Here is a 112,150-nt window from a genome sequence, read left to right as displayed (position 1 = left end):
ACGGCATCAGGATCGGCGCCATGCCCTTGAGCACCTGCACCGGCAGCGCCGAGGTGAACTTGAACGCTTCTGCCGAGCGCCCTGGGACGAAGGCGGTCAGGGTGCCGAAGTGGTTTTCACCCAGGAAGAACACGAAGGTGGCGGTACGGTTGAGCGAGCGCGAGCCGATCAGCCGGCCACCAGCGCCGAAGCTTTCGATACGGTTGTCGCCGGTGCCGGTCTTGCCCCCCATCACCAGCGGTGTGCCGTCGTTGAGCTTGAAGCTGCCGGAGATGCGCCGTGCGGTACCGGCATCGACCACCTGCGACATGGCGCCTTTCAGCGCGCGGGCCACTTCCACCGGCAGGATTCGCACACCGCGGTCCGGGTCGCTGACCAGTTTGGTCTCGTAGGGGGTATTGGCGGCGAAGTGCAGGGTGTCGATACGCAGCGTCGGCAGGCGCACGCCGTCGTTCTGGATGATGCCGACCAGTTCCGACAGCGCGGCCGGGCGGTCGCCGGAGCTGCCGATGGCGGTGGCCAGCGAGGGCACCAGGTGATCGAACGGGTAGCCCACGCGTTTCCAGCGCTGATGGATATCGAGGAACGCCTCGATCTCGACCATGGTGCGGATGCGGCTGTCACGCGCACCCTGGTGCCGGCTCTTGAATAGCCAGCTGTAGACTTCCTGGCGCTCGAAATGGCTGGCATTGACCATTTCGGTGAGCGTGGAGCTCGGGTGCTTCAACAGGTAGCCCAGCAGCCACAGGTCCAGCGGGTGGACCTTGGCGATATAGCCCTGGTCGGGCAGGTCGTACTTGCCGGGGCCGTAGGCTTCGTACATTTCCGCCAGCTTGCCGTCGGTGAGTTTGCCCAAGGCGATCTTGTCATCCTTGCTGTGGGCACGGACGAAGGCGTTGAAGGTTTCCTGGCCGGCTTCCGGGAACAGGTAACGGTGCACCGCAGCCAGGCGCTGCGGGGTGGCGCGCATGCTGTCGAGGAAGGTATCCAGGCGTTGCTGCGAGGTCTTGCGCTGGTATTTCTTCCAGAAGCGCATCAGGTAGCTGGTGCCTTCCTTGTCGGCGAAGCGGGCCAGGTATTCCTGGCGACGCGGGTCGGAGTCGTCCTTGAGCAGCGGCACGCGGTTGAACGGCTGCTGGTAGGTGACGTAACGCACCAGGTCGCGCATCAGGCGGATGAACGGCAGGTTGATCGACTCGCGCAGGGCATCCTTGAGGGTCGGGTTGCGGTTGTTGTCTTCCTTGCGGAAGTTGTTGAATACGTGCATGCCGCCGCCGGTAAAGAACGCCTCGCCAGTGTTGGCCGAGTACTTGCGCTCCAGTGCCGCATCGAGCATGGCGTCCAGGCTCTGGTTCTTGCTGTTCTGTGCCAGCCATTCCAGCGACCACTGGGTGATGCGGTCGAGTTCGGCGACGTCGACTTTCTTCAACTCGGCTGCAGGTTTGCCGGCGTACTTGTCGTGCAGTTCGGCGATGATCTCCAGATAAGTCGTGAGCACTCGCAGTTTGGCGGTCGAGCCCAGTTCCAGTTTGCTGCCTTCGTTGATATCGAAAGGCTGGTTGGTGCTGTCGGTCTGCACCCGTACCCGCGAGCCATCGGCGGTGCGCTCGAACAAGGTGAAGCTGTAGCTCACCTGGTCGGTGGTCTTGGCGGTGAGCAGGCGTTCGCCGATCAGGCCGATCTGCGCCGCGAATTCGGGGTCGGCAAGGTTTTTCAGGTACTGGCTGACTTGCAGCTGCAGGTCGGCCTGCAGGGTACTGGTGGCCGACACATCCAAGCGGTCAAGGTCGTACAGCGGCCGGTTGAGCATGGCCGCCAGGCGGTTGCGGGCCAGGCTGATGCCTTTGTTGGTGATGATCGGCACGATGGTCGGCTGGGCGACCCAGTCGCGGTAGACCGCCTTGCTGGCCAGCGCTGCATCGGCCAGCGGTTGCTCGATGATCTTGGCGGCCGCCAGCACGCGGATGTGCGAGTCGGTGAGCTCGGCCAGTTCGACGCGGCCCTTGGACAGGTAATGCGAAGGTCGGCGCTGGGCGATCATCAGCGACAGCACCTGGCGCAGGGCCAGGCCGCGCGCGGCCATGCTGTCCGGGTCGGTGGCGGTGGAGGTCAGCGCCTGGTTGACCTGGTCGAAATCGGCGCCGTACCACACCCGCAGGCCCTCGGCCATGCCATGCACCTCGCCATGCCCGGGCACAGCCGACAGCGGCACGCTGTTGAGGTAGTCACGCACGATCCGGTGGCGCGCTTCGCTGGTATCGGGGCCACCCTGGTAGGCGCGCACGCTGGCCGAGATCATCTGGCGGATCTTTTCGGCACCATTGACGGTCAGGCCATCCGGCGAATGGCGGTACTTCTCCAGCTGGGTGGCGAGGGTGCTGCCACCCGCCGACTGACCGGGCAGGGCCAGGTACTTGGCTACCTGGCTATAGGCAGCCTTGGCAAAGCGCGGCCAGTCCACGGCCGGGTTGTTCTTCACGTCCTTGGTATCGAGCAGGTCGCGGTTTTCGATGAACAGCAGGCTGTTGACCATCACCGGCGGGATGGAGGCGAAATCAGGGTACAGGTGCTGCGGGTAGTTGTACTGGTACAGCATCTCGCCCCGGCAGTCGGTGATCGACAGGCCGGCCTGGATCTTCTCGATATAGGGGGCGAACAGACCATGCTCGACATAACGCATCAGGGCCGGAGAGAACTGCACCTGTTCGCTGATCAGGTAATCGCGTTTCAGCAGGCGTGGCAGGAACTCGCCCAGCCCGCTGTAGCCCAGGCGCTTGTCGAACGGCCCTTCGCCCGGGTAGATGATTGCATCGCTCGGCCCTGGCTGCAGCGAATAGGTAAGGGTGGTGGCCAGCTTGCTGAATTCGCGCGATTGCAGGTTGGAGGTGCGGAACTCGTCGTAGGCAGCGAAACCGATGGCGATCAGTGCGACCAGCAGAATCAGGAAAATCAGCCGCCACCAAAGCCTGCGCTGACGTGGGGGCTGCGGTTGTGGCGTCTTGGCCGGAGGTGCTTCAGATGCTTCCGTTCTGGTTGGTTCCGATTGCCACAGTGCGCCCATAGTCTTCTATCCGGCCAGGTATTTTCGTCTTGCTTGTCTGAAGCTTAGACGTTGGCGGGAACAGGTGAAAAAATTGTAGGAAGCCGAGAAAAGTGGCTTAGGCCATGCGGCTTTGGTGTGGGTTTATTCCTGCGGCGTTGTTGTTAGGGTGGCAGCGGAACCGGGGTTGGTGCAGTCACCTCCGAAAAACTCTCTGAATTTTCCTGTTTATACAGCGAAAACCCCTGTATCGGACTTCCTATACTGCTCGGCCCTTCGCCCTGCCGGCCGCTCTAGACCGGCACACAGGCCGGCCCACGAGGCCAGCCTGGCAAGCCAACGCCACGCCTATCGGCATGGCCGGTGCTGCACGAAGGCCAACTCCAATAACAAAATGAGGTTGTATTGCTATGCCAGTCGGCAACCATCCTGCCCCTGCCGAGCCCTCCGAGGGCGGCCCGCTCAAGCGTGAGCTGGGCGAACGGCACATTCGTCTGATGGCGCTGGGCGCCTGTATCGGCGTCGGTCTTTTCCTTGGTTCGGCCAAAGCCATCGAAATGGCCGGCCCCGCGATCATGCTTTCCTACATCATTGGTGGCCTGGCGATCCTGGTGATCATGCGTGCCCTCGGCGAGATGGCCGTGCACAACCCGGTCGCTGGCTCGTTCAGCCGCTATGCCCAGGACTACCTTGGCCCGCTGGCGGGCTTCCTCACCGGCTGGAACTACTGGTTCCTGTGGCTGGTGACCTGCGTCGCGGAAATCACCGCGGTAGCCATCTACATGGGCATCTGGTTCCCTGACGTGCCGCGCTGGATCTGGGCCTTGATGGCGCTGGGCAGCATGGGCGCAGTCAACCTGATCGCGGTCAAGGCGTTCGGCGAGTTCGAGTTCTGGTTCGCCCTGATCAAGATCGTCACCATCATTGCCATGGTCCTCGGTGGCATTGGTGTGATCGCGTTCGGCTTCGGCAATGACGGCGTCGCCGTGGGCATTTCCAACCTGTGGAGCAACGGCGGTTTCATGCCCAATGGCGTGACCGGCGTGCTGATGTCGCTGCAGATGGTGATGTTCGCCTACCTGGGCGTGGAAATGATCGGCCTTACCGCCGGCGAAGCGCGCAACCCGCAGAAAACCATCCCCCAGGCGATCGGTTCGGTGTTCTGGCGCATCCTGCTGTTCTACGTCGGTGCCCTGTTCGTGATCCTGTCGATCTACCCGTGGGACGGCATCGGCAGCCAAGGCAGCCCGTTCGTCATGACCTTCGAGCGCCTGGGCATCAAGACTGCTGCCGGCATCATCAACTTCGTGGTGATTACCGCCGCGCTGTCATCGTGCAACGGCGGCATCTTCAGCACCGGGCGCATGCTCTACAGCCTGGCGCAGAACGGCCAGGCTCCGGCCGCCTTTGCCCGCACCTCGAAAAGCGGTGTGCCGCGCAATGCGCTGCTGCTGTCGATCGCTGCCTTGCTGCTGGGCGTGCTGGCCAACTACCTGGTGCCGGAAAAGGTGTTCGTCTGGGTGACGTCGATTGCTACCTTCGGCGCGATCTGGACTTGGGTGATGATTCTGCTGGCGCAGATCAAGTTCCGCGCCAGCCTGTCGACCGCCGAGCAGAAGGCGTTGAAATACCGCATGTGGCTGTGGCCGCTGAGCTCCTACCTGGCCCTGGCCTTCCTGGTGCTGGTGGTGGGCCTGATGGCGTACTTCGAGGACACTCGCGTGGCGTTGTACATCGGCCCGGCGTTCCTGGTCGTGCTGACGGTGCTGTACTACACGCTGCGTCTGGCACCGCGCCAGGAGCCCGGCGCGGTCAACGGCCTCGCCTGAACCCAAAAGCCCCGGCCTGGAGCCGGGGCCTTGCTGTCAGCGGCTCGCTGCCGTGCCTGCTGGCGCCAGGCCCTGGGCCAGGATCATCAGGCTGATGCCCAGCAGCGCGGTGTCCTTGATCAGGAAGCTCCCATAGTGGTTCAGCCATGGGAAACCACCGGATTCCGCTTCCCAGATGGGGACGCTGAGCATGGTTGACAGGGTGATGATGAACGTCAGCGAGCACAGCGCCCCCCCGGCGATGGCTATGCGACTGTGCCAGCGGAGGCTGTGGGAATCGGCGGTATGCGTTGTGCGCGGGCACTGCTGTTCGCAATGCCCGGTCATTCGCTTGGCAGCGACTGAGCTATTCAGGCGGCTTGTGGCTCGAAGCTGTCGGCCCGCGCCATCTGCCACATACGCGAATAGAACTGCCCATCGATCTCGCCGGTCAGCAACTCGCCCGGCTTGAGGAACACATGCATCTGCGAGAACAGCTTGATCTCGGTGGCCGAAACCCGCCGTACCAGGTGCTTGGCCTCCAGTTGCGCCGGGTGCTCAAGGCCCGCTGCGGCCAGCATCTCGGCCAGCGCCCGCAGGGTGTTGTGGTGGAAGTTCAGTACCCGCTGGGCCTTGTCCGGCACCACCAAGGCGCGCTGGCGCAGCGGGTCTTGGGTGGCCACGCCGGTCGGGCATTTATTGGTGTGGCAGCTCTGCGACTGGATGCAGCCGATGGCGAACATGAAGCCGCGCGCCGAGTTGGCCCAGTCGGCGCCGATGGCCAGCACGCTGGCAATGTCGAAGGCACTGACGATCTTGCCGCTGGCACCGAGCTTGATCTTGTCGCGCAGGTTCAGGCCGACCAGGGTGTTGTGCACGAACAGCAGGCCTTCGCGCAGCGGCACACCGATGTGGTCGGTGAACTCCACCGGCGCGGCGCCGGTGCCGCCTTCCTTGCCATCGACCACGATGAAGTCGGGCAGGATGCCGGTTTCCAGCATGGCCTTGGCGATGCCCATGAATTCCCACGGGTGGCCGAGGCAGAACTTGAAGCCTACCGGCTTGCCGCCGGACAACTCACGCAGTTGGGCGATGAAGTGCATCATTTCGATCGGGGTGGAGAAGGCGCTGTGGCGCGAGGGGGAAATGCAGTCCTCGCCCATCAGCACACCACGGGTTTCGGCAATTTCCTGGGTCACCTTGTGCTTGGGCAGGATGCCGCCATGGCCGGGCTTGGCGCCCTGGCTCATCTTGATCTCGATCATCCGCACCTGCGGGGTGCGGGCTTGGGCGGCGAAGCGTTCCGGGTCGAAGCGGCCATCAGCGGTGCGGCAACCGAAGTAGCCGCTGCCCAGTTCCCACACCAGGTCGCCACCGTTTTCGCGGTGATAGGGGCTGATGCTGCCTTCGCCGGTGTCGTGGTGGAAGTTGCCCAGCTTGGCACCCTTGTTCAGGGCGCGGATGGCGTTGGCGCTGAGCGAGCCGAAGCTCATGGCCGAGATGTTGAAGATCGACGCCGAATATGGCTGGCTGCATTGCGGCCCGCCGACGATGACCCGGAAGCTTGCCGGGTCGGTCAGTGGCGCCGGGCGCATGGAGTGGCCGATGAATTCGAAGCCCGACTCGTAGACGTCGATCAGGGTGCCGAAGGGTTTGTCCGAGGCTTCGTTCTTGGCCCGGGCGTACACCAGCGAGCGCTGGGCGCGGGAGAAGGGCAGGGCGTCGCTGTCGGCTTCCAGCAGGTACTGGCGGATTTCCGGGCGGATGGCCTCGACCAGGTAGCGGATGTTGCCGAGGATCGGGTAGTTGCGGCGCACCGCGTGGCGTTGCTGCAGCAGGTCGAACACCCCGATCAGGCTGAGTACCCCGGTGGCCAGGGTGAACGGCCACAGCCATTCGTGGTGGAGGAACGGCAGGCTCGCCAGGGTGAACAGTACACAGGCGGTGAAGAAGGCATAGCGGCTGAGAAGTGACAGGCTCATACGGGATCCTTGCGATGGCGCGGTCAGGCTCAGGGCCTGGAGCAAACCCCGACCATAGCCAACTTGCGTGGCAGTGCAAATCAAAATCGGGGTAGCGAAAATCATTCTCGCCCGGCGTTGATGCGGGGTGGCCATGGGTATTGGGTGGCCACCCCTGAGTTCACTGGCGCATGCCCAGTTCGGCGTCATCCATCAGCGCTTTGGCCATGGCACTCAGGTAATGGGAGGCCCAGATCATCATAGGCTTCTCGTCCATCAGGCCGATGATGGTCAGTTCGCGGACATAGCCCATCAGTTCTGAGGCTTGCTCGCGGGCATCGCGGCAAGGAATGCCTGGCTCGATGCGGAACAGGGGATGGGTCTGGTGTTCGCCTTGGAAGAACGTGGTTTTGCCGACAGTGATTTGGGTGTCGTCTGTGGTCATCGATTCCTCTCCTGAAATTTCTCGACTGCCTGTTATGGCCTCTTCGCGGGCGTGCCCGCGAAGAGGCCCGCAAAACCAACCTCAATGCAGGTTGGTACTCCTCTCCAGAGCCAGTGACAGCGCATCCGCCTGGCCCCAGGCAATCTGCATGGCACGCAACCCGTTCACCAGCGACTCCCGGGTGCGGTCATCTTCGATGGCATCGAGGATTCGGTGGCAATGGTTATAGGCAAGCATCAGGTAATGAGTGACGTTCATCACCACGTGATCGATGGGCACGATGCCTTCGCTGACGGCGTTGGTGAGGGTCTTGTCGAAGTGATGGGGTGGATCGGGGACTATTTTCTTCATATGGAACGACTCGTATGGTTACCAATTGGCCGACCTATCCGATTCCACACGGAAGGGTGGCAGTTGTACGCGGTGTGGAATCCAGGCTACGAGTAAACCCGGTAGGCTTTGCGGCCTCCCGCGCACAACTGCCATGACGACAGCAACTCAGTAATTGACCAGGATTCCACCCCCGGACGCTAAACATCAGCGACCAGAAAAGCCTAAAGGGCGGTGTTTCCAGGGACAATCAGACGCGAGTCGACAGGGCTTGTAGGATATTTTCCTCAGCTCGGGATCGCCAGTTCATATGCGTAGGAAATGTCTGAATCCTTCGTCAGAAGCAGTTAGTGCGTGTCACGCAGCAATTTCTGCTTCCAGTCTTCCTGCTCCTGCGCCGAGGCATCCACCAGATAGCTGTAACGCCCAGCCACCCGCACCGCCACCGGCACGCCATCGCGATACAGCAGCCGGTTGCCACCGACCGCAGGCACTTTCGCCCCAGGCAGTAGCGAACCGATCAGGTTCAGCGGGTCGCTGGCACTCACCACCACCAACCCTCCATCCAAGGCTCGCCGGCGTACCTGCCGCAGCAGCCCGACCGCCTCCGGCAAGGCGAACTGCTCACCGGCCAGCCCGGCAATGAAACGCCCGCCACGAATCTCGCCACGCGCTTCCAGCCGGTGATAGCAACGCAGCAGTTCACGCCAGGGCGGCAGTACATCGCTCTCTCGCTCCAGCAACCGCCAGCAGACCACCCCATAGCGCCGCAACAGGGCGCGGGCGATGTGCTCCAGGCGCTGATGCTCGTCGACATTGCCGCTGCCCCGCCGCAACAAGGCCCAACGCCCGGCGTGGGCCATGCTGCTGGACAGCGACGGGTGGCCGCGCCGGCTGTTGCGCGAGGTGCGCTTGGCCGCCGGGGTAATCAGGCTGCGCAGGCCGGTGAAACTGTCGGCGCCTACCAGGCCGGCACCGACCAGCTCTTGCAGCGCCGTTTCCAGCTCGCTAGGCAGCAGGTGGGCATCAACGGTCAACTCGTCAAAGAACAACGCACCATGAGCCTGCAACGCCTCAAGCACGCGTTTTGCCCGGCCGCCAATGGCTTCTGCAGCCGGCTCAGGGGCGAGGCTACGCCACAGCCCCATGTGCTCACGCGGCAGCAACACCAACGGTGTGCTGGACAAGGTATTGCTCGCCAGCGTCGCCGCTAGCCGGCTCCAGGCAAACTGCCCGCTGCGGCAGGCATCGTCCAGCCAGTGCGGGCTGTAGTCCTTGATGCGTGCGGGTAGCAGTTCCGCTTCCCAGGCGCCAGCGGCACAGGGAAAACCCTCCAACTGCCCCAGCACTTCGGCCACTGCCTGGGGACCGCGCAGGCGCTCGTCAGGGGCCAGGTGCTGCCAGTCGAACAGAAAACGCATGAAGTCCTGCAGGCTGACCGGCTCGATCTCTCGGCGCAGGCGTTTCACCGTGTAGCGATGGATACGCGCCAGCAGGTGGCGCTCACACCATTGCACGGCCAATGCGCCTGGGCTGAAGTGACCACGCAGCACATAGCCTTCGGCTTCCAGGCGGGCCAGCGCCTGCTCGACCTCAACAGCAGGCTTGCCCAGTGGTGCGGCAATCTGCGCCATGCTCAACGGGCCGTAGCCGCTCAGGCGGGCGCGTAACAGTTCGCTCAGTGCGCGGTCCGGGTCGATGGCCTGGTCGAAGCCGGGCAGTACCCCCAGTGCGGGCTCCAGGCGCGCTGCCGGATACAGCGTTTGCAGCAGGTTCAGGCGTTCGCGCGCCAACCAGAGCTTTTCATCGGCCAGGCGCAGGGCACGCCCGGCCTTGGCCAGCTGGCGCAGCAGCAAGTCCCAGCTGGGGTTGGCCTGGACTTCAGCATGGCTGATGGCGCCCAGGGTCATCAGCGCCTCGTGCATCTCGTCAGCATTGCCCGGCTGCGGCCAGGCCTCGGCCTGCACGGCGGTGATGGCATCGGCGTCCAGCGCGCCGAGGTCGTCGCCGTCATGCACTTCATTCCAGCGCCGGTTGAGCACCGCTTGGGTGCGTCGCTCCTCCAGCGGGGCGTTGTCGAGGAAGGTGTAGGGCCGTGCATTGAGAATCGCCGAGGCCAGCGGCGAGGGGGCTGGCAGGACGCGGCACAGCAGGCGCACCTGGCCGCTTTCCATGCGCCGCAGCAATGCCAGCCAGCCTTCGCTGTCCATGGCCTCGTGCAGGCAGTCGTCGAGGGTCTGCTCGACCAGCGGGTGATCGGGGATCTGCCGTTCACCGACGATGTTTTCCAGGCAGGCGATCTGGTCGGGGAACACCGCAGCGATCAGGTCTTCGCTCTTCATGCGCTGGATCTGCGGGGCCACCTTGCGCCCGCCGACGAAGCGCGGCAGGGCCATGGCCACGCCCGCATTCCAGCGCCAGCGCACGCCGAACAAGGGCGCGTCGAGCACGGCCTGGATAAGGATCTGTTCGGCGTTGCGGCTGTTGAGGTAGCGCCACACTTCATCGAGTTCGAAACTGTGGCTGGTCGACAGCGACAGCACGATGGCGTCCTCGCTGGCCGCGGCCTGCAGCTCGAAATTGAAGGTGCGACAGAAGCGCTTGCGCAGGGCCAGGCCCCAGGCGCGGTTGATGCGGCTGCCATAGGGCGAGTGGATAATGAGCTGGGTGCCGCCAGACTCGTCGAAAAAGCGCTCCATCACCAGGGTCTGTTGCGAGGGCAGGGCACCCAGCACTTCACGGGTGCGGCCTAGGTAGTCGAGCAATTGGCTGGCGCTGGTTTCGCTCAATTCAAAGGTGCTCTGCAGCCACTGCAGCACCGCTGCAAGATCGCCTTCGTTCAGCCCAAGCTGTTGGTCGATGCGCGACTGCAAGCGAGCGACCGCAGCGGACAGTTCATCGCTGCGCCCTGGTGCTTCGCCAAGCCAGAACGGAATGGTGGGTGGCAGGCCCTGAGCGTCCTCGACCCGAACCCGGCCAGGCTCGACCCGCAGGATGCGGTAGGACGCGTTACCCAGCTGAAAGATGTCGCCAGCGATGCTCTCCACGGCGAAGTCTTCGTTGACGCTGCCGATGTTCAGCGCCTGCGGTTCGAGCAGCACCGCATAGTCGGCATTCTCGGGAATGGTGCCGCCGCTGGTCAGCGCCGTCAGTTGGCTGCCTCGTCGGCCGCGCAAGGTGGCGCTGACCGCATCGCGATGCAGATAGGCGCTACGGATGCCCTGGCGGCCGTTGTAGCCTTCGGCGAGCATGCGCAGCAGCGCCTGGTAATGCGCTGGGTCGAGCTCCGCGTACGGCGTAGCCTGGCGCAGGCAGTCGAACAACGCCTGTTCCTGCCAGGCCTGGTTGCTGACTTCGGCGACGATCTGCTGGGCCAGCACGTCCAGCGGCGCCTTGGGTATATGCAGTTCGTCGAGCTCGCCCAGGCGGATACAGTCGAGCAAGGCTACGCATTCGATCAGGTCGTCTCGCGAGGTTGCGAACAGCCGCCCTTTGGGAATGCCGTCGACCTGGTGCCCGGAGCGCCCGACACGCTGCAGGAAGGCGGCGATCGAGCCGGGCGACTCGATCTGGCAGACCAGGTCGACATCGCCGATGTCGATACCCAGCTCCAGCGAGGCGGTGGCCACCAGCACCTGCAACTGGCCGTTCTTCAGGCGCTGTTCGGCGTCCAGGCGCAGTTCCTTGGCCAGGCTGCCATGGTGCGCGGCCACCGCTTCCTTGCCCAGGCGGTCGCTGAGGTGACGAGTGATGCGCTCGGCCAGGCGCCGGGTGTTGACGAATACCAGCGTGGTGCGGTGTTCGCGGGCGAGGGCCGCCAGGCGGTCGTAGACCAGGCCCCAGACGTCCGTGGCCATGACCGCGCCGAGCGGCACCGGCGGCACTTCGATGGCGAGGTCGCGCTGGCGCGCATGGCCGACGTCGACGATCGCGCAAGGGCGTTGCTGGCCGACCAGGAATTGCGCCACGCGCTCCACCGGCCGTTGGGTGGCCGACAGGCCGATGCGCCGCAGCGGGCGCCCGCACAAGGCCTGCAAGCGTTCCAGGCTCAGCGCCAGGTGGGCGCCGCGCTTGTTGCCGGCCAGGGCGTGAATCTCGTCGACGATGACCGTGTGCACGCTGGCCAGGCCTTCGCGGCCGGATGCCGAGCCCAGCAGCACGTACAGCGATTCGGGGGTGGTCACCAGAATATTCGGCGCCAGTTTGCGCATTGCCGTGCGCTCCTTTTGCGGCGTATCGCCGGTGCGCACGGCGGTGGTGATGCGCGGGGCTTTCAGGCCCAGCCCCTGGAGTGCCTGGCTGATGCCTTCGAGCGGGGCCTGCAGGTTCAGGCGGATGTCGTTGGACAGCGCCTTGAGTGGCGACACATAGACGACCTGGGTTTGCGCAGGCAGCTCGCCGCCATGCTCCAGTCCCTCGCGGAACAGTCCGTCGAGCACGGCCAGGAAAGCGCTCAAGGTCTTGCCCGAACCGGTCGGCGCGGCGAGCAGCATTGATTGGCCGTCATGGATCAGCGGCCAGGCACGGGCCTGGGCATCGGTGACCGTGGCGAAGTGGCGGCGGAACCAGGTGCCGACGGCCGGGTGGAACAGCTCGAGCACCGGGTGCTGGTGGGCTGGCAGGTTCATACGTTGGTTATGGCGGGTCGGCGTGCGCTTGGCAAGGGGCCGTTCGTCGTGGATCTTCTGTAGACTGTCGCCTTTTCAGCGAGCCCACCCATGCCCAACATCATCCGCATCGCCGCCGCCCTGTTGATCGACCCGCAAGGCCGCACACTGCTGGTGCGCAAGCGTGGCACCCAGGCGTTCATGCAACCTGGTGGCAAGATCGATGCCGGGGAGTCGCCGGTTCAGGCACTGACGCGCGAACTGTTCGAAGAGCTGGGCCTGCGCATCGACCCCGCCCAGGCAGTGCACCTGGGCCAGTTCAGCGCGCCGGCCGCCAACGAGCCAGGCTTCGAGGTGCAGGCCGAACTGTTTCGCGTCGACTGCGCCGAGGCCGTGGCCCCGGCGGCGGAGATTGAGGAAGTGGTGTGGTTGGCCGCCGACCAGGCACCGGTACTGGAGCTGGCACCGCTGACCCGCGACCTGATCCTGCCGCTGTACCGCCAGGCCGTCAGCGTACCGCGCTGACACCGTCGAGGGTGGCGAACGAGGTGTCCTTGGCGGTCAGCAGGAAGTCGCGCATGTAGGGCGCATCGAGCATGTCGGTGCGCACCGCCGCATACAGCGTGGCAAACAGGCCTTTCTCGCCCAGGCGCTTGCCCTTCACATAGCCGCGCGAGCTGTACTCGTGCAGCGCCCAGTGCGGCATGCCGCACACGCCACGGCCGCTGGCCACCAGCTGCATCATCATCACCGTCAGCTCGGACGTGCGCACGGCAGCCGGCTCGATGTCGGCTGGCTCCAGGAAGCGGGTGAAGATATCCAGGCGGTCGCGCTCCACCGGGTAGGTGATCAGGGTCTGGTCGAGCAGGTCCTGGGGCACGATGTACGGTTTGCTGGCCAGCGGGTGCTGGTTGGCCACGGCGAGCATGGCTTCGTAGGTGAACAACGGCACGTAGGTGATGCCGGCCAGGTCCAGCGGGTCGGAGGTCACCACCAGGTCGAGGTCGCCCCGGGCCAGCGCCGGCAAGGGGGCGAATGCAAAGCCCGAGGCCAGGTCCAGCTCCACTTCCGGCCAGGCATCGCGGAACTGGTCGATGGTTGGCATCAGCCACTGGAAGCAGCTGTGGCATTCGATGGCCATGTGCAGGCGCCCGGCAGTACCACCGGCCAGGCGGGCGATGTCACGCTCGGCGCCGCGCAGCAGCGGCAGGGTGGCATCGGCCAGTTGCAGCAGGCGCAGGCCGGCGCTGGTGAAGCGGATCGGCTTGCTCTTGCGCACGAACAGTGGCAGGCCCAGGCGCTCTTCAAGCTCCTTGAACTGATGGGACAGCGCCGACTGGGTCAGGTGCAGGCGTTCGGCGGCCTCCACCAGGCTGTCGGCCTCGCGCAGGGCATGAAGGGTTTTCAGGTGGCGGATCTCCAGCACAGCTGACTCCGAGCAAATTTTAAAGGAAAACGGGCAATGAGTTGAGTTTCGCTCATGTTGCCCCAGGCTGTCGACTGGGCGATTGGCCGCACCGCTCGGCAGGGTTCATCAAACTGTCACTGAACTGTGGCAGCGCGCCCGAATTAAATTCATCAGACTCGCGCTCTACTGGGGATCTGCATTCTGGTGTTTCTTTCATGCGGGCTTTTCTGCTGTTTTTCTTTCTGCTGTTCAGCGCTTCGGCAAGCTTCGCCGACACGCGTTGCGACGCCCATGTGCCGGTACAACGTGCCGAAATCGGTGAGCTGAGCCTGGTTTACCAGAGCGTCGGCGCGCCTCGTGATCCGGCCTTGCTGCTGGTCATGGGCCTGGGCGGGCAACTCATCCATTGGCCTGACGATGTGGTCGAGGCGCTGTGCCGCCAGGGCTTCCGGGTAATTCGTTATGACAATCGCGATGTCGGCCTGTCGCGCTGGAACCAGCTGCCGCCTTCGGCCAACCTCACGGTCGAGCTGTTGCGCTACAAGCTGGGCCTGCCGGTATCGGCGCCCTATACCCTGACCGACATGGCCAATGACGGCCTGCGCTTGATGGATGTACTGGGTATCCGCCAGTTCCATGTGCTGGGGGTCAGCATGGGCGGGATGATCGCCCAGCACCTGGCAGCCATGGCGCCGGAGCGGGTGCGTAGCCTGACCCTGGTGATGTCCAGTTCGGGAGCGGCCGGGCTGCCGGCGCCGGCCCCGGCGTTGGTGCAGTTGCTGGCGCGGCGCAGTGCACCGAATCGTGAGGTGGCCATCGAGCAGCAGGCCGACCTGCTGGCGGCGTTGGGCAGCCCTGAAGTGCATGACGACCGGGCCGCATTGTTGCAGCAGGCGGCGGTGGCGTATGACCGGGCGTTCAACCCGGAGGGTGCCAAGCGCCAGATCATGGCGATCCTGGCCGAGCCGAGCCGGGTGCAGTTACTGAATGCGTTGCGCGTGCCGACGCTGGTGGTGCATGGCACGGCCGACCCATTGTTGCCGGTGATGCATGGGGTGCATTTGGCGGCGCATATCCAGGGGAGCCAGCTGCGGCTGATTCCGGGGTTGGCGCATCGCTTCCAGGAGAAATTCAAGGCGCCGCTGCTGGCGGCGGTACTGCCTTACCTGCAGTCGCATCGGCAGGATGTCAGCCATATCGCCGGCCTTTGATTTGGCGTCGCCGGCTCTTCAGCCGAGCCCGTACTTCTTCACCTTGTCGAACAGCGTGGTCTTGGCCATGCCCAGCTCCTGGCTGGCCTGGCTGAGGTTGCCGCCGGTGCGTTGCAAGGCATCGCTGAGCAGGTTGCGCTCGAACGCTTCCACCGCCTCGGCAAACCCGACCCCTTGGCTGGCGCCACCGCTCGGGCCTTTCTTGAACGCTGGCAGCCCCAAGGCATAACGCTCGGCCACGTTGCGCATCTCGCGCACGTTGCCTGGCCACTCATGGGCCATCAACCGCGACAGGGTCTGGCTGTCCAGCGTCGGCGCTTCGCGGTCGAAGCGCAGCGCCGACTGCTGCAGGAAGTGCTCGAACAGCTGCAGGATGTCTTCCCGGCGCTCGCGCAGCGGCGGCAGCTCCAGGGTCACCACGTTCAAGCGGTAGTAAAGGTCGCTACGGAACTGCCCGGTCTGGCCGAGGGCGTCGAGGTCGGATTTGGTGGCTGCAATCACCCGGCAATCCACCGCAATGCTCTGGTTCGAGCCCAGGCGCTCCAGGGTGCGCTCCTGCAGCACGCGCAGCAGCTTGATCTGCAGGTTGATCGGCATGCTCTCGACCTCGTCGAGAAACAGCGTGCCACCATTGGCGTGTTCGATCTTGCCGATGCGGCGCTTGCCAGCACCGGTGAAGGCGTTGGCTTCGTGGCCGAAGATCTCGCTCTCGAACAGGGCTTCCGGCAGGCCACCACAGTTCAGCGCTACGAACGGCTGGCCTTGACGCCGGCTGAAATCGTGCAGGCAGCGGGCGACCAGCTCCTTGCCGGTGCCGGTTTCACCTTCGATCAGCACGTTGGCCGAGGTATCGGCGACGTTGGCGATCAGCTCGCGCAGGTGCTCCATGGCCGGCGAACGGCCGATGATGCGCCCCTCCAGGCTGCTCTGTTCGGCCAGCTGCCGGCGCAGGGCCACGACCTCGCGTGACAGCCCGCGCTGCTCCAGCGCACGGCGCACCACATCGACCAGGCGCTCGGGTGAGAAGGGCTTCTCCATGAAGTCGTAGGCGCCGTTGCGCATGGCACCGACCGCCATGTCGATATCGCCATGGCCGGTGATCAGCACCACCGGCAGGCTGCGGTCGCGGGACTTGAGGCGGTTGAGCAGCTCCAGGCCATCGATGCCCGGCAGGCGGATATCGCTGACGACGATCCCGGCAAAATCATCGCCGATGCGCTCCAGGGCCTGTTCGGCACTGCCGACGCCCTCACAGGCGATGTCTTCCAGGGCCAGCGCTTGCTGGCAGCCGAGCAGCACATGCGGGTCGTCTTCAACGATCAGGACGGTAAGTGGCGCTGGATTCATGGTTGCTCTGCCGATTCGCTGGGGGGCGTGACCAGGGGCAGGGCGAGGACGAAGGCTGTGCCGCCGGTGGCGGGGTGCTCGACGTTCAGGCTGCCCTTGGCGGCGGCGGCAAGGCTCGCCGACAGGGTCAGCCCCAGGCCCAGGCCGTGTTCGCCCGGTTTGGTGGTGAAGAAAGGTTCGAACAGGTGCTTGCGGGTTTCGGCATCGATGCCGTGGCCGTTGTCGCGCACCCGCAGGCGGTACTTGTCGCCTTGCAGCTCGCCTTCGAGCCACAGCTCGGGCAGTGGCTGGGTGGCCATGGCATCCAGGGCGTTGCCGATCAGGTTGACCAGGATCTGCTCCAGGCGGGTCTGGTCGATGGCCAGCTGCTGGTCGTCGAACTGATTGTGCAACTGCAGATGGCAGCCGGCAATGCGGTTGCTCAGTACCTGCAAGGACGCCTCCACGGCCTTGGCCAGTGACGCCTGGCCGCTGTCGTCACCGCGCCGGGCGAACGAGCGCAGGCTGGCGGTGATGCGGCCCATGCGGTCGATCAGGTCGTTCATGGTGCGCAGGTTGGTGCTGGCGGTTTCCAGTGCGCCCCGCTCGAGGAAGCGCACGGTGTTGCCAGACAGGGTACGCAGTGCCGCCAGCGGCTGGTTGAGCTCGTGGGCGATGCTGGTGGACATCTGCCCGATCGCCGCCAGCTTGCCGGCCTGGACCAGTTCGTCCTGGGCATGGCGCAGGGTCTGTTCGGCATGCCGGCGTTCACGGATCTGGCCTTTGAGCCGTTCGTTGCTGGCGCGCAGGTCGGCGGTGCGGTCGGCGATGCGCCGTTCCAGCTGGCTGTTGGCTTCTTCCAGTGCCTCGCGGGCGGCCAGGCGCGTGGCAACGACCTTGCGCCGCTCGTTCCAGGCGATACCGAGGATGGTCAGCAGGGCGAAGGCCACGCCGACCAGGATGCCTTGCACCATGGACTCGCGGCGCAGGTCCTGCAGCGGGGTGAGCAGGGTGAAGTGCCAGGGCGTATCGGCCAGGCGCCGGGTCTGCGCCAGGTAGCTTACTTCGTGGGGCTTGCCGCGGGCGGTTTCGGTGTTGGCCGGGAAGGTCAGTTTCTCGACACCATCGGCCAGGGTTTCCCGCGCCAGTGGCTGCAGTTCGTTCAGCGGCCACCAGTAATACTGCAGGCTGCGCGCCAGGCGCTCCTTGATCTGCGGGGTCAGCGGGCGCACCGATTTCAGGCGCCGTGCCGGGTCGCTGGAGAGAATGATGATGCCGTTCTCGTCGCTGACGAAGGCTTCCAGGCGGGCGCGCTGCCAGCGCTCTTCGAGGGTGTCCAGGCGGACCTTGATCACCGCCACGCCGATGATCTTGCCGTGTTCTTCCAGGCCGTGGGCGAGGTAGTAGCCAGCTTCGCCCGTGGTGCTGCCGATGCCGTAGAACCGGCCCGGTTCGCCGCGCACGGCGCTCTGGAAATAGGCCCGGAATGACAGGTCTTCACCCAGGAACGAATCGGCATCGCGCCAGTTGCTGCTGGCCTGCACCCGGCCGTTGGTGTCGAGGACGAAGATCGCCCGGCTGCGGCTGCGGCGGTTCAGGCCTTCGAGGTATTCGTTGACGGTCTGCCGATTGGCGCCATCTGGGTCGGTGAGCAGCAGCGAGACGCTGTCTTCCAGCTCCAGCAGGCTCGGCAGGTAGGTGTACTTGCTGATCTCGCTCTCGACCGTGCGCGCATGCAACTCCAGCGCGCGCTCGCCGCTTTCGCTCAAGGTGCGGATGCCGTTGCTCTCGCTGATCAGGAAGCCGGCCATGCCCAGCCCGACCATCAGCAGGATGATCAGGGGCGGCAGCAGCAATTGGCGAATCAGACGGGATTTCACGGCGGGCTTGGCAGGGAGAAGAAGCGAAGGGTCGCATTTCATCACAGTGGCCTTGTCACGGCCAGCATCCGCTGCCGGGCGAACCCTGGCAGCGGTGCCGTTGTTGCCGAATCAGTGTTGCAGGATCTTGCTGAGGAAGTGCTGGGTGCGTTCGTGGCGGGCGCTCGGGTTGCCGAAGAAGTCTTCCTTCTGGCAGTCCTCGATGATGTTGCCCTTGTCCATGAAGATCACCCGGTTTGCCACTTTGCGGGCGAAGCCCATTTCGTGGGTCACGCACATCATGGTCATGCCTTCGTTCGCCAGTTCGACCATCACGTCCAGTACTTCGTTGACCATCTCCGGGTCCAGCGCCGAGGTCGGTTCGTCGAACAGCATGACGATCGGGTCCATCGACAACGCGCGGGCAATGGCCACGCGCTGCTGCTGGCCACCGGACAGCTGGCCGGGGTGCTTCTTGGCGTGGGCGCCGAGGCCGACCCGGTCAAGCAGGGCCAGGCCCTTCTTGGTCGCTTCCGCCTCGCTGCGGCCGAGCACCTTGCGCTGGGCGATGGTCAGGTTCTCGGTGATGCTCAGGTGCGGGAACAGCTCGAAGTGCTGGAACACCATGCCGACCCGCGAACGCAGCTTGGGCAGGTTGGTCTTGGGGTCGGCGATCGAGGTGCCATCGACCACGATGTCGCCTTTCTGGAATGGCTCCAGGGCGTTGACGCACTTGATCAGGGTCGATTTGCCCGAGCCCGAAGGGCCGCAGACCACAACCACTTCACCCTTCTTGACCTCGGTGCTGCAGTCGGTCAGCACCTGGAAGTCGCCGTACCACTTGTTGACGTTCTTGATGGAAATCATACGGTGATCCTTTTTTGCAGGCGCTTGACCAGCCACGAAGCGGAGAAGCTGATGACGAAGTACACGACCCCGGCGAAGATCAGGAACTCATGGGAGCGCCCGATGATGTCGCCGTTGGCACGTGCCGAGTTGAGGAAGTCCACCAGGCCCACGGTGTATACCAGCGAGGTGTCCTGGAACAGGATGATGCTCTGCTGCAGCAGCAGCGGGGTCATCTTGCGGAAGGCCTGGGGCAGGATGATCAGGCGCATGGTCTGGCCGTAGGTCATGCCCAGGGCCTGGGCAGCGCCCATCTGGCCCTTGGAGATCGACTGCACACCGGCGCGGACGATTTCGCAGAAGTAGGCGGCCTCGAACATCATGAACGCCACCACGCACGAGGTGAATGCACCCACCGGGGTGTCCTCGCCGGTGATCCAGCGCAGTACGAACGGCACCGCCAGGTAGAACCAGGTGATCACCAGCAGCAGCGGGATCGAGCGGAAGTAGTTGACGTAGGCACCGGCCAGGCGCGACAGCAGCTTGCTCGACGACAGGCGCATCAGCGCCAGGATGGTGCCCAGCACGATGCCGCCGACCACGCCCATGATCATCAGTTGCAGGGTAAGGATCATGCCGTCCCAGAGGGCGGGCAAGGCGGGGATGATTTCGCTGAAATCCATGTCCATTTACTTGCCCCCCACGGAGATCAGGCCAGGCACGGCGACTTTCTTCTCGACCATGCGCATCAGCAGCATCAGGCCCATGTTCAGGGTGAAGTAGATCAACGTGGCCAGGGTGAAGGCCTCGAACAGGTTGGCCGAGAATTCGGCGGTCTGCTTGGTCTGCGCCAGCAGCTCCATCAGGCCGATCAGCGAGGCCACCGAGGAGTTCTTGAACACGTTCAGGAATTCCGAGGTGAGCGGCGGAATGATGATCCGGTAGGCCTGCGGCAGCAGCACGTTGTTGTAGATCTGCGGCAGGCTGAAGCCCATGGCGCGGGCGGCGGCTTCCTGGCCGCGGGGCAGTGCCTGGATACCGGTACGCACCTGTTCGCAGACGCGGGCGGCGGTGAACAGGCCCAGGCAGATGACCACGCTGATCAGTGCCGAAGTGGTCGGGTTGAGGTCTTGCTTGAACCATTCCTGCAAGCCTTCGGGCAGCAGGTCCGGCACCAGGAAGTACCAGATGAACAGCTGCACCAGCAGCGGCACGTTGCGGAACAGTTCCACGTAGGCGGTGGCGATGCCCGATACCAGACGGTTCGGCACGGTACGCATGACGCCGAGGACCGACCCCAGCAGCAATGCGATGATCCAGGCGGTGATGGCGATGGCGATGGTCCAGCCCAGACCGGTGATGTACCAGTCCAGATAGGTCTCGCTGCCCACGCCGGTGGACTTGAAGAACACGCCCCAGTCCCAGTTGTAATTCATCGGGATTTCCCCTCAGACGGTTGTTTCACGGGCACCTTCCAACATCCGAGGGCGTAAGGCCCTCGGATGAAAGGTTAGACACTAACAGGTGGCCTGCTCGTTTAATTCGCGCGTTGCAGCGCGGCAGGCCACGGGCTGGGGATCAGGACTTCTTCTCGTCCGCGGCCTTGTCGGTCGGCTCGGCGATCAGTTTCTTCAGCTCGTCGCTCATCTGGAAGTTCAGGTTGAGGCCCTTTGGCGGGATCGGCTGGGTGAACCACTTGTCGTAGCTCTTGTTGACTTCGCCCGACTTGTAGTAGGCAACGATGGCGTCATCGACCGCTTTCTTGAAGGCCGGGTCATCCTTGCGCACCATGCAGCCGTAGATTTCGTACGACTGTGGAGTACCGGTAATGACCCAGTCCTTCGGATTGCGGGCCTTGGCCATTTCACCGGCGAGCAGGGCGTCGTCCATCATGAAGGCCACGGCGCGGCCGCTTTCGAGCATGTTGAAGGCTTCACCGTGATCCTTGGCGGAAATCACGTTCATCTTCATCTGCTTGTCGGCGTTCATCGCCTTGAGCAGGCGCTCAGAGGTGGTACCGGCAGTGGTCACCACGTTCTTGCCGGCCAGGTCCGGGAAGTCCTTGTAGGAAGGCTGACCGTCCTTGACCTTGGTCAGCAGGCGGGTACCCACTTCGAAGATACCGACCGAGAAGCCGACCTGTTGCTGGCGCTCGACGTTGTTGGTGGTGGAGCCGCACTCAAGGTCGACGGTGCCGTTCTGCACCAGCGGGATGCGGGTCTGGGAAGTGACGAGGTTGTACTTGACCTTGATGTCGGTACCCAGTTGCTTCTTCAGGGCATCGACCACGGCCAGCTGGATGTCGTGGGAGTAGCCCACGGGCGTTTGACCGCCGGCCAGGTAGGAAAATGGAATGGAAGAGTCGCGGTGGCCCAGGGTGATGGTGCCCGAGTCCTTGATCTTCTTCAGGGTACCGGTCAGTTCTTCGGCCATGGCTGGCGAAGCGATGATCGCGGCGGCGATGGTTGCGCCCAACAGATGACGAACGATACGCATCAAATTTTCCTCGACGTGTTTGTTTTTTTTATGGAGCCGTTGGCGGACTCTTTCGTTCAACGAATACCGCTAGAAGCGATTGCATTCGGCTACCAAGTGTAGAGCATGAGTCGTGCCAAGCTCCGAGACCGATCATAACGCCCCGTGTTTACAGGATGGCAATGCCTGTGAGCACTAATTTCAGCTGAGTTCGTCATGCGGATTTCCGAATGAATGGTCGCGTGCCGTTCGGAAATCCGAATGGGTGAGCGGGTGTGCCATAGCCTGCTTTGGGGCTGCCTGCGCTAGCTTCAACTACCACCTCGCCAGTCAAGCTCGATGCTCTGATGCCGCTTTCCTTACCTGGAGAGCGCAACCTTGAATGCCACTGCTATTTTTCCCGAGGGGTCGGTCGACCACCTGATCGCCCGCCAACTGCCGCCTTGGCTGACAAGCGCCGAGGCCGAACATCGTCAAGGGTATCAGCGCGCGCTACTGGCCCAGCAGGCGGCAGCAGATCGCCTGCAGCAAGTGCTGCAACAGATACCCGCCCTCGACGATTTTGCTCTGCCCCGGCTCGAGCAGGCATTGCAACGGGCCGGAGTGGATCATGTCGAACCACAGCATTGCTTTGTGGACATCAAGGAGCAATTCGAACTGCCCTCGGCGTCAAAATCGCACAAGCCAATGATCACCTACCGCTCGCGGCAAACCCTGCTTGCTGCGGCCTTGCATAACTTCGATGAGGAGGAAACCAGGTCCTGGTTCCTTCGCGAGGCTCAGCTGACGGGGGCCAAAGGGGAGGTGCTGAAGTTGTCCTTCAGGCACTACGCCAAGTTATGCAGGGACCTTGATATTGGCGGGAAGTACCAGGCATTGCTCACGAAAGTACTGAAGCCTGTGCCACCCCGTGGCCAGCCTGAGGACACCAATCACAAAGTAGTAGAGAAACGCTTCGCAGAAAGCTGGCGCACCCGCATGCGTGTGTCGGTCTACGCGTCGCGAATCAACGGCCTTGTCGACCAGGCGGATCTGCAACGTTTGCTGAAGTTGCTCGACAGTGAGGCAGGCGCGCCAACCCAGGGATCCCACTGGACGGCCTGTCAGCTCTACCTGCTGGGCAAACCGGTGGTCGGTGTGGTGGCATTGGAATACCGGCCCGCGCCGGGAGGCGAGCTTGAAGAAGTGGCCTTGTGGATCCCGGACGATCCCGTTCGGGAGTTGCATTTCCACGATACGTGGGCTGGCGCCTACGAGGCGTTGGCGGCCCGTTTGCGCGACCAGGCCTACCGTGCGTTTTTCCAACGTTTCATCAAGGCAGAGGACCTGCAGGGTTTTGCCGGGCACTTTGCTGATGCCGTGAAGAGAGCCGGTGCTCATGCTCCGCCGCAACTGGATGGGCGCAGTTTCCCGCTTGAGCGAGACCTGTTCCTGTTCCTGGGCGCCGAGCAGATCAGCAAGATCTTTGCCGATGCTTCGTTCATGGCAGTGCCTACGGATGTCGAGGATCGCAAAAGCCGGCATGAGCGTTTGAACCGCATGCTGAACGCCGGTCTGGACTTGCTGAACATGGCCGCATTTTTTGTGCCTGTGCTTGGCGAGCTCATGCTGGCCGTGAACGCCGCACAGTTGCTGGATGAAGTTTACCAAGGCTATCAGGCCTGGCGGTTGGGTGACCGGGCAGCAGCAGTCGACCACCTGTTCAATGTCGCCGGGAGCGTGGCGCTGGGCGTCGCCAGCGCCGGTGCGATTCACGCCGTGCGGCGAGTGCCTTTCATCGACCAGTTGGCGCCTGAAGTGCTTGGCCACGGTGGTGTGAGGCTGTGCAAGGCGCAGACGACTGCTCAGTTCGATAATGCGCCATCATCCTTGCTGCAGGGGCTGGATGCCGATCGCTTCGCGGATGTGCTCTCGACAGAGGCTAGCACGCTGATGCGCGTGACCGGCCTGGGGGCTGAGCAATTGCGGCGCCTGTGCGTCGAAGGCGCGCCTGTTCCAGCGCGGTTGCTGGACATCCACGCACGGCTGAAACTGCACGCCAGCGAGCCGCTTCTGTATGGCAAAGGGTTCGAGCAGAAGCTTGCCAGCCTGCGCGAGCAGCCCAGCGCCGACCAGGCGTTGCTCATCCGTGCTTTCAAAGGGCTTACTCCGGACGCTGCGCAGGAAATCATTGAGCACACCAGCAGCGAGCACTTGCAGGCACTGCGCAGCACACAACGCCTGCCACTGAGCATGGCGGAGCGCGCACGTGGTTATTTGCGCGAAAACCGGCTCGATAAGGCTGGACTGGGCATAGCCTTGGGCAAACTGGCCAACACTGACAGTGAACGCCTGGTGCTGGGCATGATCGATCACCATGCACCATGGCCAGCCTCGGTTCGCGTGGAGCTGCGTGCCGGCAAGCGGGATGGCCTGCTGCTGTTCGCCAGTCAAGGCAAGGAGGCTACGCAGGTCCACACCCTCATCAGGCATGAGCAGGGGTACGCGGTGGCCGAGGCAGCAGGGGAGCAGCCGACCTTGCCTGGCAAAACGTTGCTGCAGACGGTATTGCAGTGCCTGGACGAGCAACAGAAAACCGCACTGGGGGATCCGGCGTTACGGGTAGTCCAGTTGCGTGACTGGTTGCTCGAAACCATCGCCGCGCAGCGTGAGGCGTCTGCCAGGCTCATCGGGCTGGCGCCAGAAGGTCATACTGTGCGTCCACCTCGGCGGTTTGCCGACGGGCGACTGGGTTATCAGCTCAATGGCGCCAGCGGTGAAAGCAGCCAGCAGGCGATCCGGCGCGGCATTCATCAGATATTTCCCACGCTCAGCCAGCTGCAGCTCGATGCCTACCTGAACGCCGTGCGCCAGCGAGGCGAGAGCTTGTGGGACCATTACATGATGTTGCAGCGGCAGCTGAGTGAGCTGCGTGATGTGCTGCAACAATGGCAGGCCGGGCGTCGAAACCCCTTCGATGGCATACGCCGCCGGCGCGTCGCGGACACCCTGCGTCGCAGCTGGCGGCGCAAGCTGGTCGATGACAATGGCCATTACGAATTGAGGATTGACGGCGAGCGTGTCGCTCAATTGCCGACCTTGCCGGCGGGGATCGACTTCGTCCACGTGCAACGGCTGGCGTTGCGCAACATGCACTTGCAGAGCATCGACGCGGCATTCCTGCGAATGTTTCCCAACCTGGTCGAACTCGACCTCAGCGGCAACCAACTCACCCAGCTGCCTGAGGGCATCGAGCAGCTCTCCCGGCTGCGCAGGCTCGACCTGGGCAATAACCAGATTGTTCTGGATGATGCCGGCAGCCTGCGGCTGGCCCGCCTGCAACGCCTCTACAGCTTGAACCTCAGCTTCAACCCGCTTGGCGACGTTCCGGGGATATCGGCCTTGCATCATGTACGTGAGGTCAGCTTGCGTGGCACTGGCCAGGTCGACTTGGGTAGAGTCGTCCAGAACATGCCGTTGCTGGCGCATGCCGATTTGCGTGATAACCGCATCAGCGAGCTGCATCATGAGGTGCGAGGGTTGCGCCAGCGCCTGAGGCAGTTGAACCTGCATGACAACCCTTTGAATGAAAGCAGCGCAGAACTTCATGATCAAGCCCGTGGTGTCAGCAATAGCCGAGACCGGGGCAGTGCAGCCTATGTTCACGCATCGGTCACTGCCGATACCCGCACTGCGTGGATAGGCCGCCAGGAGCCGGTTCTGCGTGCGCAACGAGAAGCCACCTGGGACCGCTTGCGAGAAGAGCCGGGCTCAGCGGGGCTGTTCACGTTCCTCGCCGACTTTGCCGAAGGCGATGACTTCGAAGAGCAGCCGCGCCATTATCGGCGCCGAGTGTGGCGTCTGCTGAACGCCTGCGAAAGTAACGAAGTGCTGCGCGAGCAGGTCTTTCGCGAGGCCGAAGCTCCGCGCAGTTGCGAAGACCGCCTGTTGTTGATGCTCAATCAGATGGAGGTGGCGGTACTTGTTCATCAGGGCATTGACGGCGTCCCAGTTGCAGTGCGCGCCAGCCGATTGCTGCGCCTGGGCAGGCAATTGCATCGTCTGGACCTGCTCGATGCGATTGCCACGCGGCACGTGAACAGGTTGCGCGCATCGGCAATGGTCAGGGTCGACGAGATCGAGATACGGTTGTACTACCGTGCACAGCTTGCCGGCGCGCTTGATCTACCCGTTGCGCCAGATGAGATGTACTACGCGGCATTTGCCCGTGTCACGCCAGCCGATCTGGCACAGGCACAACTGGAAGTGGTGAGCACGGATACGGATGTGGCCATGCTTGACGCCTTGGCGCGGCGCCCCTTCTGGCAGGCCTATCTGCGCGAGACCTATCCTGAGCGTTTCGACAGCGTGCTCGAACCCTACCATGAGCGCCTGGAGGCACTTGAAGCAACGGCCAGGGGCGGCCAGGAAGGTGCCTATGCCGCGCAGGCTGAAAACTTGATGCGCGAGCATCAAGCCGAGGAGGCGGCCATGATACGTAACCTGACGACCGAGGTATGGGCGAGTGCCCGAGGGTCTCGTGGCTGGGGGCCACGAGACCGCTCTGCATCAGGCAGCCTGCTCGTGCCTGGACTCCTCCAGGTAGTGCTTCAATGCCTGCTGTTCGCTCTCACTGGTAAACAGCCCGAGCTTGGTGCGACGCCAAAGGATATCTTCGGCGTCGCATGCCCATTCCTGACGGCGCAGATAGTCCACTTCGAGGCTGAACAATCCGCCGCCAATGGCCTGACCCAACTGTTCCGGCCCCTGCACACCGTCGAGCAACTGCCACACGCGGTAGCCATAGGTCAGCACCCAGCGCTTGGCGATATCCACCGGCAACCAGCCATGGCGCGCCAGCACGTCATCTAGCAAAGCCTGCACGGTAGTCATGTTCTCACCACCCGGCAGTGGCGCGCTGGCCGTCCAGCTGCCACGCATGTGCGGGAAGTGTGGCTTGAGTTCGGCCATTGCCGATTCGGCCAGCTTGCGGTAGGTGGTCAGCTTGCCGCCGAACACCGACAGCAAGGGTGCCTGGCCTTCACTGGCCGACAGCGCCAGGGTGTAGTCACGGGTCACGGCGGACGGGTTGTCGGATTCGTCGTTGCACAGCGGGCGAACCCCGGAGTAGGTGTGCACGATATCGCCACGCACCAGCTGATGGTTGAAATGCTCGTTGACCACCTTGAGCAGGTAGTCGGTTTCCTGCTCGGTGATCGCCACCTTGGCTGGATCGCCGCTGTATTCGCGGTCGGTGGTGCCAATCAGGGTGAAACGCTCCAGGTAAGGGATGCAGAAGACGATGCGTTGGTCTTCGTTCTGCAGGATGTAGGCATGTTCGCCTTCGTACAGGCGCGGCACGATGAGGTGGCTACCCTGGATCAGGCGGATGCCATAAGGCGCATCGAGCTTGAGGTCGTCCTTGATGAAGCTGGCGACCCATGGGCCGGCCGCGTTGACTAGTGCCCGGGCACGGAGGGTCTGCAAGCTGCCATCGGCGTGCTGCAGTTCCACTTGCCACAGGCCATCCACGCGCTCGGCGCGCAGGCAGCGGGTACGGGTGCGGATGTGCGCGCCGTGCTCACGTGCAGCCATGGCGTTGAGCACTACCAGGCGGGCGTCGTCCACTGCGCAATCGGCGTATTCAAAACCGCGGGTGATTGCCGGCTTGAGCGGATAGCCCGGGCCGAAGCGCAGGCTGCGCGAAGCACCCAGGCGCTTGCGCTTGCCCAGGTGGTCGTAGAGGAACAGGCCGGCGCGGATCATCCAGGCCGGGCGCAGGTGCGGGCGGTGCGGCAACACGAAGCGCATCGGTTTGACGATGTGCGGGGCCTTGGCCAGCAGCACTTCACGTTCGGCCAGCGCTTCACGCACCAGGCGGAATTCATAATGCTCCAGGTAGCGCAGGCCACCGTGGATCAGCTTGCTGCTGGCCGACGAGGTGTGCTGGGCCAGGTCGTCCTTCTCACAGAGGAATACCTTGAGGCCACGCCCGGCGGCGTCGGCAGCGATGCCCACGCCATTGATGCCACCGCCAATCACGGCGAGGTCATAGCAGTCGGCGAGTGGGGGCTGGGACGAAACGGGCTGGGACACGGGCAAGGCCTCCTGAGGCTGTTCACATCGAATATGAACATATATGTTCGTTTCCGAAAATATTAGCGCAACAGAAAGCCGACTGCCAGTCGGTCTTTATAGAAAAAACTGATCAGATGGCAACAAAGTGAACATTTACGAAAATTCTGGGTGATCGTTTTGAGAGAGTTGTCGCCTGTGAGACCGAGCGCCGCGCGGGCGGCGCATGGTCTCAAAGGCGTCTCATGGCATGCACCCAGAGGCCCTCACACCACCTCAAGCCGAATCTTGTACTGGTTCAGCAATTGCGTGAGGGCAGGCGCAGGTGCCTGGTCGGTCACCAGGCAGTCGACCAGGCTGATCGAGCCCAGGCGCACCATGGCATTGCGCCCGAACTTGCTGGAGTCGGCGGCAAGCACCACCTGGCGGGCGTTGGCGATGATCGCCTGGGAAACCCGCACTTCCTGATAATCGAAATCGAGCAGGCTGCCGTCTTCATCGATGCCGCTGATGCCCACCAGGGCGAAATCGACCTTGAACTGGTTGATGAAGTCGACGCTGGCCTGGCCCACCACGCCACCGTCACGACGCACCGTGCCGCCGGCTACCAGGACCTCGAAGTCATCCTTGGCGGCCAGGATCGCAGCCACATGCAGGTTGTTGGTGATGACCTTCAGGTGGTTGTGATTGAGCAATGCCCGGGCAATCGATTCGGTGGTCGTGCCGATATTGATGAACAGTGAGGCATGGTCGGGAATCTGCCGCGCCACGGCTTCGGCGATGCGCTGCTTTTCGTCGCGCATCTGGTCGGCGCGCATGGCATAGGCAGTGTTCTCGATGCTCGAGTCATAAGCCGCACCACCATGGTAGCGGCGTAGCAGGTTGAGCTCGGCGAGCTGGTTGATGTCGCGGCGGATGGTTTGCGGGGTTACGACGAACAGCTGCGCCATTTCTTCGATACTGACGTAGCCGCGGTCGCGCACCAGTTCGAGGATTTGTTGTTGGCGTGGAGGCAGATTCATGGGCGGTCCTTTGGGGCTGCCGGACAAATTCTGCAATGATGCCGTAGGATGGGGACTACGGCCAGTAGACGATGGGGCCGCATTGCGGCCCCAATCTGTGTTACGCCTCGTGATCTTCCCAGTCACGGGTACGGTCGACGGCCTTTCTCCAGCCAGCGTACAGCTGCTCTTTCTGCGCCTCATCCAGCTGCGGGCTGAACTCGCGCTCGATGATCGCCTTGTCGCGCAGTTCTTCCAGGCCGCTCCAGAAGCCACAGGCCAGGCCTGCCAGGTAGGCGGCGCCGAGGGCGGTGGTTTCGCGCATTTTCGGGCGCTCGACGCAGGTGCCGAGGATGTCTGCCTGGAACTGCATGAGGAAGTTGTTGGCCACTGCGCCACCGTCCACGCGCAGTTCCGACAGGCGCTGGCCGCAGTCCTGCTGCATGGCGTCGAGCACATCGCGGGTCTGGTAGGCGATAGACTCCAGCGCCGCACGGATGATGTGGTCGACTTTCACGCCACGGGTCAGGCCGAACAGCGCGCCGCGGGCATACGGATCCCAGTACGGCGCACCCAGGCCGGTGAAGGCTGGCACCAGGTAGACGCCGTTGCTGTCCTTGACCTTGCTGGCGAAGTATTCGGTATCCAGCGCATCGTTGACGATTTTCAGCTCGTCACGCAGCCACTGCACGGTGGAACCACCGTTGAAGACCGCGCCTTCCAGGGCATAGGCCACCTCGCCACGCGGGCCGCAGGCAATGGTGGTGAGCAGGCCGTGGGAGGACTTCACGGCCTTGTCGCCGGTGTTCATCAGCAGGAAGCAGCCGGTGCCGTAGGTGTTCTTCGCCTGGCCTGGCTCCACGCACATCTGGCCGAACAGCGCGGACTGCTGGTCGCCGGCAATACCGGCGATGGCGATACCGCTCTTGGTGTGGCCGTAGACTTCCGACGACGGGCGCACCTCGGGAAGCATCTGCCGCGGGATGCCGAGGATTCCCAGGAGTGTTTCGTCCCACTGCAGGCTGTGGATGTTGAACATCAGCGTGCGCGAGGCGTTGGTGTAGTCGGTGACATGCACCTTGCCGCCGGAGAATTTCCAGATCAGCCAGGTATCGATGGTGCCGAACAGCAGCTCGCCGCGCTCGGCGCGTTCGCGAGCGCCTTCGACATTATCGAGGATCCATTTCAGCTTGGTGCCGGAGAAGTACGGGTCGGTGACCAGGCCGGTGGCTTCGCGGATGTACTCTTCATGGCCATCACGCTTGAGCTGGGCGCAGATCTCGGTGCTGCGGCGGCACTGCCAGACGATGGCGTTGTACACCGGGCGGCCGGTTTCCTTGTCCCACACCACGGTGGTTTCACGCTGGTTGGTGATGCCCAGCGCGGCCACCTGGGCATGGCTGATGCCGGCCTGGGCCAGGGCCTCGACCATGGTCGCGCTCTGGGTGGCGAAGATCTCCATCGGGTCGTGCTCGACCCAGCCAGCGTGCGGGTAGTGTTGGGCGAACTCGCGCTGCGAGGTACCGACCACATTGGCATCGCGGTCGAAGATGATCGCCCGCGAGCTGGTGGTGCCCTGGTCCAGGGCGATGATGTAGTTCTTATCCTGGGTGTCTGTCATGGTCGTAGGCCTTGCATAAAGAGGAGTTCAGGGCGGTCGGCATCAGTTGGCTTGAGTATCGCCCTGGCGATTGTCGGTTGTCTCGGCGCTTGCGCTTTGCACCGTCGGCAGGTTGCGGGCGATAAGGCCGCGATAGCTCGCGGCGCCCAGGCAAGCGCCGAGGATCGGTGCGAACACCGGAACCAGGAAATACGGAATGTCCCGACCGCCAGTGAAGGCGATTTCGCCCCAGCCAGCCAGGAAGGTCATCAATTTGGGCCCGAAATCGCGGGCCGGGTTCATCGCAAAGCCGGTCAGCGGGCCCATGGCACTGCCGATCACGGCAATCAGCAGGCCGATCAGCAACGGCGCCATGGCGCCGCGCGGCAGGCCGTTGTTGTCATCGGTCAGGGCCATGATCACCGCCATCAGGATCGCGGTGATCACCACTTCGACCAGGAACGCCTGGCCAGTGGACAGTGACGGGTGCGGATACGTCGAGAATACCGAGGCCAGCTCGAGGCTCTCGGCGCTGCCACGCAACATGGCGTGGGCCTGTTCGAAATCGAAGAACAGGTTGCTGTAGAGCGTGTAAACGAGTGCGGCGCCACAGAATGCACCGCAGATCTGGGCAAGCGCGTAGAACGGCAGCTTGCGCTTGTCGAAGCCGGCGAACAGGGTGAGTGCGATGCTCACGGCCGGGTTCAGGTGCGCGCCGGAAATGCCGGCAGTGAGGTAGATCGCCATGCTTACGCCGACGCCCCAGATGATGCTGATTTCCCAGAGACCGAAGCTGGCGCCAGCGACCTTGAGCGCGGCGACGCAACCGGTGCCGAAGAAAATCAGCAAGGCGGTGCCGAGAAACTCGGCCAGGCATTGGCTGGACAGTGTGGGTTCGCGTAGAGCAGTCGTCATGTATGACCTCGTTGTTTTTGTTGTGAGGCGCAAAGCGCTCGACAGCAAAGCCTGATGTCTATCCCCATTGACCTCAGGCGGGAGTTAAGAAGCGCACCTTAAAAGAGCACCATTTATTCAGAAACGAAAAAATATAGACAAGAAACGCTGATGTCAAAGGTCGAAAGTGAACGGGTAGTCACGTTTTGGTCGCCTGTTTCAGAGGCTGATGCCCGTAGTAGAGGCCTGCGTCAGCCATTGGCTGGCTGGGATGTAGGATTTGCCCTAAAGTAGCCGCGAGCTGTCCCAGACCGGAGCACTGCATGACCCCCGCACTCGACCTCTTGAAAAAAGCCCGCGCCGAACATCGCGTGCACAGTTATGAACATGACCCCAAGTCGGCGTCATATGGGCTGGAAGCGGCTGAAAAGCTAGGGCTCGAACCGCAGCAGGTGTTCAAGACCTTGCTGGCGAGCAGCGAGAAGGGCGAGTTGCTGGTGGCGGTGGTGCCTGTGGTGGGGACGCTGGACCTCAAGGCCCTGGCCCATGCGGCGGGGGTGAAGAAATGCGAGATGGCCGACCCGGCAGCGGCTCAGCGGGCAACGGGCTATCTGGTGGGTGGAATCAGCCCGTTGGGGCAGAAGAAGCGCCTGCGCACTTTCATCGATGATACCGCGCAGAACTTTGCAACCATCCATGTCAGCGCCGGGCGGCGGGGGCTGGAGGTCGAGTTGGCGGCGGCGGTGCTGGCCGAGCATACCCAGGGCAAATTCGCCGGAATCGGTAGAGGCTGACATAGCTGGGGCTGCAAAGCAGCCCCAGCTATGTGAATCAGGTCGCCGAACTGTACCGGCGAACCCCATTCTCCTGGCGGGCCAACTGTGCCGAGACACTGCCCGGCACCGGGAACAGCACCAGGTGGTCGGCCTTCACCGCAATCCCCACATCCTCACCGACCTGGTGGTCGATATGGCTCGGGAAGATCGCCTCGAGCTGGCTTCCAGTGGGCAACTGCAGACGGTACAGCGTCGACGCGCCAAGGAAGCTCTTGCCAACGATATTCGCCTGCAGTGCGCTGCCTGGGGCCGGCACGATGTCATCAGGGCGCAGCAGCACATCCACCGAGCTGCCTGGCGCCATGGTGTAGGCGCGGTTGCCACGCAGCTCGCCCAGTTCGGTATTGACCGCTTCATGGCTGCTCATCTGGCCACGGATGAAGTAACCCTGGCCGACGAAGCTGGCCACGAACGGTGTCTGCGGTTCGTGATACAGGTTGTAGGGGGTATCCCACTGCTCCAGCCGGCCTTCCTTGAACACGCCGACGTGATCGCTGACGGCAAACGCTTCTTCCTGGTCATGGGTCACCAGGATTGCACTGGTGCCGCGGCTCTTGAGGATGTCGCGCACTTCGTGGCTGAGGCGCCGGCGCAGTTCCACGTCGAGGTTGGAGAACGGCTCGTCGAGCAGTAGCAGTTGAGGCTCAGGGGCCAGCGCGCGCGCCAGGGCCACACGCTGTTGCTGGCCACCCGACAGCTCGTGCGGGTAGCGCCCGCCGAGGCCGCCGAGCTTGACCAGTTCGAGCATCTCTTCAATCACTTTCGCCTGGCTCGGGTGCTTGGCGATGCCGAAGGCGATGTTCTGTGCAACGGTCAGGTGCGGGAACAGGGCGTAGTCCTGAAACACCATGCCGATCCGGCGTTTTTCCGGGGCCAGGGTGAAGCCTGCGCGGGAAATCACCTCGCCAGCCAGCTGGATTTCACCCTCGTGCACCGGCTCGAAGCCGGCGATGGCACGCAGGGTGGTGGTCTTGCCGCAACCCGACGAGCCCAGCAGGCAACCGATGTCGCCTGCGTTCAGGTGCAGGTTGAGGTTCTGGACGATGCGCTGCTCGCCGTAGCCGCAGGCGAGGTTGCGCAGGTTGAGCAGTAAGGGTTGACTCATGCGTGGTGGTAAGCCGGTTCGACAAGAAATTCGAGAAGGGCCTTCTGTGCATGCAAGCGGTTCTCAGCCTGGTCCCAGGCGACCGAGCGAGGGTCGTCGAGCAGGTCATGGCTGATTTCCTCGCCCCGGTGGGCGGGCAGGCAGTGCATGAACAGGGCGTCAGGTGCCGCCAGGTCGAGCAGTGCGCGGGTGACCTGGTAAGGCGCGAAATGCGCCAGGCGCCGTGCAGTTTCCTCTTCCTGACCCATGGAAGTCCAGACATCCGTGGTCACCAGGTGCGCACCGCGCACGGCTTCTTGCGGATCGCGGACGATCTGCACGTGGTCGCCACCCAGGGCCATGAAGCGTGGATCGGGCTCATAGCCTTCCGGGCAGGCGATACGCAGCTGGAAGTCGAACTGCTTGGCCGCTTCGATGTACGAGTTGCACATGTTGAAGCCGTCACCGATCCAGGCCACGGTCTTGCCCTGGATCGAGCCGCGGTGCTCGAGGAAGGTCTGCATGTCGGCCAGCAGCTGGCACGGGTGCGACTCGTCGGACAGGGCGTTGATCACCGGCACGCGGGATTTGGCGGCGAATTCGGTCAGGGTGCTGTGGGCGTGGGTACGGATCATTACCACGTCAAGCATGCTCGACAACACGATGGCGCTGTCGCCGATCGGTTCGCCACGGCCCAGCTGGGTGTCGCGCGGCGAGAGGAAGATGGCCTGGCCACCGAGCTGGATCATGCCCGCTTCGAACGACACGCGGGTACGGGTCGAGGACTTCTCGAAAATCATGCCCAGCACGCGGTTTTTCAGCGGCTCGAACAGCACGCTTCGCTTGCGCAGGTCCTTCAGCTCGATGCCTCGGCGGATCACACCGAGCAATTCGTCGGTGGTGAAATCCAGCAGGGAGAGAAAGTGCCTAGCGCTCATGATTGACTACCTTATCTGCAACGGTATGCAGGTCGACCGTATGGTTTTTTTTGACAACGGGAGTGACCTGCGGCGTAAGCCGCACGGGGCGGACGAAATGGGGAAAGGCGCAATACTATAATTAAATGTCGCCTGAAACCAAGAGGGGAAACAGCAGCTCGTTCATAAGATGTTGCAAAGGGTGTCGTACCCCTTGAGCCTGTGCTGTTTTTTATTTGCTACAGAAGGTTGTACACGGCTTGCTGGCAATTTGGCAAATGGCTGTCGCGAATCGCGCGCCTGATGTCGCGGGATTCACGCCGCGAAGCGCGCTGGCCGGCGCAAGGGCTGCGGCGCATAGTCATTGCTCGACGACCCCTTACAACAACAAGGCAGAGGCGGCCATGACCAAGACCCTGCATCACCGTGCCTGTCACCTGTGCGAAGCGATCTGCGGCCTGAACATCGAAGTCAGCCACGAAGACGACGGGCGGGCGCTGATCAGCTCGATCAAGGGCGACCCGCAGGACCCGTTCAGCAGGGGGCACATCTGCCCCAAGGCGGTAGCCCTGCAGGACATCCAGAACGACCCGGACCGCCTGCGCCAGCCGCACCGGCGGGTAGGGAGCGAGTGGCAGCCGATCGGCTGGGGCGAGGCCTTTGCCTTGGCCGCCGACAGGCTGTGGGCAGTCCAGCAGGCGCATGGGCGCAATGCCGTGGCGGTCTACCAGGGCAACCCCAGCGTGCACAACTATGGGCTGATGACTCACAGCAACTACTTCCTCGGCCTGCTCAAGACCCGCAACCGCTTCTCTGCCACCTCGGTCGACCAGTTGCCGCAGCACCTGACCAGCCACCTGATGTACGGCCATGGCCTGCTGTTGCCGATCCCGGATATCGACCACACCGACTTCATGCTGATCCTCGGCGGCAACCCGCTGGCGTCCAATGGCAGCATCATGACCGTACCCGATGTCGAGAAGCGCCTGAAAGCCCTGCGGGGGCGAGGTGGACGCCTGGTGGTGGTCGATCCCCGGCGCAGCGAAACCGCCGCCATGGCCGACCATCATCTGTTCATCCGGCCCGGCGGTGATGCGGCCTTGCTTTGTGGCCTGCTCAATACCTTGTTCGATGAGGACCTCGCGCGCGGCTCGCATTTGCCGGTCAGCGGCCTGCAGCAAGTGCGTGAAGCGATCGCGCCGTTCAGCGCAGAAGCGATGAGCGCACAGTGCGGCATCGCCGCCACCCAGATACGCCAACTGGCGCGGGACTTTGCCGCTGCGGACAAGGCGGTCTGCTATGGGCGCATGGGGGTTTCGACCCAGGCGTTCGGCACCCTGTGCCACTGGCTGGTGCAGCTGATCAACCTGGTGACCGGCAACCTCGACCGAGAGGGTGGGGCGCTGTGCACAGAGCCTGCGGTGGATCTGGTGGCGACCACTTCAGGTGGCCATTTCAATGCCTGGCAGAGCCGGGTTTCGGGCTTGCCGGAGTACGCTGGCGAGCTGCCGGTGGCGGCCCTGGCCGAGGAGATGCTGAGCCCCGGGGAAGGCCAGGTGCGCGCCCTGGTGACGGTCGCCGGCAATCCGGTGCTGTCTACGCCCAATGGCCGGCAGCTGGATGCGGCGCTGGAGGGGCTCGAGTTCATGCTCAGCATCGACCTCTACATCAATGAGTCCACCCGCCACGCCGATCTGATCCTGCCTTCGACCTCGGCGCTGGAAAACGACCATTACGACAGCACCTTCAACCTGCTGGCCGTGCGCAATGTGACCCGTTTCAATCGCGCTATCCTGGCCAAGCCGGCAGGTGCCCTGCACGACTGGGAGATTTTCGTCGGCCTCGCGCAGGCGTTCGCCAAGCGGGCCGAACTGGAACTGAAACCGACCTGGCCGCCAGCGCAGATGATCGACCTGGCCCTGCGCAAGGGGCGCTATGGTGAAGCCAGTGCCTGGAAGCTCTCGCTGCAGGCGCTGGACGAGCACCCTCACGGGCTTGACCTGGGGCCGTTGCGCGCCAACCTGGCGACGCGCCTGGCAACCGCCAGCAAAGCCGTCGAGGCGGCGCCACAGGTGCTGCTCGATGACCTGCAGCGGTTGGCCCTGCAGGCGCCTCCTGCACCGGGCGAGTTGCTGCTGATCGGTCGCCGTCACGTGCGCAGCAACAATTCGTGGATGCACAACTTCCATCGCCTGGTCAAAGGCAAGCCGCGTCATCAACTGCTGATGCACCCGCAGGATATGCACAGCCGGCAATTGCAGGATGGCCAGCGGGTGCGTATCCGCTCGCGTACCGGCACGCTGGAGGTCGAAGTGCAGGCCAGTGAAGACATCATGCCCGGGGTGGTCAGCCTGCCCCATGGCTTCGGCCATGGTCGCCAGGGCGTGCAGCTTCAGGTTGCCCAGGCACAAGCCGGTGTGAGTGCCAACGACCTCACCGACGAGCGCCTGCGTGACCCGGTTTCCGGTAATGCTGCGCTCAATGGCGTGCCCGTGCAGGTCGAGGCCGCATGAGCAATGGTAAGGCCGAGCACGCTGCTCGGCTTTCCGATACAATGCGTCACCGTGCCGACGATAGCGTCGGAAAGTTCAGCTGAGGTGCTAGATGGATATCATCGATACGATCAAAGAGCAGATTGCCAACAACACCATTCTGCTTTACATGAAAGGCTCGCCGAATGCCCCGCAGTGCGGGTTCTCGGCCAAGGCATCGCAGGCTGTGATGGGTTGCGGCGAGAAGTTCGCCTACGTCGACATCCTGCAGAACCCGGAAATCCGCGCCAACCTGCCAAAATACGCCAACTGGCCGACCTTCCCGCAACTGTGGGTAGCCGGTGAGCTGGTTGGCGGTAGCGACATCATGCTGGAAATGTTCGAGACGGGTGAGCTGCAGGCCCTGATCAAGGACGCCGCCGCCAAGGCCAAGGCCTCCGAAGCCTGATCATCAGGCAGCCATAAAAAAACCCGCTCAACGCGGGTTTTTTTATGGGACGAGAATCTTATTCTTCGCCCATCTGCGACTGCAGGTAGTTCTCGATGCCGATCTTGTCGATCAGGCCCAGCTGGGTTTCCAGCCAGTCGATGTGCTCTTCCTCGGATTCGAGGATGTCTTCGAGCATGTCACGCGAGCCGAAGTCGCCAGCGGTTTCGCAGTGCGCGATGGCAGCTTTCAGGTCGGCCAGGCCTTTCTGTTCGATCTTCAGGTCGCACTCGAGCATCTCTTTGGTGTGCTCGCCGATCAGCAGCTTGCCCAGGTCCTGAACGTTGGGAATGCCTTCGAGGAAGAGAATACGCTTGATCAGTTTGTCAGCGTGTTTCATCTCGTCGATGGATTCTTTGTACTCGTGCTTGCCGAGCTTGTTCAGGCCCCAATCTTCGTACATGCGCGCGTGCAGGAAGTACTGGTTGATCGCGACCAGCTCGTTTCCGAGGATCTTGTTGAGATGCTGGATGACGCTTACGTCGCCTTTCATGTCGGGTTCCTGCCCTGTAGAAGTGTGCCAATACCGCGAAGTTTGAGCCTGTGACGGAGTGCTGTCAAACCTAAGTGTTTGAATAATAAGTGAAAATTAATAGGAATAAGAATGTTTGTGAACCGCGTTGGAAGGCTAACTTATTGATATTCAGGCATAAAAAAACCGGACACGAGGTCCGGTTCTTCAAATTCTGTAATATCAGGCAGCAGTAAATTCCACCGGATAGGGCAGGGCGGCTTGCTGGCTCACCTGCAAATCGGTGAGGGTCTCGCGGACCACCTGCTTGGCCAGGCAGGCGCATTTGCCGCACTGGCTGGCGACATTGGTCGCCGCTCGGACTTCCTTGTAACTGCAGCATCCTTCATAGATCGCATCGCGGATCTGTCCGTCGGTGACGCCGACACAAAGACACACATACATAGGGGCTGACCATCGCGGGTTGAGTCGATGGGTTGGAGCTTAATGTTAATGAGAATGCTTGTCAAAGGACTTTCTGAAAGGGCCGTCCTTGAGCGACCGACGGTTGCATTCGGCCTGTCACTGGAAGCCGTGTATGATGGTCAGCCTTTGTTGGATGTCGGGCAAGCCTGCTTGGCCCGGCAAACGGTTTTCCACTCTCACTAGGAGATTACAATGAGCGTACTCGTTGGCAAACAAGCCCCCGACTTCACCGTCCCAGCCGTCCTGGGCAACGGCGAAATCGTCGACAGCTTCAACCTGGCTTCGGCCATCAAGGGCAAGTACGGCCTGGTGTTCTTCTACCCACTGGACTTCACCTTCGTCTGCCCGTCCGAGCTGATCGCTCTGGACAACCGCATCCCTGACTTCCAGGCGCGCAACGTTGAAGTGATCGGCGTTTCGATCGACTCGCACTTCACCCACAACGCATGGCGTAACACCCCGGTCAACGCCGGCGGTATCGGCCAGGTCAAGTACACCCTGGCTGCCGACATCACCCACGAAATCTGCAAGGCCTACGACGTCGAGTCCGAAGGCGGCGTAGCCTTCCGTGGCGCCTTCCTGATCGACACCAACGGTGTTGTGCGTTCGCAGATCGTCAACGACCTGCCACTGGGCCGTAACATGGACGAGCTGCTGCGTCTGGTCGACGCCCTGCAATTCCACGAAGAGCACGGCGAAGTCTGCCCTGCCAACTGGAAAAAAGGCGACCAGGGCATGACCGCTTCGCCAGAAGGCGTTGCTGCTTACCTGAGCGAGAACGCTGGCAAGCTGTAATTGCCGCGCGCATGAAAAAACCGGCCCATGTGGCCGGTTTTTTTTGCTTCAAGGTTCAAGCGGCAAGCTACAAGTAAAACGCACAGCGCATGCGGCCTGCTTTTCCTTGTCGCTTGAAGCTTGCAGCTTAATCGTTGAAGTCGCGCCAGCCGCCCATTTCCTTCCAGCGGTTGACGATGCCGCAGAACAGCTCGGCCGTCTTCTCGGTGTCGTAACGCGCCGAGTGCGCCTCACGGCCATCGAAGTCGATGTCGGCGCTCTGGCAGGCACGCGCCAGCACGGTCTGGCCGTAAGCCAGGCCAGCCAGGGTCGCGGTGTCGAAGCTGGAGAACGGGTGGAACGGGTTACGCTTGATATCGTTACGCGTTACCGCCGCATTGAGGAAGCCAAGGTCGAAGCTGCTGTTGTGGCCGACCAGGATCGCCCGTTTGCAGCCATTGGCCTTAAGCGCCTTGCGCACACCACGGAAGATGTCGGTGAGCGCGCTTTCTTCGCTCACTGCCATGCGCAGCGGGTGGTCCAGCTTGATACCGGTGAACTCCAGCGCGGCCGGCTCGATGTTGGCCCCTTCGAACGGCTCGACCCGGTAGAAGTAGGTGTGCTCGGGGAACAGGAAGCCCTTTTCGTCCATGCCAATGGTCACTGCGGCAATTTCCAGCAGGGCGTCGGTGGCGCTGTTGAAGCCGCCAGTCTCGACATCCACGACTACCGGCAGATAGCCACGGAAGCGCTCGGCCATCGGGTGGCGCGAACCGCTGCCGACCTGACCGTCCTGGTCGTCTTCGTACAGGTCTTCGCTCACGCGTTGTCCTCCAGCAGGCGCCAGCGCAGTTTCTCACCGGCGCGCAGCGGGATCACGGTCTGCTCGCCGAATGGCAGGCTGTCCGGGGCGGTCCATTCTTCGCGGACCAGGGTGATGGTGTCGGTGTTTGCCGGCAGGCCATAGAAGGCCGGGCCGTGCAGGCTGGCAAAGCCTTCCAGCTTGTCCAGTGCATTGCGCTGCTCGAATGCCTCGGCGTACATCTCGATGGCAGCGTATGCGGTGTAGCAACCGGCGCAACCGCAGGCGGCTTCCTTGGCGTGACGGGCATGCGGTGCCGAGTCGGTGCCGAGGAAGAACTTCGGGTTGCCGCTGGTGGCCGCGTCCAGCAGCGCCACCTGGTGGGTGTTGCGCTTGAGGATCGGCAGGCAATAGAAGTGCGGGCGGATACCGCCGACCAGCATGTGGTTGCGGTTGTACAGCAGGTGCTGGGCCGTGATGGTCGCACCGACGTTGGCCGGGGCTTCGGTGACGAACTGCGCGGCGTCGCCCGTGGTGATGTGCTCGAACACCACTTTCAGGGTCGGGAAGCGTTCGACCAGGCGGCGCATGTGCTCGTCGATGAAGCGCTTCTCGCGGTCGAACACGTCGATCTCGCTGCGGGTCACTTCACCGTGCACCAGCAATGGCATGCCGACTTCCGCCAGTGCCTCGATGGCCGGGAAGATGTTGTCGATGCTGGTCACGCCCGAATCGGAGTTGGTCGTCGCGCCAGCCGGGTACAGCTTGGCGGCGTAGACGATACCGCTGGCCTTGGCCGCGCGGATGTCCTCGGGGCTGGTGCGGTCGGTGAGGTACAGTACCATCAGCGGTTCAAAGCGGCTGCCAGCCGGGCGAGCGGCAAGGATGCGCTCACGGTAGGCGCCAGCTTCGACGGCATTGCGCACCGGCGGAACCAGGTTAGGCATGATGATGGCACGGGCGAAAGTACGCGCCACATCGCCAACGGTATGGGGCAGGACGGCACCATCGCGCAGATGGATGTGCCAGTCGTCGGGACGCAGGAGGGTCAGGCGATCGGACATTGGGAATTCCAGGCGGGTCGAACTCAGGCCCCAATGCTACCGGAAAACCCCGGTCCGAGCACGGCTATCAAGTTTTCCGGCAAGCGTCCGATAGCCTGCCTGTAAGCCGTCAGAATTTGTGGAGCCGCCCGTGCGCCAGCGTTACCTAGCCCTGTTGACCCTTGTCGCCAGCCTGCCGGCCGGCGCACTGACCTTCCAGACCCGCATGGAGAATGTCGCCTGGAAAGTCGAGGGTGACCAGTTCGAATGCCGCCTGATCCAGCCGATCGACGGTTTCGGCAGTGGCGAGTTCGTGCGCAAGGCTGGTGAGCAACCGGTGTTCCAGCTGCGTTCGCACAGCAATGTGCTGGGTGCAGGTTCGGCCACCTTGCTGGCTGCCGCTGCCCCTTGGCAGCCGGGGCGCAGTGATGTGAACCTTGGCGCCGTCCGCATGGCCCGCAGCGGCGTGCTGTTCAGCTCGTCGCAGAGCCAGGCCAGCCGCCTGATCAACGGCCTGCTCGATGGCCGCAGTACGGTGGTGCGCAACTACACCGGCGAAGGTGGGCGGGCGATTGAAGTACGCGTGCTGCCGGTCAGCTTCGCCAAGGCGTACAGCGACTATCAGGCCTGCGCCAGCAAGATGCTGCCGATGAACTATGACCAGGTGCGCCAGACCCAAGTCGGCTTCCCCGGCGGTGGCTTCGACCTGGACGCCGATGCCCGTGCGCGGCTGGACGTGATCCTCGATTACCTGAAGGCTGACCCGACGGTGAACCACATCGAGCTCAACGGCCACTCCGACAACAGTGGTAACCGCCTGACCAATCGCGACACTTCGCGGCGTCGGGCCTTGGCTGTGGCCGATTACTTCAAGGCCCATGGTGTGCCGGAAGAGCAGATTGTCGTGCGCTTCCATGGCGAGCGCTATCCGCTGGTGAAGAACAACAGCCCGGCCAATCGGGCGCGTAACCGGCGGGTGAACATCGAACTGGATCGGGTGGCGATGGCGGAGAAGCCGGTGGTGCAGCCAGTGCAGCAGCAGGTGCCAGCAGCGGCTCCTGGGGCTAAGGCGCCCTGATATCGGCATGGCTGGCAGGTGCATGCATCAGAACATTTGTCGCCTGTGAGACCGAGCGCAGATGCTGCTGCGGCAAGCACGTCGCGCCGCTGACCGTTCCTGTCGCTTTGTCGTCAGAAGCTGTCGCCCCACTGTAAATTTATCCGCAACGCCGGTAGAATCGGTCCCTTTCCGTACAACCCCGTGGAGTGATGGCATGGCGGACGTAAAAAAGGTCGTACTGGCGTATTCCGGCGGCCTTGATACTTCGGTGATTCTCAAGTGGCTGCAGGATACCTACAACTGCGAAGTGGTGACCTTCACCGCTGACCTGGGTCAGGGCGAAGAAGTCGAGCCGGCCCGCGCCAAAGCGCAGGCGATGGGCGTAAAAGAGATCTACATCGACGACCTGCGCGAAGAGTTCGTGCGTGATTTCGTCTTCCCGATGTTCCGCGCCAATACCGTATACGAAGGCGAGTACCTGCTGGGTACTTCCATCGCTCGCCCGCTGATCGCCAAGCGCCTGATCGAAATCGCCAACGAAACCGGCGCCGACGCCATTTCCCACGGCGCTACCGGCAAGGGTAACGACCAGGTCCGCTTCGAGCTGGGTGCCTACGCCCTCAAGCCTGGCGTCAAGGTCATCGCCCCATGGCGCGAGTGGGACCTGCTGTCCCGCGAAAAGCTGATGGACTACGCCGAGAAGCACGGCATCCCGATCGAGCGCCACGGCAAGAAGAAGTCGCCGTACTCGATGGACGCCAACCTGCTGCACATCTCCTACGAAGGCGGTGTCCTGGAAGATACCTGGACCGAGCACGAAGAAGACATGTGGCGCTGGAGCGTCTCGCCAGAGAATGCCCCGGACCAGGCTACCTACATCGAGCTGACCTACCGCAATGGTGACATCGTCGCCATCGACGGCGTCGACATGACCCCGGCCACCGTGCTTGCCGAACTGAACCGCATCGGCGGCGCCAACGGTATCGGCCGTCTGGACATCGTAGAGAACCGTTACGTGGGCATGAAGTCCCGTGGCTGCTACGAAACCCCTGGTGGCACCATCATGCTCAAGGCGCACCGCGCCATCGAGTCGATCACCCTGGACCGCGAAGTCGCTCACCTGAAAGACGAGCTGATGCCGAAGTACGCCAGCCTGATCTACACCGGCTACTGGTGGAGCCCGGAGCGCCTGATGCTGCAGAAGATGATCGACGCTTCGCAGGTCAACGTTAACGGCGTCGTGCGCCTGAAGCTGTACAAGGGCAACGTCATCGTGGTTGGCCGCAAGTCGGACGACTCGCTGTTCGATGCCAACATCGCGACCTTCGAAGAAGACGGCGGCGCCTACAACCAGGCCGATGCTGCTGGCTTCATCAAGCTCAACGCGCTGCGCATGCGTATCGCTGCCAACAAAGGCCGCGAGATGCTCTGAGCATCTGGCTGAAGTGGCAAAAACAACCCGGCTCTGGCCGGGTTTTTTTTGCCTTCTGAAACGTGCTCTGATCAGCGGCCATGGGGGCGATCCTCAGGCATGCGGGTGGTGGAAAGACGCACGCACTGCTGCAGATCCATATTGCACAGTTGCCAGTGCCTGTTTTCGACCTGCGGTTGCTTAATGGCTTGCATGATTTGTTGTTCTATAAGTTTCTGCGCGTCTGGGCCGGAGAACATCATGGTTACAGTTTCTTGCATGTCGGGATGTACCGCTTGTTCAGGGATGTTCTTCTGCTCGGCCAGGTCAGGTTTGTAAAAGGATTTGTAGTTGAAGTTCAGGGTGAGAAAGAACAGGGCAGTGAGAAAGAATGGGAACCCTACAAGGAACCAGGTGTAGTACGTCTGACTTTTTTCACTGAGAAAAGGCAAGGTTGCCAAGGCAGAAGCTTCGATGATGCCAGCGAAGATGGCGATTATCGTCAGCGGAGCCACTGGTTGGTTATCGGTCATGGTTATTGCCTCCTGCTTGTTCCGCTTATCAATAACCTACTGACTGGCTCAACTAAATTGTGGAATTTTTCCCGGGGAGGGAATTTGTCGACGTGGTTGATGGGGTGAGCGAGTCGATCAGGTTTGATTCGCGAGTTCGTAAGCACATTCTTGAGAAGGCTTTAAATTTTTCTTGTAGGAAAATTCCCAAACCGACGTAAGGTTCATCTATTCGGCTACTTGGGCGGGGAATTGACGCGCCATTGAGCGTTCTGCTCGGTTATGGTGAGGCAGTCGTCAAAGCAGAATAATGAATGATGGATATCGCATGAATAAAGTCCTTATCGTGGATGATCATCCGGTCATACGCTTGGCAGTGCGCATGCTGATGGAGCGACATGGCTACGATGTTGTTGCGGAAACCGACAACGGTATAGCGGCCTTGCAGCTCACTCGCGAACACCTTCCCGATATTGTTGTACTGGATATCGGCATCCCCAAACTCGACGGGCTGGAGGTCATTGCCCGCATGGCCGCGGCCAGCCCTGGCAGCCGAGTTCTGGTGCTGACTTCCCAGGCACCGGGGCATTTCTCCATGCGCTGCATGCAGGCGGGGGCCTCAGGCTATGTGTGCAAGCAGCAGGAACTTACCGAACTACTCAGTGCCATCAAGGCTGTGCTCTCTGGTTACAGTTACTTCCCGAACCAGGCATTGCACAAGTCCCATGGCCGGGTGGGGGGGGCCAGTGAGGCGGAAATGGTTGATCGCCTGTCGGCAAGGGAGATGATGGTGCTGCAGCAGCTTGCACGCGGGCGCTCCAACAAGGAGATTGCCGACAGCATGTTCCTCAGCAACAAGACGGTCAGCACCTACAAGACCCGCCTGCTGCTGAAGCTGAATGCCCACTCGCTGGTGGACCTGATCGAATTGGCCCGGCGTCATGGTCTGAACTGAGCCCTGCATCCACAAAGCCTCCGCGAAGGAGGCTTTGCGTAAGGCTACAGATCGTAGTCGAAATCGGCGAGTTGCCGTTGCAGGCGTCGCTCTTCGAGAAGGTTGTCAATGGTACGACGCTTGCTCAGGTTGGTCTTCGCGGTTTCTACCTGAGGCTCCGCTTCGTCGTCAGCGGTAGCAAAGTCATCTTCGATCGACAGGTCGTCTTTATCGGTACTCATGAGTCGCTCCAAGCCAAAGGGCCATTGGCCGTCCTTATAGCGAGAAAGCGAAGTCCGGTAAAAAAGATTTTTTCAATCGCAATGCAGCTGTTTTTGCTATTGGCTCAATCGTCGGAGGTCTTGTGCTTGTATTCGCACAAATCTTCGATGCGGCAGCTACCGCAACGCGGCTTGCGTGCCTGGCATACGTAACGGCCATGCAGGATGAGCCAATGGTGAGCGTCGAGCAGGTAATCCTTGGGGACGAACTTGACCAGTTTCTTCTCGACCTCGAGCACGGTCTTGCCAGGCGCGATGCCGGTGCGGTTGCTGACCCGGAAGATGTGCGTGTCCACGGCCATGGTCGGCTGGCGGAAGGCGGTGTTGAGCACCACATTGGCGGTCTTGCGCCCCACGCCCGGCAACGCTTCCAGTGCTTCTCGGGTCTGCGGCACTTCGCCGCCATGGCGCTCGATCAACAGCCGGCACGCCTCGATGACGTTCTTGGCCTTGCTGTTGTAGAGGCCGATGGTCTTGATGTATTCGCTCAGCCCTTCGATACCAAGCGCGTAGATGGCTTGCGGCGTATTGGCGACCGGAAACAGGCGCGCGGTGGCCTTGTTGACGCCGACATCGGTGGACTGCGCCGAAAGCGTCACGGCAACCAGGAGCTCGAATGGGGTGGTGTAGGCCAGTTCCGTTTTCGGGTCCGGATTGTCTTCGTGCAGCCTGCGAAAGATCTCCAGGCGTTTGGCGGCATTCATGGGGTCAACGCTTTCCTTGACGACGTGTGAGGGTGGGGCGTAGCCGATTGTACAGGGCCAGTAGCGCGCCGAGCAGTAGCAGCCCACCGGATGGCAGGATGGCCAGGTGCATGCCTGCTATCTCGGCCAGCCATTGGCGACTCGCGCCGAGCAACAGGCAGGCGAGCAGCAGGCCACTCAGGTGGAGCAGCAGTTGCCGCCAGCGCCCTTCTTTTGGCAGCAATGTGTCGATGACAAGGCATTGCAGGCAGATCAGTGCCGGAAAATAACCAAGCGTCAGCGCCAATGGCAATGCCCAGGCCCGCAGGGCCAGTTGCAGGCAGCTGGCAAGCGCAGCAAGCAGCAGCAGGCTTGCCAACCAGTACCTCGCGCCGCTGAGTGTTGGCCGCAGCAGGCTCAGCGAGGCTTGGTGGAAAAGGGCTAGCACGAGCATGCACGCGCCGATGCCTGCCGCCTGGGTGAAGGTGCGGGTGGCGCCAAGCAGCGCAGCCAGGCCGGTTACCAGCAGGCAGAATCTATTCATGGCCGGGGGCTCCGAGCAGTTCGCTGCGGTGCTGGTCAAAATAGCGCAACGCCTCCTGTTGGGCGTCGATGACGGCCCGGGACGTAACGGTTGCCCCGGCCAGCTGGTCGAAGTCGCCTTGGTCGCGCCTGAGCGCCCAGCGATCGCCAAGGCCGTGCTTGGCAAACTGGGCCAGCCAGCCAGACTGCGGATCGGCAATCTGGCCGCCCAGCCCAGGGCTTTCCTGCTGTTCGATCACCCGGGTGCCGATCAGGCGGCCTTCAGCGTCGATGGCAATGCTCAGCTTGATCGGGCCGGCATAGCCCTGGACCTGGCTTACCAGCACGATGGCTGTTGGCAGCGTGCCTTGGGTCGCGCGGTACGCCGCGAGGATCGTGCTGTGCAATGGCTGTTCGGCCGGCAATGGCAACGCGCTGTCCAGGGGGCGGTTGTCGTAACTTTGCGCGGGCAACACCGCCAGAAACCGGCGTGCCAGTAGCCGGTGCTCGGCATCGACGATGGCGGGGCGAGTCCAGTGCTGCCAGGCCAGCGTGAACGCTATTGCCAACCCGCCGACGGCAAGTAGCAGCAGGCTGCTGCGAATGGGGGCGATCATGGCGAGGCCTCTTGGCGGCGCAAGGCGAAGCGATCCAGGGCGGGCGCCGCCAGGTTCATCAACAGGATGGCGAATGCCGTGCCATCCGGGTAGCTGCCCCAGGTGCGAATCAGGTAGATCAGCGTGCCTGCGCCAAAGCCGAACAGCAGCCTGGCCAGGTTGGCCTTGGGGCCAGACACCGGCTCCGTGGCGATGAAGAACGCCGCCAGCATGGTTGAGCCGCTGAACAGATGCAGCAGTGGCGAGCCGTTCGAATCCGAGCCGGAGCCATTCCAGGCCAGCAGGCTGAACAGGAACAGGCCGGCCAGCAGGCCTGCCGGGGCATGCCAGCTGATGACCTTGCGCTGCCAGAGAAACAGCCCACCGAACAGTAATGCCAGATTGATCCATTCGCTGCTGCGGCCGCCCACATTGCCAAAACCGGGGTGGCTGGCGAACAGCTCTTCGATGGTCAGGCTGCGGTTGTGGCGCAGGCCATCGAGAATGGTCGGCCCCGCCCAGGCATCGATCTGGTTGCCAGCGCCAGACACCAGCTGCAGGCTGTCGAAAAAGCCAACGGCGTGGTTGGGCCAGTGGGTCATGTGCAGCGGAAAGTTCAGCAGCACAAAGGCGTAACCGACCATGGCCGGGTTGAACAGATTGCGGCCCACGCCGCCAAAGGCCTGCTTGCCGACGCCAATGGCAATGCCTGCAGCAGTCACTGGTAACCACCAGGGCGCTGATACAGGCAATGCAATGGCCAGCAGCACGGCAGTCACCAGGGCACTGCCATCGTTCAGTGCCGTTACAACAGGCTGGCGACGCACCGCCAGCAGTACCGCTTCGCAACTCAATGCACTACTGGCGCACAGCAACAGGCTGAACAGCACGCCCCAGCCCTGCGTCCAGAACGCTGCGAGCAGGCCGGGCATGCAGGCCAGCAGCACCAGGCCCATCGCTTTGCGTTGCCGTGGGTCAGGGCTTGCCATGGTCGTGTCTGGCCGCCGTGGGCGCAGCATCGGCAGCGGCGGCTTTTTGCGCCTTGATCCGTTCGAGGGCGGCCTTGATCGGGTCTGCCGCGCCCTTTGTGGCGTCGGCCGTACGTGCCAGGCGCTGAGCCTCTTTGCGAGCGATATCGCGTTGCAGGCGGGCGTTTCGCTGTTCATGGCGCTGGCGCGCATGATCGCGGCGCTGGTGGCGGGCCTGCAGCTGCTCGGGGGAGTGGGCCAGGCCGCTGACAATCGGCACCACTGTCGGCGGCAGAGGCTGCATGTCGATGCAGTCGACCGGGCAGGGAGCCAGGCAAAGGTCACAGCCGGTGCATTCGCTGGCAACGACCGTGTGCATCAGCTTGGCAGCGCCGACAATGGCATCGACCGGGCAGGCCTGTATGCACTTGGTGCAACCGATGCATTCGGCCTCACGAATGTAGGCGACCTGCGGTGGTGCGCTACCTCGCAGCGGGTCAGGCGCAAGCAGTGGCGCCTCGAGCAGCGTGGCCAGCGCGGCGATGGTCTCGCTGCCGCCTGGCGGGCACTTGTTGATGGCCTCGCCCGCTGCCAGGCCTTCGGCGTAGGGCCGACAGCCGTTGTGGCCGCATTTGCCACATTGGGTTTGCGGCAACAGGGCATCGATGCGTTGAATCAAGTTCATTGCGTGAAAAGTCCGTTGAATCCGGAGAACGCCAGGGCCATGACACCTGCGCCGATCAATGAAATGGGCAAACCGCGCAGAGCGGCCGGTATTTCAGCGTGCTGGCAGCGTTGGTGCAGGTCGTCGAACAGTACCAGCGCAAGCCAGAAACCCAGGCCGGCCAATGCCCCCCAGCGCAACGTTGCAAGTGCTGAGGTGTCATCTCCCGTCACTTGCAGCGCCAGGCCCAGCAGCAAGGCGTTGCCCAGCAATGGCAGCGCAAGGTTGCTGGTCGGCCACTGCGCACGCAGCCTGCCCAGCACCTGCGGTACGCCCCATGCCAGGAGTGCCAGCCAGGGCAGTAGCAGGAACAGGCGCAGGTCCTGCAACTGCCAGGGCGCCACGATCAGCCGTTCCAGCGCTAGCCCGCCGCTTGCCCCGAGTGCGATCGACAAGGCGCCTGCCAGGCCACACACCTGCAGGCGCAGCCGGCTCAGCGGCTGTTGTTGCAAGAGCAGGTGGCTGAACAGCGCGGCGCTGGCCAGGATCAGCAGGTAGTCGTTCATGTGAATGACGATAGCCGGGAATCGCCTGCAACGTCCGGCATTGGCGCTGCAGATGGAGTTGCCCCGGCGGTTGGGCCGGGGCAGGAGGCTTACTTGATGCGCTGACCTGGCTTGGCGCCGCTGTCAGGGCTGAGCAGGTAGATCTCTTCGCCACCAGGGCCGGCTGCCATGACCATGCCCTCGGACACGCCAAAGCGCATTTTGCGCGGCTTGAGGTTGGCCACCATCATGGTCAGGCGGCCTTCCAGCTGGGAGGGGTCCGGGTAGGCCGACTTGATGCCGGAGAACACGTTACGGCGCTCGTCGCCGATGTCCAGGGTCAGTTGCAGCAGCTTGTCGGCGCCAGGCACGGCCTCAGCCTTGACGATCAGCGCGACGCGCAGGTCGACGGCGGCAAAGGTGTCGAACTCGATTTCGGCAGACAGCGGGTCCTTGCTCAGCTCGCCGTTGCCGGCCGGCGCTTGGGCTTCGGCGGCCAGCAGGTCTTCCTTGCTGGCGGCGACCATGGCTTCGACCTTCGCCGGTTCGATACGGCTCATCAGGGCCTTGAACGGGTTCAGCTGGTGGTTTTCCAGGCGCGATTGATGGTCGTTCCAGGTCAGCGGCGCGACGTTGAGGAACGCCTCGGCATCCGCGGCGAGCAGCGGCAGCACCGGTTTGAGGAAGATCACCAGTTGGCGGAACAGGTTGATGCCCTGGGCGCAGATGGCCTGGACTTCGTCCTGCTTGCCTTCCTGCTTGGCCAGCGACCACGGCGCCTTGTCGGCGATCCAGGCGTTGGCGCGGTCGGCCAGGGCCATGATCTCGCGCATCGCGCGGCCGAAATCGCGGCCTTCATAGGCTTCGGCAATCGACGGGGCGGCAGCGAGGAAGGCCTCGGTCAGCTCCGGCGCAGCATCGCCAGCGACCATCACGCCAGCATTGCCCTTGTGGATGAAGCCGGCGCAACGGCTGGCGATGTTGACCACCTTGCCGACCAGGTCGGAGTTGACCTTCTGCACGAAGTCCTCGAGGTTCAGGTCGAGGTCGTCGACGCCACGGCCAAGCTTGGCGGCGTAGTAGTAGCGCAGGTATTCCGGCTGCAGGTGGTCCAGGTAGGTGCGGGCCTTGATGAAGGTGCCGCGCGACTTGGACATCTTGGCGCCGTTCACGGTCAGGTAGCCGTGCACGTTGACCGCAGTCGGCTTGCGGAAGCCGGCACCTTCGAGCATGGCTGGCCAGAACAGGGCGTGGAAATTGACGATGTCCTTGCCGATGAAGTGGTACAGCTCGGCCTTGGAGCCTTCGTTCCAGAATGCGTCGAAGTCCAGCTCCGGGCGGCGTGCGCAGAGGTTCTTGAAGCTGGCCATGTAGCCGATCGGCGCGTCCAGCCAGACGTAGAAGTACTTGCCCGGCTCGCCCGGGATCTCGAAGCCGAAGTACGGCGCATCACGTGAGATGTCCCACTCCTGCAGGCCGGAGTCCAGCCATTCGGCGAGCTTGTTGGCCACCGCGTCCTGCAGGGTGCCGCTACGGGTCCACTGCTGCAGCATGGCCTGGAAGTCCGGCAGCTTGAAGAAGAAGTGCTGGGAATCGCGCAGTACCGGGGTGGCACCGGAGATCGCTGACTTGGGGTTCTTCAGTTCGGTCGGGGCGTAGGTGGCGCCGCACTTTTCGCAGTTGTCGCCGTATTGGTCTTCAGCCGCGCATTTCGGGCAGGTGCCCTTGATGAAGCGGTCGGCGAGGAACATGCCCTTTTCGGGGTCGAAGTACTGGGTTACCGAGCGGGTGGCAATGTGCCCGGCGTCGCGCAGGCGGCCGTAGATCAGGCTCGACAGCTCGCGGTTTTCGTCGCTGTGGGTAGAGTGGAAATTGTCGAAGTCCACCAGGAAGTCGGCGAAGTCGGCGCTGTGCTCGGCCTGGACATTGGCGATCAGCTGCTCCGGGGTGATGCCTTCTTTCTCGGCACGCAACATGATGGCCGAGCCGTGGGCATCGTCGGCGCAGACGTAGATGCACTGGTTGCCGCGCAGCTTCTGGAAGCGCACCCACATGTCCGTCTGGATGTACTCCAGCATATGGCCAAGGTGGATGGATCCATTGGCATAGGGCAGGGCGCTGGTAACGAGAATCTGACGTGGCTCGGACATGGTGGCTCGGCTACTTATCTGGCTCGGGTAAAAATGAGGGTGATCGGCCACTATAAAGGGCCGGCGAAGATATTTCACCCCAAGCACGCATCTGCTGACGATTGACGGGTTAGGATAGGCGTCTGTTTCGTACTCAGTTTGCCAATGGGAGTGTCCATGAGTGCCGTCACCCGTGCCGCCGTCGAAGGCGTGCTTCGCCAGTACACCGACCCCTACCTGAACCAGGACCCGGTCAGCGCCGGTTGCGTGCGCGCCATCGACATCCAGGGCGGGCAGGTCGCTGTGCAGCTGCAGCTGGGCTATGCTGCCGGCCTGTTCAAGAACGGCTGGGCCCAGGTGCTGCAGACCGCGATCGAGAATCTCGACGGCGTCAGCTCGGCCCAGGTGTCGATCGACTGCGTGGTCGCCGCGCACAAGGCCCAGGCCCAGGTACCGGCCATGGCCAACGTCAAGAACATCATTGCCGTGGCCTCGGGCAAGGGCGGGGTCGGCAAGTCGACCACCGCCGCCAACCTGGCCTTGGCCCTGGCCCGTGAAGGCGCCCGCGTGGGCATTCTCGATGCCGACATCTATGGCCCCAGCCAGGGCGTGATGTTCGGTATTGCCGAGGGTACCCGCCCACAGATCCGCGAGCAGAAGTGGTTCGTGCCGATCAAGGCCCATGGCGTGGAAGTCATGTCCATGGCATTTCTCACCGATGACAACACGCCGATGGTCTGGCGTGGGCCGATGGTGTCCGGTGCGTTGCTGCAGCTGGTGACCCAGACGGCGTGGGACGACCTGGATTATCTGGTCATCGACATGCCGCCGGGTACTGGCGATATCCAGCTGACCCTGGCGCAGAAGGTGCCGGTGGCCGGTTCGGTAATCGTCACTACGCCACAGGACCTGGCCCTGCTGGATGCCAAGAAGGGCGTGGAGATGTTCCGCAAGGTCAACATCCCGGTGCTGGGCGTGGTGGAAAACATGGCCGTGCACATCTGCTCGAACTGCGGCCATGCCGAGCACCTGTTCGGCGAGGGCGGTGGCGAGAAGCTGGCGGCGCAGTACGGCGTCGACCTGCTGGCCTCGCTGCCGCTGTCGATGCTGATCCGCGAGCAGGCCGACAGCGGCAAGCCGACGGCGATCGCCGAGCCGGAAAGCCAGATTGCCATGGTCTACCAGGAACTGGCCCGCCAGGTGGGCGCGCGGATCGTGCTGCAGGAAGCGGCGGCGCCGGCGATGCCGAGCATCACCATCAGCGAAGACTGAGGCAGCACTTGTGGGAACGGCCTTGCCGGTCCCACAAGGCCGCAGATGCTTTGCAGTCAGGCATAAAAAAACCCGCCAGAAGGCGGGTTTTTTTGAAAGCTAGGAAGCTGAGATCGACTTAGGCGATCTGAACTTCTTCAGCCTGCATGCCTTTCTGGCCGCGGGTAGCGACGAAAGTAACAGCCTGGCCTTCTTTCAGGGTTTTGAAGCCGTCAGCTTGGATGGCTTTGAAGTGCACGAACAGGTCGTCGCCCGACTGAGGGGTGATGAAGCCGTAGCCTTTCTCATCGTTGAACCACTTAACAACACCGGATTGACGGTTGGACATTTTTCTGTCTCCTTGGACAATTTGATAACGGTCAGGAAAAACCCTGCCCGGGACTGAGCGCAAAGAGAGCAGAAAATTCAGCGATGGGCCGATCAGGATCGTGCATCAAACTAGAGATTCTCGGTGTCACGTGCAGCACAGTGGCGCCACCTTACCCCACTTTCCACGAGCTGCCAATGGTCTGTGAACGCTTTACGCAAATTCGGATCGACGGCGGCTGTAGCCCCCGTCCGGCGCGGGATAAGGCACTGGAACTTTAACCCGGGCGCCGGGACCGGTAAGATGCGCGTCTGGATTTTCCCCTCGCAACTCTTCAGGACACCCCGCCATGAGCATCAAATCGGACAAGTGGATTCGCCGCATGGCGCAGGAACACGGCATGATCGAACCGTTCGTCGAGCGCCAGGTGCGCGGCGAACAGGACAGCCGGGTCATCTCCTTCGGCGTCTCCAGCTACGGCTACGACGTGCGTTGCGCCGACGAGTTCAAGGTGTTCACCAACATCAACTCGGCCACCGTCGACCCGAAGAACTTCGACGCCGGCAGCTTCGTCGACATCAAGAGCGACGTCTGCATCATTCCGCCAAACTCCTTCGCCCTGGCCCGCACCGTCGAGTACTTCCGCATTCCGCGTGACGTGCTGACCATTTGCCTGGGCAAGAGCACGTACGCCCGTTGCGGCATCATCGTCAACGTCACCCCGCTCGAGCCGGAGTGGGAAGGCCACGTGACCCTGGAGTTCTCCAACACCACCACGCTGCCGGCGAAGATCTACGCCAACGAAGGCGTGGCGCAGATGCTGTTCCTGCAGTCCGACGAAGAATGCGAAGTGTCGTACAAGGACCGCGGCGGCAAGTACCAAGGTCAGCGCGGCGTCACCTTGCCGCGTACCTGATCCGACGAGCGCGGGGAATTAGTTTTGCGGATGGCACTCCAACAGGTTGCACAGTGCCGATACGTATGCAGCGTGTCGGCCCTCGTTCAGGAGCTGCCAATGAAACTCAACCCCGCAATCACTGCGAAGCTGGCCGTGTTGCAGCCCAACCAGATCGGGTTGCTGGCCTGGTCACTGCTGGCGCACCCGCTGCCCATGCAGGCCGGTGGCGTGCCGCACCAGCCTGATCCTGATACGCCGCAGCCGCCGGAGCCCGGCGAACATCCTCCGATGGAGCCAGGCGAGCCTACCCTGCCCGACGAGCCACCACCGTCTCCTGTCGCCTGACTATTCGGCCAGCGCCCAGACCTGATCGCCTCCGGCCAGGAAAACGCGAGTGCCGGAGCCCGGCTCGACCCGCCATCCCCCGGTGAACTCACCGAAGGCCGGCAGCAGGCTGACCTGAGCATCGATCAGGAAGCACGGTAGCCGCAGCCGTTGCCGTGCCCGCCCGCGCAGCACATACACCGGATGCACGTGCCCGGCGAGCACCGGGTGGCTGGGGTGAGGCTTAGGGTCGTGCTGCAGGGCAAAGGGGGCCAGCAGCAAAGGTTCGTCCCTTACCTCGATCCGTAGTTCTGCCGGCGGATCACCGGCGTGGCGATCATGGTTGCCACGCACCAGCACCATCTTCACCGCGCGGTGCCGGCTTCTCCAGGCGTGAAGGCTGGCCAGCGTGCCCGGCGAAAGCGCAGCGCGTGCGTGCAGGAAGTCGCCGAGGATGATCAACTGCTCGCAGTCATAGCTGTTCAGTAATGTCTCCAGGCGTGCCAGGGTCGCGGCGGTGGTGCCGCGCGGAACGGGTTGATGCAATGCCCGGTAGCTGGCGGCCTTGCCGATATGAACGTCGGCCACCAGCAGTGTGCGGCGGGCCGGCCAGTAGATGGCCTTGTCCGCTAGCAGCCAAAGCGTTTCGCCACAGTGTTCCACGGGATAGGTATTCATGGCCGGTTTGCCGCTTTTTCCAGGTCGCTCACCATCCGCGCAATGCGGTCCGCCAGCTTTTCCGTGCTCAAGGTCTCGCGCATGCCTTCGACCAGCAGGGCGAATGCCAGGGGGCCAGGCCGTTGCAGCATGCGCAGGTCCAGTTGCAGGCTGTGCATCTTGAGCAGCTGACGGTGCAGGCGTTCGATCTCCAGTTCTTCGCTGAGCACTTCATCGCGTGCCTGGCCGAGCAGCAAGTTACCTGAATCATGCTTACGGAATACCTCGAAGAACAACCCGCTGGAGGCTTGAATCTGCCGCGTGCTCTTCTGCGCGGCGGGGTAGCCGCCAAAGACCAGTCCGGAGATCTGGGCGATTTCGCGGAAACGCCGCAGTGCCATTTCGCCAGCGTTCAGACTGGCCAGCACATCTTCCAGCAGGTTTTCGCCGGACAGTGCTCCCGGCAGGCAACTGGCCCAATCCACGGTGCTGGGGCTGAGCAGTTCGAAACCATAGTCGTTCACGGCAATGGATACCGAGAGCGGCTGCACCCGGCTCACCCGCCAGGCGATCAGGTTGGCCAGGCCCAGGTTGGCCATGCGCCCGGCAAAAGGGTAGAGGAACAGGTGCGAGCCCTGGCGCGATCCCAGCGTCTCGGCCAGCAGCGTGCCGCGGGTGGGTAAGGCTGACCACCGCGCCTGCAAGGCCAGCAGTGGCTGTACGGCCTGCATCTCCGGGCCGAGATAGGCCCCATGCGCGGCTGCATCGAGTTGTGCGACCAAGGCGTCGGCCAGCTCGCTGGACAGCGGCATGCGCCCGCCATTCCAGCGTGCCACCGCGGCGTTGCGCGCGGTGCTGCGGCGCACATAGGCGGTCATGCCTTCTACCCGTACCAGCTCCAGGACTCGCCCGGCGAACACCAAGGTATCGCCAGGGCGCAGGCGGGCAATGAAGGCTTCCTCGACACTGCCCAGGTGCTTGCCGCCACCACCCTTGCTCCAATATTTGAGCTGCAGGCTGGCGTCGCTGACGATGGTGCCGATGCCCATGCGGTGGCGCCTCGCCAGGCGCTCGCTGGCCACCCGCCAGACCCCATCAGGGTGCGCCTCGACCCGCTGATAATCGGGGTAGGCAGTCAACGCGTGGCCACCATGATTGACGAAGTCCAGCGCCCATTGCCACTGGCTGTCGCGCAGGTCACGGAACGCCCAGGTGCTGCGGACTTCCTCAAGCAGTTCAGCGGGGCGAAAGCCACTGCCCAGGGCCATGCTGACCAGATGCTGAACCAGCACGTCCAGGCACAGGCGCGGCGAGCGGCGCGCTTCGATATGGCCAGCAGCTAGTGCGGCGCGGGCGGCGGCGGCTTCCACCAGCTCCAGGCTGTGGGTCGGCACCAGGGTGATGCGCGAGCGGCGCCCCGGCGCATGGCCAGAGCGCCCGGCGCGCTGCATGAGGCGGGCAATGCCTTTGGCCGAACCGATCTGCAGCACCCGTTCGACCGGCAGGAAGTCCACCCCCAGGTCCAGGCTGGATGTACAGATGACGGCCTTGAGCGTGCCTTGCTTGAGGCTCTGCTCGACCCAGTCGCGGGTCGCCCGGGCCAGTGAGGCATGATGCAAGGCAATCTGCCCGGCCCAATCGGGGCGGGCGTCGAGCAAGGCCTGGTACCAAAGCTCGGCCTGGGCACGGGTGTTGGTGAACACCAGGCTGCTGGTGCTGGCGTCCAGCTCATGGGCCACCTGATCGAGCATCTTCAGGCCCATGTGCCCGGCCCAGGGGAAGCGCTCGATGGCTTCGGGCAGCAAGGTGTCGACCAGCAGCTGTTTGTCCTGGCGGCCTTTCACCAGCAGGCCGCCGCTGGGCAACAGCACGTCCAGGGCGTGCGACAGGTTGCCGAGCGTGGCGGACAAGCCCCAGGTCATCAGGCCGGGATGCCAGCGGCGCAAGCGGGCCAGGGCCAGTTGCAGCTGTACGCCGCGCTTGTTGCCAAGCAGTTCGTGCCATTCATCCACCACCACCAGGCGCAGGCTGGCGAAGTCTTCGGCGGCCTGTGCCCGGGTCAGCAGCAAGGTCAGGCTCTCTGGCGTCGTGATCAGGACGCTTGGCAAACGCCGGGCCTGGCGAGCGCGTTCGGCACTGCCGGTATCGCCGCTGCGCACGCCGACCGTCCAGTTCAGGCCGAGCTCATCCAGTGGCGTTTGCAGAGCACGCGCGGTATCAGCGGCCAGTGCGCGCATGGGGGTAATCCACAGCACTTGCAGCGCGGCGGGCTGGCGCCCGATGGCTGGCTTGGCGAAGGCGCGCAATGCAGCCAGCCAGACCGCATAAGTCTTGCCCGCCCCCGTGCTGGCATGCAGCAGCCCTGATTCACCACGTCCGACCGCTGCCCAGACTTGGCGCTGGAAGGCGAAAGGCTTCCAGCCGCGGGCGGTGAACCAGGCATTGGCAAGGTCGGAAGAGGTAGGCATGCGTGCGAGCGATCCTGGGAAGGCTGTGCTTCTACAGACCACTCGCCGTGCGCATTGGTTTTAACCGATCAGTTGGCCAGCAGGTAACCGCTGCGTAACACCTGTTCACCAGCGACGTGGGCGATGACCATGCCGGCCGTGGCCATACGCCGCACGCTGCGGGCGTAAAGCAAGCCGGGCTGGCTGTTGCGTATGGCCGTCACCCGGTCGCTGAGCGGGTCGATGACTTCAGCGATCAGTTGCCCTGCCTCCAGGTGCTGGCCGGGGCGAGCGTGGTACACCAGCAGCCCACCAAGCGGGGCTGCCACGGGTTCGACGGCGGCCAGCGGTGTGGCCGGGCGTACCAGCTCCGGCAAAGGGGCGGCGCTACCTTCGATGACGTTGAGGTGGGTCAGGTAGTCGAGAATCGCCTGGCAGTCCTGGCCGGCCAGGTCATGGCTTACATCGGCCTGGCCACGGAGCTCCACGGTCACCGCGATGCTGCCCTGCGGGATCGGGTAGCGCTTGCCGAAGCGTTGTTGCAGCTGCCACCAGACCAGGCTGAAGCACTCGTCGAACGATTGGCCCCCGGAGTCGGTGGCCAACAGGCTGGCCTGGGCGCCCAGGTAGCGAGCCAGTGGCTCGACCTGCGGCCAGGCTTCCGGAGTGGTGTAGAGGTGCTCGACCGCCTCGAAATCACAGTGCAGGTCCAGCACCAGGTCGGCATCGCAAGCCAGCCTTTGCAAGGTCAGTCGCTGGGACTGCAACGGCGTGCGCACCAGATGGGCATCCAGGCCGCGACGCAGGTACTCGCGAATCAACGCCAGGTTGTGGGCCGGGTCCTGGGTCAGGTGGCCTTCGATCTGGTCGCCGATGCTGTCGGACAGGTCGACGAAGTTGCGATTGAAGTTCTCGCCGCTCTGCAATTCGAAGCGGCCCAGGGGCGCGTCCAGCATTACCTGTTCCAGGCCGACCGGGTTGGCCACCGGAACCAGGATGATCTCGCGCAGCAGGCGACCCTGCTGCTCCAGCTCGGCCAGGCGGCGCTTGAGGTGCCAGGCGACCAGCATGCCGGGCAGTTCGTCGGCATGCAGCGAGGCCTGGATATACACCTTGGCGCCACCGCGTGGGCCGAAGTGGAAGCTGTGCAATTGGCGGGAAATGCCCGGTACGGGCGAGAGCAGGTCGTGGGTCGAATGGTGCATGGTGGTCCTGGCTGCGTGGCGAAAACGTTCTGCGACACGGGTCGGCACAAAGATAGAAGCATAATTTGCGTTATCGCGCCTCACCGTGTTGCCTTCTTTCAGACCAGCAATGCCTGCAGGCTTGCCAGGTCGTCGGCTTCATCGACCGGTTTGTCCAGGCGCCAGCGCAACATCCGCGGAAACCGCACGGCGATACCGCTCTTGTGGCGTTTGGACAGCGCGATGCCCTCGAAGCCCAGCTCGAACACCAGCGTCGGGGTGACGCTACGCACCGGCCCGAAGGTTTCCACCGTGGTCTTGCGAATGATCGCATCCACCTTGCGCATCTCTTCGTCGCTGAGCCCGGAATAAGCCTTGGCGAAGGGCACCAGCGCGCGGTCGGGCGTGCCGGCTGGCGCGTTCCACACCGCGAAGGTGTAGTCGCTGTAAAGGCTGGCACGGCGGCCATGGCCGCGTTGAGCATAGATCAGTACTGCATCGACGCTGAACGGGTCGATCTTCCATTTCCACCACAGCCCCATGTCCTTGGTCCGGCCCACGCCGTACAGGGCATCCCGCTGCTTGAGCATCAACCCCTCCACACCCAGCTTGCGCGATTGTTCGCGTTGCCGCGCCAGGTCGCTCCAGTCGTTGCCTTCGAGCAGTGGTGAAAGCAGCAGGGGGGCCAAGGGATGCTCTGCCACCAGGCGCTGCAATTGCTGGCGCCGCTCATGTTGTGGCCGGCTGCGCCAGTCCTCGCCTTGCCATTCCAGCAAGTCATAGGCTTGCAGCACCACCGGGGCGTCAGCCAGCAATTTCTTGCCCAGCGTCTTGCGGCCGATGCGTTGTTGCAGCACGGCGAACGGTTGCACTGCCGGTACGCCGGCATCGACGCCTGGCTTCCAGACCAGGATCTCGCCGTCGAGCACCGTGCCGTCCGGTAGGGTTTCGGCCAGGCCATGCAGCTCGGGAAAGCGCTCGGTGACCAGTTCTTCGCCGCGTGACCAAACCCACAGCTGGCCATCACGCTTGACCACTTGAGCGCGAATGCCATCCCACTTCCATTCGATCTGCCAGGCATCGGGCGGCCCGAGCAGGGTTTCGAACTGCTCTGGCGGGGCCTGCAGGGCGTGAGCGAGGAAGAATGGATAGGGTTGGCCACCACGCTGGCGATGTTCATCAACGGACTCTTCGGCGATCAGCTGGTGATAGCTGGCGGCCGTTGGCCGGTGGCCAATGTCGGTGTAGCCGACCAAACGCTGGGCCACGCGCTTGGCATCAAGGCCCGCCAGCTGTGCCAGGGCGCGGGTTACCAGCAGCTTGGACACACCGACGCGAAAGCTGCCGGTGATCAGCTTCAGGCACAGCATCAGGCTGGGGCGGTCCAGTTGCGACCACAAAGGGGGCAGGCGATGCTGGAGTTCCTCGGCTGGCAGGCCGCGCAAGGGCAGCAGTTTGGCCTCGACCCAGTGTGCCAGGCCGTCATCATGGGTTGCAGGTGCTTCTGGCAACAGCAGCGAGATGGTCTCGGCCAGGTCGCCGACGGCCTGGTAGCTCTCCTCGAACAACCAGTCGGGTAACCCCGCCAATGCCGTGGCCAGCTCGCGCAATGTGCGGGTCGGCACCAGTTGGCGAGGCCGCCCGCCTGCCAGGAAATACACGGCCCATGCGGCATCCTCGGCAGGGGCCGTGGCAAAGTAGTCGCGCAACGCTTGGAGCTTGGCATTGCTGGAGGTGGTCGCATCCAGGCGCAGGTACAGTTCGGCAAACGCTTTCATGCCCCAGGCTCCGTGGCCGGGATGTCGTCTTCTTCGCCGTATTCGGTGACGAAGGCGCGGGCGTCCAGGCCTTGTTCGTTGAGGTAGCGCACCAGCACATTGACCGAGCCATGGGTGACCATGACCCGCTCGGCCCCGGTCTGGGCGATGGCCCACAGCAGCCCCGGCCAGTCGGCGTGGTCGGACAGCACGAAACCACGGTCCACGCCACGCCGTCGGCGGGTACCGCGCAACAGCATCCAGCCGCTGGCAAAGGCATCGCTGTACTCACCGAAACGGCGCATCCAGCTGCTGCCGGCGGTTGAAGGTGGCGCGAGGACAAGGGCCTGGCGCAACAGCGGGTCGCCGCGCGGGATATCGCCGACATAGTGGGTGGCAGGCAGGTGCACACCGGCCTCGCGGTAGACCCGGTTCAACGGCTCGACGGCGCCATGCACAAGGATCGGCCCGATGTTCGGGTCCAGGCCGTGGAGTATTCGCTGAGCCTTGCCGAAGGCGTAGCAGAACAGCACGCTGGCCTTGCCTTGCTCACAGTTGCTTCGCCACCAGGCATTGATCCCGGCAAAGACATTCGCCTGGCTGGGCCAGCGGTAGATGGGCAGGCCGAACGTCGACTCGGTGATGAAGGTATGGCAGCGCACTGGCTCGAAGGCAGCGCAGGTGCCGTCCGGTTCGACTTTGTAATCACCCGAAGCGACCCACACTTCGCCCTGGTACTCCAGACGCACCTGTGCCGAGCCCAGCACATGGCCGGCCGGGTGCAGGCTGAGGGTGACGCCGTGATGCCGGAGGCGTTCACCGTAGGGCAGGGTCTGCAGGGCGATGCCTTGGCCCAGGCGGCTGCGCAGGATGCCGGCACCGGGGGCGGCGGTCAGGTAGTGATGATTGCCGGTACGGGCATGGTCGCCATGGCCGTGGGTGATCACGGCGCGCTCGACCGGGCGCCAGGGGTCTATGTAGAAGTCGCCAGGGGGGCAGTACAGGCCTTCGGGGCGGGCGATGACGAGGTCCATGGCTGGGTGCGCAGGTTGCTGGGAGTAACCGTTAGGAGCGATGCGGGCGTAAGGAAGTTCGAGCGGTTTGATTGAAGGAAGTGGACTACACGGCATACAGAAATGCAGAAGCGGCATTCGCGGTTAACTATGGACTCCATTGATTTGCGCAACAAAAATGTTGCGTTCTGGGTGCGTACCATTTCAAGGTTTACCTCGGTAATCGCCAGACGATTTTCCCGGACCATGGAGCCAAAGAGATTGGCGAAGGGCTCAGAAGAAAGATCCTCAAAGACCTGGGCCTGAGCGAATGTTGAAATCAGGGGAGAGCACAATGACCTTCGAATATCCAGTGATCATCCACCGAGAGACGGGCAGCGTCTGGATCAGTTGCCCGGATGTGCCTGAGATGTCCAGTGCAGGCGATACCGAGGAAGAAGCCCTTTTCGATGCTGTTGACGCCATGGAGTCGGCGCTTTCGTTCTACGTTGACCAGAAGATAGCGATACCGCTACCTGCATTGAGATTGGCTGATCAGCCTGTCGTACGCTTGCCGGCCCTCACGGCGGCGAAGGCAGCCCTATGGAATACCATGGTAGAGCAGAAAGTGAGCAAAACAGAGATGGCGCGGCGGCTGGGTGTCAATCGCCCTCAGGTTGATCGCTTGGTGGATCTGTTGCATCGATCCAAGATCGAGCAGGTCGAGCATGCATTACATGTGCTCGGTCAGCGAATCGAACTCGCGGTCGTCTCTGCTTGATGCATCCTCGGAAGAAAAAGCCGCCAGTCCAGGCGGCTTTTTATCACTAGCGCCCCGGCACCAGCGTCAACCGTTGGCTACCATAGGTCCGCCCGAAGTTCTGCGGCTGCAGCGGCAGGCTCATGAATCGCCCCTTGAACCAGGCGTCCAGCCCATCGCTGTAGTGCGAGCTGGCCGGGTTGCCCGACTGGCCGTTACTGGTCAGTACCTGCAGCGGCTCGGCCTGGCCGAAGTCGACGATCATTCGCGCCGAGGCCGGCAATCGGGTATCGAAGTCGCTCCCCCAGGCATAAGGGGCCAGGGCCGGAGTGCTGAAGTCGCCACCGGCGGCCATCGGCGAGCGACTCATTGCATCGCCCAGGCCGTGGTAGGCAGGCGCCGGCCAGCGGTACTGGTGCAGCTTGCCCCATTGCCAGGCGCGTTGGTCGCTGCCCAGTTGCGCGGTGCCGGCATCCACGGCGGCTGCCAGGCTGCGAGCGAGGATGGCCGGTTTGTCTTCTTTTTGCGGCGTGTTGCGATCGTCCCAGAACGGGCTGTCGTCGCGGCCCAGCAAGTGGTCGGCCTGGGCCGAGTACGACAGGCGGGCGTTGCTGACGAACGCCTGCCAGGCGGGGCTCGACTCCGGGCCGAGGTCGTCGAGGAAGGTCTGCCGGGTCACTTCCTGAAGGAACAGCTCGTACAGCGCGGCATCCGCCGACACCGGGCTCAGCCGGCCATCAAAGGCCTTCAGCCGGGCCAGGGTGTCGCGCGCCTTGTCACGCTGGGGCGCAGGCAGGGCCTCGATCGCTTGCTTGAGCGGCTGGGCCATGCCGGGGGCGTTGAACATCTGCTTGAGCTTGTCGGCCAGCAATGTCACCTGGTCGTTCTGCAGGGCCATCAGGCTGCGGCTGTCGTGACGGCCGTTGCCGGCCAGCTGGCCCAGGCGTTCGGCGCGCTCAGGGTAGTACCAGGTGCTGGACAGCTGCATGCCGTAGCCACGCGGCAGGCTGCGCTGGTTGGCGTGGGCGATCCAGCCGGCCGGTGGGTCCTGGTCATAGGGATGCAGCATCGGGTCGGCATAGCCATCCCAGTCATAGCGCCCGTCCCAGCCCGGCGACGGCAGCAGGCCCTGGCCTTCGCGGCGGTTCGGGTAGCGACCGCTGACTTGCCAGCCGATGTGTTCGGGCTCGGCGAAGACGAAGTTGAGTGCGGCAGTGGCGACTTCACGGGTGCTGTCGAAGGCGCGCTCGACATTTTGTGCGCGGGTCAGGTCGAACAGCGCATCGAGGCTACGGTCGCCCTTGAGCTGTGGCAGGCTCAGGGCCAGGCCCAGGTTGGCGTTCCCCGCCTGGGGCAGCAGGGTGCCGTGGCGGGTGTCGTACATCACCTCGCGCACTGGGCGCTGGCCACGGACGAAGAAGGTTTCGCTGCGGGCGCGGGCTGGCAGCCACTTGCCGTCGGCCAGGTAGGTCACCTGGCTGCCGGCGCGGCGCAACTGCTCCAGGTACAAGTCCTGATTGTCGGCCATCACCGCGCTGCTGCTCCACGCCAGCTTGCCGTTGTAGCCGGCCAGCACGATGGGCAGGCCCGGTAGTGACAGGCCGCCGACCTGATACTTGCCGGTGTGGATCTGCACCGGGCTCAGGGCCCAGGTTGCGCGGCTGTCACTGGCCAGCAGGCTCTTGCCGCTGCGGCTGCGTTGCGGGCCCAACGCCAGGTTGGCCGAACCGGGGCTGCCGAGCAGGTCGAGGTCGGCGAGTTTCTGGCTGGCTGCAGCCAGCGCGGGCAAACCTGGTAGCTGGCTGCTCAGGTTCAGGCCTTTGAGTTTTTCCACCTCGGCCTCGGCCAGGGGCTCGTCCGGTGCGCCGGGCAGCAACCAGGGCAGCTTGTCGTTGCCGACCTTCTGCGCCAGGGTCAGGGCGCTGAGTTCTTCCTGCAGGTTTACCGACTGGCTGAAGGCATACAGGCTGAAGATCAGTGCCGAGTCTTCAGGCTTCCAGTATTCCGGGCGATAGCCACTGCTGGCCAGGTTGGCCGGCAGCTTGTCGCGGTAGCGGAACAGGTAGGCGTTGACCCCGCGGGCATACACCTCGAAGAAGCGCTTCAGGCGTGGCGAGGCGTCGGCGTACTGCTGGGCAGCGCTTTGCTTGAGGTTGGCGGCGCGCATCAGCCGGTCGATATCCAGCGCTTCGCTGCCGGCCAACTCCGCCAGGCGGCCCTGGGCGAGCAGGCGCATGGCGAGCATCTGCTCGATGCGATCGCCGGCATGCACATAGCCGAGGGTAAACAGGGCGTCATGGAAGCTGCTGCTTTCGATCAGTGGCGCGCCCATGGCGTTGCGCCGGACCGAGACATTCTGCGCCAGGCCCTTGAGCGGCTGCACGCCGGTGGTCGGTGGCACGCTGTCCTGATAGCCACCCATCTGGCAGCCGGCGAGCCCGAGCATGCCGAGCAACGTGGCGGCGGCGCTGAGCCGCGGGCGGAAGGGAGGAAGGACGGGGGCGGCCATGACAAGGGCTCCTGCAAGGCGTGGCGGGTTCGAAAGGCGCTAAGGTAGTGAGCGCGCAGGCGCCATGCAAGGTGCGGTGGAGCTTTATTTACCAGCGGTACCTGCACCGCCGTCATCGCCGCTGCAGGTACCTGCGTTCAAAGGATCAAGCGCCGTGGCACTTCTTGAACTTTTTCTGGCTGCCGCACGGGCACGGGTCATTGCGGCCGACGTCCTTCAGGGCGTTGCGCACCGGCTCCTGGTGGCCGTGATTGCAGTGCGGGCCGTGTACATGGCCGTGGTCGTGATCATGCTGATGATCGTGACCGTGGTTGCAGTCCGGGCCATGAACATGGGGTTGCTGGGTCATTGCAGGGTTACTCCGGTATGAGATCGCCGGGGATTATCTCACCACTGCGCGACAAGTGCAGGTCCTGATGGAAGATCAGCCCGGTCTCCAGCTCGCCCTGCAGGCGGTAATGCAGCGGCTGCCCGCTCTTGAGCAGCTTGGCCAATGGCTTCAGGTGCTGCCACAGGTTGGTCCGCGCGGTGATCTTGAAGGTGCGTCGGGCATGCCCGCCGACGCTGCGCCAGAGGCTGACTTCGTCCTGAGCCAGCAGCAGGTCGTCGAGCCACACCGAATAGCTCAGGTTGCGAATGAACAGGCGGCTGTCGTTGGGGTTGTCGACGCGCAGGTGCAGGACGAATTCCTGCTGCAGCAGCCGCGCCTTGACCGTTTCCACCTTGTCCAGATGCAGTTCCGGCTCGCGCGTATCATCGTCGCCCCAGCTCGCGCAGCCCGCCAGCAGCGTCAGCAGGGCGCTGAGCAAGAGCAGGCGGGTGGCGGCAATCATGTTCAGTTACCGACGTAGCTGGCGCAGCATTTCTTGAATTTCTGCCCGCTGGCGCAGGGGCAGGGGTCGTTGCGGCCGGCCTTGAGCGCAACCGTAGGGTCGATGAAGTACCAGCGCCCCTCATGCTGTACGAACGCAGAACGCTCGCGGTGCTGATGGTCACCCTCATGGTCATGCCAGCGTGCGGTGAAGGTCACGAAGGCGTGCTCGGGCTGGCCACCGAGTACCTCGGCGTTTTCCACTTCCAGGCCCAGCCAGGTGCTCTGGGCGCTCCATGCTGCCATGGCAGCGCGGTCCAGCCCGTCCTGCTGGGCCGGCAGGGTGGTGGCTACCAGGTAGTCGACCAGCCCCAATACATAGGCGCTGTAGCGCGAACGCATCAGCGTCTGGGCGTCGGGAGCCGGGGTGCCGGCATGGTAATGCCCACAGCAGGCGTCGAGCAGGTTGCCGCTGCCACAAGGGCAAACCGAGACACTCATCATCACCACCAATACTTGCCGAAGTTTTCAGGGTTGGCCCAGAACTGTGAGGGGCATGGTGGCAGGCCAAGCGTAGCGGGCTTCATAGAGGACCTCAAGGGATTTGGTGACAAAGCTGGTGACAGTGTTGGTGACAGTTGACCAGACCGCAAGGGCGAATTGACTGGGGTCTTTATGGCGCCCACAGGCACCCATGCGATGGCCTACGGGGGAACCTGCGCGGTATTGTTTATTGAGGTGGTCGCTCAGATTTTTCTGTCAGATTCTTGCAGGGCCTACCGGCGACCACACGACCACAGCCAGAGGGCCACACGGACGACCAGACAGGCCCAGCAGATGGCCTGTAAGTAGTCCATGGGGTTCTCCATAAGCGGTTAGGGTTGGAGCGAACGATGAAAGCTGAGGTCGGTCAGGCCAAGCTGTTGGGCGACCTCAAGGAGCGCTTCGTAGCTATCAGGCCAGCTTGCTTGGTGGGGATTATCTGACGCACCGGATTGGAGCAAGGCATAACAAAGCGCTGCGTAGGGCGTCAGCGAGGTAACGGCAATCTTGGTGACCACTCGTTTGCTTCTGTAGGTGTAACAAAGCGTGAAGCTCATCAGGCGCCCTACACATACCGGAAGGACGGCCAGAGTAAACTGTCCTGTGCCAATAGCGGAAGACTGCCAGTTAATCAGCGGACACGCTTTAGGCCCAGCTCAGCGGCTCTCTCAGGTGTCAGATTGCCTCTCGCTACGGCGGCCCGTAGACCCTTCTGGGAGTTCCTGTGAGGCCGCTTGATGGCGCTCCAGTCGCACTTATCATTGAAGATTGAACGCTCAAGGATGGCGGCGCTATGGTCATTGCCCATGCTGCGCATCTTGTCGGCGACCAGTACGGCCACCTCTGGCATCTCAAGGATGGCCTCGAAGGCGTCATAGACCATTGTCTCGAAGTCTTCGGAGACCCAACCGGCATACGCCAGGGTTGCCCTCTTGGTGGCCTGAGTAACAGAACCAGCACGCCCTTTGTTTAACGAACCGATATTTCCGGTTTGTTCCAAGGACTTGGCCTTCTTGGTGTCTACCCACTTACCCGGCTGTTTACCTTTCGGCAGCTCCAGGGTCTTCCAGATGTCTGTCAGGTCCCATTGGCCCGCATCGTTGGCCTTGAAGGCTTGACCCTCGATGATGATGACGTGGGAAGCGTGCTTGTGTTTGATGTCGATGGACATGGTGTCGTGACTCCTTTTGATTGCTCCCTGAGTTCGCTCCCACAGGCCAGCACAGAGACCCACAACACGAGGGACTGGCAGGTGGCACAGGGGGCAATCAGAAAGACTCTGTTAGATGGATGCCCAGCGACGGGCGAATAGATCATCCGGAGATTTCCGGAAGGTGAAGCGGGCCCCTGCCGATCACTCTCGGGTCGGTCTTACGGGGCATCTAAAGGCAATCCCTTAGGTCAACTTGATGTTGGTGATCATCGGGAAGGCCACAGTCTCGGTCTGGAGGCCGTCAGCGGTCAGCTTTACCCGGACCTTGCCGTTGGCCACGATGTCCACCACAGCCATGATCTCAAGGTCCCAGCACTGGTGATTGCCGTTGCGTGTCGCCTCGATCTTCCATATGTCACCGTTGGCACGCTCACGGTAGCTAAGGCTGGTGAACATCTTCGGCAACAGGAACAGACCATGATCGGTGCCGTTGTAGGGCTGAACGCCTGCGCCAATGAGGGTCTCGATATCCTCTACGCCAGCACGCTGAGCAGCACGTTCAAGTACAGGCAGCAGGGATACAGGCAGCAGGACCACGAAGTCAGCCAGAGAGGTGCCTACGGTCTGGTTGATGTTCATGGTCAGGATGTCGATGAGGTCCTCAGCGATTTCTACAGGCTTGCCGGTTGGCTTGGCCTCGGAGATGCTTTCGGTACTTGGAGCAGTCGAGAGAATCGCAGCGATCTTCCCAGCGGCGCTCAGTTCGATGTCCCGAAGGATCTTGTCAGCGGTCTGCGCTAAGGAGCCCTCGGTGAAGCCTGCTTGAATGTTGTGGTCGAGGATGGTGGCACGGTGGCTGATGACCAGGGCGGTATCAGTCGCCTCGGTGAAAATCATAGACCCGGCCAGGACTTCGCCCTTGTCGATGGTCTGGTTATCCCAGTTCCTGCGAGGGTCGAAGGTGACAGTACGATCAGCCATGGCGATGATTTGCTGACCAGTAGCCTCAGAGCCAGCCGGACGGAACTCACAAGGGGTTCGCTCCATAGCTTCCTCTCGCCACTCGTCGCCGTTCAAGTATTCCTCAGCGGCATCTACCAGGGCTTGCACATAGACAGACGGATCGGTGGCCGCTTCGGTCTCAGCTCGGACATCGGCAGTATTGAAGCGAATCGACCCGGTGTTTCCATCCACGATGGCGGTGGTGTAGGTCGAAGGTTTGACGTATTGGTTTGGCTTGAACATGGGAATGGGTCTCCTGAATTAAATGAAGTGGGATGCGGTTGGATGTCGAGGCTTACCAGCCAGCATTACGACGATTGGCAGCACGGACACGCTCGCCTTGCTCTCGAATGGCAGCCGCTCGGTCTTCCCTGTCTTTCTTCGCCTGAGCCAGTTCACGGGGCGTCCATTCGCGGAATCGCTCAGCGTGGGCATCGGCCTCAGCTTGTCTACGGGCCTGCTCACGGGCCTTCTCTACCTTGTCCGAGGCGTACTCTCGGGCGACCTCGGGGACCGCTGAGAGCGACAGACCGGCCTCATCGAAGGCCTTAACGACCTCGAATTGACGGCCCTTCACGGTGCCGCATTGGGCGACCAGCATGGGCAGCATGATGTTCTCGGCGTACTCACGGGTCAGGGTCTGGCCGCATACGGTGACTTCGTTTTTCAGGACTTTGGTGATTTTGATTTGCATGGTGTAGGGACTCCTTGCGGTGACCCATTCGCTCAGCCTTGGCGCCATAGACGCGCACGACAAGACGGCAAGGAGAGAGCCGCGTGGGCATCTTCCAAGGCTGACGAATAGGTTCTTGATTTGGGTTGGATGTTGCTGATGCTGGATCAGGACATGGCGGGCCTGGGAGGGCATCTTTGAGTTATCAGTGAGGCGACACTGAGTTATTGCAATGGGCGACCCGTGAGGACCACAGGAACGCCACGGACGGTCCGGTAAAGACTGAGTAAGTCGAGACCAGTAGCAGCCGACACGGCCTCAAGGGGTTCCATGAGGTACGCCCCAAGTCTGCCCGACACGAATGCCGTAGCCGCCTCTGGGCTCTGGTTGGAGAAGACGTTAAGGTTCTTCAAGTCGAACACTGCGAGGCGGGTACGACCATTCAACATGGCCGCTTCGATGGACAACAGGCGAGTAGCATGGGCTGAACTGAGACCATCTAACTTGAAGTGGTAGCGCATAGGGCCTCCTTAAAGATGGACTTGGAGAATAGGGATTATCATGGTCGCCAGACCAATCCCTAACTTAGAGAAATCTAAAGATAAAGAATAAGGATTTAATTAAAGATAATAATTATAGGGTTACTCAATGAGTAATCTTTAAGATCTTTAAGTTAAAGGCCCCCGTGCAACTTGAGCAATACACGGTGGCCCCAATCCCGTGCAAGGTCTCCCAGCGGTGTCCTCCATGGACATCGGCTAACGGGTGACAATATCAAGCTGCGCTCCTTCCTACTGGAGCCAGACATCCCGCGTAGGGGTCTGCTTACCGGGGAACGGTTGAGCGCTTGGCGTGCCTCCCATGAAGGGTGGTCGCACTGGTCGTCTCGGTCGTCTCGGTCGCCCGTGGTGGGCGGTAGGAATCTGGAAGGGCATCTCAGAGAAATTTATTTTGTTCTCTGGGTGCTCTCCCAATAGTGAGGGTCTAATAACTTCCTATTGACATGAGCCCACTACTTATGATTGGCGCCTACTCGTTTCTTGCGAATTCACCGTGTGACTCTTTGCGCCGTGTCTTCAGGTAATTCTTGGCTGCCCTGATGTTAGCCAGCTCGGACACGTGAGGTTCGCCATTGATCGACACTTGGACTCGATACCAGCCGTTGGGCAACTTCGAGATCCCTTTTGGAAGATCGGAAGACTTTGCGTACCTTCTGGAGTTCCACTTGTTTTGTTGCTGGGTACAGGCTCGGAGGTTTTCAACATTGTTATTGAGGCAGTCACCATCTCGGTGATCGATAACAAGTTCAGCCGGGTCAATTCCAGTGTGCATATAATAGATGACTCGGTGGGTACGATAGAACTGGCCGTTGAACTGCATACGGTAGTAACCATCTGAGCCGAGGCTAACGACTGGGCCTACCCGGCCATTGCGGCCAGTTGTGGCTTTGATACGGGACAAGCCCGAGGGGCTCGCTGGGTCGATCTCGTAGCGGGCCTGAAGGTCGGCCAGGGATGGCATTGCGGTTGGGTTGAACATGGTAGGGTCCTCCTGAGGGTTGGTTGGGTGTCTCCCAATAGTGAGGACAAATTGACCCAGTATCAGAAATGACCAAAACAGATTGAGCAGTCACGACCCAGCAGCAAGAGGCCTTAACGATCTCCTTGAGTTCAACCACCTCACCGCGCAGGGCTTTCAGCTCATCCATGATGCCCACGGCTATCGGGTTGTCCGACTCAGCCGCGTTGTACGAGCCGGTCTTGCGGATGGTCGGAGCCACTTCATCAGCTATCCACGAGCGGAAGTCATTGGCGGATTTCAGGTCACCTCGCATGAGCATCTGATAGACCCAGCTTTCAGTGCCCATCCACGAATTAACTTGGATGACCGAGCTATTGGGGCGGCCTACCAATTGTTGGTAGACCCCATCGACATTCTTACAGTCTCCCAACGAGTGGTAGACCGACAGAACCTCTCGGAACTGGATGAGACCCTTAACGTCCGCATTGTGCGACCGGAAGGAGGAAACAGCGTTGCTTGGGTTCTTCAAGCCAACCGCTCTGGCCACCTGGGTTGAGATGAACAGCAGCTCATGCTCAGGGTGACCCACCAGGACATCCAGCTCGATGCCCATGAAAATGCGTTTCTCAAAGCAGGCCTACCGGCAAGCGGTAGACCCTTCACTTCTTGGGCTTCCCTTGCAAAGCGGATACCGCCCTACGCGCAAAGGACAGCACTACGCCCCAGCGAGTCCCGTAGATTTCACGTAGGAACGCGGTACGGGTTACTTGGCGACCAGGGCGAACGCCTTCACGAGCGCCTCATGGATAACCTTCACGGGCAGCCTCTGGGTCCTCGCATAGAGGTCATTGGTAATGTTTCCAGCACTATGCCCAGTGACGGCCTGCATGATCGCCTCTGGAGTCACAGCGGCCTTCATGAGCCCAGAGATGGAGTGCCGCAGCGAGTGGAATGACTGGTCACCACCAGCTTTCAGCCCCAGAGGTTCCCTGAGGGCATCGTTGAGTGGCTTGTTGAAGTAGTGTTCTTTTTGCTTGAACAGGCGTCCTTGGTTCCCCTTGACCCACTCAAGGAAGGCCGCAAGGGAGAAACCATAGGCCCCATCGACCAGCGGAACGAGCCTCACGGAGAACGGGGTCTTCACCGACTTGCCCGTGTTCTCGTCCTTGTTGATGTCGATGACCGTGATGCCATCCACCTGCCTCACGTCCTCTTGAGTGAGCTGGTAAAGCTCCCCAATGCGAAGCCCTGTGAGGACCCCAAGGGACAATGCCCAGCGCTTCCAATCATCCACAGGCAGGCCGTTGGCGTGGTCCATCAGGGTCGCCACTTGCTCCCGTGTTATCGGTTTACGGGTGCTCTCAGCGCCTCGCTCGATCTTTAGGCCCTTGTCGAAGGAACGCTCAAGAAAACCATTGTTAACAGCCCAATCCATGACAGTTGATAAATGGCCCAGCAGCTTGTTAATCGTCAGCGGCTTACGGCCTTCCACGACCTTTTCCTTGAGGGCGACCATATCGGCCCTCGTGTGGGTCCTGAGGTCCAAATCTCCAAGGAGGCCGCTGAGAACTCGACAGTTGGAGCCAATCGTATCCAGCGTGGAGTCGGTGACGTTGCCCTGGCGCTCCTTGAGGAACATCTCGGAGAGGCCCTTGAAGGTGATCGGGTCATGGGACAGTAATACAGATTGGGACGGAGAAGGGGCCACAGGCGTGCTACAAGACAGCTCCCCAATGATCCCTATGAGTTCCTGAGGGCGACCCTCCAGACGATCCTGAGCAGCTCTAAGGACCCGCTGGCCTGTGCCGATTGCCCTGTGCTGGGTCTGAGTGAACCGACCAAGCGAGGCAGCCTCAGCGAGGTGGTCGCTCATCTGGTCGTAGAGTTCCATGTAGAGGCCCCGTGAGTCCTCGCTATGGCCCTGTAGGGCGTCCTCAGCGATCTCCTTGAGCCGCTCCTTGAGGTCCTCCCACGAAGCCTCAGGGCGGTCGAGGTGGAAGACAGCCAGTGTCTTGAGGATGTCCTTGGAGAACTGCATAGCGGTTGGCCTATCGGTGGAGCGGAGAGAGAGGGTGAGGCTACGCGATGAGCAACCCCGTGGACGGACTCGAAGGTAGTAGATCCCTGAGCGTCGATAATGCCAGACAGAAAGGGCCTGAGCTGGTCGTTGGTGACAAGGCTGGTGACAGGCTGGTGACAGTTGGCCCTGCTCTGGCGTAGCGCTGATAGTGTTCATGGTGAGGTAAGCCCTTGATATTCATGGGTTTACCACCAGTACTTCCCAAACATTTCCGGGTTGGCCCAGAACTTGGCGTTGAGCCAGTCCGGGACCTGCTTGTAGTCATGTAGATCATAGGTGAACAAGCTCAATACCTGCTCATCACGGCGGAATTTCTCGCTGGCCGACAGCGCGAGGGAGAAGAAGTCGGTGTCTTGCCACCCGCAGGCGGGCAGGTCGGCCAGTACGGCAACCCGGCTTGCGTTGAGGTTGCGGATGCCGCCCAGCAGTTGCAGGCCGGTGCGTTTGGGCAGGTGTTCCAGGCAGTCCACCAGCACCGCCAGGTCGAAACGTTGCGCAGCCAGCACAGCCGGCAATGGCCCCGGCGCACAGGTTTCGATGGTCACCTGGGGGTGAGCCTGGGCAAAGGCCTCCAGGGCCGGGAAGCGGGTGCCCACCAGCAGCAGGCGCTGCGGGGTGAAGCGCTCTAGCAGGGCGGCCAGGGCTTGTTGCGGCGTGCGCTGGGAAAAACCGTCGGTCATTGCCAATCCTCGTTCAAGTCATCCAAGACTAGCGGGCTGCTGTCCGCCGGCATAGAGGCAAGTGGCCGCGTCGTGGCTTATTGCTGGCAGGGATGGATTGCGCGGTCTTTACTCCCATAGATCGGTCTTATGCCGATTCCCCTAGGAGAAGCTACGAAAATGAGCATAGTACGCACAGCGTTACCCCTGGTACTGCTCACCAGTGTGTTGACTGGTTGTGCAGGTTTGCAAAAAACCGACTGGCCCAAGTGCGCTGCCGTCGGGGGCGTCGCCGGTGCCGGCCTGGGTGCCATCGAGAGTTCCAGCTGGGCTGGCTGGGGCGCGCTGCTCGGTGGTGGCCTGGCGGCAGGCTATTGCTGGGCTCACGGCGATGGCGACGAGGACGGTGATGGCGTGCCGGACAGCCGTGACAAGTGCCCGCATACGCCGCACGGCGTGAAGGTCGATGCCAATGGCTGCCCGCCGCCGCCACCTGTGGTCGAGGAAGTGGTTGTACAGAAGGAAGAAGTGATCGTCATTCGTGATGTGCACTTCGAGTTCAACTCCTCGCGCCTGACTGCGGCCGACAAGGAGCGCCTGAACACGGTTGCCACGCGCTTGAAGCAAGAGGCCCCGAGTGCCCGTCTGACCGTGACCGGCCACACCGACAGCGTGGGCTCCGACAAGTACAACCAGAAGTTGTCCGAGCACCGTGCCCACTCGGTAACCGATTACCTGATCGAAAGTGGTGTGCCTCGCTCCAGCTTCGTTTCGGTGGTAGGTGCTGGCGAAACCCAGCCAGTGGCAGACAATGCCACGGCCGAGGGGCGTGCCATGAACCGTCGTACCGAAATCAAGATCCAGCGTTGACGCCTCGGCGCCCGCGCCTTGAGAAGTGGCGCGGGCGCGTCTTTAATCCTGCTAGCCGGTTGCGGCCGATGACACAGGAGCATTCATCATGAGTGTAATGTCGAAGGCGGCGTTGCCATTGCTGGTGGTGACCAGCCTGCTTGCGGGCTGTGCCACCCACAGTGACGGCAGTGCGCCCCTCAATCAAAGGACTTGGCCCATCTGCAGCCTGCTCGGTGGTGCGGTGGGTGGTGGCCTTGGCGCCATCGAAAACTCGAGCTGGGCGGCCGGCCTCGGTGCCCTCGGCGCGATCGCCGGTGGGCTGATCTGTTATGCCCAGGATGGTGACGAGGATAAGGACGGTGTGTTCGACCGTCGCGACCGCTGCCCCGATACCCCGGCCAACACAGCGGTTGACCACATGGGCTGCCCGCTGCCGCAGTATCCGCCATCCAAACCTGCACCGCAGGCCGAACCCGAGGTGATCACCCTCGACGACCAGGGCCAGGTGATGTTCGCCTTCAATTCCGCCGACCTCACCCCAGGTAGCGAGGAGCGCCTGAAAAGCCTGCTACCGCGCCTCAGCGAGCTGGGTGTCACGCGCATCAAGGTGGTCGGGCATACCGACAACGTTGGCTCCGACAGCTACAACCAGGCGCTTTCCGAGCGCCGTGCCGCCAGTGTCGCCGAGTACCTGATCCGTCAGGGCCTGGCGCCGCAGAAGGTGACCAGCGAAGGCCGTGGCGCCCGTGAGCCGATCGCCGATAACGCCACCGATGAAGGGCGTGCGCACAACCGACGGGTGGACTTGCACCTCAACTGACTGCGCTGGCGCGTGCCTGGGCATGCAGGTAGTGTTGGCTGCGCGGCGCGCTTGCTCGGGCCGCGTAGACATAACAATAAATAGACACGTAGGGGCGGGGTATGAAGTTCATCCTGGGCCTGGGCAAGGTCCTGACCGTGGCGTTCTGGGGCGTGGTGCTGTTCAACCTGATGATGCCGCAACCGTTGCCGTTGAATCTGTTGATCAATGCCTTGGGCATTTTTGTGTTGAGCCTGCATTTTCTTGAAGTGCTGTTTTTCAATGGCAGCTTGCGTGGCCGCAGCCATCGCTGGTTCGACCGGTTGCAGATCCTGCTGACCGGTATTTTTCATGTCATGTCCGTTCCCCGTCCGCAGGAGGCGCCTCGCCATGCGTAAATTGATGTTGCTGGCGGTATTGGCCGCACCCATGGCCCAGGCGCAGAGCCTGGAGGTTGCCTCCCATTCCATGCTGCGCCTGCCGAACAAGTCGGCCAGCGTGCACCTGGAACAATTGCGTGTAGCGGACTCGGCGACCTTGCTGCTGCCGGCGACCTTGACCGAGCTGAAGGTCGATCATCTGCAACTGGGCCGCGATGCGCGGATTGCCATTGCGCCTGCCGACGCACCGCTGCTCATCGATGTACGCAATGCTGTGCTGAGTGAGGGCAGCGAGATCAGCGCGCCAGGGGCGCCCGGCACCTATGAACGGGCTGCACGCTCTGGGCGCAACCTGGAGTTGAAGTTCGCCAAGGTCGATGCCGAGCGCCTGGCCATCGATGCCCGTGGTGGCGCCGGGGCGCCGGGGCGCCGGGTTACATGGGCCTTGATGGCGCCAATGGCCAGGCTGGCGGCTGCACCTGGGGCCAGGCAAGCAAAGGGGCGAATGGCGATGACGGTGGCAACGGGCATGATGGTGCGCCTGGCGGGCGAATTCGCCTGAGCCTGCCGCAGGGGTTCGCGCAGGAGCGCGTTGTGGTACGCCTGGAGGGTGGTGCGCCGGGCAAGGCCGGGGCCGCTGGCAAGGCCGGTAAAGGCGGGGCGAGCAAGGGTTGCCTGGTGTATCGCACCGATGCCGGGGCCAATGGTCGGCCGGGGCAGGAGGGTCAGCCTGGGTTGGCTGGCGCTGAGGGTGAACTGATTTTGCAGCGTCTCTGAGGCCGAGCGCCTGACTTTAGAGTTCTAGGGCCTGTGAGATCGAGCGCCGCGCGGGCGGCGCTCGGTCTCACAATCGCCGCAAATGCAGCGTAGAACGTCACATCACCAACCGCGAACTGGCCACCGCGACGACCGCCAGGCCCAGCAGCAGGTTGATCCCCACCATCCGTCGAATGCGTCCGAGCACCGCAGCGCCCGCCGGCCAGTCCTCGGCCTGCACCGCCGCCTTGAGCTCGGGCAGCAGCAATGCCTGAATGCGCATGAACAGCGCGAACATGGCAATCCCGCCACCCATCATCACATGCACATATCTGGGCGCAGTCTCGAAACCGCTGAAACGCATGTGCAACATGCCGATACCACTTATCGCCAGAATCGCCACGGCCAGCCAGACCCAGACGAAGAAGCGTCGGAAAACTTCCACCCACAGGCGCAGGCGGGCAGGCCCTTCGAGGGCTGCAACCGTTGCCGGGCGCAACACCAGCCAGGCGAAGAACATGCCGCCGACCCATACCAGGGCGGCGAGGACATGCAATGTGTAGGGCAGGGCAAAGGCAAGCATCCGGATCTCCATGCGGCACAAAGGGCAATAGCGGGGTATGATAGCCGCCCCATGCGAAACACTGAAAATATATCCAGCCCTCCGGGCGCCAGCAGACCATGATCAGCAACGAACTCAAAGCCACCATCCAGGGCGCCTACACGCGTTTTCTCGAAGCCAAGGGCCTCAAACCGCGGTATGGCCAGCGCCTGATGATCGCCGAAGTGGCCAAGGTGCTCGGCGATATCGCCTGTGACGACGAAGGCCGCCGTGCGGGCGAGCCCGCCGTGGTTGCGGTGGAGGCGGGCACCGGTACCGGCAAGACGGTCGCTTACGCGCTGGCTGCGATCCCGGCCGCCAAGGCCGCCGGCAAGCGCCTGGTGATTGCCACCGCGACCGTGGCCTTGCAGGAGCAGATCGTCATCAAGGACCTGCCGGACCTGATGCGCAACAGCGGCCTGAACTTCAGCTTCGCCCTGGCCAAGGGCCGCGGCCGTTACCTGTGCCTGTCCAAGCTCGATATCCTGCTGCAGGAGGGCCACGCACAGTCGGCCACTGCCCAGCTGTTCGAGGAAGAAGGCTTCCACATCGAGGTCGACGAGCGTAGCCAGAAGCTGTTCAACAGCATGATCGAAAAGCTCGCCGGCAACCGTTGGGACGGCGACCGCGACAGCTGGTCGGAGGCCGTCGAGGACCAGGACTGGGCCCGCCTGACCACTGACCACAGCCAGTGCACAGGCCGCCACTGCCCGAACTTCCAGCAGTGCGTGTTCTACAAGGCCCGTGAAGGCATGGGCAAGGTCGATGTGATCGTCACCAACCACGACATGGTCCTGGCCGACCTGGCCCTGGGCGGTGGCGCGGTGCTGCCTGACCCGCGCGACACGGTGTACGTGTTCGACGAAGGCCACCACCTACCAGACAAGGCCATCGGCCACTTCGCCCATTATTCGCGCCTGCGCTCCACTGCCGACTGGCTGGAACAGACGGCCAAGAACCTGACCAAGCTGCTGGCCCAGCACCCGTTGCCGGGCGACCTGGGCAAGTACATCGAACAGGTGCCGGAACTGGCCCGGGAAGTGCGCACCCAGCAGCAGTTCATGTTCACCCTGTGCGAGCAGGTCGCCGATTTCCGCCCGAGCGAGGACACCGAAGGCCGAGAGCGCCCGCGTTATCGCTTCGAGGGCGGTGTGGTGCCGGAACAGATCCGCGAAGTCGGCATCGAGCTGAAAAAGGGCTTCGCCCGCCTCAATGACCTGTTCACCCGCCTGGCCGACCTGCTCAAGGAAGGCATGGACGGTGAGGTCAACATCGGCATCGCCAGCCATCAGGCCGAAGAGTGGTACCCGCTGTTCGGCAGCCTGGTCACCCGCGCCCAGGGCAACTGGGAGCTGTGGACCGCGTTCACTGCCGAAGACCCGGAAGACAGCCCGCCCATGGCGCGTTGGCTGACCCTGGCCGAAAGCGGCGCGCTGTTCGACATCGAGGTCAATGCCAGCCCGATTCTTGCCGCCGAGATGCTGCGCCGCAGTCTCTGGAGCGTCGCCCATGGCGCCCTGGTGACCTCGGCCACGCTGACCGCACTGGGCAAGTTCGACCGTTTCCGCATGCGCTCGGGGCTGCCCCGCGATGCCGTCACTTGCGTGGTGCCCAGCCCGTTCGTGCACGGCGATGCCGGCCTGTTGCGGGTCCCCGACCTCAAGGCCGACCCGCGCGACGCGGCGGCACACACTGCGGCGATCATCCGCGAACTGCCAAACATCGTCGAAGATGCCCGTGGCGCACTGGTGCTGTTCTCTTCGCGCAAGCAGATGCAGGAAGTGTTCGACGGCCTGGACCGTGACTGGCGCAAGCTGGTGCTGATCCAGGGCAACCTGTCCAAGCAGGAAACCTTGAACAAGCACAAGGCACGGGTCGACGACGGCCAGCACAGTGTGCTGTTCGGCCTGGCCAGCTTCGCCGAGGGTGTCGACCTGCCAGGTGCCTATTGCGAGCATGTGGTCATCGCCAAGATCCCCTTCGCCGTGCCCGACGACCCGGTCGAGGCGGCCCTGGCCGAATGGATCGAAGCCCGCGGTGGCAACCCGTTCATGGAGATTGCCGTGCCCGACGCTTCGCTGCGCCTGATCCAGGCCTGCGGTCGCCTGCTGCGTACCGAGCAGGATCGCGGCGTCATCACCCTGCTGGATCGGCGCCTGGTCACACAGCGCTACGGCAAGGCTATTCTCAATGCGCTGCCGCCTTTTCGGCGGGAGATTTCCTGACGGCCGGAGCACGATGCGCCGGCCCGTTGTCCATCACTCAGTCGCGGGCCCATGAGGGCCTGGAAGGAGAGCCCCAGCCCTATGATCCGCCGCACCTTGCCCGTGGTATTCACTCTGTTGTTCAGCGCGCCTTTGCTGGCCGGGCAACAGACGCTGTTCAGCTTCGTCCGCCCGGCCTCGGTGGTCAATGTGGCGACCGAAGGCACCGGCATGCCGCAGTACAATGCGGAGCAGACGGCCGAGGGCGAGGTGCTCAGGCGGGTGGTGTTCAATCCGGTCGAACGGCCGACCTTGCGCCTGAGCCCGCAGAGCGGCATGTGGGACTGGTCGGCGGGGCAGTTCCTCACCTTGCGCATGCAAAGCGCCCAGGACTGGGCTTTGACCGTCGACGTCACGCTGCTCGGCAGCGATGGGCGCATGCTGACCAGCCGTATCGACCTGCCTGCGGGGCCTGCGCAAACCGTCATGGTGCCGCTCAGGGCCAGTTCGCCGCTGAGCCAGGGCATGCGTGCGGGCCCGCCGATGCCATGGGTCTACGATGGGCAGCGGTTGCTGTTGACCAGCAGTGCTGGTGAGGTAGACCTCAAGCAGGTGGTGTCCGTCAGCCTGACCATACCCAACCCGAAAGTGGCGCAGAACCTGCTGATCGAGAAGGTCGGCATCCAGGACGACGACCTTGCCTACCAGGCGGCCTACCACGAGTTGATCGATGCCTACGGCCAGTCCACCCGGGGGCATTGGCCCGAGAAAATTGCCAGTGACGATCAGCTCAAGGCCGCTGACACTCGCGAACAGCAGCAGCTCAAGAGCTGGCTGGCTGAGCGTCAGAAGCAGCAACTGGACAGCTACGGTGGCTTGCTGGCCGGGCCGGCGTTCGCAGCCAAGGGCTTTTTCCGCACCGAGAAGCGCGACGGCCGCTGGTACCTGGTCACCCCGCAAGGGCACCCCTTCTACTCGCTGGGCGTCAATGCCGTGGCCGCCGATGGTGGGCGCACCTACGTTGCCGGCCGCGAGCGGATGTTCAAGGCCTTGCCTGGTGAAGGCGACGCACTGACGGCCTTTTATGGTGAAGGTAACAACGACGATGGCAACGCCTCGTCGCAAGGGCGCAGCTTCAAGCAGGGGCGTTGGTTCGATTTCTACGCCGCGAATATCCAGCGCACCTATGGCAAACCTTGCCCGCCAGCCGTGGAGGGGCAAGCAACCCCTGCCTGCCCACCGCTGGCGCTGGATGCCGAGCGTTGGCAGGCTCACACGCTGGACCGGCTGCAGGCCTGGGGCTTCAATACCCTGGGCAACTGGAGTGACCCGGCTATCGACCAGGCCAAACGCATGCCCTATACCTTGCCGCTGTCGATCGTCGGTGACTATGCCAGCATCAGCACTGGCATGGACTGGTGGGGCCGCATGCCTGACCCGTTCGACCCACGTTTTGCCATGGCCACGGAGCGCGCCGTGGCCATTGCCGCGCGCGATCACCGTGACGATCCCTGGCTGATCGGCTATTTCGCCGACAACGAGCTTGCCTGGGCGGCGCCTGGCAACGACCCCAAGGCGCGTTATGGCCTGGCCTACGGTACCCTGCGCCTGACCACCGACGTGCCGGCCAAACGCGCCTTCCTCAAGCAACTGCGCGACAAGTACCGCAACCAGGAGGGGCTGTCCAAGGCCTGGGGCATCGACCTGCAGGCCTGGGAGCTGATGGAAGACCCAGGCTTCGAGGCGCCGCTGCCGAATCCCGAGCACCCGGAAATCGAGCGTGATTACCAGTATTTCCAGCAGGTATTCGCCGAAACCTACTTCAAGACCATTTCTGATGCACTGAAATGGCATGCACCTAACCACCTGCTGCTGGGTGGCCGCTATGCCGCGAGCACGCCGGAAGCGGTCAAGGCCTGCGCCGAGTTCTGCGATGTACTGAGTTTCAACTTCTATACCCTCAAGCCCGAGGATGGTTATGACTTTGCCCGCCTGGCCGAACTCGACAAGCCGGTGCTGGTGTCCGAGTTCCAGTTCGGCTCCCGCGACCGTGGGCCGTTCTGGCCGGGGCCGGTGGAAGTGGCCAGGGAAGAGGACCGCGGGCCGGCCTATGGCAACTTCCTCAAAGCTGCCCTGGCACAGCCGATGATCGTCGGCGCGCACTGGTTCCAGTACCTCGACCAACCGGCCAGCGGGCGCTTGCTCGATGGCGAGAACGGCCACCTGGGCCTGGTGGCGATCACCGACGTGGCGTACCCGGGGTTCGTCGAGGCGGTGCGCAAGAGCAACCTGCAGGCCGTTGGTCAGTTGCGCAGCGAGCTGGAGAAAAAGGCCCCCTGAATGTCTACCGGGGGCGCTCAGCGCCCCTGGCACATTTGACCCTTGCGTATCGGCACCGACCATCCAGCCTTGCCCAGTAGGCAAAACCGCCAACTACTGAAACAATGCACGCCTTTGTCAGCATGGTCGTACGGAGAACAGCGGGTGCAGATCCAGGGTCACTATGAGCTGAAGTTCGAAGCGGTGCGTGAAGCGTTCGCAGCATTGTTCGAAGATCCCCAGGAGCGTGGTGCTGCGCTGTGCATCCAGGTTGGTGGCGAGACCGTGGTCGACCTGTGGGCGGGCAGCGCCGACAAGGACGGCCAGCAGGCCTGGCACAGCGATACCATCGCCAACCTGTTTTCCTGCACCAAGACCTTCACCGCCGTGACTGCGTTGCAGCTGGTGGGTGAGGGCAAGCTTGCCCTGGATGCCCCGGTTGCCCGTTACTGGCCGGAGTTCGCCCAGGCCGGCAAGCAGCACATCACCCTGCGTCAGTTGCTCAGCCACCGTGCCGGCCTGCCGGCCATCCGCGAGCTGCTGCCGGCTGAAGCCCTGTATGACTGGCAAACCATGGTCGATGCCCTGGCCGCCGAAACGCCCTGGTGGGCGCCCGGCACCGAGCACGGCTATGCCGCCATCACCTATGGCTGGCTGATTGGCGAACTGATCCGCCGCGTCGATGGCCGTGGCCCGGGTGAGTCGATCGTCGCCCGTACCGCCCGGCCGCTGGGCCTGGACTTCCACGTCGGCCTGGCCGACGAGGAGTTCCACCGCGTGGCGCATATTGCTCGTGGCAAGGGCAACGCGGGTGATGCCGCAGCCCAGCGCCTGCTGCAGGTGACCATGCGTGAACCCGAGGCGCTGTCGACTCGCGCCTTCACCAACCCGCCGGCAATCCTTACCAGCACCAACAAACCCGAATGGCGGCGCATGCAACAGCCGGCGGCCAATGGCCACGGCAATGCGCGCAGCCTGGCAGGCTTCTACGCGGGCCTGCTCGACGGCAGCCTGCTCGAATCCGAACTGCTCGACGAACTGACCCGCGAACACAGCCTGGGCCAGGACCGTACCTTGTTGACCCAGACCCGTTTCGGCCTGGGTTGCATGCTCGATCAGCCCGATGTGGCCAACGCCACCTTTGGCCTCGGCGCCCGTGCTTTCGGCCATCCAGGCGCTGGCGGCTCGGTCGGCTTCGCCGACCCGGAGCACGATGTGGCCTTCGGCTTCGTGGTCAATACCCTTGGCCCTTACGTGCTCATGGATCCAAGGGCCCAGCAGCTGGTGCGTGTGCTTGGCACTTGCCTTTGATCGGGTAAAGCGGGTATTACGCAACCCCTTTGACTATCCTCAATGCCAACGCCTGATGTGCGTTGGCAAAATATCTTTCAATTTCATGGTGTATCGCTGATGTCTTCACATAAAACCTTAGCTCTCGCCCTGTGCCTGGCCGCTATGACCGGTTGCGCCAGCCATTCCCAGGACGCCTCCAAGGACGGCGGCAGCAACTGGTGGCCGTTCGGTTCGGACAAGGTTGCCGACAAGGAAGTGAAAGCGGCGGTTACCGAGAAAGTCGCCAAGGCCGACGCCAAGTCCGAGAGTGCCAGCCACTGGTGGTGGCCGTTTGGCGGTGATGACAAGCAGGCCAAAGGGCCGGTAGTGCCGAAGATCGACGAAAAGGCCACCCAGGCCTGGCTGGACCAGTACGAACCAAAGCTGCGTGAAGCCGTCAAGGACAGCAAGCTTGAGGTTGAGCGCCGTGACAACGTGCTGGTGGTGACCATCCCGGTCGACAGCTCGTACAACCCCGACCGCCCGAACATGCTGCTGCCGATGACCCTGGCCCCGATCACCCGCGTGGCCAAGGCCGTCGAAGGCGACTCGAAGACTGCCGTGCTGGTACTCGGCCATGCCGACAGCAGCGGTGTAGCTGCCGCCAACCAGAAGCTGAGCCTGGAGCGGGCTGCCTCGGTATCGGCGATCTTCCGCCTGAGTGGCCTGCAGCGTGACCGCCTGTCGCTCAAGGGCATGGGCTCGGAAATGCCGCGTGCCGCCAACGACAGCGCCGAAGGCCGCGCCCTGAACCGCCGCGTGGAAATGCTGCTGACGCCGCAGAACACCATGGTTGCCCTGCTGGCCAAGTATCAGCACGCTGCCCCGGTGGCAACTCCGGCTGCGATGGTTGCCGTGCAGGATGCCAAGGCGCCTGCCGCCAAACCTGTAGAGACGAAGAAACCGGCCGCCAAGCCAGCAGCGAAGAAAACCGCTGCCAAACCTGCAGCGAAGACCACTGCCAAGAAGAAAGCCGCGCCAGCCAAGCCTGCCGCCAAGAAAGCCGCTACCACCGACAAGAAAGTAGCCGCCAACAGCCCTGCGAAGACCAACTGATCGTCAAGGAAACGCAGCCATGACCCAATCCCTGGCCGATATGCGCCGCGACTACACCCGTGATGGCCTGGCCGAAGCCCAGGCCCCGGGTGAGCCGTTCGCCCTGTTCCACCAGTGGTTTGCCGACGCGGTGAAGACCGAGCAACCACCGGTGGAGGCCAACGCCCTGACCCTGGCCACGGTCGATGGCGAGGGCCGCCCACACTGTCGTGTGCTGCTGCTCAAGGGCCTCGATGACCGTGGTTTCACCTTCTTCACCAACTATGACAGCGCCAAGGGCCAGCAACTGCTGGCCAACCCGTTCGCTGCCATGACCTTCTTCTGGCCGGCCCTGGAGCGTCAGGTACGGATCGAAGGGCGGGTGGAAAAGGTCACGGCCAAGGAGTCGGACGACTACTACCAGGTGCGCCCGCTGGGCAGCCGCCTGGGGGCCTGGGCTTCGCCGCAGAGCCGTGTCATTGCCAATCGTGAGGAGCTCGAAGGCCTGGTCAAGGCCACCGAAGCACGCTTCTCCGATACCCAGCCGCATTGCCCGGAACATTGGGGCGGCTACCGCTTGCTGCCCGAGCGGATCGAGTTCTGGCAGGGGCGCGCCAGTCGGCTGCATGACCGCCTGAACTACCGTCTGGTCGACGGGCAGTGGGCGCGGGAGCGCCTGGCGCCGTGACATCCCCGGGGCTGCCAGGCAGCCCCACCCCCCCCCTCTAGCCAACACTTCTTCACACATGATGAAGTAATCCGTGGCTATCCTTGGTCTGAGCTGTAACGCCCGCATTACTGGCTATCAAGGCTGTACAGGGGCTGAATGGAAATAATTTTTTTGTGCTGGCGCCGTGACAGCGGTCAAGGCGCAGCGTCTAATGGACACCTGTTTTCTGGAGATTGTACCCATGCGTAAATCCGCTTTGCTGGTGGCGACTTTCACCACCATGTCGCTGCTGCTCGGTGGCTGTGCCTCGAGCCTGACCGGTGACAGCTACTCCCGTGATGAGGCCCGTCGTGTGCAGACTGTGCGCATGGGCACCATCGAATCCCTGCGCCCAGTCAAGATCGAAGGTACCAAGACCCCGATCGGCGGTGGTGCTGGCGCCATCGTCGGTGGCGTGGCCGGCAGCGCCATTGGCGGTGGCCGTGGCAGCATCGTCACCGCGGTGATCGGTGCCGTGGCCGGTGGCCTGGCAGGTTCGGCCGCTGAGGAAGGCATCACCCGCACCCAGGGTGTTGAAATCACCGTGCGTGAAGACGATGGCAGCATGCGCGCCTATGTGCAGGCCGTGCAGGAGAACGAAGTCTTCCGCGTTGGCGACCGCGTGCGCATCATGACCGTTGACGGTACAAGCCGCGTTTCGCACTGATCGTAGCGGTAAATAAAAACCCCGAACAGGCCAGGCCTGTTCGGGGTTTTTTGTTAGTCCTGCACTGGCTTCACAGGCCGAGCATGTCGCGAGCCACGGCCTCGGCAATGCGGATGCCATCCACACCTGCTGAGAGAATCCCCCCGGCATACCCCGCACCTTCACCTGCGGGGAACAGCCCCTTCATGTTCAGGCTCTGGAAGTCCGCACCACGGGTAATGCGCAGTGGCGACGAGGTGCGCGTTTCGATCCCGGTCAGCACCGCATCATGCAGGTTGTAGCCTTTGATCTGGCGGTCGAAGGCCGGCAGCGCCTCGCGTATCGCCTCGATGGCGAAGTCCGGCAGGCTTGGCGCCAGGTCGCCCAGCGTTACACCCGGTTTGTACGACGGCTCGACGCTGCCCAGCGCCGTGGACGGTTTGCCAGCGACGAAGTCGCCCACCAGCTGCGCTGGCGCCTGGTAGTTGCTGCCGCCCATCACATAGGCGTGGGCTTCCAGGCGCTCTTGCAGTTCGATGCCGGCCAGTGGCCCGCCCGGATAGTCGCGCTCGGGGTCGATGCCGACGACGATGCCCGAGTTGGCGTTGCGCTCGTTACGCGAATACTGGCTCATGCCGTTGGTCACCACACGGCCCGGCTCGCTGGTGGCAGCCACCACGGTACCGCCCGGGCACATGCAGAAGCTGTACACCGAACGGCCGTTCTTGGCGTGGTACACCAGCTTGTAGTCGGCAGCGCCAAGTTTCGGGTGGCCGGCGTATTTGCCCAGGCGTGCCTTGTCGATCAGCGTTTGTGGGTGCTCGATACGGAAACCCACCGAGAACGGCTTGGCTTCCATGTACACGCCCTTGGCGTGCAGCATGCGGAAGGTGTCTCGGGCGCTGTGGCCCAGGGCCAGGACCACATGGCGCGAGTGCAACTGCTCGCCACTTTCCAGCACCACGCCGGTCAGCTGACCGTCTTCGATCAGCAGGTCGGTGACCTTTTCCTGGAAGCGCACTTCGGCGCCGAGGGCGATCATGTCCTGGCGCATCTGCTCGACCATGCCGGTCAGGCGGAAGGTGCCAATGTGCGGTTTGTTGATGTACAGGATCTCGTCCGGCGCACCGGCCTTGACGAACTCTTCCAGGACCTTGCGGCCGTGGTGGTTCGGGTCCTTGATCTGGCTGTAGAGCTTGCCGTCGGAGAAGGTCCCGGCGCCGCCTTCGCCGAACTGCACATTGGACTCGGGGTTGAGCACGCTTTTACGCCACAGGCCCCAGGTGTCCTTGGTGCGCTGGCGCACTTCCTTGCCGCGTTCGAGGATGATCGGCTTGAAACCCATCTGGGCCAGCAACAGGCCGGCGAAGATGCCGCACGGGCCAAAACCGACCACGATCGGGCGTTCCTGCAGGTCGGCCGGGGCCTGGCCAACGAACTTGTAGGTGACGTCGGGTGCCACGCTGATGTTGTGATCGTCGGCGAACTTGCTGAGCAGCTCGGCTTCGTTGCTGGCTTCCAGGTCAATGGTGTAGATGAACAGCAGCTCGCTGTTCTTCTTGCGCGCATCGTAGCTGCGCTTGAACAGGTTGAAGCTGAGCAGTTGCTCGTCGCGGATGCCCAGGCGCTGGACGATGGCTTCACGCAGGGCTTCGTCGGGATGGTCCAGGGGCAGCTTGAGTTCGGTGATTCGTAGCATGGCAGGGTCCAGTATCCCGGCCATGGGCGGCCGGCGGCTTTACACAAACCGCCAAGTATAAGCTGTTAGCCGCCCTGACTGGCAGGATAAAAGCGCCCGGCGATCAGTTGTCGCGCGCGCCGCCGTAGTAACCGCAGCCGCGCAGGGTCTGGCCGTCGATGCGCAGCTCGGCGCGCAGGTGACGCACGGCGCCGGTGGCGCCATCGACGCAGCGTTGCGGGGCGACCCACAGTTCCACGTGCTGGCCGTTGGCTTCGCTGGTCAGGGTCAGGCCGCCGCCGGGCACTTCTTCTTCGAGGAACGGCAGGGGCAGCGGGTCCTTGCCGACGCGGTTGAGCACCATGCCCTTGCCGCTGGCCTTGATGTCCCAATCCGGTTCGTGGCCATTGGCGCGCAGGGTCAGTTGCTTGAAATTGGGGTCGTCGCAGGCACGGGTGGAGGGCTCCAGGCGGTACAGGCGGCTGACCTCCAACTGGCCATCGTTGTCGGCCTGCTTGCTGCCGGTAAGGCGCCCGCGCACGTCGGCGAACAGTTTGGCGTTGGCGTTCTTGGCCAGGTTGACGGACTCCTGGAGGATGCCGGTGCCAGCGACGTCGTTGATCACGAAGTGGCGGCTTTCACCGCAGGGCTTGAACAACAGACGGCCGCCGCCTGCGCTCAGCTCGCCCTGCATGCGCGTGGTACCGATGTTCGGGTCACGGGGCTGCTCGGCCAGCAACTGGCAGCCGGCGAACAGGGGCAGCAGGGCAGTGAGCAGCAGGGTAGGGGTGAGGCGCATGGGGCGGGCTCCGGGGAATCTTTGCCAAAGAGCTGGCCACGATACACGTCCTGCAGGCAGAAAAAAGGGCCCGAAGGCCCTTTTTCATTCAACCACCCAAGTACGCGTCGCGCACTTTCGGGTCGGTCAGCAGGGCTTCACCGGTGCCCTGCATCACCACCCGGCCGTTTTCCAGCACATACGCCCGGTCGGCGATCTTCAGCGCCTGGTTGGCGTTCTGCTCCACCAGGAACACCGTCACGCCGTCACGGCGCAGCTGTTCGATGATGTCGAAGATCTGCTGGATGATGATCGGTGCCAGGCCCAGTGAAGGCTCGTCGAGCAGCAGCAGCTTGGGCTTGCTCATCAGCGCCCGGCCGATGGCCAGCATCTGCTGCTCGCCACCGGACATGGTGCCGCCGCGCTGGATGTAACGCTCCTTCAGGCGCGGGAACAGGTGCAGGACCTTGTCCAGCTGCTCCTGGTAGTCGCCCTTGTCGGTGAAGAAACCGCCCATGGCCAGGTTTTCCTCGACGGTCAGGCGGGCGAACACCCGGCGGCCTTCCGGCACTACCGCGATGCTCTTGCGCATGATGTGCGAGGACGGCTGGCCGACCAGCTCTTCACCGAGGTACTTGATGCTGCCGCTGTGCGACTGCGGCGAACCGCACAGGGTCATCAGCAAGGTCGACTTGCCGGCGCCGTTGGCACCGATCAGGGTGACGATTTCGCCCTGGTTGATCTCCACGTTGACGCTGTGCAGCGCCTGGATCTTGCCGTAGAAGGTGGAAACGTTCTCGAACTTCAGCATTTACGCTTCCCCCAGGTAGGCTTTGATCACGTCAGGGTTATCGCGGATCTCCTCCGGCGTGCCGTGGGCCAGGGGCGTGCCCTGGTTGATCACGACGATGTGGTCGGAAATGCTCATCACCAGCTTCATGTCGTGCTCGATCAGCAGCACGGTGACGTTGTGCGACTCACGCAGGTAGGCGATCAGTGCCTTGAGGTCTTCGGTTTCCTTCGGGTTCAGGCCCGCAGCCGGTTCGTCGAGCATGATGATCCGTGGCTGGGTCATCATGCAGCGGGCGATTTCCAGGCGGCGTTGCTGGCCGTAGGCGAGGGTGCCGGCGGTACGGTTGGCGAACTCGGTCAGGTTGACCTTCTCCAGCCAGTACTGCGCGCGCTCCATGGCCTCCTTCTCGCTGCGGCGGAAGTTCGGGGTCTTGAACAGGCCGGCGAAGAAGTTGGTGTTCAGGTGACGGTGCTGGGCGATCAGCAGGTTCTCCAGCGCGGTCATTTCCTTGAACAGGCGCACGTTCTGGAAGGTCCGCACCACGCCCTTGCGGGCGATCTGGTGGCCGGCCAGGCCCTGGATCGGCTGGCCGTCGAGCAGGATGGTGCCGCCGCTGGGCTTGTAGAAGCCGGTCAGGCAGTTGAACACCGTGGTCTTGCCGGCGCCGTTTGGGCCGATCAGCGCCACCACTTGTTTTTCCTTGACGGTCAGGGCCACGCCGTTGACCGCCAACAAGCCGCCGAAGCGCATGCTCAGGCCGCTGACTTGCAGAATTTCGCGGCTCATCGACGCAGCTCCATGTGGGGACGTTGCATAGGCAGCAGGCCTTGCGGACGCCAGATCATCATCAACACCATCAGCGCACCGAACATCAGCATCCGGTATTCGCTGAACTCACGCATCAGCTCCGGCAGCAGGATCATCACGATGGCCGCGAGAATCACGCCCAGTTGTGAGCCCATGCCGCCGAGCACGACGATGGCGAGGATGATCGCCGACTCGATGAAGGTGAACGACTCCGGCGTCACCAGGCCCTGGCGCGCCGCGAAGAAGCTGCCGGCGAAACCGGCGAAGCAGGCACCCAGGGTGAACGCCGAGAGCTTGATCACGGTAGGGTTCAGGCCCAGTGCACGGCAGGCGATCTCGTCTTCACGCAGCGCTTCCCAGGCACGGCCGATCGGCATGCGCAGCAGGCGGTTGATCACGAACAGCGCCAGCAGCGCCAGCAGCAGGGCGACCAGGTAGAGGAAGATGACCTTGTTGATCGAGTTGTATTCCAGCCCGAAGAACTCGTGGAAGGTCTGCATCCCCTCGGCGGCCTTGCGCTCGAAGGTCAGGCCGAAGAACTCCGGCTTGGGGATGTTGCTGATGCCGTTGGGGCCGCCGGTCCAGTCGGTGAGGTTACGCAGGAACAGGCGGATGATCTCACCGAAGCCGAGGGTCACGATCGCCAGGTAGTCACCGCGCAGGCGCAGCACCGGGAAGCCGAGCAGGAAGCCGAAGGTAGCCGACATCAGGCCGGCAATCGGCAGGCAGACCCAGAAGCTCCAGCCCAGGTAGTGCGAGAGCATCGCGTAGCTGTAGGCACCGACGGCATAGAAACCGACGTAGCCAAGGTCGAGCAGACCGGCCAGACCCACCACGATGTTCAGGCCCAGGCCCAGCAGCACGTAGATCAGGATCAGCGTGGCGATGTCGACCGCCCCGCGCGAGCCGAAGAACGGCCACACCAGGGCCGCGACGATCAGGCCCATGATCACATAGCGCTGGGTTTTCGGCAGGGTCAGGTAGTTGCTGACGGCTGGCGGGATCAGCTTGCGGTCCGAGCGACGGCCCATCACCGAGCTCCACTGCTTGTCGAACAGCACGCGCAGGAACATCAGCACCGAACACACGGCGATGATACTGATGGTGAACGACCCTTGGCTGTGCACCGCCAGGCTGATGCCGTCGATGCTCAGTTTCAGGCCCAGTACCGGGAAGGCCACGGCCCACACCAGCAAGGCGCTGAAGAACGCCTGTTTGAGATTTCTGTTCATACTTTTTCAACCTCCGGGCGGCCCAGGATGCCGGTCGGCCGGAACAGCAGGACAAGAACCAACAAGCCGAATGCCACCACATCCTTGTATTGGTCGCCGAAGATGTCGGCGCCGAAGGCTTCGGCCACGCCCAGCACCAGCCCGCCGAGCATGGCGCCCGGGATGCTGCCGATGCCGCCCAGTACCGCCGCAGTGAAGGCCTTCAGGCCCACCAGGAAACCGGCGTTGGGGTTGATCACCCCGTACTGCATGCTCAGCAGTACGGCTGCCACGGCCGCCAGGGCGGCACCGATGACGAAGGTCAGGGCGATGATGTTGTTGGTGTTGATGCCCAGCAGGTTAGCCATCTTGATGTCCTCGGCACAGGCGCGGCAGGCGCGGCCCAGGCGAGAACGGGAGATGAACAGGGTGAGGCAGGTCATGGCCACCAGGGTGACCACGAACACCAGGATCTGCATGTAGCTGATCAGGACTTCTTCCGCGCCGCCCGGCCCGAAGGAGAAGCTCCCGGGGATCAGGTTGGGGATGGATTTGTCCTTCGAGTCTTGCGACAGCAAGACCGTGTTCTGCAGGAAGATCGACATGCCGATGGCGGAAATCAGCGGGATCAGGCGGTTGCTGTTGCGCAGGGGGCGGTAGGCAACCCGTTCGATGCTGTAGCCATAGGCACTGGTGACGCAGATCGTCGCGACGAAAGCGACAGTCATCAGGATCGGCAACGAATGGATACCCATCATGGCCAGGCCTGCCAGGGCAATGAAGGCCACGTAGGAACCGATCATGTACACCTCGCCGTGGGCGAAGTTGATCATGCCGATGATGCCGTACACCATCGTGTAGCCGATGGCGATCAAGGCATAGGTGCTGCCGATGGTCAATCCATTAACCAGTTGTTGGAAGAAATGGTAGATCTCAGGCATTACAGCGCTCCTAAAAACCTGATTTGCATTTCGCTGGCGGGGGTAGGCCAGGAAACCGCGGGTGACGGTTTTAAGATTTTCAGGTGGGTCGGCCCCCGGATCGCGGGGATCAGGCCCATGAACCTCATAAAACAAAGCCCACTGCTCGCACAGTGGGCTCGTAGGTCAGCTATTAGTCACGCAGTTACTGAGGGGAGACTTCGGTCTTCGGCTTGCCGAAGTGCCATTCGTAGACCACGAACTTGAAGTCTTTCAGGTCGCCTTTCTCGTCATACGACAGGGTGCCGGTCGGGGTCTTGAAGGAGCCGGCGTGGATGGCGGCTGCCACCTTGTCGGTGTCTTCGGACTTGGCGGCTTCGATGCCTTTGGCGATCAGTTCGACTGCCGAGTAGGCCGGGAACACGAACGGGCCGCTTGGGTCCTTGCCGTCAGCCTTGATGGCGTCGACGATGGCCTTGTTCTCAGGGTCGGCGTCGAACGACTTCGGCAGGGTCACCAGCAGGCCTTCGGAGGCGTTCTGAGCGATCTGCGAGATGGAATCGTTACCCACGCCTTCCGGGCCCATGAACTTGGCTTTCAGGCCTTTTTCCTGGGCTTGGCGCAGGATCAGGCCCAGCTCTGGGTGGTAGCCGCCGTAGTAGACGAAGTCGACGTTGTTCTGCTTGAGCTTCTGAATGATCGAGGAGAAGTCCTTGTCACCGGCGTTCAGGCCTTCGAAGACGGCAACCTTGGTGCCTTTCTTCTCCAGGGTCTGCTTGACCGCGGTGGCGATGCCTTCACCGTACTGCTGCTTGTCGTGCAGAACGGCAACCACTTTCGGCTTGACGTGGTCGGCGATGTAGTTGCCGGCGGCCGGGCCCTGGGCGCTGTCCAGGCCGATGGTGCGGAAGATCAGCTTGTAGCCACGGGCGGTGATTTCCGGCGAGGTGGCAGCCGGGGTGATCATGATCACGCCTTCGTCTTCGTAGATGTCGGACGCTGGCTGGGTGGAGCTGGAGCACAGGTGACCGATGACGAACTTGACGCCGTCGTTGACCACTTTGTTGGCGACTGCCACGGCCTGTTTAGGGTCGCAGGCGTCGTCGTATTCCTTGGCTTCGAGCATCTTGCCATCGACGCCGCCCTTGGCGTTGATATCCTTGATGGCCTGCTTGGCGCCGATGAACTGCATGTCGCCATACTGGGTCACAGGGCCGGTCTTAGGGCCCGCGATCCCGATCTTGATGGTATCGGCGGCAAACGAATGGCTGGCTACCCCGGCCAGTACCATTGCGGCGAACAGCTTGGAAATCTTGATCATAGTGCTCCACTCATTCTGTTGTAATTCTTATAGTCCTGGCGGCCAGGGCTACAGACCGGGCGGGATTTGCGGTATGGCCACGCCACACTGCATGCCCACCTTCCCCCGGAACATGTCCCGGAACTGTACCGGTACAGTGTAGAGCGCTGGTCGCGCGCTTGAAAAGCGGGCAAAAAGTGCCTGTTCCGCGGGTTGTCGCATGATCGACACAAAGATACAGAAAAGCGCCATCACTTTGCCTGCATCCTCGGCCCCACCCCACAACTTCGGGGCCAATCGACCAAATTACATATTTGAAACCGGGTTTTTCTGCAAAAATGCCGGCCTTTTTTCATTAGCCAAATTTGCGGGTAGAAACCCATGACTGATCAAACAAGCACCCTCTATGCCAAATTGCTCGGCGAGACGGCGACAATCGAGTGGAAGGCTTTGGAGCGTTTCTGGGCCAAGGGTGACCTGATTTGGGTCGACCCTGGTCTCGACCTGATCGAGGTTGCTGCGGCAATGGCCGAGAATCGCAGCGAGATCTTCGCCAAGTGGCGCAGTGATGGCACTGTCGGGCCGCTCAGTGCCGAGCAGGCGCTCGACCTGCAAAGCCGCGATCCAGAGATCTGGGCGGTGGTGGTTTCGCCGTTCATCGTGATTCAGGTCAAGCAAGCGGAATAACGACGCGCTTTTTTAGTGCGTAAAAATACGCAGCCGCCCCATGCTGGTGCTTGTTGACGCTCACGTAAGGTGGAAGTTGGTAACAGTGGTGGGCTGATTCGGCGCTGCGGTAACAGTTTACGGGATGCGTAATTGGGGCCGCCAAGCGGCCCCGGCAATTTCAGTAGTCCACTCGCCCGGTATGGCTGTTCAGCGAAATCACCCGGGTCTTGCCAATGCGGTGGCGGAAGATCTCACGCAGGTACTTCACTGCCTTCTTCACGCATTCGCGAGACAAGCGAATATCGTTGATCGACACGAAGCGGCTCTTGTCGTTGATCAGCTCGCGATACTTCTTCTCGTACATCGGCTTGATCGCGTACCAGTTGGTGTCGAGGATCTTCGCCGGGTTCTCGAACTCGCTGAGCAGGTCGTCGATGCGCTCCTCCTCGAAGTGCTCGCTGGTGATGAATTCGAGGATGGCGTTGTCCAGGGTGTCATCGAAGCGGTACGGGGTGCGGGCAAAGCAACGCTTGATGAAGGCCACGATCAGGGTCAGGAAGTCGTCCGACAGGCACGGGCTCTTGGCGATCAGGGTGGTCAGCGACAGGTTGGCCGAGGCGCCGATCACCAGCGCGTAACGCTTGAGCGTGGTATTGGGGAACAGGCTGTTGAGGTGCGTCTTGAGCCGGTTCAGGTCCATGTACGACAGCTTGTAGTCCTTGGGCAGCGAGACAATCGACACCACCGACGAGCAATTCTTGAAGAAGTGCAGGTCATGCAGGGCGGCGGCGTCGTACCCCGAGGCCTGGTATTGCTCCAGGGCCGCGCGGTAGCGGCGCGACTCGATCGGCAGCAGGCTGATGCCTTCGATGGCCTGGGTCTGCTTGTTGAAATGCGGCAGGTCGATGGAGCGCAGGAACAGGTCGTCGATGTCCAGGCGCGGGGTTTCGCGTTCGAACACCTTGAACTTGTCCGTGCCTGGCGCAGCTACTTCGGGCACCACCGATTCGGCATAGGCAATTGCCACCGGGCCGGCCAGGCTCATGAACAGGTCGTTGGCGTCCAGGCGGATGGTTTCGCCAATGTCGATGCCGGCGCGGCGGAAGTAGTTCTGGTCGTAGTCGGTGGTCACCGCCTGGGCGGTGAGGATGTTGAAGATCTGCTGGGAGATGTACTGGTTGGCGTGCTTCTCCATGGCGTTGACGTCGATGTTGTGGATGGTGCCGTCATCGCTTTCTTCGGCGTAGCGCATGATGTCGTTGGAGATCAGCATCATCGCGTTCCATGGGCGGATACGGCCCATCACGCTGGCTTCGCTGCTGTCTTCGTTATCGAAGTTGTACGAGAAGTCCCATTCTTCCGACAGGTATTTGCACAACAGCCGGCCGGCGTTGATGTGCAGGGCTTCGGACATTTCGCTGCGATGGTCCGTAGCATTGGGCAGCACGCAGATCCCGCTGGTGAAGATCGGCTCGAAGACGAACGAGTGCCCGCTCTTGCCGTCGTTTTCGTCGGCAGGCTTGGTATCGAAGGTCTTGTTCATGTACGAGTACTGCTGGGCCAGGCCGAACTCTGAAGCCATGCCTGAACCGGTACCGCCACCGGCACTGAAGATGTAGAAGTACAGCCGCGACTGGTTGGCCTTGATGCCGCAGGAGTCGATCAGGTACGAGTGGATCAGCTTCCAGTCGGCGCTGGAGAAGCGCTGGGTGTCCTTGTTGAGGATGATCTTGGCCAGGTACTGGCCAAGGATCGGCGCGTTGCCGGCACCGCCTGCATGCACCTCGGACAGGTCCATGATCTTCATCTTGCTGTAGTCGCGCAGGAACTCGCCGCGCTCGCCCTTGCGCGAGAAGCGGATACGCCCGGCGATGTCCTTGTCCAGGTCGCCGAGCATCACCAGCGGCTCGACCAGGAACACCGGCTTGACGCCCTTGTTCTGCACCAGGCGCAGGTTCTGGCGGATCCAGCGTGCCGGGCTGTAGCCCGACTCGCCCTTGAGGCGGTCTTCGTTGTTGAACTCGTTGAGGAAGAAGGTACGGGCGTTGTAGACCAGTTCGGCCACGTCCAGGGCGATGTTCGAGCCGCAACGGCCCAGGCCGATCAGGCAGACCGACGGAAACTGCTGCTCCAGGCGCAGTGGGTCGTCGTCCTCGATGTGCTGGTTGCTGGGGAATACCAGGTCACGCAAGCCGTCGAGGTTGTCGAGGATGCGCTGGATGTCCTGCTCGGTGAAGTACAGGTACTGCTGTGCCGGTGAGCTGCGTGTCGGCAGAGTGTCACGAACACCACTGGCGGTCGGTAAGTTGGGGAGAGTCGAAGACTCGGGGACCGCATTGGCAGAAGTGTTCGTAGAGGTCATAGTGCGCCGTTTGCCTGGTGTAAGTGATTATCAGAGGGTTATGCCATATGGCCATCACGCAAAACGCCGCGACTCTATCAGTGCGCCATTTGCGGATGCGATAGGGGTTTCCCTTACTTGTTTTAAGGAATTTTTTGTCGAGCTGGCATTGCATCGCCCGTTTGTCACGCTTCTTTAATCTTCTGACTGGAGTCGTTCATGAGTACTGCACTGCCTTCGTTGGGATTCGCCGGGATTGGCCTGATGGGCTTGCCTATGTGCCGGCGCCTGTTGGCTGCGGGTTATTCGCTGACGGTGTGGAACCGCAGCCCGGACAAATGCGCCGCGTTGGTGGCCGCCGGTGCGCGCTTGGCGGCAAGCCCCGCCGAGTTGTGCCGTGACAGCGACATGGTGCTGCTGTGCCTGGCCGACACGGCGGTGGTGCGCGAGGTGGTGTTTGGCGAGCAAGGCATCGCCGAAGGCGGGCGCAGCGGGCAGTTGCTGGTGGATTTCTCCAGCCTGGAGCCGACCGCCACCCGGGAAATGGCTGCCGAGCTGGCTGCGCTGTGCGGCATGGCCTGGCTGGACGCCCCGGTTTCCGGTGGCACGCCAGGGGCCGAGGCCGGCACCTTGGCGATCATGGTGGGTGGCGAGGCTACGGACCTGCAGCGGGCGCGCCCGGTTCTGCAGGTGCTTGGCCAACGGGTGACGCACATGGGCGGTGTGGGGGCAGGGCAGGTGACCAAGGCCTGCAATCAGATGATCGTGGCCTGCAATGCCCTGGTGATTGCCGAAGTGGTGGCGTTGGCCGAACAGTCAGGCGTCGACGCTACCTTGATCGCCGAGGCCCTTGCCGGTGGCTTTGCCGACTCGAAGCCGCTGCAGATCCTCGCGCCGCAGATGGCCGAAAGCCGTTTCGAGCCGATCAAGTGGCATGTGCGCACCTTGCTCAAGGACCTGGACGGTGCCGTCAAGCTCTCCCGCGAGCAAGGCACGGCAACGCCGCTCAGTGGCCTTGCCGCGCAGTTGATGCGCTTGCACGGTAGCCAGGGGTATCTGCAAAAAGATCCGGCGACCCTGGTAGAGCTGTATCGCAACAAGGCTTGAACACGCTGTCCTGGCGCTCGAGCCGATCGAGCAGCGAGCGTAGTTCGCTCAGCGGCACCGGGCGACTGAGCAGGTAGCCCTGCAGGTAGTCGCAACCATTGCTGGCGAGGAATTCGTGCTGCTCGACGGTTTCGACGCCTTCGCTGACCACTTCCAGGCGCAGGGTGTGGGCCATGGCGATGATGGCCTGGATGATCTCGCGATCTTTCAGGCTGCCGGGCACATCCTGCAAGAATGAGCGGTCGATCTTCAGCACGTCCAGCGGCAGGCGCTTGAGGTAGGCCAGCGACGAATAGCCGGTGCCGAAATCGTCGATCGACAGGCTGACACCCTGGCCGCGAATGCGTTTGAGCAGGCTGACGGTGTGCTCGATGTCACCCATCAGGGCATTTTCGGTGACCTCCAGTTCCAGGTGGCGAGGTGCCAGGCCTGCCTGGAACAGCGCTACTTCCACTTCGTTGGGCAGGTTTTCATGGCCCAGGGTCACCGCTGAACAATTGACCGTGACCTTGAGGCTGGTGAAACCATGTTGCTGAAGCCGGGCCAGGTCCTGGCAGGCATGGCGCAGCACCCACAGGTCGAGGTCGACGATCAGGCCGTTGGCTTCGGCAATGCCAATGAACCGGTCAGGCCCCATCAGCCCGTGCAGCGGGTGCTGCCAGCGCACCAGCGCTTCGAGCTTGGCCACCTGGCCGGTGCGCAGGTCGAAGATGGGTTGGTAATGCACGCACAAACCTCGTTCTTCGAGCAGGGCAATGCGCAGCTCTTCCTCCAGCTGCAAGGCCAGGCTGGCACGGCTTTTCAGGCTGCTGTTGAAAAAGTGCAGGCTGTTGCGCCCGCTGCCTTTGGATTGATAAAGGGCCAGGTCGGCATGCTTGAGCAGTTCTTCGGCGGTCAGGCCATCATCGGGGTAGATGCTGATGCCGATGCTGGTGGTCATGACCATGCGCCGGCCGCCCAGATCAATCGGGTCCTTCATCCGTTGCATGATGCGCTGGGCCAGGTGGCGCGCCTCGTCGCGGTTGTTGAGGCTGGTGACCACACAGAATTCGTCGCCGCCGAAGCGGGCGACCAGGTCGTGGCTGCGGGTGGCAGCCTTGATATGGTTGGCGATCACCTTGAGCAATTCGTCACCGGCATCGTGGCCGAGGCTGTCGTTGATCCGCTTGAAGTGGTCGATGTCGAGGAACATCACGGCCAGGCGGTGCTCGCCAGGATCCTGTTGGGCCAGGCGTTCGGCGAAGATCTGGTTGAAACCACGGCGGTTGACCAGGTTGGTCAGGGCGTCGTAATGGGCGGCCTGCTGCAGGGATTCGCGGGCCTGGTCCAACTGGCTGAGCAGCACACCGTAGCGGCGCAGGTCGTCTTCCTTGCTCTGCAGTTTCTTGTCGGCCAGGGCCGCGCTGATGCTGCTGCCGCTGATCAGCAAGGTGATGAAGGCTACGGTCAGCCCCAGCTGCAGGCTGTTGTCGGTAGAGGGCAGGCTCAGGGCGGTGGAGGTGGGGATGACCAGGGTCATGGCGGCCATGGCGGTGAAATGGGTGGCGACGATACCACTGGCCATCAGCAGGCTGGCGCCATACTTCATGGTCTGGTGCAGGCGGCCGCTGCCATTGCGGAAGTAACGGGCCAGCAGCAAGGCGGCGAAGCTGGTGAGCAGGGCGATGGCGGCACTGCTCAGCAGCAGGGTGGTCTGGTAGTACTGCTGGGCACCGGTCTGCAGCGCCGCCATGCCGACGAAATGCATGAGGATGATGCCCAGGCCGATGAGCAAGGCGCTTTGCAGGTAGTGGTGCGCACGCATCTCAGTGCGGTCGAGGCTGGTCATTGCCAACCACGCCACCACCAGTGCGATCAGCAGTGACAAGCCGGTCAGCGACACGTCGTAGTGCATTTCCACTGGCGCCTGGAAGGCCAGCATGCTGATGAAGTGCATGGCCCAGATGCCGCCAGCCAGGCAACAGGCACCCAGCATGCGCCACTGCCGCTGAGCAGCGGGGTGTTCGCTGTGGGATTGGCGTTCGGCCATGTCGAGGGTGGCGAAGCAGGCAGCGCTGGCCACCGCAAAGGCGATCAGGATCAGCAGCGGTTCATGGCTGCAGTCGATGACGATGCGCCCGGTTACCGGCAGTTCGGTGAACAGTTGCAGCCCCAGCCATTCCATTGCTTGCCCTTTGCTCGAGTTTTCACTCGTCTCCGTTCAAGCGTTGTGGAGACTGTTCTGGGGCAGTATAGAAACAGCGGGTTAAACCTTCCTGAGTAATGGCACTTTGGGTGCAATGATTTGGTTCTGAAGGCGATAGCCAGCTGGCATAACGAACTGGGGGGCGCCTAGCGCCCCCCAGTCATGTGGCCAGTCGATCAGCCGGCGACCAGTACACGAATCGCTTCGAGGCGCAGCGCGGCCTTGTCGAGCATCGCCAGGCCTTGTTCACGTTGCTTGCGCAGCGCATCGATCTCGCTGTCACGCACGCTCGGGTTGACGGCCTGCAGTGCGGTCAGGCGTGCCAGCTCTTCATCGGCCTCGGCGAGCAGGCGACGCTGGGCTTCGGCCACACGCTCGACGTGGACTGGCATGATCTTGGCCTCACCACCGCTGATGCGCTGGGCCAGCACGTCACGCTGGGCCTGGACGAACTTGTTGGCGCTGGCCCGTGGCACGCTTTCGAGTTGGTCGTTGAGGGTTTCGAACGCCACGCGCGAAGCCAGGTCGTTGCCGTTGGCATCGAGCAGGCAGCGCAGTGCCGCTGGCGGCAGGTAGCGACCCAGCTGCAGGCTGCGCGGCGCCACCACCTCGCTGACGAACAGCAGTTCGAGCAGCACGGTACCCGGCTTGAGTGCCTTGTTCTTGATCAGCGCAACGGCGGTATTGCCCATCGAACCGGACAGCACCAGGTCCATGCCGCCCTGCACCATCGGGTGTTCCCAGGTGAGGAACTGCATGTCTTCACGCGACAGGGCCTGGGCACGGTCGTAAGTGATAGTCACGCCTTCGTCGTCGCCCAGCGGGAAGCTGGCGTCGAGCATCTTCTCGCTCGGTTTCAGGATCAGGGCGTTTTCCGAGTGGTCTTCGCTGTCGATGCCGAAGGCGTCGAACAGGGTTTCCATGTAGATCGGCAGGGCGAACTGGTCGTCTTGCTCAAGAATCGCCTCGACCAGCGCCTGGCCTTCACCGGCGCCACCGGAGTTGAGCTCCAGCAGGCGGTCACGGCCGCTGTGCAGCTCAGCCTCCAGGCGCTCGCGCTCGCCGCGGGCTTCGCTGACCAGTGCGGTCCAGGCCTTGGCATCGCCACCTTCGAGCATTGGCAGCAGGCGTGGGCCGAACTGGTGCTGCAGGGCGTTGCCGGTCGGGCAAGTATTGAGGAAGGCGTTGAGGCCATCGTGGTACCACTGGAACAGGCGCTCCTGTGGGCTGTCCTGCAGGTACGGGATGTGCAGTTCGATGGTGTGCTTCTGGCCGATACGGTCGAGACGGCCGATGCGCTGTTCGAGCAGGTCCGGGTGGGCCGGCAGGTCGAACATCACCAGGTGATGGGCGAACTGGAAGTTGCGGCCTTCACTGCCGATCTCGGAGCAGATCAGCACCTGGGCGCCGAATTCCTCGTCGGCGAAGTAGGCCGCGGCGCGGTCGCGCTCGAGGATGCTCATGCCTTCGTGGAACACCGTGGCCGGGATGCCGGAACGCACGCGCAGGGCGTCTTCCAGGTCCATGGCGGTTTCGGCGTGGGCGCAGATCACCAGGACCTTGGTGCGCTTGAGCATCTTCAGCGTGTCGATCAACCAGTCGACCCGTGGGTCGAAGCGCCACCAGCGTTCGTCATCGCTGACTTCACCCTGGGCCTGGAACGCCACTTCAGGGTACAGCTCGGCGTGTTCGCCGGCTGGCAGGTCCTGGTATTGCTCAGGGTTGGCCAGCGGATACGGGTGCAGCTGGCGCTCGGGGAAGCCCTGGACGGCCGCACGGGTGTTGCGGAACAGCACGCGGCCGGTGCCGTGGCGGTCGAGCAGTTCGCGGATCAGGCGGGCACTGGCCTGGGTATCGCCATCATTCACTGCAGCCAGCAGCGCTTCGCCTTCGGCGCCGAGGAAACCCTGAATGGTGGCATGGGCCTTGGGTGACAGGCGGCCTTCTTCAAGCAGCTCCTGCACGGCCTCGGCTACCGGGCGGTAGTTTTCACTCTCGGCGCGGAACGCCGCGAGGTCATGGAAACGGTTGGGGTCGAGCAGGCGCAGACGGGCGAAGTGGCTGTCCTGGCCGAGCTGTTCGGGGGTCGCGGTCAGCAGCAGCACGCCCGGGATCACCTGGGCCAGTTGTTCGACCAGGCCGTATTCGGCGCTGGCCTGCTCTTCGTGCCACACCAGGTGGTGCGCTTCGTCGACCACCATCAGGTCCCAGCCGGCCGCGAACAGCGCGTCCTGGGCCTTTTCGTCATCGACCAGCCATTCCAGGGCGACCAGCGCCAGCTGGGCATCCTCGAACGGGTTGCTGGCGTCGCTTTCGATAAAGCGCTCGGCGTCGAACAGGGCGACCTGCAGGTTGAAGCGCCGGCGCATTTCCACCAGCCACTGGTGCTGGAGGTTTTCCGGGACCAGGATCAGCACGCGGCTGGCGCGGCCCGACAGCAGCTGGCGGTGAATCACCAGGCCGGCTTCGATGGTCTTGCCCAGGCCTACTTCGTCGGCCAGCAGTACGCGCGGGGCGCTGCGGTCGGCAACTTCGCGGGCGATGTGCAACTGGTGGGCGATCGGTTGCGCGCGGCAACCGCCCAGGCCCCACAGCGACGACTGCATCTGCTTGCTGGTGTGGTGCAGGGTGTTGTAACGCAGGCTGAACCACGACAGCGGGTCGATCTGCCCGGCGAACAGACGGTCGCTGGCCAGGCGGAACTGGATGAAGTTCGACAGCTGGGTTTCCGGCAGGGTGCGCGCCTGGTTCTGGGCATCCAGGCCGTGGTAGACCATCAGCCCGTCGATGTCCTCGACCTCGCGCACGGTCAGCTTCCAGCCTTCGAAGTGGGTGATCTGGTCACCCGGCGAGAAGCGCACGCGGGTCAGCGGCGCATTGCGCAGGGAATACTGGCGGGTGTCGCCAGTGGCCGGGTAGAGCACGGTCAACAGGCGGCCATCCTGTGCCAGGATGGTCCCCAGGCCAAGCTCCGCTTCACTGTCGCTGATCCAGCGTTGCCCCGGTTGATACTGCTGCGCCATACTGCCTGAACTCCCGCGATGAAAAGCCGGCTATGTTAACGGATAGGCCGGGCGGACCATAGACCAGAAGTCCATGAGTCTAGCTGTTTCATCGCAGATTACGTCTTGCTGACGAGGGCTTCGCACCGATATGCCGCTCAAGCACCGCTGGTTGCACACCTCCCTGGCCATGGGCAGCTTGCTGCTGCTGGCTGCCTGTGAACAGAAAAATTTTGAAACCCTGCCTGCGATCCCGGTCGAGCAGCTCGAAGTGCTGGGCGTGCAGACGCCGATCAAGAGTGTGCACTTCCGTGACCGAGACGGCGAGGGGCTGCTGGTGCTCAGCCGCAACGATGGCCAGGCGGTCGATGCCGAGTCCGAGCAGGAGGTCGACAAGGTGGTGCTCAAGGCCACCCTGTACGGCCGCACCGCCGAGCGCGACGCGTTCAAGCCGCGCTGGCAGATCGAACAGGAAACCACCTGCCCGGGGCTGGACCTGGATGTCGACTTCTATACCGATGTCAGTGACGTCAGTGACCTGAACAAGGACGGTGTCGCCGAAGTGACCGTGGCCAGCCATGCCTTCTGTGGTGGCGGCATCGATCCGCACGACATCGCCATCGAAATGCGCGAGGGGCAGAACGCCTACACCATCACCGGCCAGTCGCTGATCACCCCGGCAGGTGAAGAACCGGTTGGCGGCGAGCGTGAAGACAGCGCTTCGTTGAAGAACGCCCCACAGGTGCTGCGAGAGCACATGGATTCGGTCTGGCAGCAGGTCTACAAGCGGCCCTGGAGCGAAGCCAGCCCGCCAGCCGACGACGACGACCCTGAGGAAGAAGCCGAGTAACGGCTGTCTATACTGGCATGGCGCGGCCGTGAGTGGCCGCACATCCTCACTTTCGACGCTCAAGCTGGCTAACGGATGGCCGATACAGTGGGCATAGGAGAATTTCCATGCTGCCGCCGATCATCCCGCTCAGTGCTGCCCCGGTGACTTCGCAACTGGACCCGGTGAAACAGACGCCCGACATCAAGCCGGTGGTGCCGGTGCAGCCTTCGTCCAATGAAAGCGCCATCGACCTGAAGCAGCAGCGCGACCCGCAGGAGCAAGTCCTGTTGCTGCGCGAAGAGCAGCGTCGCCAGCAGCGGCGCAACAACAAGGGCGAAGCGGAGCTGTACAGCGCCTTGCCGGGGGACGAAGTAAACGCCGACAACACCGTGCCGGTGGCGCCGCTGATGGGTGAGAACCCACGCCAGGGCCTGCTGGTCGACATCGAAGTCTGACGCGGGGCTGGTCACGGCCAGCGCCTGGCTTCATGATGCAAGTCTCTGTAGATCGTCGAGCCCACCCATGAGCCAAGACAACCTCATCGACTTCGATGCCGAGCGCGCCAAGCGCATCCATGACCTCAAGGAAAAACGCCTGAACGAAGTGCGCCAGGCGTTCGAGCAGGCCATGCCGCTTGCCACCGCGAAGAAGAAGAAGCCCAAGGGCAAGCCCAAGAAGCGCTGAAACTTGACGCAGGTCAACCCTGCACCCGCCTCGCGTGCCCGGTCCCGGGCAGCATTGACCCTGATCAATTTTCCCCGCCCCCGTATTCGTTACCTTGCATCCATCGGACAACGGCAAACGAATCGGGAGGCCAGCATGTTCTTCGACAATGTGGTTATCGCGGGCGTGGTAACGGTCGGGTTGATGTTTGCATTCTTTGCCGGTCTGGGCATTTTCATCTGGAAGGACTCGCAAAAGCGCAAGCCGCGCTGACCTTTCGGATTCACGAGCACGCAAGGCATTTAGGGCGACTTCGGTCGCCCATTTTTTTGCCTGCGTTTTTTGTCGACAAAGATGATTAGCTAGCTAATTAATCGTCTTGGCAGTATCCTTCGCGCTGTTGTCTATCGTTTATCCAAACATCCCCCGCAAGGTCCGTTTCGTGCCCATCACCTTCCAGGCCCTGTTTGCACCCAGCAGCCTCGCCATCAAGTTCGCCATCAAGACCCTGCTGGGTGGGGGCCTGGCACTGTGGTTGGCCATGCGTTGGGGGCTGGAGCAACCGTCCTGGGCATTGATGACCGCATTCATCGTCGCCCAGCCGTTGTCGGGGATGGTGGTGCAAAAGGGCCTGGCGCGCCTGGCCGGCACCTTTGTCGGCACGCTCATGTCGGTGGTGTTCATCGGCCTGTTCGCCCAGACGCCATGGCTGTTCCTGATCACCCTGGCGCTGTGGCTGGCCTTGTGTACGGCGGCTTCCACGCAATTGCGCAGTGCCTGGGCCTATTCGTTCGTACTGGCCGGCTACACCGCAGCGATCATCGCCTTGCCTGCCATCAATCATCCCTTGCAGGTGTTCGACCAGGCGGTGGCGCGTTGCACCGAAATCTGCCTGGGGATTTTCTGCGCCACTGCCAGCAGTGCCCTGATCTGGCCGATGCGGGTCGAGCAGCAGCTCGCCGGGCAGGCCCGTCAGGCCTGGCAAAACGGCTTGCAGGCGGCAAGCGCCATGCTCGGCGGCGAGGATGAAGCACGCAAAGGGTTACTGGACAGCCTCGGCCGCATTGTCGCCATCGATACCCAGCGCGAGCACGCCTGGTTCGAGGGCCCGCGCGGGCGGCTGCGGGCCAAGGCCATTCGCGGCCTGAGCCAGAAGCTCATGGTATTGCTGCGCATTTCACGTTCGGTACGCCGACAGTGGCGGCAACTGGACGAGCACGAAGCCGGGCGCCTCGGTCCTTGGCTTGAAGAGCTGCGTGCCGTGCTGGTCAGCCCCGATCAGCCGAGCCTGCTGGTGTTGCGCCAGCGTATCTGGGACGCCGCGCATGATGAGCAGATCAGCTCTGCCGAGCACTTCTGCCTGGCACGCATGGCCTTGCTGCTGGACTTCGCCATGGCCGCCACCCAGGCCCTGGACGATGTCGAGGCGGGCAGGGCGCCGAAGGATGTTGCCCAGGGCCTGGCGGTGCACCGCGACTGGTCGCTGGCCTTGTTGTTCGGTTCACGCAGTGCCTTGGCCTTCCTGGTGATGAGCAGCTTTTGGCTGGCCACTGCCTGGCCGTCGGCGCCTGGCGGCCTGGTGCTGACCTGCGTGGTCTGCAGCCTGTTCGCCAGCCGCGAGAACGGCGCGCAGATCGGCCTGAGCTTCTTGCGCGGCATCTTCCTGGCGATCCCGGCCGCCTTCCTGGTCGGGCAGATCATCCTGCCGCAGTGGAGCAGCTTCGCCATGCTCTGCCTGGGCATGGGCGTGCCGCTGTTCTTCGGGGCGCTGGGCATGGCCCATCCGCGTACTGGCGCCACCGCCACCTCTTATTGCCTGCACTTCATCGTGCTGGTTTCACCGCTCAATGCCATGACGTTTGGTGTGGCGACCATGCTTAACAGCGCCCTGGCCATGTTGGTGGGCGTGGGCGCTGCGGTGCTTGCGTTCCGTCTGTTGGTGTTCCGTCACCCGGCCTGGCTTGGCCGGCGCCTGCGCGCGGCGACCCAGAGTGACCTGGTGCGCCTGACCCGGCGCGATCTGCGCGGTGCCGACAGCTGGTTTGGCGGGCGCATGGCCGACCGCCTGATGCAGCTGGCTCGGCATGCCAGCGAGTTGCCAGCCACCGAACGCAAGCGCTGGGATGATGGCCTGCATGGGCTGGATATCGGTGACGAGCTGGTGCACTTGCGCATGTGCCTGGCGGTGGCCCAGGTGCCATTGGCCGGCGCCGAGCGCGAATACCTGCAGCAGGTCGAGGCAGTGCTGGCCAAAGGCCCGGCGGCTGACCGCGGGCAGCGCCTGGATGTGGCCAGCGAGCAGTTCATCGCGGCTTTGCAGCGGGCGCCGGCCAGTGACCCGTTGCGCCTTGCCCAAGGCGCTGTGCTGCAGTTGCAGAAAAGCTGGGGGAAATGGTGCCGTTCGCAGGAGGATGCCCATGGGCTTGCGTGAGTGGGAGCTGGGCGGTGTGCTGTTCAGCCCGTTCCTGATTTATGTGCTGATGGCGCTGGCGCTGACCGGCGTGCTGCGCCTGGTGGTACAGGCCACGCCGCTGGGGCGCTGGATCTGGCATGAAGCGCTGTTCGACACGGCGTTGTTCGTTTGTGTGCTGTTCCTGGTAGTTCGCCTGCTGGGGCCTTTGTAAGGAGTGATTCAATGCGTGCCGTCGTCCGTACCCTGGTGACCTTGTGCGTGGTCGCCGTTGCCGTTCTGGCCGGCTTCAAGCTCTGGCAGTACTACATGCTCACGCCTTGGACGCGTGATGCCCGGGTGCGCGCCGATGTGGTGGTGATCGCCCCGGACGTGTCTGGCTGGGTGCGTGAGCTGAAGGTGCAGGATAACCAGCAGGTCAAGGCTGGCGACCTGCTGATGAGCATCGATCGCGAGCGTTTCCAGGCGGCATTCGAACAGGCCAGCGCGGTGGCTGAAACCCGCGCCCAGCAGCTCCACCTGCGTGAGCGTGAAGCGGCGCGGCGCACGGCATTGGGCCCGGAGGCGATCAGTGCCGAACTGCGCGAAAACGCCCAGATCAATGCCGCCGTTGCCCGGGGTGAACTGCATGAAGCCGAAGCGCAGTTGCAAGTGGCCAGGATCAACCTGGCACGCAGCGAAGTGCGGGCACCGCGTAGCGGGCACATCACCAACCTGCGCCTGGCCCAGGGCAACTATGTGAATACCGGTGAATCGGTGATGGCCCTGGTGGATGATTCGACGTTCTACATCCAGGCCTATTTCGAAGAGACCAAACTGCCACGCATTCGGGTTGGCGATGAGGTGAAGGTCTGGCTGATGGGCGCAGGCGATGCGATGCAGGGCCATGTGGAAAGCATCAGCCGTGGCATCACCGACAGCAACAGCAACCCGGACAGCCAACTGCTGCCAGTGGTGGAACCGACCTTCAACTGGGTGCGGCTGGCGCAACGGATTCCGGTGCGGATCAGGCTGGAGCAGATTCCCGAGGGCGTGCACCTGAGTGCGGGGATGACTGCCAGTGTGCAGGTGCATGAGCATCAGGCGCAACAGTGATGGCCATAGGGCCGGGCGGCTGCTGGCGTCGCAACTCGACCTGATGCCAGACGGCGAAAACCTTGGCACAACGATGAGCACATGCGCTAGTCTGCCCACTGCGCGTCGCCCAACAGAGGCGGCCGTTACCTGCCTGGCGTGCGTCACTTCCGTTCATTTGCGAGGTTACGTCATGGCCATCACTTCCCAGGACATCTGCAGCGCTGCCGACCAGCTCAATGGCTTTGTCGGTTTTCATGGCAAGCGCGGCGTCCATATCGTGCGGTTTTCCGAGGACGCGTTCGGCATGGACGTGGCGGATGACAGCATCACCCCCTGCAGCGAATTCGTCTGGCGGCCGCAACAAGGCGCACGCATGGCGCTGTGCCGGGAACGGCTGGCACTGTTGCTGGAGCAGCATGTGGACGACCGGCTGAACATTGGCGAGCCGTTGCGTATCTACCTGCGGCGCAGTGACCTGCCGGAAATCGTGGCTGAACGTTCGCTGCGCTGAGCCGCGGTTCAAGAAGCGCCTGCGGCGCCCCCAGGTTTCTGTTGCAACAATTGCTCGAAGCCGGCCTTGTCCAACGGTCGGCTCAGGTAGTAACCCTGCACTTCATGGCAGCGGTCTTTCTGCAGCGCCCGTAATTGCTGTTCGGTTTCCACGCCCTCGGCGGTTACCGTCAGCCCCATCGCCTCACCCAGGCTGATGATCGCCTGCACCACGGCGCGGTCGCTGCCAGTGCTATTGGCCAGCCCGGCGATGAAGCGCTTGTCGATCTTGATGCTGTCGAACGGGTAGGTCCGCAGGTAACCCAGCGAGGAATAGCCTGTGCCGAAATCATCCATGTTCAGCCGCACGCCCAGCTCCTTGAGCGCGAGCATGGTGCCCAGGGCGCCTTCGATGTCGTTGAGCATCACGTTCTCGGTAATCTCCAGCTCCAGCCGCTGGGCAGGGAAGCCGGTTTGCAGCAGGGTTTCGCGCATGTCGGCCACCACGTCACTGCGCATGAACTGCGCCGGTGACAGGTTCACCGAAACCAGCAGGTGGTCCGGCCAGTCGCGGGCCGCGCGACAGGCTTCGCTCAGCACCCAGCGGCCCAGGGTGACGATCAGTCCGCTTTGCTCGGCCAGCGGGATGAAGGTATCCGGTGCGAGCAGGCCTTCTTGCGGGTGCTGCCAGCGCAGCAAGGCTTCGACCGAGACGATGCGCAAATCGCTCAGGCGATAGCGTGGCTGGTAATGAAGGACGAACTCGTTGTTCTTCAGGGCGCGGCGCAGATCGTTTTCCAGCTGGCGGCGGTACTGGATCTGCTGGTTCATCGCCGCAGCGAAGTAGCGCCAGGTGCCCTTGCCATCGACCTTGGCCTGATACAGGGCGATATCGGCGCAGCGGATCAGCTCGCCGGCATCGAAACCCTGGCTGTGCGTCTGGGCGATGCCGATGCTGACACCGATGTGCAGTTGCTGGTTTTCAAAGGTAATGGGTTGCTGCAGCAGTTCGACCAACCGCCGGCACAGGCGGTCGACTTCACTGTGGCTATCCATGCCTTCCAGTACCAGGACGAATTCATCACCGCCCAGGCGTGCCACCAGGTCGACGTCGCGGGTGGTGTCGCGCAGGCGTGCGGCCACTTCCTGCAGCACGGCATCACCCGCCGTATGGCCGAGGGAGTCGTTGATCGGCTTGAAGTTGTCCAGGTCGAGCAGCAGCAAGGTCAGCGGCGGTGACTCGCTGCCATACAACAGGGCCTGTTCCAGGTGCCTGGCCAGCTTGTTGCGATTGGCAAGGCCGGTCAGTGGGTCGTGCATCGACAGGTGCTGGATGCGCGCATGGGCCTCGACTTCATCGGTGATATCGCTGGCCGTACCGCGAAAGCCGACGGGCTTGCCATCGAGCCGGATTGCCCGTGCCGATATGCGGCAATAGCGGCTCAGGCCGTTGTGGTCGCGGTAGGCGCAACGCAGGTTGGCCGGTTGTTCCGAATCGGCCTCGATCTGGCCATCGAGCCAGGCTGACAACGGCGTGGTTTCACAGCTGAGCAGTTGATTGAGCGGTTGGCCAAGCCAGGCCTCGACCGGGTCGCCGGTAACCCTGACGAAGCGCTGGGAGAGGTAGGTGAGCCGCTGCTGCCGGTCAGTTTCCCAGATCCAATCGGAGGCGGCCTCGGCCACTGCGCGAAAACGCTGCTCACTGGCTTCCAAGGCCTGATTGCTCTTCTGCAGGCGCTGCAGGCTGAGATCGATGGCGCGGGAGCTGCGCAACGCAAGGCGAAACAGGTAAAGCATCACCAGGCCCAGTATCAGCAGCGCGCAGAGCAAGGGCGGCAACACCGCCCAGAGCAGCTGCCGCCCGGGCATCGGGCTGATCCAGGCCAGGCGATAACCGGTGTCGCCCAAGGCGATGTGCTGGTGACCGCGCTCGTGCTCCTCGTTCTTCTCTACATGCATGTGCGCAAGGCCAGCACCTTCGCCCAGGTGCGCGAGCTTGGCCTCGGTGAGTTGGTCGACGAACAGCATCACCGGGGCCTGGCTCACGTCTGCTGCGCTGACGTCCTTGTCCGGGCGCACGGCGGCGGCGCTGAGTACCGCCGGCCAGTTGTTGAACAGGACGAAACGGGTGATCTGCTCGCGGGCGCTGGCGGCTGCGCGTGCGGCCTCGATGATTTCCGCCAGGGGCGCATCGATGAAACTGCCCGCAACTGCTTCGGTAGGCGCACCTTTGAACAGTGCATAGGTGGTGCGCTGGTCATCGACCACAAACACCCCTTCGTAGCCGCTGGCACTGTACAGCGATTCACCAACGTTCTTCTCTTTATAGGCCCACTGCCAGTCGACCTTGCCTGCCAGGTGCTCGAAGGCGGCGTCCCACACCGCGTAGCTGGACAGAAACTGCCGGGAGGCCAGCAGGCGTTGCTCCAGCGCCTGGGTGGCATGGAAGGCGCTGCGTTGTTTCTCCTGCTGGTCGAGGGTGGCCGCGATGTTGAACAGTGCGCCCAGGGTGACCAGGCAGGCGAGGCCGAAGACCACGCAGAAAACGCCGATCAGGCGACGGACCTGAAGGCGAGGGAGAGGGCTGGCGGTCCTGGCCATGCGCAAACGACTCCTTGATGACTGCAACGCCCTGCCGAGCAATCAGCAAGGAGGTTCAGTCAGGATAGGCCAGCCTGAGCGGGGTGGCCTCGCCTTGGGCGAAATTGACCTGGTCGCGGCCGCGGCGCTTGGCGCTGTACAGCGCCTTGTCGGCCTGTTCCAGCCAGTGCTCGGGGGACTGCAGGCCGGCGTGGAAAGCTGCCAGGCCGATGCTCAGGCTGATGCGCAGGTGCGGCAGCTGTGGGTTGCGGTAGCCCGCGACCTGCTCGCGCAGACGCTCCATGGCCTGGCAGGCCTGGGCCTCGCTGGTGGCGGGCAGGATCACGCAGAACTCATCGCCGCCATAGCGCCCGGCCTGGTCGGATTCGCGCAGGTTGCGCTTGAGCTCCTCGCTCATCTGGCGCAGCACGCAATCGCCGACCACATGGCCGAAGGTGTCGTTGATGGCCTTGAAGTGATCGATGTCGATCAGCGCGATCACGGTGGATGACTGTTGTTGCCGGCAGGCCTGGAACCTGAGCAGCAGCAGGTCTTTCCAGGCACCGTGGTTGAGCAGGCCGGTCAGGCTGTCGGTCAGGCTCAGGGCGCTCAGGCGACGCTTGTGCTCGCCCAGTTTGATCGCCAGGCGGTAGCAGACCCAGCCCAGTGCCAACGGGTACAGGGTCAACATGGGCAGGCAGGCGTAGATCTGCAGCGCCGTGGCGTTCAGCTGCAGCCCGGTGCCCAGCAATGCGCTGGCCAGCAGCATGCCGGCCAGCTGAGCCATTACCCCGCGAACGATCAGGCGCTTGCCGCCCGCGGCCACGTTGTTCATGGTCATCATCGACAGCACGGTCACGCTCGGCAGCGGGTTGAAGTGCATGGCTGCGGTCCAGAAGCCGCCCAGCAGCGAGTCCAGCAGTATGTTGCGCTCTTCCGCCTGATAAGGGGCCGCCGAACGCGATGCCCACTGATAGGCGACATGTGGCCAGAGCAGGCCATTGAACAGCAGCAGCGCCCAGACCCAGCTTGGCGGCGACAGCGGTGCCACGGCAGCGGCTACGCTGAACAGGCCGATCCCCAGGCCGATGACACGCGGCAGGTAGATGCGCTTGACGAAAGAAAGTCCCTTGCCGCTGCGATTGTCCATCATGGTCGTTGTTCTTCTGCTGGGGTGCCGTTTATCGCATAACTCACGTGAATATTGTTGAACAGTGTTTCATCGACGAAAAATGACCTTACAAGCCAATTCACGGTTGATGTGATCCCTGTGGGGTAACATGAAGCCTTTCCTCTTGCTTGGAGTGTTGCTGCTCATGGCTCCCATGGCTAATCCTGGCGACCGATCGGCGCCACAGCGGGACGGACGTTTTCACAACCAGGCCAGCCTGCCTCAGGATGGCGTGCTTAAGAAGCTGCGCATCGGCCTCAAGTACCTGCTGCTGCGCAAGCCGCCGCAAACTCGCCCGGCAGCAGCGCTCAGCGTGCAGCCCATGACCCGCGAGCAGGTACTCGATGCACCGGACCACAGCCTCTGGCGCCTGGGTCATTCCACAGTATTGCTCAAGCTGCGCGGTCGCTACTTCATTACCGACCCGGTTTTCGCCGAGCGCGCCTCGCCGGTGCAATGGGCCGGGCCGCAGCGCTTTCATGCGCCACCGCTGGGGCTGGATGAGTTGCCGCCGCTGACGGCGGTGATTTTGTCCCACGACCATTTCGACCACCTCGATGAGCAGGCGATACGGCGGCTGGCCCCGCGTGCCGAGCGCTTTCTGGCCCCGCTCGGGGTGGGTGACCTGCTGATCGAGTGGGGAGTGCCTGCTGCAAAGGTGACGCAACTGGACTGGTGGCAGGAAACCGAAGTCGAGGGTGTACGTTTCGTCGCCACCCCCGCGCAGCACTTCTCCGGGCGTGGCCTGTTCGACAGCAACCGCACCTTGTGGGCCTCCTGGGTACTGATAGATGACCAGACGCGGGTGTTCTTCAGCGGTGATACCGGTTACTTCACCGGCTTTGCTGAAATCGGCGAGCGCTACGGGCCGTTCGACCTGACATTGATCGAGACCGGTGCCTACAACGTGGCCTGGCCCAACGTACACATGCAGCCGGAGCAAAGCCTGCAGGCACATCTGGATTTGCGAGGGCGCTGGATGCTACCGATCCATAACGGCACCTTCGATCTTGCTATCCACGGCTGGCAGGAGCCGTTCGAACGCATTGTCGCCCTGGCTGGGGCGGCCCAGGTGCGGCTTAGTACGCCACAGATGGGCGAGCGGGTGAGCATCGACTCACCCCACGAAGGGCAGAACTGGTGGCAGCCGCACCCGGCGCCTCAGCGGGGCAGGGCGGTCGAACGGGCATTGGCGGCGGACTGAGTTCAGTCCTGGCCTGGCTGACGCTCTTCGTTCTTTAATAGGTGCGATGGCGGCTTGCCGCTGTCGCTGCGTACCTGAGCATGGCTGATCAGGGCGAAGATGCAGCTGCCGCCGATGATATTGCCCGTCAGGGTCGGCAAGGCGAACTCCAGCCAGAAGCTGCGCCAGGTTTCGTCGCCGGCCCACACCAGGTAGGAAACTTCCACCGAGCCGACGACGATGTGGGTGAAGTCACCCAGTGCCATCAGGTAGGTAATCATCAGGATGATCCAGATCTTGGCATGCTCCATGGACGGGATCATCCAGACCATGGTGGCGATCATCCAGCCCGATACGATGCCTTTGGCGAACATCTGACTGATGTCGTTCTTCATGACCTTGCGCCCGATCTCGAGGAAGGCCACATCGGTCTTGCTGTCGAAGATCGGCAGTTCGAGCATTACCCAGGCCACCAGCAAGGTGCCTGCCAGGTTGCCGAGCAGCACCACGCTCCACAGCCGCAGCAAGCGCCCGAGGTTGGCCAGGGTTGGTGTGGTCATGACGGGCAGCACGGCGGTGAGGGTGTTTTCGGTAAACAATTGCTGGCGTGCAAGGATCACCGCAAGAAAGCCGGCGCTGTAGCCGATGCTGGCGATGACCTGAGCACTGTCGCCTTCAGGCAACCGGGCATAGAACAGCCCCATGGCCATCAGTGACAGGCCCATGCTCAGGCCGGCGGCAAGGGCGGACCACCAGAGCGCCGCCAGCGTACGCTCCAGTTCCTGGTCGCCCTGGTAACGAATGATCTCGTGCAATACTGCTGCCCGCGGCGGCTGGTTATGGCTGACTTCCATCTCTTCGTCCGCCGACAGGCCGGGGGTTTTTTCGCTCTGCGCATCGCTCATGGCCGTTATGCTCCACGGGGTGGTTCTCTACAGAGCAGCGCTTGATGCATTTAGTTGCCAGGTGGCCGCAGATGAATATCGAAAGTTTTTTCAGATCAAGGTGTTGACTCTGATTTCAAAGCGCGTATTATTCGCCTCCTCGCAGCGTTGAACGCAACGAGGCAAGCGGTAAGTTGTTGAAGTTGAACGCTTTTGAAAGAAAGCAGCTTCGGAAAAACTTCAAAATAAACGCTTGACAGCAAATGAGGAAAGCGTAGAATGCGCGCCTCGGTTGAGACGAAAAGCTCTTAACCAAACGCTCTTTAACAAATCGAATCAAGCAATT

96 protein-coding genes and 3 pseudogenes (1 of these 99 cut by a window edge) are annotated in these 112,150 nt (G+C 62.8%); 36 read left to right on the top strand and 63 right to left on the bottom strand.

The window, feature by feature from the left end; translation table 11 throughout:
• Positions 1 to 3,061 carry the 5' portion of a transglycosylase domain-containing protein gene (locus tag F6X59_RS03395; RefSeq protein ID WP_152954548.1) on the bottom strand. Its footprint begins 77 nt before the window's first position, so 3,061 of the gene's 3,138 nt are visible here — the first part of the coding sequence; its start codon is at positions 3,059 to 3,061; its stop codon lies beyond the left edge, outside the window.
• Positions 3,062 to 3,450: 389 nt separating this feature from the next.
• Here F6X59_RS03395 and F6X59_RS03390 point away from each other — a divergent pair, with 389 nt between their 5' ends.
• A complete protein-coding gene (locus tag F6X59_RS03390; RefSeq protein WP_152954546.1) occupies positions 3,451 to 4,869 on the top strand; it encodes an amino acid permease in 1,419 nt (472 codons plus the stop codon).
• 36 nt (positions 4,870 to 4,905) lie between these two features.
• Here the strand turns inward: F6X59_RS03390 and F6X59_RS03385 are convergent, their stop codons facing one another.
• From F6X59_RS03385 to F6X59_RS03365, 5 genes are all read right to left on the bottom strand, one after another.
• Complete coding sequence (locus tag F6X59_RS03385) at positions 4,906 to 5,196, bottom strand: DUF417 family protein (RefSeq protein WP_152954545.1); 291 nt, start codon at positions 5,194 to 5,196, stop codon at positions 4,906 to 4,908.
• Between the two features lie 23 nt (positions 5,197 to 5,219).
• Positions 5,220 to 6,830 carry an FMN-binding glutamate synthase family protein gene (locus tag F6X59_RS03380; RefSeq protein ID WP_152954543.1) on the bottom strand — a complete coding sequence of 537 codons (1,611 nt, stop codon included), beginning with the start codon at positions 6,828 to 6,830 and terminating at the stop codon, positions 5,220 to 5,222.
• 160 nt (positions 6,831 to 6,990) lie between these two features.
• Positions 6,991 to 7,254 carry a DUF3077 domain-containing protein gene (locus F6X59_RS03375; protein WP_152954540.1) on the bottom strand — a complete coding sequence of 88 codons (264 nt, stop codon included), beginning with the start codon at positions 7,252 to 7,254 and terminating at the stop codon, positions 6,991 to 6,993.
• Positions 7,255 to 7,335: 81 nt separating this feature from the next.
• Entirely contained in the window at positions 7,336 to 7,605 is a 270-nt protein-coding gene (locus F6X59_RS03370) for a hypothetical protein (RefSeq protein WP_152954538.1), read from the bottom strand.
• A 326-nt stretch (positions 7,606 to 7,931) separates the two neighbouring features.
• Entirely contained in the window at positions 7,932 to 12,212 is a 4,281-nt protein-coding gene (locus tag F6X59_RS03365) for a DEAD/DEAH box helicase (RefSeq protein WP_152954536.1), read from the bottom strand.
• Positions 12,213 to 12,302: 90 nt separating this feature from the next.
• On the opposite strand from F6X59_RS03365, the gene F6X59_RS03360 reads away from it, so the two are divergent.
• A complete protein-coding gene (locus tag F6X59_RS03360; protein WP_152954534.1) occupies positions 12,303 to 12,716 on the top strand; it encodes an NUDIX domain-containing protein in 414 nt (137 codons plus the stop codon).
• On the opposite strand, the gene metR is transcribed toward F6X59_RS03360, so the two are convergent.
• Positions 12,700 to 13,617: a transcriptional regulator MetR gene (metR, locus tag F6X59_RS03355; RefSeq protein ID WP_264311850.1), complete on the bottom strand. Its 918-nt coding sequence runs from the start codon at positions 13,615 to 13,617 to the stop codon at positions 12,700 to 12,702. The two genes, F6X59_RS03360 and metR, sit on opposite strands and share 17 nt — an antisense overlap.
• Before the next feature lie 197 nt (positions 13,618 to 13,814).
• On the opposite strand from metR, the gene F6X59_RS03350 reads away from it, so the two are divergent.
• Complete coding sequence (locus tag F6X59_RS03350) at positions 13,815 to 14,810, top strand: alpha/beta fold hydrolase (RefSeq protein ID WP_152954532.1); 996 nt, start codon at positions 13,815 to 13,817, stop codon at positions 14,808 to 14,810.
• Positions 14,811 to 14,828: 18 nt separating this feature from the next.
• Here the strand turns inward: F6X59_RS03350 and F6X59_RS03345 are convergent, their stop codons facing one another.
• The 6 genes from F6X59_RS03345 to F6X59_RS03320 all read right to left on the bottom strand — a co-directional run bounded on the left by F6X59_RS03345 (position 14,829) and on the right by F6X59_RS03320 (position 21,337).
• A complete protein-coding gene (locus F6X59_RS03345) occupies positions 14,829 to 16,157 on the bottom strand; it encodes a sigma-54 dependent transcriptional regulator (protein ID WP_152954530.1) in 1,329 nt (442 codons plus the stop codon).
• Positions 16,154 to 18,058 carry an ATP-binding protein gene (locus F6X59_RS03340; RefSeq protein ID WP_152954528.1) on the bottom strand — a complete coding sequence of 635 codons (1,905 nt, stop codon included), beginning with the start codon at positions 18,056 to 18,058 and terminating at the stop codon, positions 16,154 to 16,156. The genes F6X59_RS03345 and F6X59_RS03340 overlap by 4 nt, the downstream gene beginning before the upstream one ends.
• Before the next feature lie 69 nt (positions 18,059 to 18,127).
• Positions 18,128 to 18,862, bottom strand: a complete 735-nt coding sequence (locus tag F6X59_RS03335; protein ID WP_152954526.1) for an amino acid ABC transporter ATP-binding protein — start codon at positions 18,860 to 18,862, stop codon at positions 18,128 to 18,130.
• Entirely contained in the window at positions 18,859 to 19,530 is a 672-nt protein-coding gene (locus F6X59_RS03330; RefSeq protein ID WP_152954523.1) for an amino acid ABC transporter permease, read from the bottom strand. Before F6X59_RS03330 ends, F6X59_RS03335 begins: the two co-directional genes overlap by 4 nt.
• Positions 19,531 to 20,277 carry an amino acid ABC transporter permease gene (locus tag F6X59_RS03325; RefSeq protein ID WP_085675218.1) on the bottom strand — a complete coding sequence of 249 codons (747 nt, stop codon included), beginning with the start codon at positions 20,275 to 20,277 and terminating at the stop codon, positions 19,531 to 19,533.
• A gap of 142 nt (positions 20,278 to 20,419) precedes the next feature.
• Positions 20,420 to 21,337 (bottom strand): glutamate/aspartate ABC transporter substrate-binding protein, encoded by a 918-nt coding sequence (locus F6X59_RS03320; RefSeq protein ID WP_152954521.1) that lies wholly within the window; start codon positions 21,335 to 21,337, stop codon positions 20,420 to 20,422.
• A gap of 510 nt (positions 21,338 to 21,847) precedes the next feature.
• On the opposite strand from F6X59_RS03320, the pseudogene F6X59_RS28810 reads away from it, so the two are divergent.
• Positions 21,848 to 25,642: pseudogene (locus F6X59_RS28810) on the top strand (NEL-type E3 ubiquitin ligase domain-containing protein); the annotation flags it as partial.
• A 222-nt stretch (positions 25,643 to 25,864) separates the two neighbouring features.
• On the opposite strand, the gene glpD reads toward F6X59_RS28810, so the two are convergent.
• The 4 genes from glpD to F6X59_RS03295 form a co-directional block, all read right to left on the bottom strand.
• Positions 25,865 to 27,391 carry a glycerol-3-phosphate dehydrogenase gene (gene glpD / locus F6X59_RS03310; RefSeq protein ID WP_346652655.1) on the bottom strand — a complete coding sequence of 509 codons (1,527 nt, stop codon included), beginning with the start codon at positions 27,389 to 27,391 and terminating at the stop codon, positions 25,865 to 25,867.
• A gap of 245 nt (positions 27,392 to 27,636) precedes the next feature.
• Positions 27,637 to 28,392 carry a DNA-binding transcriptional repressor GlpR gene (glpR, locus tag F6X59_RS03305; protein ID WP_152954517.1) on the bottom strand — a complete coding sequence of 252 codons (756 nt, stop codon included), beginning with the start codon at positions 28,390 to 28,392 and terminating at the stop codon, positions 27,637 to 27,639.
• 100 nt (positions 28,393 to 28,492) lie between these two features.
• Complete coding sequence (glpK, locus tag F6X59_RS03300; protein ID WP_152954515.1) at positions 28,493 to 29,992, bottom strand: glycerol kinase GlpK; 1,500 nt, start codon at positions 29,990 to 29,992, stop codon at positions 28,493 to 28,495.
• 42 nt (positions 29,993 to 30,034) lie between these two features.
• Positions 30,035 to 30,886, bottom strand: a complete 852-nt coding sequence (locus F6X59_RS03295) for an MIP/aquaporin family protein (protein ID WP_152954512.1) — start codon at positions 30,884 to 30,886, stop codon at positions 30,035 to 30,037.
• A gap of 302 nt (positions 30,887 to 31,188) precedes the next feature.
• Between F6X59_RS03295 and ybaK the strand changes: the two genes are divergently transcribed.
• Entirely contained in the window at positions 31,189 to 31,659 is a 471-nt protein-coding gene (ybaK, locus tag F6X59_RS03290) for a Cys-tRNA(Pro) deacylase (protein ID WP_152954510.1), read from the top strand.
• 37 nt (positions 31,660 to 31,696) lie between these two features.
• Here the strand turns inward: ybaK and F6X59_RS03285 are convergent, their stop codons facing one another.
• On the bottom strand, positions 31,697 to 32,806 hold the full coding sequence (locus F6X59_RS03285; protein WP_152954509.1) for an ABC transporter ATP-binding protein: 1,110 nt from the start codon (positions 32,804 to 32,806) through the stop codon (positions 31,697 to 31,699).
• A complete protein-coding gene (gene argF / locus F6X59_RS03280) occupies positions 32,803 to 33,723 on the bottom strand; it encodes an ornithine carbamoyltransferase (protein WP_152954507.1) in 921 nt (306 codons plus the stop codon). Before argF ends, F6X59_RS03285 begins: the two co-directional genes overlap by 4 nt.
• 383 nt (positions 33,724 to 34,106) lie before the next feature.
• Between argF and F6X59_RS03275 the strand changes: the two genes are divergently transcribed.
• Positions 34,107 to 36,215: a molybdopterin oxidoreductase family protein gene (locus F6X59_RS03275; protein WP_152954504.1), complete on the top strand. Its 2,109-nt coding sequence runs from the start codon at positions 34,107 to 34,109 to the stop codon at positions 36,213 to 36,215.
• 91 nt (positions 36,216 to 36,306) lie between these two features.
• Positions 36,307 to 36,642 carry a Grx4 family monothiol glutaredoxin gene (grxD, locus tag F6X59_RS03270; protein WP_152954502.1) on the top strand — a complete coding sequence of 112 codons (336 nt, stop codon included), beginning with the start codon at positions 36,307 to 36,309 and terminating at the stop codon, positions 36,640 to 36,642.
• A gap of 58 nt (positions 36,643 to 36,700) precedes the next feature.
• Here the strand turns inward: grxD and bfr are convergent, their stop codons facing one another.
• Both bfr and F6X59_RS03260 read right to left on the bottom strand, forming a co-directional pair.
• On the bottom strand, positions 36,701 to 37,174 hold the full coding sequence (gene bfr / locus F6X59_RS03265; RefSeq protein WP_063913140.1) for a bacterioferritin: 474 nt from the start codon (positions 37,172 to 37,174) through the stop codon (positions 36,701 to 36,703).
• Positions 37,175 to 37,375: 201 nt separating this feature from the next.
• On the bottom strand, positions 37,376 to 37,597 hold the full coding sequence (locus tag F6X59_RS03260; RefSeq protein WP_152954499.1) for a bacterioferritin-associated ferredoxin: 222 nt from the start codon (positions 37,595 to 37,597) through the stop codon (positions 37,376 to 37,378).
• Between the two features lie 213 nt (positions 37,598 to 37,810).
• On the opposite strand from F6X59_RS03260, the gene F6X59_RS03255 reads away from it, so the two are divergent.
• The gene (locus F6X59_RS03255; RefSeq protein ID WP_027918971.1) at positions 37,811 to 38,413 is read left to right on the top strand and encodes a peroxiredoxin; all 603 of its coding nucleotides are present in this window, start codon (positions 37,811 to 37,813) and stop codon (positions 38,411 to 38,413) included.
• A 127-nt stretch (positions 38,414 to 38,540) separates the two neighbouring features.
• On the opposite strand, the gene rnt is transcribed toward F6X59_RS03255, so the two are convergent.
• The gene (gene rnt / locus F6X59_RS03250) at positions 38,541 to 39,152 is read right to left on the bottom strand and encodes a ribonuclease T (RefSeq protein WP_225923474.1); all 612 of its coding nucleotides are present in this window, start codon (positions 39,150 to 39,152) and stop codon (positions 38,541 to 38,543) included.
• 59 nt (positions 39,153 to 39,211) lie between these two features.
• Positions 39,212 to 40,258, bottom strand: coding sequence for a dihydroorotase (pyrC, locus tag F6X59_RS03245; protein ID WP_085675229.1), 1,047 nt, complete (start codon positions 40,256 to 40,258; stop codon positions 39,212 to 39,214).
• A gap of 130 nt (positions 40,259 to 40,388) precedes the next feature.
• Between pyrC and F6X59_RS03240 the strand changes: the two genes are divergently transcribed.
• Together F6X59_RS03240 and F6X59_RS03235 are read left to right on the top strand one after the other, a co-directional pair.
• A complete protein-coding gene (locus F6X59_RS03240; protein WP_372240287.1) occupies positions 40,389 to 41,315 on the top strand; it encodes an OmpA family protein in 927 nt (308 codons plus the stop codon).
• 196 nt (positions 41,316 to 41,511) lie between these two features.
• Positions 41,512 to 42,729: an argininosuccinate synthase gene (locus F6X59_RS03235; protein WP_152954496.1), complete on the top strand. Its 1,218-nt coding sequence runs from the start codon at positions 41,512 to 41,514 to the stop codon at positions 42,727 to 42,729.
• A 71-nt stretch (positions 42,730 to 42,800) separates the two neighbouring features.
• Here F6X59_RS03235 and F6X59_RS03230 read toward each other — a convergent pair whose 3' ends face one another.
• Positions 42,801 to 43,241 carry a hypothetical protein gene (locus F6X59_RS03230; RefSeq protein ID WP_152954493.1) on the bottom strand — a complete coding sequence of 147 codons (441 nt, stop codon included), beginning with the start codon at positions 43,239 to 43,241 and terminating at the stop codon, positions 42,801 to 42,803.
• Between the two features lie 307 nt (positions 43,242 to 43,548).
• Here F6X59_RS03230 and F6X59_RS03225 point away from each other — a divergent pair, with 307 nt between their 5' ends.
• Complete coding sequence (locus F6X59_RS03225) at positions 43,549 to 44,175, top strand: response regulator transcription factor (protein ID WP_103449413.1); 627 nt, start codon at positions 43,549 to 43,551, stop codon at positions 44,173 to 44,175.
• A gap of 44 nt (positions 44,176 to 44,219) precedes the next feature.
• On the opposite strand, the gene F6X59_RS28335 is transcribed toward F6X59_RS03225, so the two are convergent.
• From F6X59_RS28335 to metG, 8 genes and pseudogenes are all read right to left on the bottom strand, one after another.
• A complete protein-coding gene (locus F6X59_RS28335) occupies positions 44,220 to 44,396 on the bottom strand; it encodes a PA3496 family putative envelope integrity protein (protein ID WP_027918964.1) in 177 nt (58 codons plus the stop codon).
• A 104-nt stretch (positions 44,397 to 44,500) separates the two neighbouring features.
• Entirely contained in the window at positions 44,501 to 45,139 is a 639-nt protein-coding gene (nth, locus tag F6X59_RS03220; protein ID WP_152954491.1) for an endonuclease III, read from the bottom strand.
• 4 nt (positions 45,140 to 45,143) lie between these two features.
• Positions 45,144 to 45,662 carry an Rnf-Nqr domain containing protein gene (locus F6X59_RS03215; RefSeq protein ID WP_152954488.1) on the bottom strand — a complete coding sequence of 173 codons (519 nt, stop codon included), beginning with the start codon at positions 45,660 to 45,662 and terminating at the stop codon, positions 45,144 to 45,146.
• Positions 45,655 to 46,257, bottom strand: coding sequence for an RnfABCDGE type electron transport complex subunit G (locus F6X59_RS03210; RefSeq protein ID WP_152954486.1), 603 nt, complete (start codon positions 46,255 to 46,257; stop codon positions 45,655 to 45,657). Before F6X59_RS03210 ends, F6X59_RS03215 begins: the two co-directional genes overlap by 8 nt.
• A complete protein-coding gene (locus F6X59_RS03205) occupies positions 46,254 to 47,225 on the bottom strand; it encodes an RnfABCDGE type electron transport complex subunit D (protein WP_152954484.1) in 972 nt (323 codons plus the stop codon). The genes F6X59_RS03210 and F6X59_RS03205 overlap by 4 nt, the downstream gene beginning before the upstream one ends.
• Position 47,226: 1 nt before the next feature.
• Positions 47,227 to 47,889 (bottom strand): annotated as a pseudogene (locus tag F6X59_RS03200) (RnfABCDGE type electron transport complex subunit B); the annotation flags it as partial.
• The gene (locus tag F6X59_RS03195; protein WP_152954480.1) at positions 47,886 to 48,434 is read right to left on the bottom strand and encodes an Rnf-Nqr domain containing protein; all 549 of its coding nucleotides are present in this window, start codon (positions 48,432 to 48,434) and stop codon (positions 47,886 to 47,888) included. The gene F6X59_RS03195 and the pseudogene F6X59_RS03200, both read right to left, overlap by 4 nt.
• Before the next feature lie 89 nt (positions 48,435 to 48,523).
• Positions 48,524 to 50,563: a methionine--tRNA ligase gene (metG, locus tag F6X59_RS03190; RefSeq protein WP_152954478.1), complete on the bottom strand. Its 2,040-nt coding sequence runs from the start codon at positions 50,561 to 50,563 to the stop codon at positions 48,524 to 48,526.
• A 156-nt stretch (positions 50,564 to 50,719) separates the two neighbouring features.
• Between metG and apbC the strand changes: the two genes are divergently transcribed.
• Complete coding sequence (apbC, locus tag F6X59_RS03185) at positions 50,720 to 51,814, top strand: iron-sulfur cluster carrier protein ApbC (protein ID WP_054885851.1); 1,095 nt, start codon at positions 50,720 to 50,722, stop codon at positions 51,812 to 51,814.
• Between the two features lie 118 nt (positions 51,815 to 51,932).
• Here apbC and F6X59_RS03180 read toward each other — a convergent pair whose 3' ends face one another.
• A complete protein-coding gene (locus F6X59_RS03180) occupies positions 51,933 to 52,142 on the bottom strand; it encodes a cold-shock protein (RefSeq protein ID WP_003254922.1) in 210 nt (69 codons plus the stop codon).
• Between the two features lie 328 nt (positions 52,143 to 52,470).
• Here F6X59_RS03180 and dcd point away from each other — a divergent pair, with 328 nt between their 5' ends.
• Both dcd and F6X59_RS03170 read left to right on the top strand, forming a co-directional pair.
• On the top strand, positions 52,471 to 53,037 hold the full coding sequence (dcd, locus tag F6X59_RS03175) for a dCTP deaminase (RefSeq protein WP_003258001.1): 567 nt from the start codon (positions 52,471 to 52,473) through the stop codon (positions 53,035 to 53,037).
• A gap of 99 nt (positions 53,038 to 53,136) precedes the next feature.
• Positions 53,137 to 53,364: a hypothetical protein gene (locus tag F6X59_RS03170; protein WP_152954476.1), complete on the top strand. Its 228-nt coding sequence runs from the start codon at positions 53,137 to 53,139 to the stop codon at positions 53,362 to 53,364.
• Here the strand turns inward: F6X59_RS03170 and pdeM are convergent, their stop codons facing one another.
• The 5 genes from pdeM to F6X59_RS03145 all read right to left on the bottom strand — a co-directional run bounded on the left by pdeM (position 53,365) and on the right by F6X59_RS03145 (position 60,422).
• The gene (pdeM, locus tag F6X59_RS03165) at positions 53,365 to 54,021 is read right to left on the bottom strand and encodes a ligase-associated DNA damage response endonuclease PdeM (protein WP_152954474.1); all 657 of its coding nucleotides are present in this window, start codon (positions 54,019 to 54,021) and stop codon (positions 53,365 to 53,367) included. It abuts the gene before it with no gap.
• The gene (locus F6X59_RS03160) at positions 54,018 to 56,468 is read right to left on the bottom strand and encodes a ligase-associated DNA damage response DEXH box helicase (RefSeq protein WP_152954472.1); all 2,451 of its coding nucleotides are present in this window, start codon (positions 56,466 to 56,468) and stop codon (positions 54,018 to 54,020) included. The genes pdeM and F6X59_RS03160 overlap by 4 nt, the downstream gene beginning before the upstream one ends.
• A 68-nt stretch (positions 56,469 to 56,536) precedes the next feature.
• Positions 56,537 to 57,652: a succinylglutamate desuccinylase/aspartoacylase family protein gene (locus F6X59_RS03155; protein ID WP_152954470.1), complete on the bottom strand. Its 1,116-nt coding sequence runs from the start codon at positions 57,650 to 57,652 to the stop codon at positions 56,537 to 56,539.
• A 98-nt stretch (positions 57,653 to 57,750) separates the two neighbouring features.
• Positions 57,751 to 59,409, bottom strand: coding sequence for an ATP-dependent DNA ligase (locus F6X59_RS03150; protein WP_152954468.1), 1,659 nt, complete (start codon positions 59,407 to 59,409; stop codon positions 57,751 to 57,753).
• Positions 59,406 to 60,422, bottom strand: coding sequence for a ligase-associated DNA damage response exonuclease (locus F6X59_RS03145; RefSeq protein ID WP_152954466.1), 1,017 nt, complete (start codon positions 60,420 to 60,422; stop codon positions 59,406 to 59,408). The genes F6X59_RS03150 and F6X59_RS03145 overlap by 4 nt, the downstream gene beginning before the upstream one ends.
• Positions 60,423 to 60,735: 313 nt before the next feature.
• On the opposite strand from F6X59_RS03145, the gene F6X59_RS03140 reads away from it, so the two are divergent.
• On the top strand, positions 60,736 to 61,161 hold the full coding sequence (locus tag F6X59_RS03140; RefSeq protein ID WP_152954464.1) for a type II toxin-antitoxin system HicB family antitoxin: 426 nt from the start codon (positions 60,736 to 60,738) through the stop codon (positions 61,159 to 61,161).
• A 46-nt stretch (positions 61,162 to 61,207) separates the two neighbouring features.
• Here F6X59_RS03140 and F6X59_RS03135 read toward each other — a convergent pair whose 3' ends face one another.
• The 11 genes from F6X59_RS03135 to F6X59_RS03085 form a co-directional block, all read right to left on the bottom strand.
• Positions 61,208 to 63,649, bottom strand: a complete 2,442-nt coding sequence (locus F6X59_RS03135) for a penicillin acylase family protein (protein WP_152954462.1) — start codon at positions 63,647 to 63,649, stop codon at positions 61,208 to 61,210.
• A gap of 145 nt (positions 63,650 to 63,794) precedes the next feature.
• Positions 63,795 to 63,998 carry an SEC-C metal-binding domain-containing protein gene (locus F6X59_RS03130; RefSeq protein ID WP_060486211.1) on the bottom strand — a complete coding sequence of 68 codons (204 nt, stop codon included), beginning with the start codon at positions 63,996 to 63,998 and terminating at the stop codon, positions 63,795 to 63,797.
• A gap of 7 nt (positions 63,999 to 64,005) precedes the next feature.
• Complete coding sequence (locus tag F6X59_RS03125) at positions 64,006 to 64,482, bottom strand: LEA type 2 family protein (RefSeq protein WP_152954461.1); 477 nt, start codon at positions 64,480 to 64,482, stop codon at positions 64,006 to 64,008.
• Positions 64,483 to 64,484: 2 nt separating this feature from the next.
• Entirely contained in the window at positions 64,485 to 64,961 is a 477-nt protein-coding gene (locus F6X59_RS03120; protein WP_152954458.1) for a YchJ family protein, read from the bottom strand.
• A gap of 673 nt (positions 64,962 to 65,634) precedes the next feature.
• Positions 65,635 to 66,174, bottom strand: coding sequence for a hypothetical protein (locus F6X59_RS03115; protein ID WP_152954457.1), 540 nt, complete (start codon positions 66,172 to 66,174; stop codon positions 65,635 to 65,637).
• Between the two features lie 225 nt (positions 66,175 to 66,399).
• Entirely contained in the window at positions 66,400 to 67,401 is a 1,002-nt protein-coding gene (locus F6X59_RS03110; RefSeq protein ID WP_152954455.1) for a hypothetical protein, read from the bottom strand.
• Positions 67,402 to 67,453: 52 nt separating this feature from the next.
• A complete protein-coding gene (locus F6X59_RS03105; RefSeq protein ID WP_152954453.1) occupies positions 67,454 to 67,852 on the bottom strand; it encodes a hypothetical protein in 399 nt (132 codons plus the stop codon).
• Positions 67,853 to 68,860: 1,008 nt separating this feature from the next.
• Entirely contained in the window at positions 68,861 to 69,211 is a 351-nt protein-coding gene (locus F6X59_RS28880; RefSeq protein WP_178120026.1) for an HNH endonuclease, read from the bottom strand.
• Between the two features lie 25 nt (positions 69,212 to 69,236).
• Positions 69,237 to 69,965: a BRO family protein gene (locus tag F6X59_RS03095; protein ID WP_152954449.1), complete on the bottom strand. Its 729-nt coding sequence runs from the start codon at positions 69,963 to 69,965 to the stop codon at positions 69,237 to 69,239.
• 150 nt (positions 69,966 to 70,115) lie between these two features.
• Positions 70,116 to 71,390, bottom strand: coding sequence for a site-specific integrase (locus tag F6X59_RS03090; protein WP_152954447.1), 1,275 nt, complete (start codon positions 71,388 to 71,390; stop codon positions 70,116 to 70,118).
• A 227-nt stretch (positions 71,391 to 71,617) separates the two neighbouring features.
• Positions 71,618 to 72,112, bottom strand: a complete 495-nt coding sequence (locus F6X59_RS03085; RefSeq protein WP_152954445.1) for a DUF6231 family protein — start codon at positions 72,110 to 72,112, stop codon at positions 71,618 to 71,620.
• A gap of 159 nt (positions 72,113 to 72,271) precedes the next feature.
• Here F6X59_RS03085 and F6X59_RS03080 point away from each other — a divergent pair, with 159 nt between their 5' ends.
• The 4 genes and pseudogenes from F6X59_RS03080 to F6X59_RS03065 all read left to right on the top strand — a co-directional run bounded on the left by F6X59_RS03080 (position 72,272) and on the right by F6X59_RS03065 (position 74,899).
• Positions 72,272 to 72,961 (top strand): OmpA family protein, encoded by a 690-nt coding sequence (locus F6X59_RS03080; protein WP_152954444.1) that lies wholly within the window; start codon positions 72,272 to 72,274, stop codon positions 72,959 to 72,961.
• An 88-nt stretch (positions 72,962 to 73,049) separates the two neighbouring features.
• Positions 73,050 to 73,763, top strand: coding sequence for an OmpA family protein (locus F6X59_RS03075; protein WP_152954443.1), 714 nt, complete (start codon positions 73,050 to 73,052; stop codon positions 73,761 to 73,763).
• Positions 73,764 to 73,864: 101 nt separating this feature from the next.
• Positions 73,865 to 74,140: a DUF1145 domain-containing protein gene (locus tag F6X59_RS03070; RefSeq protein ID WP_152954439.1), complete on the top strand. Its 276-nt coding sequence runs from the start codon at positions 73,865 to 73,867 to the stop codon at positions 74,138 to 74,140.
• A pseudogene (locus tag F6X59_RS03065) lies at positions 74,133 to 74,899 on the top strand (collagen-like protein). The gene F6X59_RS03070 and the pseudogene F6X59_RS03065 overlap by 8 nt, the downstream one beginning before the upstream one ends.
• A gap of 97 nt (positions 74,900 to 74,996) precedes the next feature.
• Here the strand turns inward: F6X59_RS03065 and F6X59_RS03060 are convergent.
• Positions 74,997 to 75,461 (bottom strand): CopD family protein, encoded by a 465-nt coding sequence (locus F6X59_RS03060; RefSeq protein ID WP_152954437.1) that lies wholly within the window; start codon positions 75,459 to 75,461, stop codon positions 74,997 to 74,999.
• A 98-nt stretch (positions 75,462 to 75,559) separates the two neighbouring features.
• Between F6X59_RS03060 and dinG the strand changes: the two genes are divergently transcribed.
• From dinG to F6X59_RS03030, 6 genes are all read left to right on the top strand, one after another.
• The gene (dinG, locus tag F6X59_RS03055) at positions 75,560 to 77,704 is read left to right on the top strand and encodes an ATP-dependent DNA helicase DinG (RefSeq protein WP_152954435.1); all 2,145 of its coding nucleotides are present in this window, start codon (positions 75,560 to 75,562) and stop codon (positions 77,702 to 77,704) included.
• A gap of 81 nt (positions 77,705 to 77,785) precedes the next feature.
• A complete protein-coding gene (locus tag F6X59_RS03050) occupies positions 77,786 to 80,023 on the top strand; it encodes a beta-galactosidase (protein ID WP_152954433.1) in 2,238 nt (745 codons plus the stop codon).
• Between the two features lie 144 nt (positions 80,024 to 80,167).
• Positions 80,168 to 81,313, top strand: coding sequence for a serine hydrolase domain-containing protein (locus F6X59_RS03045; protein ID WP_346652675.1), 1,146 nt, complete (start codon positions 80,168 to 80,170; stop codon positions 81,311 to 81,313).
• A gap of 99 nt (positions 81,314 to 81,412) precedes the next feature.
• Positions 81,413 to 82,390 carry an OmpA family protein gene (locus F6X59_RS03040; RefSeq protein WP_152954429.1) on the top strand — a complete coding sequence of 326 codons (978 nt, stop codon included), beginning with the start codon at positions 81,413 to 81,415 and terminating at the stop codon, positions 82,388 to 82,390.
• Positions 82,391 to 82,409: 19 nt separating this feature from the next.
• On the top strand, positions 82,410 to 83,057 hold the full coding sequence (gene pdxH, locus F6X59_RS03035; RefSeq protein WP_103449444.1) for a pyridoxamine 5'-phosphate oxidase: 648 nt from the start codon (positions 82,410 to 82,412) through the stop codon (positions 83,055 to 83,057).
• A 223-nt stretch (positions 83,058 to 83,280) separates the two neighbouring features.
• Entirely contained in the window at positions 83,281 to 83,745 is a 465-nt protein-coding gene (locus F6X59_RS03030) for a glycine zipper 2TM domain-containing protein (RefSeq protein WP_152954427.1), read from the top strand.
• Between the two features lie 70 nt (positions 83,746 to 83,815).
• Here F6X59_RS03030 and F6X59_RS03025 read toward each other — a convergent pair whose 3' ends face one another.
• The 7 genes from F6X59_RS03025 to F6X59_RS02995 form a co-directional block, all read right to left on the bottom strand.
• Positions 83,816 to 85,423, bottom strand: coding sequence for an NAD(P)/FAD-dependent oxidoreductase (locus tag F6X59_RS03025; protein WP_152954425.1), 1,608 nt, complete (start codon positions 85,421 to 85,423; stop codon positions 83,816 to 83,818).
• 103 nt (positions 85,424 to 85,526) lie between these two features.
• Entirely contained in the window at positions 85,527 to 86,201 is a 675-nt protein-coding gene (locus F6X59_RS03020) for a COG3650 family protein (protein WP_152954424.1), read from the bottom strand.
• Between the two features lie 88 nt (positions 86,202 to 86,289).
• Positions 86,290 to 86,991, bottom strand: coding sequence for an ABC transporter ATP-binding protein (locus F6X59_RS03015; protein WP_152954422.1), 702 nt, complete (start codon positions 86,989 to 86,991; stop codon positions 86,290 to 86,292).
• On the bottom strand, positions 86,992 to 87,759 hold the full coding sequence (gene livG / locus F6X59_RS03010) for a high-affinity branched-chain amino acid ABC transporter ATP-binding protein LivG (RefSeq protein WP_008097486.1): 768 nt from the start codon (positions 87,757 to 87,759) through the stop codon (positions 86,992 to 86,994).
• A complete protein-coding gene (locus tag F6X59_RS03005; RefSeq protein ID WP_152954419.1) occupies positions 87,756 to 89,012 on the bottom strand; it encodes a high-affinity branched-chain amino acid ABC transporter permease LivM in 1,257 nt (418 codons plus the stop codon). The genes livG and F6X59_RS03005 overlap by 4 nt, the downstream gene beginning before the upstream one ends.
• A complete protein-coding gene (gene livH / locus F6X59_RS03000; protein ID WP_152954418.1) occupies positions 89,009 to 89,932 on the bottom strand; it encodes a high-affinity branched-chain amino acid ABC transporter permease LivH in 924 nt (307 codons plus the stop codon). Before livH ends, F6X59_RS03005 begins: the two co-directional genes overlap by 4 nt.
• A gap of 184 nt (positions 89,933 to 90,116) precedes the next feature.
• Entirely contained in the window at positions 90,117 to 91,232 is a 1,116-nt protein-coding gene (locus F6X59_RS02995) for a branched-chain amino acid ABC transporter substrate-binding protein (RefSeq protein WP_103449448.1), read from the bottom strand.
• 360 nt (positions 91,233 to 91,592) lie between these two features.
• On the opposite strand from F6X59_RS02995, the gene F6X59_RS02990 reads away from it, so the two are divergent.
• On the top strand, positions 91,593 to 91,898 hold the full coding sequence (locus F6X59_RS02990; protein WP_152954416.1) for a DUF2288 domain-containing protein: 306 nt from the start codon (positions 91,593 to 91,595) through the stop codon (positions 91,896 to 91,898).
• Positions 91,899 to 92,058: 160 nt separating this feature from the next.
• Here F6X59_RS02990 and F6X59_RS02985 read toward each other — a convergent pair whose 3' ends face one another.
• Positions 92,059 to 94,242, bottom strand: a complete 2,184-nt coding sequence (locus F6X59_RS02985; protein ID WP_152954414.1) for a hypothetical protein — start codon at positions 94,240 to 94,242, stop codon at positions 92,059 to 92,061.
• 198 nt (positions 94,243 to 94,440) lie between these two features.
• On the opposite strand from F6X59_RS02985, the gene F6X59_RS02980 reads away from it, so the two are divergent.
• Positions 94,441 to 95,328: an NAD(P)-dependent oxidoreductase gene (locus F6X59_RS02980; RefSeq protein WP_152954412.1), complete on the top strand. Its 888-nt coding sequence runs from the start codon at positions 94,441 to 94,443 to the stop codon at positions 95,326 to 95,328.
• Here the strand turns inward: F6X59_RS02980 and F6X59_RS02975 are convergent.
• Both F6X59_RS02975 and rapA read right to left on the bottom strand, forming a co-directional pair.
• The gene (locus F6X59_RS02975; RefSeq protein WP_152954410.1) at positions 95,228 to 97,492 is read right to left on the bottom strand and encodes a bifunctional diguanylate cyclase/phosphodiesterase; all 2,265 of its coding nucleotides are present in this window, start codon (positions 97,490 to 97,492) and stop codon (positions 95,228 to 95,230) included. The genes F6X59_RS02980 and F6X59_RS02975 overlap by 101 nt on opposite strands.
• A 197-nt stretch (positions 97,493 to 97,689) precedes the next feature.
• Positions 97,690 to 100,536: an RNA polymerase-associated protein RapA gene (gene rapA / locus F6X59_RS02970; RefSeq protein ID WP_152954408.1), complete on the bottom strand. Its 2,847-nt coding sequence runs from the start codon at positions 100,534 to 100,536 to the stop codon at positions 97,690 to 97,692.
• Between the two features lie 130 nt (positions 100,537 to 100,666).
• Here rapA and F6X59_RS02965 point away from each other — a divergent pair, with 130 nt between their 5' ends.
• The 8 genes from F6X59_RS02965 (at position 100,667) to F6X59_RS02940 (ending at position 106,008) form a co-directional block, all read left to right on the top strand.
• Entirely contained in the window at positions 100,667 to 101,365 is a 699-nt protein-coding gene (locus tag F6X59_RS02965) for a M949_RS01915 family surface polysaccharide biosynthesis protein (protein WP_152954405.1), read from the top strand.
• A 107-nt stretch (positions 101,366 to 101,472) separates the two neighbouring features.
• Positions 101,473 to 101,802 (top strand): aspartate-semialdehyde dehydrogenase, encoded by a 330-nt coding sequence (locus F6X59_RS02960; RefSeq protein ID WP_152954403.1) that lies wholly within the window; start codon positions 101,473 to 101,475, stop codon positions 101,800 to 101,802.
• A gap of 67 nt (positions 101,803 to 101,869) precedes the next feature.
• Positions 101,870 to 102,031, top strand: coding sequence for a hypothetical protein (locus F6X59_RS28330; RefSeq protein ID WP_165837386.1), 162 nt, complete (start codon positions 101,870 to 101,872; stop codon positions 102,029 to 102,031).
• A 135-nt stretch (positions 102,032 to 102,166) separates the two neighbouring features.
• Positions 102,167 to 102,283 carry a cytochrome c oxidase subunit CcoM gene (gene ccoM / locus F6X59_RS28805; RefSeq protein WP_275898203.1) on the top strand — a complete coding sequence of 39 codons (117 nt, stop codon included), beginning with the start codon at positions 102,167 to 102,169 and terminating at the stop codon, positions 102,281 to 102,283.
• A 169-nt stretch (positions 102,284 to 102,452) separates the two neighbouring features.
• Positions 102,453 to 104,441 (top strand): FUSC family protein, encoded by a 1,989-nt coding sequence (locus tag F6X59_RS02955; protein WP_372240286.1) that lies wholly within the window; start codon positions 102,453 to 102,455, stop codon positions 104,439 to 104,441.
• Positions 104,428 to 104,634, top strand: a complete 207-nt coding sequence (locus F6X59_RS02950; protein ID WP_152954401.1) for a DUF1656 domain-containing protein — start codon at positions 104,428 to 104,430, stop codon at positions 104,632 to 104,634. Before F6X59_RS02955 ends, F6X59_RS02950 begins: the two co-directional genes overlap by 14 nt.
• 11 nt (positions 104,635 to 104,645) lie before the next feature.
• On the top strand, positions 104,646 to 105,515 hold the full coding sequence (locus F6X59_RS02945) for an HlyD family secretion protein (protein WP_152954400.1): 870 nt from the start codon (positions 104,646 to 104,648) through the stop codon (positions 105,513 to 105,515).
• A gap of 172 nt (positions 105,516 to 105,687) precedes the next feature.
• The gene (locus F6X59_RS02940; protein ID WP_152954398.1) at positions 105,688 to 106,008 is read left to right on the top strand and encodes a DUF2025 family protein; all 321 of its coding nucleotides are present in this window, start codon (positions 105,688 to 105,690) and stop codon (positions 106,006 to 106,008) included.
• Positions 106,009 to 106,016: 8 nt separating this feature from the next.
• Here the strand turns inward: F6X59_RS02940 and F6X59_RS02935 are convergent, their stop codons facing one another.
• A complete protein-coding gene (locus F6X59_RS02935; RefSeq protein WP_152954396.1) occupies positions 106,017 to 108,587 on the bottom strand; it encodes an EAL domain-containing protein in 2,571 nt (856 codons plus the stop codon).
• 55 nt (positions 108,588 to 108,642) lie between these two features.
• On the bottom strand, positions 108,643 to 109,716 hold the full coding sequence (locus tag F6X59_RS02930; RefSeq protein ID WP_152954888.1) for a diguanylate cyclase: 1,074 nt from the start codon (positions 109,714 to 109,716) through the stop codon (positions 108,643 to 108,645).
• Between the two features lie 130 nt (positions 109,717 to 109,846).
• Between F6X59_RS02930 and F6X59_RS02925 the strand changes: the two genes are divergently transcribed.
• Entirely contained in the window at positions 109,847 to 110,941 is a 1,095-nt protein-coding gene (locus tag F6X59_RS02925; RefSeq protein WP_152954394.1) for an MBL fold metallo-hydrolase, read from the top strand.
• A 2-nt stretch (positions 110,942 to 110,943) separates the two neighbouring features.
• On the opposite strand, the gene F6X59_RS02920 is transcribed toward F6X59_RS02925, so the two are convergent.
• Entirely contained in the window at positions 110,944 to 111,825 is an 882-nt protein-coding gene (locus tag F6X59_RS02920; RefSeq protein WP_152954392.1) for a formate/nitrite transporter family protein, read from the bottom strand.
• Positions 111,826 to 112,150: the final 325 nt, after the last annotated feature.

Origin of the sequence: Pseudomonas sp. MN1F (assembly GCF_009391885.1) — a bacterium.
GTDB lineage: Bacteria > Pseudomonadota > Gammaproteobacteria > Pseudomonadales > Pseudomonadaceae > Aquipseudomonas.
The sequence above is the reverse complement of the archived record's forward strand: the minus strand, read 5'-3'. Positions and strand labels throughout refer to the sequence as shown.

What these genes read in the sequence shown, in the direction of transcription:
- F6X59_RS03390 (WP_152954546.1), top strand. Translation starts at nt 3,451, where the DNA reads ATGCCAGTCGGCAACCATCCTGCCCCTGCCGAGCCCTCCGAGGGCGGC.
- F6X59_RS03385 (WP_152954545.1), bottom strand. Translation starts at nt 5,196, where the DNA reads ATGACCGGGCATTGCGAACAGCAGTGCCCGCGCACAACGCATACCGCC.
- F6X59_RS03380 (WP_152954543.1), bottom strand. Translation starts at nt 6,830, where the DNA reads ATGAGCCTGTCACTTCTCAGCCGCTATGCCTTCTTCACCGCCTGTGTA.
- F6X59_RS03375 (WP_152954540.1), bottom strand. Translation starts at nt 7,254, where the DNA reads ATGACCACAGACGACACCCAAATCACTGTCGGCAAAACCACGTTCTTC.
- F6X59_RS03370 (WP_152954538.1), bottom strand. Translation starts at nt 7,605, where the DNA reads ATGAAGAAAATAGTCCCCGATCCACCCCATCACTTCGACAAGACCCTC.
- F6X59_RS03365 (WP_152954536.1), bottom strand. Translation starts at nt 12,212, where the DNA reads ATGAACCTGCCAGCCCACCAGCACCCGGTGCTCGAGCTGTTCCACCCG.
- F6X59_RS03360 (WP_152954534.1), top strand. Translation starts at nt 12,303, where the DNA reads ATGCCCAACATCATCCGCATCGCCGCCGCCCTGTTGATCGACCCGCAA.
- F6X59_RS03350 (WP_152954532.1), top strand. Translation starts at nt 13,815, where the DNA reads ATGCGGGCTTTTCTGCTGTTTTTCTTTCTGCTGTTCAGCGCTTCGGCA.
- F6X59_RS03345 (WP_152954530.1), bottom strand. Translation starts at nt 16,157, where the DNA reads ATGAATCCAGCGCCACTTACCGTCCTGATCGTTGAAGACGACCCGCAT.
- F6X59_RS03340 (WP_152954528.1), bottom strand. Translation starts at nt 18,058, where the DNA reads ATGAAATGCGACCCTTCGCTTCTTCTCCCTGCCAAGCCCGCCGTGAAA.
- F6X59_RS03335 (WP_152954526.1), bottom strand. Translation starts at nt 18,862, where the DNA reads ATGATTTCCATCAAGAACGTCAACAAGTGGTACGGCGACTTCCAGGTG.
- F6X59_RS03330 (WP_152954523.1), bottom strand. Translation starts at nt 19,530, where the DNA reads ATGGACATGGATTTCAGCGAAATCATCCCCGCCTTGCCCGCCCTCTGG.
- F6X59_RS03325 (WP_085675218.1), bottom strand. Translation starts at nt 20,277, where the DNA reads ATGAATTACAACTGGGACTGGGGCGTGTTCTTCAAGTCCACCGGCGTG.
- F6X59_RS03320 (WP_152954521.1), bottom strand. Translation starts at nt 21,337, where the DNA reads ATGCGTATCGTTCGTCATCTGTTGGGCGCAACCATCGCCGCCGCGATC.
- glpR (WP_152954517.1), bottom strand. Translation starts at nt 28,392, where the DNA reads ATGAATCTGCCTCCACGCCAACAACAAATCCTCGAACTGGTGCGCGAC.
- glpK (WP_152954515.1), bottom strand. Translation starts at nt 29,992, where the DNA reads ATGACAGACACCCAGGATAAGAACTACATCATCGCCCTGGACCAGGGC.
- F6X59_RS03295 (WP_152954512.1), bottom strand. Translation starts at nt 30,886, where the DNA reads ATGACGACTGCTCTACGCGAACCCACACTGTCCAGCCAATGCCTGGCC.
- ybaK (WP_152954510.1), top strand. Translation starts at nt 31,189, where the DNA reads ATGACCCCCGCACTCGACCTCTTGAAAAAAGCCCGCGCCGAACATCGC.
- F6X59_RS03285 (WP_152954509.1), bottom strand. Translation starts at nt 32,806, where the DNA reads ATGAGTCAACCCTTACTGCTCAACCTGCGCAACCTCGCCTGCGGCTAC.
- argF (WP_152954507.1), bottom strand. Translation starts at nt 33,723, where the DNA reads ATGAGCGCTAGGCACTTTCTCTCCCTGCTGGATTTCACCACCGACGAA.
- F6X59_RS03275 (WP_152954504.1), top strand. Translation starts at nt 34,107, where the DNA reads ATGACCAAGACCCTGCATCACCGTGCCTGTCACCTGTGCGAAGCGATC.
- grxD (WP_152954502.1), top strand. Translation starts at nt 36,307, where the DNA reads ATGGATATCATCGATACGATCAAAGAGCAGATTGCCAACAACACCATT.
- bfr (WP_063913140.1), bottom strand. Translation starts at nt 37,174, where the DNA reads ATGAAAGGCGACGTAAGCGTCATCCAGCATCTCAACAAGATCCTCGGA.
- F6X59_RS03260 (WP_152954499.1), bottom strand. Translation starts at nt 37,597, where the DNA reads ATGTATGTGTGTCTTTGTGTCGGCGTCACCGACGGACAGATCCGCGAT.
- F6X59_RS03255 (WP_027918971.1), top strand. Translation starts at nt 37,811, where the DNA reads ATGAGCGTACTCGTTGGCAAACAAGCCCCCGACTTCACCGTCCCAGCC.
- rnt (WP_225923474.1), bottom strand. Translation starts at nt 39,152, where the DNA reads ATGGCCGAGCGCTTCCGTGGCTATCTGCCGGTAGTCGTGGATGTCGAG.
- pyrC (WP_085675229.1), bottom strand. Translation starts at nt 40,258, where the DNA reads ATGTCCGATCGCCTGACCCTCCTGCGTCCCGACGACTGGCACATCCAT.
- F6X59_RS03235 (WP_152954496.1), top strand. Translation starts at nt 41,512, where the DNA reads ATGGCGGACGTAAAAAAGGTCGTACTGGCGTATTCCGGCGGCCTTGAT.
- F6X59_RS03230 (WP_152954493.1), bottom strand. Translation starts at nt 43,241, where the DNA reads ATGACCGATAACCAACCAGTGGCTCCGCTGACGATAATCGCCATCTTC.
- F6X59_RS03225 (WP_103449413.1), top strand. Translation starts at nt 43,549, where the DNA reads ATGAATAAAGTCCTTATCGTGGATGATCATCCGGTCATACGCTTGGCA.
- F6X59_RS28335 (WP_027918964.1), bottom strand. Translation starts at nt 44,396, where the DNA reads ATGAGTACCGATAAAGACGACCTGTCGATCGAAGATGACTTTGCTACC.
- nth (WP_152954491.1), bottom strand. Translation starts at nt 45,139, where the DNA reads ATGAATGCCGCCAAACGCCTGGAGATCTTTCGCAGGCTGCACGAAGAC.
- F6X59_RS03215 (WP_152954488.1), bottom strand. Translation starts at nt 45,662, where the DNA reads ATGAATAGATTCTGCCTGCTGGTAACCGGCCTGGCTGCGCTGCTTGGC.
- F6X59_RS03210 (WP_152954486.1), bottom strand. Translation starts at nt 46,257, where the DNA reads ATGATCGCCCCCATTCGCAGCAGCCTGCTGCTACTTGCCGTCGGCGGG.
- F6X59_RS03205 (WP_152954484.1), bottom strand. Translation starts at nt 47,225, where the DNA reads ATGGCAAGCCCTGACCCACGGCAACGCAAAGCGATGGGCCTGGTGCTG.
- F6X59_RS03195 (WP_152954480.1), bottom strand. Translation starts at nt 48,434, where the DNA reads ATGAACGACTACCTGCTGATCCTGGCCAGCGCCGCGCTGTTCAGCCAC.
- metG (WP_152954478.1), bottom strand. Translation starts at nt 50,563, where the DNA reads ATGTCCGAGCCACGTCAGATTCTCGTTACCAGCGCCCTGCCCTATGCC.
- apbC (WP_054885851.1), top strand. Translation starts at nt 50,720, where the DNA reads ATGAGTGCCGTCACCCGTGCCGCCGTCGAAGGCGTGCTTCGCCAGTAC.
- F6X59_RS03180 (WP_003254922.1), bottom strand. Translation starts at nt 52,142, where the DNA reads ATGTCCAACCGTCAATCCGGTGTTGTTAAGTGGTTCAACGATGAGAAA.
- dcd (WP_003258001.1), top strand. Translation starts at nt 52,471, where the DNA reads ATGAGCATCAAATCGGACAAGTGGATTCGCCGCATGGCGCAGGAACAC.
- F6X59_RS03170 (WP_152954476.1), top strand. Translation starts at nt 53,137, where the DNA reads ATGAAACTCAACCCCGCAATCACTGCGAAGCTGGCCGTGTTGCAGCCC.
- pdeM (WP_152954474.1), bottom strand. Translation starts at nt 54,021, where the DNA reads ATGAATACCTATCCCGTGGAACACTGTGGCGAAACGCTTTGGCTGCTA.
- F6X59_RS03160 (WP_152954472.1), bottom strand. Translation starts at nt 56,468, where the DNA reads ATGCCTACCTCTTCCGACCTTGCCAATGCCTGGTTCACCGCCCGCGGC.
- F6X59_RS03155 (WP_152954470.1), bottom strand. Translation starts at nt 57,652, where the DNA reads ATGCACCATTCGACCCACGACCTGCTCTCGCCCGTACCGGGCATTTCC.
- F6X59_RS03150 (WP_152954468.1), bottom strand. Translation starts at nt 59,409, where the DNA reads ATGAAAGCGTTTGCCGAACTGTACCTGCGCCTGGATGCGACCACCTCC.
- F6X59_RS03145 (WP_152954466.1), bottom strand. Translation starts at nt 60,422, where the DNA reads ATGGACCTCGTCATCGCCCGCCCCGAAGGCCTGTACTGCCCCCCTGGC.
- F6X59_RS03140 (WP_152954464.1), top strand. Translation starts at nt 60,736, where the DNA reads ATGACCTTCGAATATCCAGTGATCATCCACCGAGAGACGGGCAGCGTC.
- F6X59_RS03135 (WP_152954462.1), bottom strand. Translation starts at nt 63,649, where the DNA reads ATGGCCGCCCCCGTCCTTCCTCCCTTCCGCCCGCGGCTCAGCGCCGCC.
- F6X59_RS03130 (WP_060486211.1), bottom strand. Translation starts at nt 63,998, where the DNA reads ATGACCCAGCAACCCCATGTTCATGGCCCGGACTGCAACCACGGTCAC.
- F6X59_RS03125 (WP_152954461.1), bottom strand. Translation starts at nt 64,482, where the DNA reads ATGATTGCCGCCACCCGCCTGCTCTTGCTCAGCGCCCTGCTGACGCTG.
- F6X59_RS03120 (WP_152954458.1), bottom strand. Translation starts at nt 64,961, where the DNA reads ATGAGTGTCTCGGTTTGCCCTTGTGGCAGCGGCAACCTGCTCGACGCC.
- F6X59_RS03115 (WP_152954457.1), bottom strand. Translation starts at nt 66,174, where the DNA reads ATGTCCATCGACATCAAACACAAGCACGCTTCCCACGTCATCATCATC.
- F6X59_RS03110 (WP_152954455.1), bottom strand. Translation starts at nt 67,401, where the DNA reads ATGTTCAAGCCAAACCAATACGTCAAACCTTCGACCTACACCACCGCC.
- F6X59_RS03105 (WP_152954453.1), bottom strand. Translation starts at nt 67,852, where the DNA reads ATGCAAATCAAAATCACCAAAGTCCTGAAAAACGAAGTCACCGTATGC.
- F6X59_RS28880 (WP_178120026.1), bottom strand. Translation starts at nt 69,211, where the DNA reads ATGCAGTTCAACGGCCAGTTCTATCGTACCCACCGAGTCATCTATTAT.
- F6X59_RS03095 (WP_152954449.1), bottom strand. Translation starts at nt 69,965, where the DNA reads ATGGGCATCGAGCTGGATGTCCTGGTGGGTCACCCTGAGCATGAGCTG.
- F6X59_RS03090 (WP_152954447.1), bottom strand. Translation starts at nt 71,390, where the DNA reads ATGCAGTTCTCCAAGGACATCCTCAAGACACTGGCTGTCTTCCACCTC.
- F6X59_RS03085 (WP_152954445.1), bottom strand. Translation starts at nt 72,112, where the DNA reads ATGACCGACGGTTTTTCCCAGCGCACGCCGCAACAAGCCCTGGCCGCC.
- F6X59_RS03080 (WP_152954444.1), top strand. Translation starts at nt 72,272, where the DNA reads ATGAGCATAGTACGCACAGCGTTACCCCTGGTACTGCTCACCAGTGTG.
- F6X59_RS03075 (WP_152954443.1), top strand. Translation starts at nt 73,050, where the DNA reads ATGAGTGTAATGTCGAAGGCGGCGTTGCCATTGCTGGTGGTGACCAGC.
- F6X59_RS03070 (WP_152954439.1), top strand. Translation starts at nt 73,865, where the DNA reads ATGAAGTTCATCCTGGGCCTGGGCAAGGTCCTGACCGTGGCGTTCTGG.
- F6X59_RS03060 (WP_152954437.1), bottom strand. Translation starts at nt 75,461, where the DNA reads ATGCTTGCCTTTGCCCTGCCCTACACATTGCATGTCCTCGCCGCCCTG.
- dinG (WP_152954435.1), top strand. Translation starts at nt 75,560, where the DNA reads ATGATCAGCAACGAACTCAAAGCCACCATCCAGGGCGCCTACACGCGT.
- F6X59_RS03050 (WP_152954433.1), top strand. Translation starts at nt 77,786, where the DNA reads ATGATCCGCCGCACCTTGCCCGTGGTATTCACTCTGTTGTTCAGCGCG.
- F6X59_RS03040 (WP_152954429.1), top strand. Translation starts at nt 81,413, where the DNA reads ATGTCTTCACATAAAACCTTAGCTCTCGCCCTGTGCCTGGCCGCTATG.
- pdxH (WP_103449444.1), top strand. Translation starts at nt 82,410, where the DNA reads ATGACCCAATCCCTGGCCGATATGCGCCGCGACTACACCCGTGATGGC.
- F6X59_RS03030 (WP_152954427.1), top strand. Translation starts at nt 83,281, where the DNA reads ATGCGTAAATCCGCTTTGCTGGTGGCGACTTTCACCACCATGTCGCTG.
- F6X59_RS03025 (WP_152954425.1), bottom strand. Translation starts at nt 85,423, where the DNA reads ATGCTACGAATCACCGAACTCAAGCTGCCCCTGGACCATCCCGACGAA.
- F6X59_RS03020 (WP_152954424.1), bottom strand. Translation starts at nt 86,201, where the DNA reads ATGCGCCTCACCCCTACCCTGCTGCTCACTGCCCTGCTGCCCCTGTTC.
- F6X59_RS03015 (WP_152954422.1), bottom strand. Translation starts at nt 86,991, where the DNA reads ATGCTGAAGTTCGAGAACGTTTCCACCTTCTACGGCAAGATCCAGGCG.
- livG (WP_008097486.1), bottom strand. Translation starts at nt 87,759, where the DNA reads ATGAGCCGCGAAATTCTGCAAGTCAGCGGCCTGAGCATGCGCTTCGGC.
- F6X59_RS03005 (WP_152954419.1), bottom strand. Translation starts at nt 89,012, where the DNA reads ATGAACAGAAATCTCAAACAGGCGTTCTTCAGCGCCTTGCTGGTGTGG.
- livH (WP_152954418.1), bottom strand. Translation starts at nt 89,932, where the DNA reads ATGCCTGAGATCTACCATTTCTTCCAACAACTGGTTAATGGATTGACC.
- F6X59_RS02995 (WP_103449448.1), bottom strand. Translation starts at nt 91,232, where the DNA reads ATGATCAAGATTTCCAAGCTGTTCGCCGCAATGGTACTGGCCGGGGTA.
- F6X59_RS02990 (WP_152954416.1), top strand. Translation starts at nt 91,593, where the DNA reads ATGACTGATCAAACAAGCACCCTCTATGCCAAATTGCTCGGCGAGACG.
- F6X59_RS02985 (WP_152954414.1), bottom strand. Translation starts at nt 94,242, where the DNA reads ATGACCTCTACGAACACTTCTGCCAATGCGGTCCCCGAGTCTTCGACT.
- F6X59_RS02980 (WP_152954412.1), top strand. Translation starts at nt 94,441, where the DNA reads ATGAGTACTGCACTGCCTTCGTTGGGATTCGCCGGGATTGGCCTGATG.
- F6X59_RS02975 (WP_152954410.1), bottom strand. Translation starts at nt 97,492, where the DNA reads ATGGAATGGCTGGGGCTGCAACTGTTCACCGAACTGCCGGTAACCGGG.
- rapA (WP_152954408.1), bottom strand. Translation starts at nt 100,536, where the DNA reads ATGGCGCAGCAGTATCAACCGGGGCAACGCTGGATCAGCGACAGTGAA.
- F6X59_RS02965 (WP_152954405.1), top strand. Translation starts at nt 100,667, where the DNA reads ATGCCGCTCAAGCACCGCTGGTTGCACACCTCCCTGGCCATGGGCAGC.
- F6X59_RS02960 (WP_152954403.1), top strand. Translation starts at nt 101,473, where the DNA reads ATGCTGCCGCCGATCATCCCGCTCAGTGCTGCCCCGGTGACTTCGCAA.
- F6X59_RS28330 (WP_165837386.1), top strand. Translation starts at nt 101,870, where the DNA reads ATGAGCCAAGACAACCTCATCGACTTCGATGCCGAGCGCGCCAAGCGC.
- ccoM (WP_275898203.1), top strand. Translation starts at nt 102,167, where the DNA reads ATGTTCTTCGACAATGTGGTTATCGCGGGCGTGGTAACGGTCGGGTTG.
- F6X59_RS02950 (WP_152954401.1), top strand. Translation starts at nt 104,428, where the DNA reads ATGGGCTTGCGTGAGTGGGAGCTGGGCGGTGTGCTGTTCAGCCCGTTC.
- F6X59_RS02945 (WP_152954400.1), top strand. Translation starts at nt 104,646, where the DNA reads ATGCGTGCCGTCGTCCGTACCCTGGTGACCTTGTGCGTGGTCGCCGTT.
- F6X59_RS02940 (WP_152954398.1), top strand. Translation starts at nt 105,688, where the DNA reads ATGGCCATCACTTCCCAGGACATCTGCAGCGCTGCCGACCAGCTCAAT.
- F6X59_RS02935 (WP_152954396.1), bottom strand. Translation starts at nt 108,587, where the DNA reads ATGGCCAGGACCGCCAGCCCTCTCCCTCGCCTTCAGGTCCGTCGCCTG.
- F6X59_RS02930 (WP_152954888.1), bottom strand. Translation starts at nt 109,716, where the DNA reads ATGGACAATCGCAGCGGCAAGGGACTTTCTTTCGTCAAGCGCATCTAC.
- F6X59_RS02925 (WP_152954394.1), top strand. Translation starts at nt 109,847, where the DNA reads ATGAAGCCTTTCCTCTTGCTTGGAGTGTTGCTGCTCATGGCTCCCATG.
- F6X59_RS02920 (WP_152954392.1), bottom strand. Translation starts at nt 111,825, where the DNA reads ATGAGCGATGCGCAGAGCGAAAAAACCCCCGGCCTGTCGGCGGACGAA.